The 112,791-nt window shown below is 61.5% G+C and carries 111 protein-coding genes and 3 tRNA genes (2 of these 114 running past the window's edge); 62 read left to right on the top strand and 52 right to left on the bottom strand.

Annotated features, from left to right (window positions below):
- A protein-coding gene (locus JJJ17_RS08150) for a glycosyltransferase (RefSeq protein ID WP_200685292.1) crosses the window boundary here: on the top strand, window positions 1–545 show its end. It extends 679 nt beyond the left edge of the window; 545 of the gene's 1,224 nt are visible here — the last part of the coding sequence; its start codon lies beyond the left edge, outside the window; the stop codon is at window positions 543–545.
- A gap of 82 nt (window positions 546–627) precedes the next feature.
- Here JJJ17_RS08150 and JJJ17_RS08145 read toward each other — a convergent pair whose 3' ends face one another.
- The 5 genes from JJJ17_RS08145 to choX (JJJ17_RS08125) all read right to left on the bottom strand — a co-directional run bounded on the left by JJJ17_RS08145 (window position 628) and on the right by choX (JJJ17_RS08125) (window position 6,754).
- The gene (locus JJJ17_RS08145; RefSeq protein ID WP_200685290.1) at window positions 628–2,763 is read right to left on the bottom strand and encodes a TonB-dependent siderophore receptor; all 2,136 of its coding nucleotides are present in this window, start codon (window positions 2,761–2,763) and stop codon (window positions 628–630) included.
- Between the two features lie 112 nt (window positions 2,764–2,875).
- Window positions 2,876–3,649, bottom strand: coding sequence for a carbon-nitrogen hydrolase family protein (locus tag JJJ17_RS08140; protein WP_200685288.1), 774 nt, complete (start codon window positions 3,647–3,649; stop codon window positions 2,876–2,878).
- Between the two features lie 176 nt (window positions 3,650–3,825).
- A complete protein-coding gene (gene choV, locus JJJ17_RS08135) occupies window positions 3,826–4,857 on the bottom strand; it encodes a choline ABC transporter ATP-binding protein (RefSeq protein ID WP_200685286.1) in 1,032 nt (343 codons plus the stop codon).
- Window positions 4,854–5,702 (bottom strand): choline ABC transporter permease subunit, encoded by an 849-nt coding sequence (choW, locus tag JJJ17_RS08130; RefSeq protein WP_200685284.1) that lies wholly within the window; start codon window positions 5,700–5,702, stop codon window positions 4,854–4,856. The genes choV and choW overlap by 4 nt, the downstream gene beginning before the upstream one ends.
- A gap of 110 nt (window positions 5,703–5,812) precedes the next feature.
- Window positions 5,813–6,754, bottom strand: coding sequence for a choline ABC transporter substrate-binding protein (gene choX / locus JJJ17_RS08125; protein ID WP_200685282.1), 942 nt, complete (start codon window positions 6,752–6,754; stop codon window positions 5,813–5,815).
- A gap of 86 nt (window positions 6,755–6,840) precedes the next feature.
- Here choX (JJJ17_RS08125) and betI point away from each other — a divergent pair, with 86 nt between their 5' ends.
- From betI to betA, 3 genes are all read left to right on the top strand, one after another.
- Window positions 6,841–7,407, top strand: a complete 567-nt coding sequence (gene betI / locus JJJ17_RS08120) for a choline-binding transcriptional repressor BetI (RefSeq protein ID WP_200685280.1) — start codon at window positions 6,841–6,843, stop codon at window positions 7,405–7,407.
- A complete protein-coding gene (gene betB / locus JJJ17_RS08115; RefSeq protein WP_200685278.1) occupies window positions 7,404–8,846 on the top strand; it encodes a betaine-aldehyde dehydrogenase in 1,443 nt (480 codons plus the stop codon). The genes betI and betB overlap by 4 nt, the downstream gene beginning before the upstream one ends.
- Window positions 8,847–8,933: 87 nt before the next feature.
- Window positions 8,934–10,568, top strand: a complete 1,635-nt coding sequence (betA, locus tag JJJ17_RS08110) for a choline dehydrogenase (RefSeq protein WP_200685276.1) — start codon at window positions 8,934–8,936, stop codon at window positions 10,566–10,568.
- Between the two features lie 7 nt (window positions 10,569–10,575).
- Here the strand turns inward: betA and JJJ17_RS08105 are convergent, their stop codons facing one another.
- Complete coding sequence (locus tag JJJ17_RS08105) at window positions 10,576–10,962, bottom strand: winged helix-turn-helix transcriptional regulator (protein ID WP_200685274.1); 387 nt, start codon at window positions 10,960–10,962, stop codon at window positions 10,576–10,578.
- Between the two features lie 88 nt (window positions 10,963–11,050).
- Between JJJ17_RS08105 and JJJ17_RS08100 the strand changes: the two genes are divergently transcribed.
- Complete coding sequence (locus JJJ17_RS08100) at window positions 11,051–11,896, top strand: SDR family oxidoreductase (RefSeq protein ID WP_200685272.1); 846 nt, start codon at window positions 11,051–11,053, stop codon at window positions 11,894–11,896.
- A gap of 206 nt (window positions 11,897–12,102) precedes the next feature.
- Here the strand turns inward: JJJ17_RS08100 and JJJ17_RS08095 are convergent, their stop codons facing one another.
- The 4 genes from JJJ17_RS08095 to JJJ17_RS08080 all read right to left on the bottom strand — a co-directional run bounded on the left by JJJ17_RS08095 (window position 12,103) and on the right by JJJ17_RS08080 (window position 16,975).
- Window positions 12,103–12,855 (bottom strand): DsbA family protein, encoded by a 753-nt coding sequence (locus JJJ17_RS08095; RefSeq protein WP_200685270.1) that lies wholly within the window; start codon window positions 12,853–12,855, stop codon window positions 12,103–12,105.
- Between the two features lie 153 nt (window positions 12,856–13,008).
- Entirely contained in the window at window positions 13,009–14,196 is a 1,188-nt protein-coding gene (locus JJJ17_RS08090; RefSeq protein ID WP_200685268.1) for a serine hydrolase domain-containing protein, read from the bottom strand.
- Between the two features lie 66 nt (window positions 14,197–14,262).
- Window positions 14,263–15,936 (bottom strand): flavin-containing monooxygenase, encoded by a 1,674-nt coding sequence (locus tag JJJ17_RS08085; protein ID WP_200685266.1) that lies wholly within the window; start codon window positions 15,934–15,936, stop codon window positions 14,263–14,265.
- Window positions 15,937–16,090: 154 nt separating this feature from the next.
- Window positions 16,091–16,975, bottom strand: coding sequence for a helix-turn-helix domain-containing protein (locus tag JJJ17_RS08080; protein WP_200685264.1), 885 nt, complete (start codon window positions 16,973–16,975; stop codon window positions 16,091–16,093).
- A gap of 426 nt (window positions 16,976–17,401) precedes the next feature.
- On the opposite strand from JJJ17_RS08080, the gene JJJ17_RS20360 reads away from it, so the two are divergent.
- The 3 genes from JJJ17_RS20360 to JJJ17_RS08065 all read left to right on the top strand — a co-directional run bounded on the left by JJJ17_RS20360 (window position 17,402) and on the right by JJJ17_RS08065 (window position 20,447).
- A complete protein-coding gene (locus JJJ17_RS20360; protein WP_200685263.1) occupies window positions 17,402–17,764 on the top strand; it encodes a 4a-hydroxytetrahydrobiopterin dehydratase in 363 nt (120 codons plus the stop codon).
- A 344-nt stretch (window positions 17,765–18,108) separates the two neighbouring features.
- The gene (locus JJJ17_RS08070) at window positions 18,109–19,248 is read left to right on the top strand and encodes a pyridoxal phosphate-dependent aminotransferase (protein WP_200685261.1); all 1,140 of its coding nucleotides are present in this window, start codon (window positions 18,109–18,111) and stop codon (window positions 19,246–19,248) included.
- The gene (locus JJJ17_RS08065; protein WP_200685259.1) at window positions 19,245–20,447 is read left to right on the top strand and encodes an N-acetylmuramoyl-L-alanine amidase; all 1,203 of its coding nucleotides are present in this window, start codon (window positions 19,245–19,247) and stop codon (window positions 20,445–20,447) included. Before JJJ17_RS08070 ends, JJJ17_RS08065 begins: the two co-directional genes overlap by 4 nt.
- Before the next feature lie 338 nt (window positions 20,448–20,785).
- Here JJJ17_RS08065 and JJJ17_RS08060 read toward each other — a convergent pair whose 3' ends face one another.
- The 5 genes from JJJ17_RS08060 to tig all read right to left on the bottom strand — a co-directional run bounded on the left by JJJ17_RS08060 (window position 20,786) and on the right by tig (window position 26,378).
- Window positions 20,786–23,326 (bottom strand): penicillin-binding protein 1A, encoded by a 2,541-nt coding sequence (locus JJJ17_RS08060; RefSeq protein ID WP_200685257.1) that lies wholly within the window; start codon window positions 23,324–23,326, stop codon window positions 20,786–20,788.
- 485 nt (window positions 23,327–23,811) lie between these two features.
- Window positions 23,812–23,887, bottom strand: a tRNA-Val gene (locus JJJ17_RS08055).
- Between the two features lie 488 nt (window positions 23,888–24,375).
- Window positions 24,376–24,449, bottom strand: a tRNA-Gly gene (locus JJJ17_RS08050).
- A gap of 43 nt (window positions 24,450–24,492) precedes the next feature.
- Window positions 24,493–24,915 carry a DUF1489 family protein gene (locus JJJ17_RS08045; protein WP_200685255.1) on the bottom strand — a complete coding sequence of 141 codons (423 nt, stop codon included), beginning with the start codon at window positions 24,913–24,915 and terminating at the stop codon, window positions 24,493–24,495.
- 128 nt (window positions 24,916–25,043) lie between these two features.
- Window positions 25,044–26,378 (bottom strand): trigger factor, encoded by a 1,335-nt coding sequence (gene tig / locus JJJ17_RS08040; protein WP_200685253.1) that lies wholly within the window; start codon window positions 26,376–26,378, stop codon window positions 25,044–25,046.
- A gap of 163 nt (window positions 26,379–26,541) precedes the next feature.
- Here tig and JJJ17_RS08035 point away from each other — a divergent pair, with 163 nt between their 5' ends.
- From JJJ17_RS08035 to JJJ17_RS08015, 5 genes are all read left to right on the top strand, one after another.
- A complete protein-coding gene (locus tag JJJ17_RS08035) occupies window positions 26,542–26,946 on the top strand; it encodes a hypothetical protein (RefSeq protein ID WP_200685251.1) in 405 nt (134 codons plus the stop codon).
- A gap of 108 nt (window positions 26,947–27,054) precedes the next feature.
- A complete protein-coding gene (locus JJJ17_RS08030) occupies window positions 27,055–27,777 on the top strand; it encodes a type 1 glutamine amidotransferase (protein ID WP_200685249.1) in 723 nt (240 codons plus the stop codon).
- On the top strand, window positions 27,774–29,129 hold the full coding sequence (locus tag JJJ17_RS08025; protein ID WP_200685246.1) for a glutamine synthetase family protein: 1,356 nt from the start codon (window positions 27,774–27,776) through the stop codon (window positions 29,127–29,129). Before JJJ17_RS08030 ends, JJJ17_RS08025 begins: the two co-directional genes overlap by 4 nt.
- 4 nt (window positions 29,130–29,133) lie before the next feature.
- Window positions 29,134–30,255 carry a hypothetical protein gene (locus JJJ17_RS08020; protein WP_200685244.1) on the top strand — a complete coding sequence of 374 codons (1,122 nt, stop codon included), beginning with the start codon at window positions 29,134–29,136 and terminating at the stop codon, window positions 30,253–30,255.
- Window positions 30,252–31,559 (top strand): NAD(P)/FAD-dependent oxidoreductase, encoded by a 1,308-nt coding sequence (locus JJJ17_RS08015; RefSeq protein ID WP_200685242.1) that lies wholly within the window; start codon window positions 30,252–30,254, stop codon window positions 31,557–31,559. The genes JJJ17_RS08020 and JJJ17_RS08015 overlap by 4 nt, the downstream gene beginning before the upstream one ends.
- Window positions 31,560–31,702: 143 nt before the next feature.
- On the opposite strand, the gene JJJ17_RS08010 is transcribed toward JJJ17_RS08015, so the two are convergent.
- From JJJ17_RS08010 to JJJ17_RS08000, 3 genes are all read right to left on the bottom strand, one after another.
- On the bottom strand, window positions 31,703–32,167 hold the full coding sequence (locus tag JJJ17_RS08010) for a tellurite resistance TerB family protein (protein ID WP_200685240.1): 465 nt from the start codon (window positions 32,165–32,167) through the stop codon (window positions 31,703–31,705).
- 148 nt (window positions 32,168–32,315) lie between these two features.
- On the bottom strand, window positions 32,316–33,221 hold the full coding sequence (gene ppk2 / locus JJJ17_RS08005) for a polyphosphate kinase 2 (protein ID WP_200685237.1): 906 nt from the start codon (window positions 33,219–33,221) through the stop codon (window positions 32,316–32,318).
- Between the two features lie 92 nt (window positions 33,222–33,313).
- Entirely contained in the window at window positions 33,314–33,778 is a 465-nt protein-coding gene (locus JJJ17_RS08000; RefSeq protein WP_234463981.1) for a hypothetical protein, read from the bottom strand.
- Window positions 33,779–34,092: 314 nt separating this feature from the next.
- On the opposite strand from JJJ17_RS08000, the gene pyc reads away from it, so the two are divergent.
- Window positions 34,093–37,527 carry a pyruvate carboxylase gene (pyc, locus tag JJJ17_RS07995; protein ID WP_200685235.1) on the top strand — a complete coding sequence of 1,145 codons (3,435 nt, stop codon included), beginning with the start codon at window positions 34,093–34,095 and terminating at the stop codon, window positions 37,525–37,527.
- A 190-nt stretch (window positions 37,528–37,717) separates the two neighbouring features.
- A complete protein-coding gene (locus JJJ17_RS07990; RefSeq protein ID WP_200685233.1) occupies window positions 37,718–39,703 on the top strand; it encodes a PhoX family protein in 1,986 nt (661 codons plus the stop codon).
- A 57-nt stretch (window positions 39,704–39,760) separates the two neighbouring features.
- Here JJJ17_RS07990 and JJJ17_RS07985 read toward each other — a convergent pair whose 3' ends face one another.
- Together JJJ17_RS07985 and JJJ17_RS07980 are read right to left on the bottom strand one after the other, a co-directional pair.
- A complete protein-coding gene (locus tag JJJ17_RS07985; RefSeq protein WP_200685231.1) occupies window positions 39,761–40,276 on the bottom strand; it encodes a DUF3859 domain-containing protein in 516 nt (171 codons plus the stop codon).
- Window positions 40,276–41,868 (bottom strand): phosphoenolpyruvate carboxykinase, encoded by a 1,593-nt coding sequence (locus JJJ17_RS07980; RefSeq protein ID WP_200685229.1) that lies wholly within the window; start codon window positions 41,866–41,868, stop codon window positions 40,276–40,278. Before JJJ17_RS07980 ends, JJJ17_RS07985 begins: the two co-directional genes overlap by 1 nt.
- A gap of 203 nt (window positions 41,869–42,071) precedes the next feature.
- On the opposite strand from JJJ17_RS07980, the gene JJJ17_RS07975 reads away from it, so the two are divergent.
- The 6 genes from JJJ17_RS07975 to JJJ17_RS07950 all read left to right on the top strand — a co-directional run bounded on the left by JJJ17_RS07975 (window position 42,072) and on the right by JJJ17_RS07950 (window position 45,358).
- Window positions 42,072–42,485 carry an HPr kinase/phosphorylase gene (locus JJJ17_RS07975; RefSeq protein WP_200685227.1) on the top strand — a complete coding sequence of 138 codons (414 nt, stop codon included), beginning with the start codon at window positions 42,072–42,074 and terminating at the stop codon, window positions 42,483–42,485.
- Window positions 42,486–42,558: 73 nt separating this feature from the next.
- The gene (gene rapZ, locus JJJ17_RS07970) at window positions 42,559–43,539 is read left to right on the top strand and encodes an RNase adapter RapZ (RefSeq protein WP_200685777.1); all 981 of its coding nucleotides are present in this window, start codon (window positions 42,559–42,561) and stop codon (window positions 43,537–43,539) included.
- Window positions 43,536–43,958 carry a PTS sugar transporter subunit IIA gene (locus tag JJJ17_RS07965; RefSeq protein ID WP_200685225.1) on the top strand — a complete coding sequence of 141 codons (423 nt, stop codon included), beginning with the start codon at window positions 43,536–43,538 and terminating at the stop codon, window positions 43,956–43,958. Before rapZ ends, JJJ17_RS07965 begins: the two co-directional genes overlap by 4 nt.
- On the top strand, window positions 43,955–44,233 hold the full coding sequence (locus JJJ17_RS07960; RefSeq protein ID WP_200685223.1) for an HPr family phosphocarrier protein: 279 nt from the start codon (window positions 43,955–43,957) through the stop codon (window positions 44,231–44,233). Before JJJ17_RS07965 ends, JJJ17_RS07960 begins: the two co-directional genes overlap by 4 nt.
- A 12-nt stretch (window positions 44,234–44,245) precedes the next feature.
- Entirely contained in the window at window positions 44,246–44,857 is a 612-nt protein-coding gene (locus JJJ17_RS07955) for a TetR/AcrR family transcriptional regulator (RefSeq protein ID WP_200685221.1), read from the top strand.
- An 87-nt stretch (window positions 44,858–44,944) separates the two neighbouring features.
- Entirely contained in the window at window positions 44,945–45,358 is a 414-nt protein-coding gene (locus JJJ17_RS07950) for a DUF2852 domain-containing protein (RefSeq protein ID WP_200685219.1), read from the top strand.
- 125 nt (window positions 45,359–45,483) lie between these two features.
- Here the strand turns inward: JJJ17_RS07950 and betC are convergent, their stop codons facing one another.
- The 9 genes from betC to JJJ17_RS07905 form a co-directional block, all read right to left on the bottom strand.
- Window positions 45,484–47,028, bottom strand: a complete 1,545-nt coding sequence (gene betC, locus JJJ17_RS07945; RefSeq protein WP_200685217.1) for a choline-sulfatase — start codon at window positions 47,026–47,028, stop codon at window positions 45,484–45,486.
- A complete protein-coding gene (gene choX, locus JJJ17_RS07940) occupies window positions 46,982–47,917 on the bottom strand; it encodes a choline ABC transporter substrate-binding protein (protein ID WP_200685215.1) in 936 nt (311 codons plus the stop codon). Before choX (JJJ17_RS07940) ends, betC begins: the two co-directional genes overlap by 47 nt.
- A 101-nt stretch (window positions 47,918–48,018) precedes the next feature.
- Entirely contained in the window at window positions 48,019–48,894 is an 876-nt protein-coding gene (locus tag JJJ17_RS07935; protein ID WP_200685214.1) for a 3-hydroxybutyryl-CoA dehydrogenase, read from the bottom strand.
- 124 nt (window positions 48,895–49,018) lie between these two features.
- Entirely contained in the window at window positions 49,019–49,945 is a 927-nt protein-coding gene (locus JJJ17_RS07930; protein WP_200685213.1) for an electron transfer flavoprotein subunit alpha/FixB family protein, read from the bottom strand.
- Window positions 49,945–50,703: an electron transfer flavoprotein subunit beta/FixA family protein gene (locus JJJ17_RS07925; RefSeq protein WP_200685212.1), complete on the bottom strand. Its 759-nt coding sequence runs from the start codon at window positions 50,701–50,703 to the stop codon at window positions 49,945–49,947. The genes JJJ17_RS07930 and JJJ17_RS07925 overlap by 1 nt, the downstream gene beginning before the upstream one ends.
- A gap of 146 nt (window positions 50,704–50,849) precedes the next feature.
- Window positions 50,850–51,422 (bottom strand): cob(I)yrinic acid a,c-diamide adenosyltransferase, encoded by a 573-nt coding sequence (locus JJJ17_RS07920; protein WP_200685211.1) that lies wholly within the window; start codon window positions 51,420–51,422, stop codon window positions 50,850–50,852.
- Window positions 51,422–51,622, bottom strand: a complete 201-nt coding sequence (locus tag JJJ17_RS07915) for a twin transmembrane helix small protein (protein ID WP_200685210.1) — start codon at window positions 51,620–51,622, stop codon at window positions 51,422–51,424. The genes JJJ17_RS07920 and JJJ17_RS07915 overlap by 1 nt, the downstream gene beginning before the upstream one ends.
- A 24-nt stretch (window positions 51,623–51,646) precedes the next feature.
- Window positions 51,647–52,465 (bottom strand): SDR family NAD(P)-dependent oxidoreductase, encoded by an 819-nt coding sequence (locus JJJ17_RS07910; RefSeq protein WP_200685209.1) that lies wholly within the window; start codon window positions 52,463–52,465, stop codon window positions 51,647–51,649.
- Window positions 52,466–52,467: 2 nt separating this feature from the next.
- Window positions 52,468–52,995 (bottom strand): SH3 domain-containing protein, encoded by a 528-nt coding sequence (locus tag JJJ17_RS07905; RefSeq protein ID WP_200685208.1) that lies wholly within the window; start codon window positions 52,993–52,995, stop codon window positions 52,468–52,470.
- Between the two features lie 147 nt (window positions 52,996–53,142).
- Between JJJ17_RS07905 and parC the strand changes: the two genes are divergently transcribed.
- From parC to JJJ17_RS07810, 19 genes are all read left to right on the top strand, one after another.
- Window positions 53,143–55,389 (top strand): DNA topoisomerase IV subunit A, encoded by a 2,247-nt coding sequence (parC, locus tag JJJ17_RS07900; RefSeq protein WP_200685207.1) that lies wholly within the window; start codon window positions 53,143–53,145, stop codon window positions 55,387–55,389.
- Window positions 55,390–55,620: 231 nt separating this feature from the next.
- The gene (locus JJJ17_RS07895; RefSeq protein WP_200685205.1) at window positions 55,621–56,781 is read left to right on the top strand and encodes an isovaleryl-CoA dehydrogenase; all 1,161 of its coding nucleotides are present in this window, start codon (window positions 55,621–55,623) and stop codon (window positions 56,779–56,781) included.
- Window positions 56,782–56,796: 15 nt separating this feature from the next.
- Entirely contained in the window at window positions 56,797–57,507 is a 711-nt protein-coding gene (locus tag JJJ17_RS07890; protein WP_200685203.1) for a flavodoxin family protein, read from the top strand.
- Between the two features lie 213 nt (window positions 57,508–57,720).
- Complete coding sequence (locus tag JJJ17_RS07885) at window positions 57,721–58,230, top strand: lysozyme inhibitor LprI family protein (RefSeq protein WP_200685201.1); 510 nt, start codon at window positions 57,721–57,723, stop codon at window positions 58,228–58,230.
- A gap of 1 nt (window position 58,231) precedes the next feature.
- Window positions 58,232–59,785 carry an AMP-binding protein gene (locus tag JJJ17_RS07880; protein ID WP_200685199.1) on the top strand — a complete coding sequence of 518 codons (1,554 nt, stop codon included), beginning with the start codon at window positions 58,232–58,234 and terminating at the stop codon, window positions 59,783–59,785.
- Window positions 59,786–59,899: 114 nt separating this feature from the next.
- Window positions 59,900–60,409: a lysozyme inhibitor LprI family protein gene (locus JJJ17_RS07875; RefSeq protein WP_200685197.1), complete on the top strand. Its 510-nt coding sequence runs from the start codon at window positions 59,900–59,902 to the stop codon at window positions 60,407–60,409.
- Window positions 60,410–60,575: 166 nt separating this feature from the next.
- Window positions 60,576–60,842 (top strand): hypothetical protein, encoded by a 267-nt coding sequence (locus JJJ17_RS07870; protein ID WP_200685195.1) that lies wholly within the window; start codon window positions 60,576–60,578, stop codon window positions 60,840–60,842.
- Window positions 60,843–61,025: 183 nt separating this feature from the next.
- On the top strand, window positions 61,026–61,481 hold the full coding sequence (locus JJJ17_RS07865) for a lysozyme inhibitor LprI family protein (RefSeq protein ID WP_200685193.1): 456 nt from the start codon (window positions 61,026–61,028) through the stop codon (window positions 61,479–61,481).
- Window position 61,482: 1 nt separating this feature from the next.
- Window positions 61,483–63,087: a carboxyl transferase domain-containing protein gene (locus JJJ17_RS07860; protein ID WP_200685191.1), complete on the top strand. Its 1,605-nt coding sequence runs from the start codon at window positions 61,483–61,485 to the stop codon at window positions 63,085–63,087.
- Between the two features lie 5 nt (window positions 63,088–63,092).
- Window positions 63,093–63,497, top strand: coding sequence for an ASCH domain-containing protein (locus JJJ17_RS07855; RefSeq protein WP_200685775.1), 405 nt, complete (start codon window positions 63,093–63,095; stop codon window positions 63,495–63,497).
- Entirely contained in the window at window positions 63,494–63,925 is a 432-nt protein-coding gene (locus tag JJJ17_RS07850) for a hypothetical protein (protein ID WP_200685189.1), read from the top strand. Before JJJ17_RS07855 ends, JJJ17_RS07850 begins: the two co-directional genes overlap by 4 nt.
- Window positions 63,922–64,563: an ankyrin repeat domain-containing protein gene (locus JJJ17_RS07845; RefSeq protein WP_200685187.1), complete on the top strand. Its 642-nt coding sequence runs from the start codon at window positions 63,922–63,924 to the stop codon at window positions 64,561–64,563. Before JJJ17_RS07850 ends, JJJ17_RS07845 begins: the two co-directional genes overlap by 4 nt.
- Entirely contained in the window at window positions 64,560–65,045 is a 486-nt protein-coding gene (locus JJJ17_RS07840) for an O-acetyl-ADP-ribose deacetylase (protein ID WP_200685185.1), read from the top strand. The genes JJJ17_RS07845 and JJJ17_RS07840 overlap by 4 nt, the downstream gene beginning before the upstream one ends.
- Before the next feature lie 79 nt (window positions 65,046–65,124).
- Window positions 65,125–67,062 (top strand): acetyl-CoA carboxylase biotin carboxylase subunit, encoded by a 1,938-nt coding sequence (locus tag JJJ17_RS07835; protein WP_200685183.1) that lies wholly within the window; start codon window positions 65,125–65,127, stop codon window positions 67,060–67,062.
- Window positions 67,059–67,724, top strand: a complete 666-nt coding sequence (locus JJJ17_RS07830; RefSeq protein ID WP_234463980.1) for a glutathione S-transferase family protein — start codon at window positions 67,059–67,061, stop codon at window positions 67,722–67,724. The genes JJJ17_RS07835 and JJJ17_RS07830 overlap by 4 nt, the downstream gene beginning before the upstream one ends.
- A gap of 16 nt (window positions 67,725–67,740) precedes the next feature.
- Window positions 67,741–68,592 (top strand): hydroxymethylglutaryl-CoA lyase, encoded by an 852-nt coding sequence (locus JJJ17_RS07825; protein ID WP_200685771.1) that lies wholly within the window; start codon window positions 67,741–67,743, stop codon window positions 68,590–68,592.
- A 5-nt stretch (window positions 68,593–68,597) separates the two neighbouring features.
- Complete coding sequence (locus tag JJJ17_RS07820; protein WP_200685182.1) at window positions 68,598–69,380, top strand: crotonase/enoyl-CoA hydratase family protein; 783 nt, start codon at window positions 68,598–68,600, stop codon at window positions 69,378–69,380.
- 405 nt (window positions 69,381–69,785) lie between these two features.
- A complete protein-coding gene (locus tag JJJ17_RS07815; RefSeq protein ID WP_200685180.1) occupies window positions 69,786–71,354 on the top strand; it encodes an argininosuccinate lyase in 1,569 nt (522 codons plus the stop codon).
- A gap of 129 nt (window positions 71,355–71,483) precedes the next feature.
- Window positions 71,484–71,945, top strand: coding sequence for an NADAR family protein (locus tag JJJ17_RS07810; RefSeq protein WP_325168795.1), 462 nt, complete (start codon window positions 71,484–71,486; stop codon window positions 71,943–71,945).
- A gap of 2 nt (window positions 71,946–71,947) precedes the next feature.
- Here the strand turns inward: JJJ17_RS07810 and JJJ17_RS07805 are convergent, their stop codons facing one another.
- Window positions 71,948–72,979 (bottom strand): DUF2927 domain-containing protein, encoded by a 1,032-nt coding sequence (locus JJJ17_RS07805; RefSeq protein ID WP_234463979.1) that lies wholly within the window; start codon window positions 72,977–72,979, stop codon window positions 71,948–71,950.
- A gap of 10 nt (window positions 72,980–72,989) precedes the next feature.
- Window positions 72,990–74,165, bottom strand: a complete 1,176-nt coding sequence (locus tag JJJ17_RS07800) for a toxic anion resistance protein (RefSeq protein ID WP_200685178.1) — start codon at window positions 74,163–74,165, stop codon at window positions 72,990–72,992.
- Between the two features lie 324 nt (window positions 74,166–74,489).
- Between JJJ17_RS07800 and JJJ17_RS07795 the strand changes: the two genes are divergently transcribed.
- The 4 genes from JJJ17_RS07795 (at window position 74,490) to JJJ17_RS07780 (ending at window position 81,140) form a co-directional block, all read left to right on the top strand.
- Window positions 74,490–76,430 carry a calcium-binding protein gene (locus tag JJJ17_RS07795; RefSeq protein ID WP_200685175.1) on the top strand — a complete coding sequence of 647 codons (1,941 nt, stop codon included), beginning with the start codon at window positions 74,490–74,492 and terminating at the stop codon, window positions 76,428–76,430.
- 1,333 nt (window positions 76,431–77,763) lie between these two features.
- Complete coding sequence (locus JJJ17_RS07790) at window positions 77,764–79,215, top strand: glycosyltransferase (protein ID WP_200685173.1); 1,452 nt, start codon at window positions 77,764–77,766, stop codon at window positions 79,213–79,215.
- Between the two features lie 74 nt (window positions 79,216–79,289).
- Entirely contained in the window at window positions 79,290–80,255 is a 966-nt protein-coding gene (locus JJJ17_RS07785; RefSeq protein WP_200685171.1) for a capsular polysaccharide export protein, LipB/KpsS family, read from the top strand.
- A 72-nt stretch (window positions 80,256–80,327) separates the two neighbouring features.
- Window positions 80,328–81,140: a CatB-related O-acetyltransferase gene (locus JJJ17_RS07780; protein ID WP_234463978.1), complete on the top strand. Its 813-nt coding sequence runs from the start codon at window positions 80,328–80,330 to the stop codon at window positions 81,138–81,140.
- A 146-nt stretch (window positions 81,141–81,286) separates the two neighbouring features.
- Here JJJ17_RS07780 and JJJ17_RS07775 read toward each other — a convergent pair whose 3' ends face one another.
- Window positions 81,287–81,505: a hypothetical protein gene (locus tag JJJ17_RS07775; protein WP_200685168.1), complete on the bottom strand. Its 219-nt coding sequence runs from the start codon at window positions 81,503–81,505 to the stop codon at window positions 81,287–81,289.
- A 13-nt stretch (window positions 81,506–81,518) separates the two neighbouring features.
- On the bottom strand, window positions 81,519–82,154 hold the full coding sequence (locus tag JJJ17_RS07770; protein WP_234463977.1) for a peptidoglycan recognition protein family protein: 636 nt from the start codon (window positions 82,152–82,154) through the stop codon (window positions 81,519–81,521).
- A 248-nt stretch (window positions 82,155–82,402) separates the two neighbouring features.
- Here JJJ17_RS07770 and JJJ17_RS07765 point away from each other — a divergent pair, with 248 nt between their 5' ends.
- Window positions 82,403–82,588: a hypothetical protein gene (locus tag JJJ17_RS07765; protein WP_200685166.1), complete on the top strand. Its 186-nt coding sequence runs from the start codon at window positions 82,403–82,405 to the stop codon at window positions 82,586–82,588.
- 890 nt (window positions 82,589–83,478) lie between these two features.
- On the opposite strand, the gene JJJ17_RS07760 is transcribed toward JJJ17_RS07765, so the two are convergent.
- From JJJ17_RS07760 to JJJ17_RS07720, 9 genes are all read right to left on the bottom strand, one after another.
- Window positions 83,479–83,754, bottom strand: coding sequence for a hypothetical protein (locus tag JJJ17_RS07760; protein ID WP_200685165.1), 276 nt, complete (start codon window positions 83,752–83,754; stop codon window positions 83,479–83,481).
- A 404-nt stretch (window positions 83,755–84,158) separates the two neighbouring features.
- Window positions 84,159–84,842: a hypothetical protein gene (locus JJJ17_RS07755; protein WP_200685160.1), complete on the bottom strand. Its 684-nt coding sequence runs from the start codon at window positions 84,840–84,842 to the stop codon at window positions 84,159–84,161.
- A 7-nt stretch (window positions 84,843–84,849) separates the two neighbouring features.
- Complete coding sequence (locus JJJ17_RS07750) at window positions 84,850–86,658, bottom strand: SGNH/GDSL hydrolase family protein (protein ID WP_200685159.1); 1,809 nt, start codon at window positions 86,656–86,658, stop codon at window positions 84,850–84,852.
- Between the two features lie 61 nt (window positions 86,659–86,719).
- Window positions 86,720–88,063 (bottom strand): sialate O-acetylesterase, encoded by a 1,344-nt coding sequence (locus JJJ17_RS07745; protein WP_200685158.1) that lies wholly within the window; start codon window positions 88,061–88,063, stop codon window positions 86,720–86,722.
- Between the two features lie 296 nt (window positions 88,064–88,359).
- Window positions 88,360–90,417 carry a phage tail protein gene (locus JJJ17_RS07740; RefSeq protein ID WP_200685157.1) on the bottom strand — a complete coding sequence of 686 codons (2,058 nt, stop codon included), beginning with the start codon at window positions 90,415–90,417 and terminating at the stop codon, window positions 88,360–88,362.
- Window positions 90,417–90,812, bottom strand: coding sequence for a hypothetical protein (locus JJJ17_RS07735; RefSeq protein ID WP_200685155.1), 396 nt, complete (start codon window positions 90,810–90,812; stop codon window positions 90,417–90,419). The genes JJJ17_RS07740 and JJJ17_RS07735 overlap by 1 nt, the downstream gene beginning before the upstream one ends.
- On the bottom strand, window positions 90,800–91,396 hold the full coding sequence (locus JJJ17_RS07730) for a hypothetical protein (protein WP_200685153.1): 597 nt from the start codon (window positions 91,394–91,396) through the stop codon (window positions 90,800–90,802). Before JJJ17_RS07730 ends, JJJ17_RS07735 begins: the two co-directional genes overlap by 13 nt.
- On the bottom strand, window positions 91,396–92,004 hold the full coding sequence (locus JJJ17_RS07725; protein ID WP_200685151.1) for a hypothetical protein: 609 nt from the start codon (window positions 92,002–92,004) through the stop codon (window positions 91,396–91,398). Before JJJ17_RS07725 ends, JJJ17_RS07730 begins: the two co-directional genes overlap by 1 nt.
- 65 nt (window positions 92,005–92,069) lie before the next feature.
- A complete protein-coding gene (locus tag JJJ17_RS07720; protein ID WP_200685149.1) occupies window positions 92,070–94,187 on the bottom strand; it encodes a phage tail tape measure protein in 2,118 nt (705 codons plus the stop codon).
- Window positions 94,188–94,455: 268 nt separating this feature from the next.
- Here JJJ17_RS07720 and JJJ17_RS07715 point away from each other — a divergent pair, with 268 nt between their 5' ends.
- The 9 genes from JJJ17_RS07715 to JJJ17_RS07675 all read left to right on the top strand — a co-directional run bounded on the left by JJJ17_RS07715 (window position 94,456) and on the right by JJJ17_RS07675 (window position 98,439).
- Window positions 94,456–94,623 carry a hypothetical protein gene (locus JJJ17_RS07715; protein ID WP_200685147.1) on the top strand — a complete coding sequence of 56 codons (168 nt, stop codon included), beginning with the start codon at window positions 94,456–94,458 and terminating at the stop codon, window positions 94,621–94,623.
- Window positions 94,620–94,787 carry a hypothetical protein gene (locus JJJ17_RS07710; protein WP_200685146.1) on the top strand — a complete coding sequence of 56 codons (168 nt, stop codon included), beginning with the start codon at window positions 94,620–94,622 and terminating at the stop codon, window positions 94,785–94,787. The genes JJJ17_RS07715 and JJJ17_RS07710 overlap by 4 nt, the downstream gene beginning before the upstream one ends.
- Window positions 94,784–95,146, top strand: a complete 363-nt coding sequence (locus tag JJJ17_RS07705; RefSeq protein ID WP_200685142.1) for a hypothetical protein — start codon at window positions 94,784–94,786, stop codon at window positions 95,144–95,146. Before JJJ17_RS07710 ends, JJJ17_RS07705 begins: the two co-directional genes overlap by 4 nt.
- Window positions 95,146–95,445, top strand: coding sequence for a hypothetical protein (locus tag JJJ17_RS07700; RefSeq protein ID WP_200685136.1), 300 nt, complete (start codon window positions 95,146–95,148; stop codon window positions 95,443–95,445). The genes JJJ17_RS07705 and JJJ17_RS07700 overlap by 1 nt, the downstream gene beginning before the upstream one ends.
- A complete protein-coding gene (locus tag JJJ17_RS07695; RefSeq protein WP_200685134.1) occupies window positions 95,442–95,678 on the top strand; it encodes a hypothetical protein in 237 nt (78 codons plus the stop codon). The genes JJJ17_RS07700 and JJJ17_RS07695 overlap by 4 nt, the downstream gene beginning before the upstream one ends.
- On the top strand, window positions 95,675–96,316 hold the full coding sequence (locus tag JJJ17_RS07690) for an HNH endonuclease signature motif containing protein (RefSeq protein WP_200685132.1): 642 nt from the start codon (window positions 95,675–95,677) through the stop codon (window positions 96,314–96,316). The genes JJJ17_RS07695 and JJJ17_RS07690 overlap by 4 nt, the downstream gene beginning before the upstream one ends.
- Entirely contained in the window at window positions 96,313–96,918 is a 606-nt protein-coding gene (locus tag JJJ17_RS07685) for an MT-A70 family methyltransferase (protein WP_200685130.1), read from the top strand. The genes JJJ17_RS07690 and JJJ17_RS07685 overlap by 4 nt, the downstream gene beginning before the upstream one ends.
- A gap of 259 nt (window positions 96,919–97,177) precedes the next feature.
- Entirely contained in the window at window positions 97,178–97,369 is a 192-nt protein-coding gene (locus tag JJJ17_RS07680; protein WP_200685128.1) for a hypothetical protein, read from the top strand.
- On the top strand, window positions 97,360–98,439 hold the full coding sequence (locus tag JJJ17_RS07675; protein ID WP_325168784.1) for a tyrosine-type recombinase/integrase: 1,080 nt from the start codon (window positions 97,360–97,362) through the stop codon (window positions 98,437–98,439). The genes JJJ17_RS07680 and JJJ17_RS07675 overlap by 10 nt, the downstream gene beginning before the upstream one ends.
- Window positions 98,440–98,515: 76 nt before the next feature.
- On the opposite strand, the gene JJJ17_RS07670 is transcribed toward JJJ17_RS07675, so the two are convergent.
- The 3 genes from JJJ17_RS07670 to JJJ17_RS07660 all read right to left on the bottom strand — a co-directional run bounded on the left by JJJ17_RS07670 (window position 98,516) and on the right by JJJ17_RS07660 (window position 99,680).
- Window positions 98,516–98,589: transfer RNA gene (locus tag JJJ17_RS07670), tRNA-Gly, on the bottom strand.
- 39 nt (window positions 98,590–98,628) lie between these two features.
- Window positions 98,629–99,231, bottom strand: a complete 603-nt coding sequence (locus JJJ17_RS07665; protein ID WP_200685126.1) for an HAD family hydrolase — start codon at window positions 99,229–99,231, stop codon at window positions 98,629–98,631.
- Window positions 99,228–99,680, bottom strand: coding sequence for a nucleoside deaminase (locus tag JJJ17_RS07660; RefSeq protein ID WP_200685124.1), 453 nt, complete (start codon window positions 99,678–99,680; stop codon window positions 99,228–99,230). Before JJJ17_RS07660 ends, JJJ17_RS07665 begins: the two co-directional genes overlap by 4 nt.
- A 121-nt stretch (window positions 99,681–99,801) precedes the next feature.
- Here JJJ17_RS07660 and JJJ17_RS07655 point away from each other — a divergent pair, with 121 nt between their 5' ends.
- Window positions 99,802–101,445 carry a pseudouridine synthase gene (locus tag JJJ17_RS07655; protein ID WP_200685122.1) on the top strand — a complete coding sequence of 548 codons (1,644 nt, stop codon included), beginning with the start codon at window positions 99,802–99,804 and terminating at the stop codon, window positions 101,443–101,445.
- A 66-nt stretch (window positions 101,446–101,511) separates the two neighbouring features.
- Here the strand turns inward: JJJ17_RS07655 and hemP are convergent, their stop codons facing one another.
- On the bottom strand, window positions 101,512–101,688 hold the full coding sequence (gene hemP, locus JJJ17_RS07650; protein ID WP_200685120.1) for a hemin uptake protein HemP: 177 nt from the start codon (window positions 101,686–101,688) through the stop codon (window positions 101,512–101,514).
- Window positions 101,689–101,829: 141 nt separating this feature from the next.
- Complete coding sequence (locus JJJ17_RS07645) at window positions 101,830–102,903, bottom strand: zinc ABC transporter substrate-binding protein (protein WP_200685118.1); 1,074 nt, start codon at window positions 102,901–102,903, stop codon at window positions 101,830–101,832.
- A gap of 86 nt (window positions 102,904–102,989) precedes the next feature.
- On the opposite strand from JJJ17_RS07645, the gene JJJ17_RS07640 reads away from it, so the two are divergent.
- The 4 genes from JJJ17_RS07640 (at window position 102,990) to JJJ17_RS07625 (ending at window position 105,512) form a co-directional block, all read left to right on the top strand.
- Entirely contained in the window at window positions 102,990–103,511 is a 522-nt protein-coding gene (locus tag JJJ17_RS07640) for a Fur family transcriptional regulator (protein ID WP_234463976.1), read from the top strand.
- The gene (locus JJJ17_RS07635; protein WP_200685116.1) at window positions 103,508–104,296 is read left to right on the top strand and encodes a metal ABC transporter ATP-binding protein; all 789 of its coding nucleotides are present in this window, start codon (window positions 103,508–103,510) and stop codon (window positions 104,294–104,296) included. Before JJJ17_RS07640 ends, JJJ17_RS07635 begins: the two co-directional genes overlap by 4 nt.
- 31 nt (window positions 104,297–104,327) lie before the next feature.
- The gene (locus tag JJJ17_RS07630; RefSeq protein WP_200685757.1) at window positions 104,328–105,110 is read left to right on the top strand and encodes a metal ABC transporter permease; all 783 of its coding nucleotides are present in this window, start codon (window positions 104,328–104,330) and stop codon (window positions 105,108–105,110) included.
- A gap of 198 nt (window positions 105,111–105,308) precedes the next feature.
- Entirely contained in the window at window positions 105,309–105,512 is a 204-nt protein-coding gene (locus JJJ17_RS07625; protein WP_407673346.1) for a hypothetical protein, read from the top strand.
- 168 nt (window positions 105,513–105,680) lie between these two features.
- On the opposite strand, the gene gyrA is transcribed toward JJJ17_RS07625, so the two are convergent.
- Both gyrA and JJJ17_RS07615 read right to left on the bottom strand, forming a co-directional pair.
- Complete coding sequence (gene gyrA / locus JJJ17_RS07620) at window positions 105,681–108,395, bottom strand: DNA gyrase subunit A (protein ID WP_200685756.1); 2,715 nt, start codon at window positions 108,393–108,395, stop codon at window positions 105,681–105,683.
- Window positions 108,396–108,852: 457 nt separating this feature from the next.
- On the bottom strand, window positions 108,853–109,317 hold the full coding sequence (locus tag JJJ17_RS07615; RefSeq protein WP_200685112.1) for a disulfide bond formation protein B: 465 nt from the start codon (window positions 109,315–109,317) through the stop codon (window positions 108,853–108,855).
- A gap of 223 nt (window positions 109,318–109,540) precedes the next feature.
- On the opposite strand from JJJ17_RS07615, the gene ypfJ reads away from it, so the two are divergent.
- A complete protein-coding gene (gene ypfJ / locus JJJ17_RS07610) occupies window positions 109,541–110,392 on the top strand; it encodes a KPN_02809 family neutral zinc metallopeptidase (RefSeq protein ID WP_200685110.1) in 852 nt (283 codons plus the stop codon).
- A 28-nt stretch (window positions 110,393–110,420) separates the two neighbouring features.
- Here ypfJ and JJJ17_RS07605 read toward each other — a convergent pair whose 3' ends face one another.
- Window positions 110,421–110,606, bottom strand: a complete 186-nt coding sequence (locus JJJ17_RS07605; RefSeq protein ID WP_200685108.1) for a hypothetical protein — start codon at window positions 110,604–110,606, stop codon at window positions 110,421–110,423.
- 80 nt (window positions 110,607–110,686) lie between these two features.
- Here JJJ17_RS07605 and JJJ17_RS07600 point away from each other — a divergent pair, with 80 nt between their 5' ends.
- Window positions 110,687–111,157, top strand: a complete 471-nt coding sequence (locus JJJ17_RS07600) for a type II toxin-antitoxin system RatA family toxin (protein WP_200685106.1) — start codon at window positions 110,687–110,689, stop codon at window positions 111,155–111,157.
- 102 nt (window positions 111,158–111,259) lie between these two features.
- Here the strand turns inward: JJJ17_RS07600 and JJJ17_RS07595 are convergent, their stop codons facing one another.
- The gene (locus tag JJJ17_RS07595) at window positions 111,260–112,075 is read right to left on the bottom strand and encodes a PA3715 family protein (protein ID WP_200685105.1); all 816 of its coding nucleotides are present in this window, start codon (window positions 112,073–112,075) and stop codon (window positions 111,260–111,262) included.
- Between the two features lie 13 nt (window positions 112,076–112,088).
- Window positions 112,089–112,337 carry a hypothetical protein gene (locus JJJ17_RS07590; protein WP_200685104.1) on the bottom strand — a complete coding sequence of 83 codons (249 nt, stop codon included), beginning with the start codon at window positions 112,335–112,337 and terminating at the stop codon, window positions 112,089–112,091.
- Between the two features lie 328 nt (window positions 112,338–112,665).
- Here JJJ17_RS07590 and JJJ17_RS07585 point away from each other — a divergent pair, with 328 nt between their 5' ends.
- On the top strand, window positions 112,666–112,791 hold the beginning of the coding sequence (locus JJJ17_RS07585; protein WP_200685103.1) for a hypothetical protein. The gene runs 522 nt beyond the window's last position; the window shows 126 of its 648 coding nt (coding positions 1–126); its start codon is at window positions 112,666–112,668; the stop codon falls past the right edge of the window.

Below are 112,791 nucleotides of genomic sequence, written 5' to 3'. Positions count from 1 at the left end.
ACAGGCTGGCGCGCGAAGGGATGGATGCGGATTTCGTGGCGCTTGGCGGCTCGGACGGGTCCACCTACGGCTATGAACAGCAATGGGTGCAGCGGAAATATGGCGGCGAGGTCGCCGATTTCCGCGGCCATCTGATGCGCGAATATCCCGAAGCGGCGAAGGTGATCGATTGCCCCGGCAAGCTGCCCTACGCCGAATTTGCCCGCCGTCTGCGCGGGATCGATCTGTTCCTCTATCCGCTTCGCTACGGCGTCGCCAATTGGGGCTTGATGGAGATCCTTATGCGTGGCGGCTGTGTCGTGGCCCCTGATCGCGGCTATCCGGCCGAGTTGATCCAGAACGAGGTGAACGGGGTTCTGCTGCCTGATGACGACGAGGCATGGTTGTCGGCGATCCGGGCGCTGAAAGACGATCCCGACCGCCGCGCGCGGCTAAGCCGGTCGGCGCGGATTCTGGGGCAACAGTTCAGCCTGTCATCGGTCGCGCCGCGATACATGCAACTGTTCCGGCAGGCGGTCGAGAACCGGGCGCGGCGGAGCAGTTAGAGGAACAGTCACGGGCCGCGCCTTGGCGGCTCGCGCGCTGTCGGTATCTATTCAACGAAGAAGCTGCCGCGTTGCGCGATTTCTACCATTTGTAGCGCAGAGTGGCGCTGGCGACGCGCTCATCGCCGAATTCGCAACCCCATTCGGTGCAGGCCTCGATCCGGCGGTCGGCCAGATTGCTCACATTCAGATCCAGCGTCACCCCCGCAAGTTCCGGTCGCCGCGCGCCGAAGTCATAGCTGGCGGCAAGGTCCACAAGCGTCTGTCCCTTGTTCCAGATCGCATTGCCATTATCGCCCCAATAGCCCGACCAGTGCCGGACGCCGCCGCCAAGGGTCAGCCCGTTCAGCGCGCCTTCATCGAAGGTATAATCAAGCCAGATCGAGGCCAGTTGCCGTGGCGTGTCGAACTGACGGTTACCCTCTGTGCCGTCATTCGCCTCGGTGATTTCGCTGTCGAGATAGGTATAGGCCATGACTGCCTGAACCGGGCCGATCTTGGTCCGTCCTTCGACCTCGACCCCGCGCATCCGGACTTCGCCGGTCTGGATCGATTCGAATTGATGGTCGGGATCGTCGGTCAGCACATTGGTCCGCCGCAGATCGAAGGCCGAGAAGGTCAGCAGGGTATCGCTGCCGGTCGGCTGGTATTTCACCCCGATCTCGACCTGTTTGCCGATCGAGGGTTCAAATGGCGTCTTGTCCCACGTCTGGCCCGGTTCGGGCTTGAACGAAGTCGCGTAAGAGGCATAGGGCGCAAGGCCGTTATCCATCAGATACAGCACGCCCGCATTCCATGAGACCTTGGAATCGTCGGTCGCCGTGTCCCATTCCGTGCCTTCGACATCGAGGCTGGTCTTGGCGCTGTCATGGCGCAGCCCTGCCGACAGACGCCAGCGGCCAAGCTCGACCTGATCCTGCAGATAGATGCCGGTATGGCTGATCTTTTCCTGCGAGGCCGCCGCGCGCGGATAGTCGGGGAAGGTCAGCCCATAGACCGGATCAAGCAGATCGATTGCCGGTCCCATGCCATAAAGGTAATCGCTGCCATTCACCGATTTGCTGTGCCGGTAATCGACGCCCGCCAACAGCGTGTGCCGCGCCGCGCCGGTGTCGAAATTCGCGGTGAGGCGGGTGTCGATGGCGAATTGTTTCAGCGTCTCGTCCAGCAGGTAGGGGGTGCGCAGATAGGTGCTGGGCGTATCGGTCGGATCATCGGTCGGGAAGGCGATGTAAAGCTGGCGATAGCTGACATCCAGCCGCTGATAGCGGGCATTCTGGGTGAAGGTCAGATTTGGCGTGATCTCGCGGCTGAATTCATAGCCGATCGCCCATTGCTCTTGCGTGTAGGTGTCGAAATTCGGATCGCCGATATTGATGTCGCTGGGCAGTTGGTCGATCAGCTCTGGCGGAACGCTTTGCGAGCCTTCGGCCCCGGTGGCGCGGCGGTAATGGGTCAGGATCGTCAGCGAGGTCGCATCATCGGGGCGCCATGTCAGGCTGGGCGCAAGATAAAGGCGGTCATCCTCGACCTGATCGATCATGGTGTTCGCATCCTGCACCATCCCGACCAAGCGCCAACCAAGGCTCGATCCGTCGCCGATCACGCCGTTCAGATCGACCCCGGCCTGCAGGCGGCTATAGCTGCCATATTGCAACATCGTCTCGCCGCCAGGTTCGAAGGTCGGGCGCTTGCTGACCACATTGACCATGCCGCCGGGACTCATCTGTCCGTAAAGGACCGAGGCCGGGCCTTTCAGCACCTCGACCCGTTCGGCCCCGAATGGCTCGATCTGCGGTTGGGCGCGGTCCATGCCGGTCGGGTCGATCAGGCCGTCCTGATAGCCGCTTTGGTAATTCGAAAAGCCGCGCAGCCGTTCGGTCCAGTTGGTCCGGTTGGTGGCGATCGGGGTCGAAAAGACACCCGGCGTATAGCCAAGCGTTTCGCCGATGGTCTGGGCGCCGCCGCGCGCTGCGATCTCGGTCGAGGACACGACGCTGATGGCGCGGGGCGTTTCAAGGATCGGGGTGTCGGATTTGGTGGCGGTGCGGCTTTCAAGGGCGAAGGGGCCGTCTATCGGGCCGGTCGCGCTTTCGCCGTGCAGGGTGATGGTCTGCAGGGTGTAGGGTTCGGTGGCAGTGTCCTGAGCCAAAAGTGCTGCGGGCGAGGTGGCGCAGAGGACAAGAGACAGCGGCAGCAGAAGATGGTTCGCACTCATCGCGACCTCCAGATTGGCAAGGCTGGATTGGTCGCTGGCGCTTCACACTGGCTGGCGCGGAAGTATCACCCGTTCGTGAACTGGGTCAAGTTCGCGGCACCTGCACTTATGGTCAGTAGGGGCGGCGCAGATCGCCGAGTTGGGTCGAGAGCAGATCAGAGCCGTCATCCGCGGGCAGATCGACGATCAGAACCGTCTGGCCCGTCGCGGTTCCGGCGCTGGCAAGGGGCTTGCCATCAGGCCCGGCAATGACCGAGCCGCCGCCGAAGACCAGATCCCCGTCCGGCCCGCTGTAATTCGCATAGGCCACGGTCACCCGGTTTTCATAGGCGCGGGCAGGGACAAGGATGTCCTGGACATGCTCGAAACCCTGCGGATTGGCGGTCGGCACCAGCAGCACCTGCGCGCCGCGACCGGCCAGATCGCGGGCATGTTCGGGAAATTCGATATCGTAGCAGATCAGCATTCCAAGCTGCCGATCCTTGAAAGCAAAGACCGGCGGGGCATCGTGGCCGGGGGTGAAACTGGCACGCTCCATCTCGCCGAAAAGCTGGATCTTGCGGTAATGGGCCAGACGGGCCCCATCGGGGCCGATGAAGGAAGCGGCGTTATAGACGGCGTTGCCATCACGCTCGGCCCAGCCATAGGCGATGGCAAGCCCGTTATTGCGGGCAATGGCGGCGATACTGCGGCTCCATTCGCCATCAAGCGGTTGCGACAGGTCGCGATGGGCGGAGGGCTGGTTATAGCCGGGCAGGAACAGTTCCGGCAGGATCAGCAGATCCACATTCTGTAGCGACAGCGAAGCGGCAAGGGTTTCGAGCTGCGCCAGCGCCGTGCCATCCGCAGCATCGCCGGGGGACATCTGGGCAAGAGCAAGGCGCATGGTGTGTTTCCCCTTGGTGACGGTTTGAGAGGAAGGTGGCGGTTCCGGCGACGGCAGACAAGGGGCCGGGCGAGCAGGGACCTATATGGGCTGGGTCAGGTTGGAGCCCTGTTGAAAATGAAATGCCCGCCACAATTGGCGGGCATTATCCTTGGTTCACAGGCGCAGGCCGCAGATTAACCCTTCGGATCGATCAGCCGGGCCAGAACCGCATCTCGGGTGATCATCCCGCCACCCTCGACCGGCAGCGCATCGCGATCGGCCAGCAGGACCATCACCTCACGCACCGGCATGTCGCGTGGGATCAGATCGCCCGTAGCCTCGCCCGGTTGGGCCACATCGGCGGCAGTCAGAACGCCCAGAGGGTTCATATGGGCGACGAAATCGGCCACATATTCGTTCACCGGATTGGCGATGATCTCGCGTGCGGTGCCGATCTGGACGATCCGACCTCCCTCCATCAGCGCGATGCGGTTGCCCAGCTTGAATGCCTCGTCCAGATCGTGGCTGACGAAGATGATCGTCCGCTGCGTCTTGGCCTGCAATTCCAGCAACTCATCCTGCAACCGCGACCGGATCAGCGGATCCAGCGCGCTGAACGGCTCATCCATCAGCAGGATCGGCGCGTCGGTGGCAAAGGCCCGGGCAAGGCCCACGCGCTGCTGCATCCCGCCGGACAATTCGCCGACCTTGCGTTCGGCCCATTCATCCAGACCGACGGTCTTCAACTGCTGGTCCACCTTCGCCGCGCGCTCAGTTGCGGTCATCCCGGCAAGCTCCAGCCCCAGGCCCACATTCTCGCGGACCGAGCGCCATGGCAGCAGGCCGAATTGCTGGAACACCATCGCCACCGTGTTCAGCCGGATATTGCGCAGATCCTGCTTTCCCGCCCCGGTGACCGAAACCATGCTGCCATTCCGCAGCACCCGAACCTCGCCCCGGCAGACATCGTTCAGCGCATTGACCGCCCGCAAAAGCGTGGATTTGCCCGAGCCTGACAGACCCATCAGCACCAAAATCTCGCCCTGACGCACGTTCAGGCTACAGTCATGCACCCCCAGAACCTGTCCGGTCTCGGATTTGATCGGCCCACGCTCCAGCCCCTTGTCCATCAGCGGCAAAGCCTTTTTCGGGGCGTTGCCAAAGACGATGCTGACCTTGTCGAATTCGACGGCGTTCTGACTGTTCTCGCTGAATTCCACGCTCATTTCCGACGCTCCATCCGCAACATCCGGTCCAGCATGATGGCGACGACCACGATGACGAACCCTGATTCAAAACCAAGCGCGGTGTTGACGCTGTTCAGCGCCCGGACCACCGGCACCCCAAGCCCCGACGCACCGACCAGCGCAGCGATGACCACCATCGACAGCGACAGCATGATCGTCTGGTTCAGACCGGCCATGATCTGCGGCAGGGCGCTTGGCAATTCGACCTTCCACAGCAATTGCCGCGGCGTTGCGCCAAAGGCGGTCGCCGCCTCGATCAGCGGTGACGGGGTCGAGGAAATCCCAAGTTGCGTCAGCCGGATCGGCGCGGGCAGCACGAAGATTACCGTCGCCAGCAGGCCCGGCACCATGCCGATGCCAAAGAAGACGATGGCCGGGATCAGATAGACAAAGGTTGGCAGCGTCTGCATCAGGTCCAGAACCGGGCGCATCCATGCGTAAAGCCGGGGACGGTGCGCCGCCGCGATGCCGATTGGCACGCCGACCGCCATACAGACGATACAGGCCGACAGCACCAGCGTCAGCGATTGCAGCGTCTGGTCCCAATAACCCTGATTGAGAATGAACAAGAGCCCGACCGCGACCAGCAGACAGGGCTTCCAGCTTTTCTGCAGAAACCATGTCAGCGCGACGGCGATCAGGATGAACAGGAATGGATGCGGTGCCTGCAGCGTGGCCAGAACCCCGCCGATCAGCCAATCCATCGCCGATGATATGCCGTTAAAAAACCATGCCGCGTTGGCTTGCAGCCAGTCGAAGAAAACCTTCGCGGTTCGCCCCACCGGGATCTTGTTGTCCGTCACCAGACCAGTCAGTTGCTCCATTCCCTGTCGCCTCGCTTGTTAGTCGTGCTGGTTCGCCGGGTGGCTGTGCATTCTGTTTTTGGCTTGCGGAGTGCCGCCGCAGCGTATGGTTGACGCTGCGGCAGCAGATTTCAACCCCCGAGAGCCTCGCTGATCGCAGCCTGCGCATCGCCGCCATCGGCGGTGGTGACGCCGTCGATCCAGGGCGTCACGGCGTCGGGATTGGCCTCCAGCCATTCCTTTGCGGCAGCCATCGGATCGGCGCCGTCATTCAGGATGATCCCCATGACTTCGCTCTCCATCGGCAGGGTGAATTCCAGATTTTGCAGGAACTTGCCGACATTCGGGCATTCCTCGACATAGCCTGCACGGGTATTCGTCCGCACTTCGGCCCCGCCGAAATCAGGCCCGAAGACATCATCGCCGCCGGTCAGATAGGTCAGCTCGAACTGGGTGTTCATCGGGTGCGGCTCCCAACCAAGGAAGACGACCGGCTGCCCGGAGTTATCTGCGCGCGATACCTGCGCCAGCATCCCCTGTTCACTGCTTTCGAGGATCTCGAACGTGCCCAGATCAAACTTGTTGTCCGCGACCATTTCCAGCAGCAGGCGGTTGCCGTCATTGCCCGGCTCGATCCCATAGATGGTGCTGCTGAGCGCATCCGCATGTTTGGCGATATCGGCGAAATCGGCGATCCCCAGATCGGCACCGGCCTTGTTCGTCGCCAGCGTATATTTCGCGCCGGTCAGGTTGACGCGCACCGTGTCGATGGTGCCTGCCTCGGTATAGGGGCCGATATCGGCCTCCATCGTCGGCATCCAGTTGCCAAGGAAGATGTCCAGATCATCCGTGGAGAGGGCGGTGAAGGTCACCGGCAGCGACAGAACCTTGGTCTCGGTCTCATAGCCAAGCGCCTGCAATACGGTCGAGGCCAGCGCGGTCGTGGCGGTGATATCCGTCCAGCCAACATCCGAGATGGTGACCTTCTGACATTGCTCGGGCTCGGCGGCCGTTGCTGCGCCCGTCAACGCGGCACCGACGGCCAAAGCGGTGACGATACGTTGAACTGTCATGCTTGGGCTCCCTGTTCTTGATTGATCAGTCAATTAAGGATACAGTTCAATCAAAATGCAACTATTTTCATCGCATGCGAGGCAAAATGCCAAAGATTGGGGCCGAGCCTATCCGAAAAGCCGCGTTAATCAACGCCACGATCCACGAAGTAGGCAAGGCCGGTTCGCTGGACGTGACGGTCGCGCAGATCGCCAAGCGGGCAGGGATGTCGCCTGCTTTGGCGCATCATTATTTCGGCTCGAAGGACCAGATTTTTCTGCACGCGATGCGCTTCATCCTGAAGACCTTCGGTGATTCGGTCCGGGATGAACTGAAATCGAACGATTCGCGCAGCCGGGTGGTGGCGATCATCACCGCCAGCTTTGCCTCGCAGAATTTCCAGCGCGAGACGGTCAGCGCATGGCTGAACTTCTATGCGCTGGCGCTGACCAATACCGATGCCGCCCGCCTGCTGCGCGTCTATCACCGCCGCCTGCGCTCGAACCTTCTGGTGGCGTTGCGCCCGATGACCAGCCGCCCCGATCAGGTCGCCGAGACGCTGGGCGCGCTGATCGACGGTGTCTATCTGCGCTCGGTCCTGTCGGCGCGTCCGACCGATGGCGACAGCGCCCGGCAACTTGTTCTGGACTATCTTGACGAGGCTCTCGCATGACGCTTTCCGCCCAACCCGCAGCCAGCCTGTTCATCGATGGCCGCCCGGTCGAGGGCGAGGGCGCGGCGCTGCCCGTCCTTTATCCCTATACCGGCGAGGAAATCGCCAGCCTCCGCGAAGCCTCGGTCGCGCAGGTGGCGCGTGCCTGCAAGGTCGCCGCCAGGGCGCAGGTCGAATGGGCGGCGCTGGCCCCGGTCGAGCGTGGCCGCGTCCTGACCCGTGCCGCCGCGATCATCCGCGAACGCAACGAGGAATTGTCGCGGCTGGAAACGCTCGACACCGGAAAGCCCATTCAGGAAACGCTAGTCGCAGACTGGGAATCAGGCGCGGCGGCGCTGGAATTTTTCGGCGGACTGGCCGCGACCGTCACCGGCCAGATGATCCCGCTGGGCCGTGACTGGGCCTATACGATCCGCGAGCCGCTGGGCGTTTGCGCGGGCATCGGCGCGTGGAATTATCCCAGCCAGATCGCCTGCTGGAAATCCGCCCCGGCCTTGGCGATGGGCAATGCGATGGTTTTCAAACCGTCGGAAGAGACGCCGCTTGGCGCGCTGAAACTTGCTGAAATTCTGCTTGAGGCAGGGCTGCCCGCGGGTGTGTTCAACGTGGTTCAAGGTCGCGGAGCGGTTGGTGCCGCGCTGGTCAACGATCTTCATGTGGCCAAGGTCTCGCTGACCGGCTCGGTCGCCACGGGCCAAAAGGTCTATGCCGCCGCTGCCGAGGGGATGCGCCACGTCACCATGGAGCTTGGCGGCAAATCGCCCCTGATCGTCTTTGAGGACGCCAATCTGGACGATGCCGTCGGCGCGGCGATGCTGGCGAATTTCTACTCCTCGGGCCAGATCTGCTCGAACGGCACCCGCGTTTTCGTGCATGAGGCGATCCGGGATGCCTTCCTTGAAAAGCTCAAGGCCCGCATCGCGACGATCCGCATCGGTGACCCGCTGGACCCCGAGACGCAATACGGCCCCATCGTCAGCCCCGCACAGGCCGCCAAAATCCGCACCGCCATCGGCGCAGGCGAAAGCGAGGGCGCGGCCCTGATCTGCGGCGGCGCGGGCGAGGGGGCGTTCATCCCGCCGACCGTCTTTGCCGCCTCTGACGACATGAGCATCGCCCGCGAGGAAATCTTCGGCCCAGTGATGACGACGCTGACCTTCACCGACGAGGCCGACGTGATCTTCCGCGCCAATGCAACCGGCTACGGCCTTGCAGCGGGGATCTTCACGCAGGATCTGACCCGCGCGCACCGCGTCATCGCCAAGCTGGAGGCGGGCACCTGCTGGATCAACGCCTATAACCTCACCCCGGTCGAGATGCCTTTCGGCGGGGTCAAACTATCGGGTATCGGGCGCGAAAATTCCGCCGCCGCGATCGAACATTATTCGCAACTGAAGACCGTCTATGTCGGAATGGGAGGGGTCGATGCGCCATACTGAGCGTCCCGCCACGCAACACGCAACGCTCGCAAGCTGTGTACAACCTGTGTACGCGCTGTGCATTCCCGGCGCACGGTCGGTGCAGCGATGAATCAGCCCATTCAGACCCCGGATTACGTCATCGTCGGCGCAGGCTCGGCCGGTTGCGCACTGGCCTATCGCCTGACCGAGGCCGGCCACCGCGTCACCATGATCGAGTTCGGCGGCAGCGACCGCAGCATCTTCATTCAGATGCCCGGTGCTTTGTCCTATCCGATGAACATGTCGAAATTTGACTGGGGTTTCAAAACCTTGCCCGAAGAACATCTTGGCGGTCGGCAGTTGGTCACCCCGCGCGGCAAGGTCTTGGGCGGTTCATCCTCGATCAATGGTATGGTCTTTGTCAGGGGGAACCCGAAAGACTTTGATTTCTGGGAGGAATCCGGCGCAGATGGTTGGGGCTACAAGGACGTACTGCCCTATTTCAAGCGCATGGAAACATGGCATGGCGGCGCCTCGGACTGGCGCGGCACCAACGGCCCGCTGCATGTGACACGCGGCACCCGCCGCAACCCGCTGTTTAACACCTTCATCGAGGCGGGGAAACAGGCGGGTTGGCCCTATACACCTGATTACAATGGCGAAAATCAGGAAGGCTTCGGCCCGATGGAGGCTACGATCTGGAAGGGCCGCCGCTGGTCTGCTGCCTCGGCCTATCTGCGCCCGGCGCTGAAAACCGGCCGCCTCACGGTAATCCGCGGCTTTGCCCGCCGCATCCTGTTTCAGGATAAGCGCGCATATGCCGTTGAAATCGAAAGAAAAGGCGTGATTGAAACGATCTCCGCAGGGCGCGAGATCATTCTTTCGGCCAGCTCGATCAACACCCCGAAAATCCTGATGCTGTCCGGCATCGGCCCCGCCGATCACCTTCGCCAACACGGGATCGAGCCTTTGGCAGACCGCCCCGGCGTCGGCTCGAACCTTCAGGATCACCTTGAAATCTATATGCAATACAAGGCGTTGAAGCCGGTAACGCTATACACCTACTACAACCTTCTCGGCAAAGGTCGTGTCGGGGTCGAGTGGCTGTTGCAGAAAACCGGCCTTGGCGCATCGAACCAGTTCGAAAGCTGCGGTTTCATCCGGTCGTCGGATCAGGTCGATTACCCTGATATTCAATATCATTTCCTGCCGCTTGCCGTCCGCTATGACGGCAAATCGGCGGTGCGGGGGCACGGTTTTCAGGCCCATGTCGGCCCGATGCGGTCAAAGTCGCGCGGCACCGTACGGCTTACCTCGAAAAACCCGATGGATACGCCGGAAATTCACTTCAACTACATGTCGCATCCCGATGATTGGAAAGAATTTCGTGCCTGTGTCCGCCTTACGCGGCAGATCTTCGATCAGCCAGCTTTCGCGGAATATCGCGGCGACGAAATCCAGCCCGGCCCCGGGGTCGAGAGCGACGAACAGATCGACGCCTTCATCCGCGAACATGCCGAGTCGGCCTTCCATCCCTGCGGCACCGCCCGGATGGGTGCGGCGGATGATCCCGATGCCGTGGTCGATCCCGAATTGCGGGTGATCGGCGTCGAGGGGCTGCGCGTCGCCGATAGCTCGATCTTCCCGCGCATCACCAACGGCAACCTGAACTCGCCCTCGATCATGACCGGCGAGAAAGCCGCCGATCATATTCTTGGCCGTGTCCGCGCCAATCACGAAGGCGGGCTGGCGGCCGAATAGGCGGGCGTCAGTCTTTCAGCATCAGCGGCAGGTTGACTTCGATCCAGTCTGCCAATGCCGCCACATGCTCTGCAGCATCTTCGCCCAGCGGGGTCAGGCTGTATTCTGTCTGCGGCGGCACCACCGGATAAGCCACCCGCAACACCAGCCCGTGCGCTTCCAGACGCTTCAATGTCTCGGCCAGCATCCGCTCGGACACGCCGCCGACCCGCCGCCGCAATGCGTTGAACCGCAGCGTGCCATCCTCTCTCAGCGCGATCATGATCAGCACGCCCCACTGGCTGGTCATACTGCGCAAAATATTGCGCGAGGGGCAGCCGGGGACCATCAACTCGCCACGAATGACGGTTTCGGTCAGGGTCTGCGGTTTGGGATCGGATGGTTGATGAGTCATTTTCTATACTTACATCTTTGTGCGTACTTACCATGCGTAATTGCTGGGCACATATGTGTCGAAACAACAGCCTCCAAGGAGAGACAGCATGAGTATCGCCGTTACCGGAGCCACAGGTCAACTGGGTCGTCTAGTTATTTCCGCGCTGAAACAGCGCACTACGGATTCCATCATTGGACTGGCGCGAAACCTCGATGCCGGAGCCGATCTTGGGGTCGAGTTGCGCCGCGCCGATTATGACCAGCCCGCAACCCTGCCCGAGGCTTTGCAGGGCGTTGATACGCTGCTGCTGATTTCGGGCAGCGAGATCGGAAAACGTGCCGCACAACACAAGAATCTTATCGATGCGGCAAAGGCGGCTGGCATTCGCCGGATCGTCTATACCAGCCTTCTTCACGCCGATATCTCGCCCCTCGGCCTTGCCGAAGAGCATCGCCAGACCGAGGCGATGCTGGCGGAATCGGGTCTCAGCACCACGGTTCTGCGGAATGGCTGGTACACCGAAAACCACACCGCCTCGGTCGCGCCTGCGGTTGCCAACGGCGCATTCTACGGCGCTGCGGGGAACGGCAAGATCGCCTCGGCGTCGCGGGCCGACTATGCGGATGCGGCGGTCGGGGTGCTGACCAGCGAGGGGCATGACGGCGCCATCTATGAACTGGCCGGTGCGCCCGCCTATACGCTGACAGAACTGGCAGCCGAGATTTCACGCCAGACCGGCAAGGACATTCCCTATGTGGATCTGTCCGAGGCCGATTATGCCAAGGCGCTGGAAGGCGCCGGACTGCCCGCGCCTGTGGCCGCTGCCTATGCGAGCTTTGATGCGATGGCTGCCAAAGGTGCGCTGGACGGCGACGGCGACGATCTGGCCCGGCTGATCGGTCGGAACAGCACGCCGATGGCCGACAGCGTTCGCGAGGCGCTGGCGAAGTAAGGTTACTTATCCCCGCCGAAGATAAAGCACCCGCCCGGAATCAAGTCGCACTTGTGCGACGCCGGGCATTGCCCGACCGCCCCCAGGGCGGGCAATTCGGTGATGTCGCTCTCCACAGTGAAGGACGACGGGGTGGCATCATAAAGTGCGAAGAACAACTGTCGCATTGCCCACCCGCGGTCGGGCAATGCCCTCAGCTCTGAAACTCAGCTCGCTTCGTCGCGTGCTGCCTGCACCAGCTCTTCCAGCCCGCCGGGCGGAACGCCGCGGATCATCTCGCCGCCGATGATGAAAGTCGGCGTCCCCGAGATGGCCATGGTCTCGCCCAATTGCCGGTTGGCGCGCAGCACCGCCGTCACATCCTCGGTGTTCATGCGGTTGACGACCTCGGTCGGATCGACGCCGATCTTCTCGGCCACACCCTGCAGCGCCTCCAGCGACGCTTCAGAGCGCAGCGTGATAAGCTCGTCATGCGCCTTCATATAGGCCTCATCGCCCGCGATCTGCTTGACCGCAATGGCGAACCGGGACGAGGCTTCGCTGTCCTGACCAAGGATCGGATATTCCTTCAGGATCAGCCGCACATTCGGATCATCCTTGATCAGTGCGTGAACCTGATCGTTGAAGCGGCGGCAGTAGCCGCAGCGATAGTCCAGAAACTCGACCACGGTCACATCGCCATCGGGATTGCCGCCGACCCAGCTATGGCCGTCCTCGAAGATCGCATCCTGATTGGCGGCGACCAATTGCTGGTCGTTCTGCGCCTCTTGCGCCACGCGGCGCTGTTCCAGTACGTTGATCGATTCGACCAGCACTTCGGGATTATCCATCAGATAATCGCGCACCGCCTCGCCAAAGGCGGCTTTTTCATCTTCGCTCATCGCTGAAATGTCGAAGGACAAAGCGGGGCTGGCCATGAAGGTCGAGCCCAGCAGAAGGGCGGCGGTCAGGCGTGTCATCGGTTTCCTCGTCTCGCGGGTTGGATGCAACTTGGCCCGACCGGGGCAGGATGGCAAGGAACCATGACACACGGATCCGTGACTATGCGCAACGGATGCTGCACGTCCGGGAAGTTCGCCCGACCAGCGGCGTTTCGGTGGTCGGGCGAGGCGTCATGCGGCCTTCGCGGCTTTGAGCGAGGCATAGAACGCGGTCTCAAGCTCCATATATCCGGTGAAGGACACCGCGTCGGCGAAGGGCAGGATCTGGGTTGCCCAGAAGCCGCCATAGCCGTTCTGGCGGTCGATCCAGTAGAACAGGTTCGCCAAGCCCGCCCAGCCAAGTGCGCCTGCCGGACGGCCTGTCGGCGCGGCCTCGTCATTGACCATGAAGCTGTAGGACCACGATTTCGACAGGCCGGGGAAGAATTCGGCATCGTTCGACAGCGACGGGATCACGCCCGGCAACATGCCGACTTTCTTGGTGCCAAGGTGGTTCTTTTCGGCCATGGCGACGGTTTCGGGCTTCAGCACCCGCCCGTTGATCCCGGCACCGTCGTTCAGCCACATGCGGATAAACTTCATGTAATCGCCGACCGTGCCGTAAAGTCCGTGGCCGCCCATATGGATTTCGGGATCGTCGGGCAGTTCGAACTCCATCGGCGTCAGCGAGCCGTCGGGATTGCGGGCATGCATCCCGGCCAATCGACTGCGCAGATCGTCGTTCAGCTCGAATGTCATGTCCTCGATGCCAAGCGGTTCGAAGATGCGCGCCTGGAAAACTTCGCCCAGACGTTTGCCGGTGATGCCTTCGACGACCTGACCGCACCAGTCGATATTTGTGCCGTATTCCCACCTGTCGCCGGGATCGAACTGCAACGGCGTCATCAGCGACGCTTTCGAGGCGGTGATGACGCTGGGCTGGCCCTTTTCCTGCGCAAGCCGGTTATAGGTTTCGCTGAAGAAATCATAGCCGAACCCGGCGGTATGCAGCAGCAGGTGCTTGGTCGTGATCGGGCGTTTCGGATCGCGCAGGATCGGTTCGCCCGCCTCGTCAAAGCCTTCGATCACTTTCAGCTTGCCGATGTCGGGGGCATAGGTGCTGGCGGGCGCGTCAAGATCAAGTTTGTTCTCTTCGACCAGTTGCAGCACTGCCGTTCCGGTAATCGCCTTGGTGGTCGAGAAGATCGCGAAGGCATCATTGGTGGTCATCGCGGCATCGCCGTCCAGACGACGAACGCCGGCAGCACCTTCGTAGATATTGCGTTCACGATCAGTGACCATTGCAACGACGCCCGGCACGCGCGGGTCCGAGGCTACGACGCCCTCCAGAATGGCGTCGGCGTTGAATTTCTGGCTCATGGTTTCCTCCATATACATGAGTTGTTGACGGCACCCCGGTCTCCTCCTCCGGGGTGCCGTCACGTGTCAGGCCTGCTGCTGTGCGCTGGCATTGCTCATCGCGAAGGCCGGATAGCCGCTTGCAGCCATCTCGTCGCATTTCTGGCGATAGGTGCCGACGCCGCCGGTATAGGACAGCACGCGGCGCGGCTTTCCGGGCACGTTCGAGCCGGTGTACCAGGAATTCGTCTTGGCGATCAGCGTGGCATCGGCGGTTTCGTCATGGTGCCGGACCCATGCGTCTTCGCCCTCCTGCGTCGGCTCGATCACATCACTGCCGCTTTGATGCAGGTCGCGGATGCAATTCGTGATCCATTCGGTCTGCTGCTGCAGGCAGGTGGTCATGTTGCAAAGCGCGGCCGAGGGAGCCAGTGGTGCGCCCGTCATGAAGAGATTGGGGAAGCCGTGCTTCATTAGTCCAAGGGTGGTTCTGATGTCCTTGCCCCATTCCTCGGCCAGCTTCACGCCGTCGCGCCCGGCAATGTCGATCCGCGCCAGCGCGCCAGAGCCTGCATCGAAACCGACAGCCATGATGATCGTATCGACTTCGTGGACCGTTCCGTCCTGCAGTTTGACGCCTTCCGGCACGATCTCGGCAATTGGGTTATCGCGAACGCTGACCGCCTCGACATTGTCGCGCAGATAGGTTTCCAGATATTGGGTCTCAAGTGGGACGCGATGCGTGCCGAACCCGTAATCGCCCGGCTTTGGCACCAGCACGTCGATCAGGCGCTCATCTTTCAGCCGGGCGCGCATCTTCTCGCGCACGAATTCCGACACCTCTTCCGACACCGTCTCGTCGAAGAAGATTTCGGCGAAAGAGGCAAGCCACAGTTTCAGCGAACCGTCGGCATGGATGTCCTCCAACACCGCCCGCCGCTGTTCCGGGCTGAGATCGGCCCATTTGTTTTTGAAGTCATATTCAAAGCCGGTGAAGGTTCGCGGGATATTGGATTTCAGCTCCTGGAACCTGTCCTTGTACCAGGCCGCCTCAGCCGGGCCGTATTTCGGGTTCTTCATTGGCAGCACATATTGCGGCGTGCGGACGAAGACGGTCAGTTTCTCGACCTCGGGGGCGATGGTCTGGATCACCTGAATGCCGGTGGCGCCGGTGCCGATCACCGCGACGCGCTTGCCCTCAAGCTCAAGCCCCTCCTTTGGATAGCGCGCGGTGTGGACGATCTTGCCCTTGAAACTGGCCTGACCGGGGAAACGGTCTTCCAGCGGGGCAGACAGCATTCCCGTGCAACCAATCAAATAGCGCGCATCGATGGTCTCGCCCTTGTCGGTTTCGACGGTCCAGCGCCCGATGTCTTCGTCATAGGTCGCGCGGGTGATGGTGGTCGAGAACGAGATATCGCGCCGCAGATCCAGCCGGTCGGCTACGTAATGCATCCACCGCTCGATCTCTCGCTGGCCCGGGAAACGCTCGCTCCAGGTCCAGTCCTTATAGAGATCTTCGTCGAACAGATATTGGTAGATATAGGCTTCACTGTCGAACTTGGCGCCCGGATAGCGGTTCCAGTACCAGGTCCCGCCGACATCCGTGGCGGTATCGACGCCGTGGACCTTGAGGCCCATCCCGCGCAGCTGATGAAGCTGATACAGTCCGGCGACGCCAGCGCCGATCACCAGCGCGTCGATCTGGGCCGGGACGGGGTTACGCTCCGGCTGTTTCGGGGTGCTTGTCGCATCCAGCATGTTGTTTCTCCTCCGATCATGCAGCCCTCCTCATGGCTGCGAACCCTGCTGCCCCGACCGTCACGAACGGGACATGGCAGCAGTATTTGGCTTGGAGGTAGGTCGGGTCTTGAACGATCCGGTGGCGCTTTTTGAACATTCGGGGCAGGGGGCATCACTGCGCCCGACGACGGAAGGCCGCCGGCGTCTCGCCATAAGTGGCAGAGAACATCCGCGTCAGATGCGCCTGATCGGAAAAGCCGCAATCGGCCGCAATCGCCTTGATCGGCAACATGCTTGTCGCCAACAAATGCCGCGCGCGTTCCAGCCGTCGCGTTTTGACGAACGCATAGGGGGGCGTGCCAAAGCTGCGACGGAACTGTCGCGCGAAAAGGCAGGGGGTCATATACAGCGCTTCCGCCATCATCCCCAGATCAAGAGTCAGGCCAAGGCTTGCCTCGATGAACTCGACGATCTGCCGTTCCTGCTGAGGCGACAGGGCACCGCTTTTGCCGATTTCCCGCAACCGGACCGAGGCATAGCGGCGCAGCAGGTGAACGATCAGTCCCCGGGCGACGCTGTCCACATAAAGCGCGCCGCCAAGGCCTCCGGTCCGCGCCTCTTCTGCAATCGTCTCTGCGGCATGGGCCATCACCGGATCGTCGGTCCGCAGGACATCTTCCAGCGTCACCTCGCTGATGGCGCAGTCCATGACTTCGCTGGCAACCTCGGCGACAAGGGTGCCCGACAGATAGATATGGGTCACATCGATGGGGTCGTGCCAGTTCCAATAGGCTCTCTGCGCCCGCGTCAGCAACGAGGTTGCCCCCGGCACAAGGGTCTCGCGCTTCCAGCGCCCGTCAAAGCGGCGCTGCATCGCGGTCATTCCGGTCTTGTAGCTGACAAGCATGAAATCCCGCATCGCGGGCACGATCACATCCTGTCCCTTATAACCATATGATCGCAGTGCGATATTTTTCCAGTTCTGCCCCTCGCTCGACAAAAGCACCTTGCCCGGCACCCAGACGGGCAGTTCCTCGAATGTTATCAGTTCCCCCATGCAGCACCCTCCTGCATCTTGACGACCGTCACGTCACGCCCACGGGATTTCCTGCAAATCCGGCTGTTTGCGACCCGTCCGTTCAGGCGTGAGCCGAAAACAAGGTGGGCCAGATTAACAGAGGGTGGCTAAGCCGCATATACGACTTTCGGCGCATCATCCGGGGCGTGAGCGGATGAGGACCGGGCGCATCGTTTCTGCTGGGCGTGGCCACCTGTCATTTTCACGACTGATGGCGGACAAAGCGTGAAGAACCGAGCGACTGGTTAATTGCTGTTTTAATTTCCGGCCAGTTCAGCCGCTTGATCGAATTTCCGAATGACCTAAGGTGAGCCTGCTCCGCGATATTCGGAGCAGTCATTCACAGTAAAAGGGACAGACATGATACTCCATCAGGCAAGGTTATTAGGTCTCGCGGCCTGCACGATGTTTGCGCTCGCTACGCCAGTTCTTTCCGATGATACAAGCGGCGCAGAGCTTGATGCCAGCTCCGAGCGGGTGCTGCTTACCCCCGAAGAGCTTGAAAGCGGGTTCGCCGCACTTGATGGCTGGACATTGTCCGAGGACAAGACCGCCATCACCAAGACCTTCGAATTCGAGAATTTCGTTCAGGCCTTCGGGTTCATGTCTAGCGTCGCCTTGGTCGCAGAAAGGCTTGACCACCATCCTGATTGGTCGAACATCTACAAGACCGTCGAGATTTCGTTGAACTCATACACGCTTGGCGGCGTCACGAACAAAGATATTGAACTGGCAAAGCGGATCGACGCCATCGCAAGTCACGAGTGATCCCAGGGTCGGGACCCATCGATTTCTGCTTTGGGTCCTGATTCGCGCCGCAGAGATGGCGCGGTGACATGTCTGATCTCTGTTGGCCGAGCGATGCGCAGAATGCACGTTTAGAGCCTTGCTTTCCGTAACCTCATGGCAAGCCTCATGTTGAAGACCAGCTTACCGCGACGCTCCAACCGGACCACTTGGCCACCCGGCAACAGCGATATATCTCTCCCGCTGCCTCACTTGCCTTGCCGAACTGGCAGAGTGGCGACATAAGGTCTTTCGGCCCCTGATTGCACCGCGTCTGCGGTGAATAACTGCTGCGGGCCAGCCAATGACGGTCCTGAGAGAAAATAATGCCTGCCACATCAAAACGTTCCCAAGTCGATCCGTTCATCGTCATGGACGTGATGGAGGCCGCCGCGCGTGCCGAAAAGGCCGGACGGCACATTATCCATATGGAGGTGGGTCAGCCCGGAACGCCTGCGCCCGAAGGTGCGCTGAAGGCGCTGTCCGCCGCGTTGTCGCAGCCGCTGGGCTATACCGTCGCCCTTGGCATCCCGGCTCTGCGTGAAGGGATCGCGGCGCTTTACCATCGCTGGTATGGCGTCGATCTGGACCCCGCGCGGGTGGTGGTGACGACTGGCAGCAGCGGCGCGTTCATCCTCAGCTTCTCGGCGCTTTTCGATGCGGGCGACCGGGTGGCGATGGGCTATCCGGGCTATCCCAGCTACCGGCAGATCCTGCGCGCCATGTCGCTGGAACCCGTGGGCATCCTGACCCGCCCCGAGGACCGCTATCAGCCCCGTCCCGAGGATCTGCCCGATGGCTGCCGCGGCCTGATCCTTGCCTCGCCCGGCAATCCGTCCGGCACGGTGCTGCGCCCGGATGAAATGGCCGCGCTGAAAACCGCCGCCGATGCCAAGGGCATGGCGCTGATCTCGGACGAGATTTATCACGGCCTCTCCTATGCCGACCGCTGCCATTCGGCGCTTGAGGTGACCGACGATGTTTTCGTCATCAACTCCTTCAGCAAGTATTTCTCGATGACCGGCTGGCGGGTCGGCTGGATGGTCGTCCCCGACGAACAGGTCCGCACGGTCGAGCGGCTGGCCCAGAACTTCTTCATCTGCCCGCCCCATGCCAGTCAGGTCGCGGCGCTTGGCGCGTTGTCGTCTGTGGACGAGGCCGATGCAAATCTTGCCGTCTATGCCGAAAACCGCCGCCTGATGCTGGAAGGCCTGCCGAAAGCTGGCTTCGACCGGATCGCCCCGCCCGAAGGCGCATTCTATATCTATGCCGATGTCTCGCATCTGACCGACAATTCGCTGGAATTTGCCGCCGAGATCCTTGAACAGGCCGGGGTCGCTGTGACGCCGGGCCTTGATTTCGACCCCGAACGGGGCGCGCAGACCTTGCGCTTCAGCTATGCCCGCTCGACCGAGGATATCGCCGAGGGTCTGCGGCGCCTGACCGAGTATATGTCACGTCGATGAGACTTCTGGCGCTGCTCCTTGCGGTTCTGATGATGCTGTCGCCCGCAGCGGCGCAGGATCGGGCGCGGCTTGACCTTGGCGCTTCGGCGCTGGTGGAAAGCGGTCGCGCATGGTGGGGCGATCCACCGTTGGAACTGCGGCTGGCGTTGACCAAGGCTGTGCCGTGGCGGGTGAACATCGTCTCGGACCCGGTGCGGCTGGTGCTGGATATCCGCGATGTCGATCTGAACGGCGCGGATGCGAAGGCGCTGTTCGGCGCGGGTCTGGCAACGGATGTCAGATGGGGACGCTATCGCGACGGCTGGTCGCGGGTGGTGGTGGAACTGCCCGGCCCCTACCGCATCGCCAGCGCCGTCCAGAAAACCACCCCGCCGCTGCCGCAGATCACCGTCACGCTGGAGCCGGTCGCCGAGGCTGATTTCACCGCCCCGCCCAGTGCCACGGCAGCCCTTCGCGGCCTGCCCGACCCGGCCGAGGTCGAGGCGCTTCCGCCGCGTGAAGGGCTGGTCGTGGTGCTGGATCCCGGCCATGGCGGCTTCGATCCCGGCGCCTTGGCCGAGGGCGAGACCGAGGCCAATCTGGTTCTGGTCTTTGCACTGGAGCTGCGCAAGGCGCTGCAGGATCGCGGCGTGCAGGTGGTGCTGACGCGCGAATCCGATACGTTCGTGCCGCTGGAAGAACGGATGACCCTTGCGCGAGAGGCGCGGGGCGATCTTTTCATCTCGCTGCATGCCGATGCGCTGCCGACGGGACAGGCAGCGGGGGCGACGGTCTATGTCTGGAACCCGCGCTCGGACGGTCAGGCGGCGCAGCATCTGGTGAACCGCCACGAACGCAGCGACCTGATCAGCGGCGTCGATTTCGGCGGACAGGATGACGCGCTTGCCGCCGCAATGATGGACTTCGCCCGCACCGACACGCAGCCCCGATCCGAGAATTTCGCCCGCTGGCTCAGTCAGCGGATGGCGCTGATGGGTATCGGCCAGCATGGCCGCCCGGTTCAGGGCGCGGCCTTCTCGGTCCTGAAATCGCCGGATATTCCTTCGGTGCTGTTAGAGCTTGGCTTCATCTCGGACTATAACGACCGCGCCAACCTGCTGAACCCGGAATGGCGCGACCGGATGGTCATGGTCATGTCCGAGGCGGTTCTGGGCTGGGCACGCGACGAAGGCCAACGCGCATCGATGCTGCGGAAGTAACGCGAGCCCATCGACACGCTCGCCTCACCATCTCATTTCCCATCTCGCAACACCCACCGTTCGCAAGCTGTGTACAGCCTGTGCACGTCCGGTGCTCGCGCCGTGTATCCGCTGTGCAGTCAAATCCCCAGCATTCGCTGGAAAAACCAGCCTGCAGATTTCTTCGTTGCAAAAATACCGGCTGCAACGCCCGCAGCCTGTTGCGTCACCCGCCTGTCGCGACCCGCATGTTCAAACAGATCGTGATCGCCATTGTCCGCGCGCCAATCACCGTCGCAAACACGACCCTCAAAATGGGCGTGCCATGGCAGCCTCAGCGCGGCAGATTAACAAAGTTGCTAATACAAACCGCCCGACGACATTGTGCCGAAATCGGTCCGGCTGGGGATCACACGCCGCTCGCCCGTTGACGTTGTGATGGCGGTGCCACCGCTGTTGCCACCGGCTTCCCAAGGCAGCACCACCTCACCGTCGCCAAAGCCCGAGACGATCAGCGGCGACAGCCAGTCCGGATCGGCGCCTTCGCGGAAATATTCCGCCACGACATTCGGGCCGGACGCGTCGTCCGACAGGCGCTGGCCGGTGAAGCGGTCGATCTTGACCCAGTAGCCGCCCGGCGGAACCGCGAAGTCGGTGCCGCCGAATTCGGCCACGGCCTTGCGCATGAAGGCGTTGAAGACCGGCACGCACAATGTCCCGCCATAAGCGTTCGGGCCTAGGCTGCGCGGCTGGTCGTAGCCCAGATAGCAACCCGCGACGATGTTCGAGGAATAGCCGATGAACCACACATCCTTGGCGTCGTTGGTGGTCCCGGTCTTGCCCGCGATCGGCACCGGCAGATCGACCCCGGTGGCGGTGCCGCGATCGACTGCACCCTTCAACATCGAGGTGAGCTGATAGGCCGTCACCGCGTCCATGACACGTTCGCGGTTGTTGTCGATCACCGGGCCCTGACCGGCGGGCAAGGGCTGGTTGCCACAGGTCTCGCAGACGCGGTGATCGTGGCGATAGACGGTGCGTCCACGACGGTCCTGCACGCGGTCCACCAGCGTCGGCTCGACACGTTCGCCGCCATTGGCGAACATCGCATAGGCGGCGACCATCTTGAACAGGGTCGTTTCCTGCGCGCCAAGGGCATTGGCGAGGAAGGGTTTAAGATCGTCATAGACACCGAATTTCTCGGCATAATCAGCGACGCGATCCATGCCGATATCCTGCGCGATCCGAATGGTCATCAGGTTCCGAGACATCTCGATCCCGGTGCGCAAAGGCGTAGGGCCGTAATGCTGGCCGGTGGAGTTGCGCGGCTCCCACAGACCGTAGGGGGTGTTGAGGCGGATCGGCTCGTCCACGACAATCGTGGCCGGGGTGTAGTTGTTATCCAAAGCCGCCGCATAGACGAAGGGCTTGAAGCTCGACCCCGGCTGGCGCTGTGCCTGCGTCGCGCGGTTGAAGACCGAGGACTGGTAGCTGAAGCCACCCTGCATCGCCAGAACCCGGCCCGTATTCACGTCCATCGCCATGAACCCGCCCTGCACCTGCGGCACCTGTCGCAGCGTCCAGCGGATGAAGCTGCCATCGCCGTCATTGGTCATGGCGCGGACCAGCACCACATCGCCGACCTCGACCAAATCGCCCGCCACCTGTGCGCGCCCGCCCAGGCTGCCGTCACTGTTGCGCTTTCTGGCCCATTGCACATCGGCTGCCGGAATCCAGTGTCCGTCGCCGTCTTCCTCGATCCCTTCGATGCCGATGCGGGCATCGCTTGTGCCGACCTCCAGCACCACGGCGGGCTTCCAGCCGGGGATGTCGCGCGGCACCTGAGCTTCCCACAGCGCACCGCGCCATGCGCCCTCGTCGCGAAGCTGTTCAGCCGGGATCACCTCGCCGGTGCCGCGCCAGATGCCAAGGCCGCGGTCATATTGTTCCAGCGCTTGCTGCAACGCCTTCGCGGCTTCGGTCTGCAGATCGGGATCGACAGTGGCGCGGATGGTCAGACCGCCGCCGAAAAATTCCTCATTGCCGAATTCGCGGCTGAGCTGGCGGCGGATCTCGTCGCTGAAATAGTCGCGCGGCGGAAGCTGACCGCGGAAGGACGGGAAATCGCCGTTCTGGACCGAGCGCAGCGGCAGCTTCGCCTCGGCCTCATAGGTGGCCTGATCGATATAGCCGTTCTGCCACATCTCGCGCAGGACGTAGTTGCGCCGTTCGGTCACACGCTCCTTGGCGGTGACGGGGTGGTAGCGGCCGGGGGCCTGCGGCATGGCGGCCAGCATTGCGGCCTCATGCGGCAGAAGCTCGGACAGCGACTTGTTGAAATAGGTCTGCGCGGCGGCGACGACGCCGAAGCTGTTCTGGCCCAGATAGATCTCGTTCAGATACAGTTCGAGGATCTGGTCCTTGGTCAGCGTCGCTTCCAGCCGGGTGGCGAGGATGATTTCCTTCACCTTCCGCTCGATATTACGGTCGCTGGACAGCAGGAAGTTTTTCATCACCTGCTGGGTGATGGTCGAGGCGCCGCGCATATTGCCGGTGGTCAGGAACTGATACCCCGCGCTGAGGATGCCGCGCGGATCATAGCCCGGATGGTTGTAGAAATTCTTGTCCTCGGCGCTGATGAAGGCTTCCTTGACCAGATCGGGGATTTCCTCGATCGGGACGAACAGGCGGCGTTCCTCGGCGAATTCGTCGATCAGGCGGCCTTCGCCGTTATAGATGCGGCTGATGGTCTTGGGCGCGTATTGGGCCAGCGTTTCATGGCTGGGCAGGTCGCGCGAATAGATCCAGAAGATCCCGCCGACGGTCAGTGCGACGAAGAAGATGCCGGTTACGAGCCACGAGAAAATCGCACCGAAGAAAGAAAGGATTCCGCGCAGCAAGAGGTTCGTCCCTATCAAGTGTTGGCTTGTCTATAGCGGCGGCGGTCACGGTGGTCAAAACAACAAAGGAAGAGGATGCAGCGCTGTGGCGGCATGGAGCCGATTGGCGGCTTTGATACCCAGATCTTGCAGAGGAACAGATAAGGAGTGGGGTGTTGTGTGCCGCCTTGAAGTTCCGCAAGTGAGTATGGAAGCGCTGGCGCTAATGGGCACAATCGGGACGGGGCGCGAGAACTCGCAAGATGGTCGTCCGACCGGGCTATCTGGTGATTTGGCCGAGACGGGTGAAACGCCGGTGATCCTGCAGGGCCCGCATGCAGTGCAGATATGACCCTGCGAGCGACACCGTACCAACCCTGTCATCTTGCGATTCCGAGTGACACCATGGTGACTGCGGAAATCTTTCGTGTATGGTGACAAGATGACTGCAGCTTATTTCGAAAACGCTTAAGCGTATAAGAAATATAAATAATCCTGCGGGGGAATGGTGGGCGGTGAGGGACTCGAACCCCCGACATCTTCGGTGTAAACGAAGCGCTCTACCAACTGAGCTAACCGCCCGCCGATCACCTTCTAGCCTCTCGAAAAAGATTGCGCCAGAGCACAAGAGCAGGCAGGCGAATTGTTTGAGTTTCTGGCAGTCGTTATAGACCATCGCAGAGATGCGATACGTCTCAGGTCCGCTGTCGATCTTGAAGCAGCCAGATAGGTGAACTGGTCGACGTGGGTTTGCCAGACGAGGGTCATGATAGGCTTCCAAAGCCTAACTGACCGATGTCACGAACAGAAAACCAGCAAGCGAAACCCCTCACCACGATAATTCCTAGCGGGCAGATCGATTGTAGCCCTTTGCTGCCTCCCATCCTCACGGTGATTTTCGCTAGCGTGGGATCGAGTGATGATGTGCGCGGGCTCAGGAAGAAGCGAGCACACTTCGGGAATTTCTTCGGAATTCTTCAGGATAAACCGGCCGCGTCATGCCGGAATCGTCCATGCTGACCATTTCTTGCGAAATGCGCCTATCTTGCATCAATTACACCGATTTCTGATGGAGCGGGTGAAGGGAATCGAACCCTCGTCGTAAGCTTGGGAAGCTTCTGCTCTACCATTGAGCTACACCCGCATGGGTTCCGCGTATCGCACGGTCCCGCTGGCGTCAAGACCGGCTAGAGGAGACCCATATCGGCGAGTGCCGAGGCGACGGCGGGGGGCAGGGGGTCGTCGGCCTCGCGACCCTTTGGCAGGTCGATCGGTGCGTCGCCCGCCGCCAGATAGCGCCAGCCCTGAAACGGGCGGCGGGGCACCGCCGAGACGCGGACGATGTCGCGGTCGAGGATCAGGGCGCAGCGGCGGATGCCGTCGTCGCCGATACGCTCTTCCAGCCGCAGCAGACGTTGCCGGGCCAGCATCGCGCCCTTGAAGACCCAGTAGAGCGATCCGCCCTGCAGCAACTCTTCCTCGCGTTTCGGCCACATGCGCGTCACGTGCACGGCTGGCCCGTCGCCATAGCGTTGCAATTGCCATGCCAGCAGGTCCTCGGGGCCTTCGGCGCCGACGCAAAGTTTCATGAGGTGGAGAGTCGCAGTCATGGCGTCAAATTAGGCCCGCGACGTGTCTGCTGCAAGGCGAGGCGGTGCGGCGGGTAATGAGAAAAGCCGCGCCTGATGTGGCGCGGCTTTCCGATCTGTTCAGCGGATGACCCCGGATGGGGACCCGATCAAAGCTCGTCCAGAGCCTCGACGGCTTTCTCAAGCTCTTCTTTCGAGACTTTCTTGTCCTTGACCTTCGCCTGCTCGGCGATGTGATCGACGACCTTGTCTTCGAAGATCGGCGCGCGCAACTGCTGCTGGGCGCCGGGATTCTGCTGGATGAACTCGAAGAAGGCGCGCTCCTGACCCGGATACTGACGGGCGGCGCGCAGGACGGCCTGAGTCATCTCCTGATCGTTCACAGTCACTTCGGCTTTCTGACCGATCTCGGCCAAGAGCAGGCCCAGACGGACGCGACGCTCGGCCAGTTTCTTGTGCTCGTCCGTCGGCTCGATCGAGTCGTGGTTGTGATCGTGAACGTCGGGGTTTTCTTCGTGCCACAATTGGTGCGCGATCTGGTCGGCTTCCGCCTCGACCAGCGAATCGGGAAGCTCGAACTTCACCTGATTGTCCAGCTGATCCAGCAGCGAGCGTTTCAGAACCGCACGGGCGGCACCGGCATATTCGGCCTCCAGACGCTCGGAGATCTGCTTCTTCAGCGCCTCCAGATCTTCGGCACCGAATTTCTTGGCCAGTTCGTCATCGACTTCGGCAGGTTTCGGGGCCTTGACCGCCTTCACCTTGCATTCGAACACGGCATCCTTGCCGGCCAGATGGGCGGCGCCGTATTCTTCGGGGAATTTCACCTCGACCTTGACCTCGTCATCGGCTTTCGCGCCGACCAGTTGGTCTTCGAAGCCGGGGATGAAGCTGTTCGAGCCGAGGACCAGCGGATAATCCTCGCCCGCGCCGCCTTCGAATGCCTCGCCATCGACGAAACCTTTGAAGTCGATCACGACCTGATCGCCGTCCTTGGCTTTGCTGCCCTTGCGGCGGTCTTCGAAATTCTGGGCCGATTTCGCCAGATTTTCCAGCGCTTCGGTGACAGCGGCTTCTTCGGCCGGAACGGTCAGACGCTCAAGCTTCAGCTTGGTCAGATCGACTTCCGGGATCGCGGGCAGGTTTTCGTAGCTGATATTGACGACGACATCGTCGCCCTCTTTCCAGCCTTCGCCGTTTTCCATCTCGACCTTCGGCTGGGTCGCCGGGCGGTCGCCGCTTTCCTCCAGATGCTTTTTCAGCGCGCCATCGATGGCGTCCTGCATGGCGTCGCCCATGACGCGCGGGCCGAATTGCTTCTTCAGCATCGCCAACGGCACTTTGCCTTTGCGGAAGCCCTTCACCTCGATCTCGGGCTGTGCCTCTTTCAGCTTGGCATCGACCGTCGCGGCCAGTTCGGCGGCGGGCAGGGTGAACTGATAGCCCCGCTTCAGACCTTCGTTCCGGGTTTCCTTGACTTCCATCATATCCTCATAGAATGAAGGGCCGCCCTTGGAGGCGGCCTGAAAATTTCAGCCCTTCTAGTCGCCGGGAACGGTCACTGCAAGCAGTTAGCGACCCGGAACCGGGGGGGCGGGCGATACGTTGATCCGCATCAGCCACGTTCCGCCACAGGGAGGGGCAAGCATGGTGTCCAACATTCGAAATCTGCATCTCGCCGGGGTCGCCGCAATCGCGCTGCTGCTGCCTGCGGGACTGTCGGCACAGGGAACCGCGCCTGCGGTCGATCAGCCGCGCGCGGTGAATGAGGCCGCAGAGGTAGCGCAACAGGACGGCAAGGGCGACTGCGCCAGCGCTGCCGGTCAGGCCGAAGCCGCGACCGAGCCGCAGCCGGGTCAGGACGGAACCGCGCCGGGCAATGCGGGCTCGTCGGGGTGGACCGGCGGCACCGGCGGCTCTCACATCGGGACGAATGCGCAAGGCGCGCTGCCCGAGTCGAAGACGTGGCAGCCGCCAACGGCACGCGGGCTGGATCTGGCCGGTCGCCCGGAACCTGTGGCCCAGACGGACCAAGCCGCGGGAACCTGCTAAGATCGCGCGTTTTTGGGGGGACGCGGCGTCTGCCAAGGTCACGCCCCCCTTGCGGACCCCCGGTCGGCGGGACTACCTTCAACGCATTGGCAACAGCACAGGTTTTCAATGCGTATCGGCATACTTCAATGCGGCCAGTCGCCCGCGCAATTGAAGGATCAGCTTGGCGACTACCCGGACATGTTCGTCGAACTGCTGGCGAACAGGGGCTTCGATTTCCGCATCTGGCATGTCGAGGCGATGCAGTTTCCCGACAGCATCCATGACGCCGATGGCTGGCTGCTGACCGGCTCGCGCCACGGCGCCTATGAGGATCATCCGTTCATCCCGCCGCTGGAGGCCTTTATCCGCGATGCCTATGCAGAGGCTGTGCCGCTGGTCGGCATCTGCTTTGGCCATCAGATCATTGCGCAGGCTTTGGGCGGCAAGGTTCAGAAATATGCGGGCGGCTGGGCCGTCGGCACGCAGGATTATGAATTCGAGGGTCAGCAGATTCGTCTGAATGCCTGGCATCAGGATCAGGTGGTCGAACTGCCGAAGGATGCCCAGATCATCGGGCGCAATCTCTTCTGCGAAAACGCGGCGCTGATCTATGGCGACCGTGCGCTGACCGTGCAGCCGCATCCCGAATTTGGCGACGCCATGGTCGGCGGGCTGATGCAGTATCGCGCCGAGGGGGTCGTTCCTGCGGAATTGCTGGACGTGGCGAAGGCCCGGATGGGTGAGACGAAAGAATCGTCGCTCATCGCCGACCGTATCGAGAATTTCTTCAAACAGCCGCGTGCCCGTCTGGCCGACCCGGCTCAGCAGCCAAATCAGGGGGTTGCATGAGCGACTGGACCGAGAAGCTGCCGCAAGCCGCAAGGGATTTCATTGCGGGCAGGCGGCTGGACGAGGTGGAATGTATCGTCGCCGATATCGCCGGCGTGGCGCGGGGCAAGGCGATGCCTGCCTCGAAATTCGCGCGGCAGGACAAGTTCTATCTGCCGAATTCGATCTTTCTGCAGACGATCACAGGCGAATGGGCCGACAACCCGGCGGGCGCGTTTACCGAGCCCGACATGATCCTGACCCCGGATTTCAGCACCGCCTCGGCCGCGCCATGGACGAATGACTGGACGCTGCAGGTCATCCATGACGCCCACGATCAGCAAGGCAATCCGGTGCCGATCGCGCCGCGCAACGTGCTGAAGCGGCTGGTGAAGCTCTATGAGGAGAAGGGCTGGAAGCCGGTCGTCGCCCCGGAGATGGAGTTCTTTCTGGTCGCCCGGAATATCGACCCGAACCAGCCGATCATCCCGCCGATGGGCCGCACCGGCAGGCGGGCTGCGGCGAAGCAGGCCTATTCCATGTCCGCCGTGGACGAATACGGCAAGGTCATTGACGACATCTATGATTTCGCCGAGGCGCAGGGCTTTGAGATTGACGGCATCCTGCAGGAAGGCGGTGCCGGTCAGGTCGAGATCAACCTGAACCACGGCGATCCGGTCGCGCTGGCCGATGAAATCTTCTTCTTCAAGCGCCTGATCCGCGAAGCCGCCTTGCGCCACGATTGCTTTGCCACCTTCATGGCGAAACCCATCGAGGGCGAACCGGGAAGTGCGATGCATATCCACCACTCGGTCGTCGATCTGAAGACCGGGCGGAACCTCTTCTCGGACGAGAAGGGGCGCGAGACGCCCGAGTTTCTGCACTTCATCGGCGGCATGCAGCGGCATCTGCCCGCGGCTGTCGCGCTGCTTGCGCCCTATGTGAACAGCTATCGCCGCTATGTCCCTGATTTCGCGGCGCCGATCAATCTGGAATGGGGTCGCGATAACCGCACCACCGGCTTGCGCGTGCCGATCTCTGGCCCGGAAGCGCGGCGGATCGAGAACCGTCTGGCGGGGATGGATTGCAACCCCTATCTGGGCATCGCGGCGTCGCTGGCCTGCGGCTATCTGGGCCTGATCGAGGCGGAAAATCCCCGCGCGGAATGCCTTGGCGACGCCTATATGTCGCAGGACGAGCTGCCCTATAACCTTGGCGACGCGCTGGATCTGATGAGCGAAAGCGATGCGATGCGCGGCGTCCTGGGCGAGGAATTCGCGGCGGTCTATGAGGCCGTGAAGCGCAATGAATACAAGGAGTTCCTGCAAGTCATCAGCCCATGGGAGCGTGAACATCTGCTGCTGAACGTGTGATCGGATGAGGCGTTTTTCCCGCCTGATCTTGTGGATCATGTTGGGCGCGATCATCGGTGCGGCGCTGTCGGTTGTCTTTTTCGCGTGGATGCTGAGTGCGCTGGTGGACCGGGTCACAGGCGGGCAAGAGGCGGTGGCGGAAGCGGAGGTTGTCCAGCCGCTTCCGATGGTTGATTTCAGCGCAGGGCCGGTCGATCTGATCCTTGAAGAGGGTCTCCGGCGCTGGCTGGTGCAGGATCAGAGCCTTGTCAGAAAAGCGGCGACGATGGTGATGGCGGATGGTCAGACGAAACCGCCAAGGTCGATCTTCGGAGCTTTATTTTCCACCAAGCAGAGAGGCGAAAAGGATGATTTCGCCATTAGCCTTGTCCGAAACGGCGAGACGCTTTCGCAGCAGAACTGCTGGACGGTGGATTGCGTGGATCTGCCAGAGATGCAGAGCTTTTTGACCGATATGCTTAGCGCCGGGCAGCAGTTGTCCGAGGAATACGAAAGTTTCCCCGACCACGCGGGATATCTGCGTGCCTATGCGCAGGCCAGCGCCTCGCCCCAGAGATATGGGGAGATCGATCCCCCGCAACCCGAACCTGAACGGCGTTTGCCGGAGCGGCTGTATATCACCTTCCCCATTACCTTCTTTCACGACGACGGGCCGGCGACGGACGTGCCGGATTATGCGACGGCGTTTCGCGAGGAATATGCGGCTGACGGTGATCATTTCGAGCTGGCTCTCGAAACAACGGCCGAGGATGAACCATTCGCGGCTCTGATGTTGCGCCGTTGTCACGACCAACAGGTCGTCATGCGTCGGGACGGCACCGGACCGGTTTTCCCGACAGGGTGGCATTTCGTCAGTGTTGACGGATGGATCGATGCGACGCCGAATTTCGCTGACAAGCTTGAAGCGCGCCGCGATTGGGACCTTTTGCCGAGCCCGGATAACGATCCTGAAAGATTGAATCGCGCGATCCTTGCCGCGGTGGCAGAGCAGGGCGACAACCCCGACCCGCGACAATGTTATACAGTTGATGGGACAACATCGGGCAACATGCTGACGCTTTGGCGAGATATGCCCCGCCACTATGGATTCCGATGGGTTCGGATTGACGAAAAGGAAGCGCCATGAACCTGCTCTACGTCAATGACCGCTTTGGGGAATATCCGCCCAGCCTCTATGCCTCGACACGCGACACGCTGCCCGCATTTGAGCCGTTGCAGGGCGAGGTGCGGGTGGATGTTGCGGTGGTTGGCGGTGGCTATACCGGCCTGTCCTCGGCGCTGCATCTGGCGCGCGAGGGGTTCCGCGTGGCGCTGGTCGAGGCGCATCGGGTGGGCTTTGGCGCCTCGGGGCGGAATGGCGGGCAGATGGGGTCAGGCCAGCGGCAAGAGGTTGACTGGCTTGAGAAACAACTGGGCCGTGACCGGGCGCGGTTGTTGTGGGATCTGGCCGAGGATGCCAAGGCGACGGTGCGCGGGCTGGCGGGTGAAATCGGCTTGCCGATCCGCGACGGGGTGGCCCATGCCTGCCGGACGCCGGGCGAGGTGGATCACGCCCGCCACATGGCCGAGCATCTGGCGACACATTACGGCTATGACCGGGTGCAGCCGCTGGACCGTGATCAGATGGTCCGGCTTCTGGGAAGCGAAACCTATATCGGCGGCGATCTGGACCAAGGGGCGGGGCACCTGCATCCGCTGAACTTCTCGCTTGGGCTGGCGCGGCTGGCGCATGAGGCCGGAGTGGTGATCCATGAACGAAGCCCGGTTAGCCGGATCGATCATGGCGGCGCGACCGGAACCAGTGTCGTGCATTGCGAGGCGGGGCGGCTGATCTGCGATCATGTCGTGTTGGCGACGAATGCCTATCTGGGCGGGCTGGATCAACAGGTCGCGGCGCGGATCATGCCGATCAACAATTATATCGTGGCGACCGAACCTCTGGGCGAGCGTTTCCCCGAAATCCTGCCGGATCGTCCCGCCGTCGCCGATACGAAATTCGTGGTGAATTACTGGCGGATGGATGAAGAGCGGCGGCTGATCTTCGGCGGCGGCGAGACGCTGAGCTATCGGTTCCCGTCCGACATCGCGGCAATGGTGCGCCCGCATCTGTTGTCGGTCTATCCGCAGCTTGAAGGGGTGCGGCTGACCCATGCCTGGGGCGGCACGCTGGCGATCACGATGAACCGGATGCCCTATTTCGACCGGCCCGCGCCGAACTGCCTGTCGGCTTGCGGCTATTCCGGGCACGGCGTGGCGATGGCGACGCTGGCGGGGAAGTTGGTTGCGAAGGCGATTGCCGGGCAGGGGCAGGGGTTCGACACGATGGCCGGAGTGCCGACGCACAAATTCCCGGGCGGCACTTTGCTGCGCTGGCCGATGCTGGTGGCAGCGATGTCGTGGTATGGGTTGCGGGATCGGTTGGGGTTCTAACCTCGCCGCAGCCGTCTTTGCCGGATTGCATCTGTAAGGATCGGTGGCACGCCCCTTTCCCTGCGGCTTGCGCCTTCGGGAAATCGGTCCGAGGAAATGTCCACCGGACATTTCCCGTTCGGACCTCTGCGTTTCTCTGATAATCAGCCGTTGCTGGCCAGCCCGAGATTGTCCAAGACCTGTTGCCGGGCCAGCGCGGAATCGCGGTCGGTCACGCCCAGCAGACCCGAGATCAACCTGACCAGCGTTTCCTCATCCGCCGATCGGCTGTTATCTGCATAGGTCACTTCCCATAGCGCGCTGATGATGCCCAACCGATCCTCAAGCGCCACCCGTTCCTTGATGTGGCGGGTGAAGCGCACCGTGTCCGGGGCCTCGGCCTCGATCATCTCGGCTGCGGCGCGGCGTTCGGCGGCTTCGCGCAGGCTCAGCCCGTTGCGCGCGGCCAGCACCTGATCGATCCGGTGAGTCTCGCTGCTGCTATAGCGGTTGTCAGCCCGCGCCACCCGCACCAGAAGGGCGGCAATAGCGATCTCGGCGTCCTGCGTCGCCAGTGGACGCGGGTCGAGATCGTCGCTGAATAGTCTGGACAAAAGGTTGCGAAACATGATTCGACTGTAGGGCAAAAGGGTGAGCCTGCAAGTTAATATATGGCCCCTAGCCCCCCGGATTAACAAAATTAAATCCGACGGCCCGTTTGCGGCGGGGAATGGCTCAGCCAATCTCTCCGCCGCATTCGAACACCTTTATGACGGGTCAGTATTTCTGCGGCACGTAAAGATCGCGCGGCAGAACATCACGCTCGTAATCGGGGTTGAACAGGCGCTCCGGCAGGATCACCTCTTCATGGGGAACATCATCATAGGGGATCATGCTCAGCAGATGGCTCATGCAGTTCAGCCGGGCGCGCTTCTTGTCATTGCCCGGCACGATATACCACGGCGCCTCGGGAATGTTGGTGCGGTCGAGCATGTCTTCCTTGGCCTTTGTATAGGCCTCCCATTTCACCCGCGCCTGAAGATCCATCGGCGACAGTTTCCACTGTTTCAGCGGATCGTGGATGCGCATCATGAAACGCATCTGCTGTTCCTCGTCGGTGATCGAGAACCAGTATTTCACCAGCCTGATGCCCGAGCGGACCAGCATCCGTTCAAAATCGGGAACGTCCTGAAAGAACTGCTCGACCTGATCTTCATCGGCAAAGCCCATCACCCGCTCGACACCCGCGCGGTTATACCAGCTTCGGTCGAAAAGGACGATCTCACCCCCCGCAGGCAGATGCGGCACGTAGCGCTGAAAATACCACTGGGTCTTTTCGCGATCCGACGGTGCGGGCAGGGCGACGACACGGGCGACGCGCGGGTTCAGGCGCTGCGTGATCCGCTTGATCGCGCCGCCCTTACCGGCGGAATCGCGACCCTCGAAGATCACCACGACCTTTTCCTTGTGATAGCTGACCCAGTCCTGCAACCGGATCAACTCGGTCTGCAACCGCAGCAATTCGTGGAAATACAGCTTGCGGTCCATCTGCTCGGGATGGTTGTCGCGGTAGATGCGCTTGATCTCGGCCGAGAGGACGGCATCCTCAAGCTCGATCTCGACATCTTCGTCCAGCGTGTCCTGCAATTCGGCTTCAAGCCAGTCCTTGGGCATGTCGTGCATCAGAGCCTCCGAAAAAACGTCACCCGATCTAATCATCTTCTGTAACGGATTTGCGGCGGTTTGGTGGCAGGGTGGCGACGAAATATCTGCCGTCAGCGGAATTGTGATGCGCAGCTTTGGGTGACGGCAAGAACAAAACTGCTGCCACCGCCATCGACGGTGCCGCACCATTCGCCCCGTGCGGTGAACAGGCTGCGGGTGCCGCGCGCCGGGCGAAAGGCGATGCGGCGGCCATTCACATCGAACAGGTTCAGCACGCCACCGGCGCTGGTCGCGTAATAGCCCAGAACGCCCCCATCCGCGGTAATAATCAGGCGCTGCTCATTCGCGGGATTGGTCGGACGGTTCTGCCATGTCGATGAGGCATTGGCCGGGTTCGAGGCGGAATTGGCGGCGGAGTTGGGTGAGTTCTCGGTCCGCGAGGGGCTGTTCGCGGGGTGGCCGGGGCCAAGATCGAAGGGAAGTTGCGTCCGGTCGAGGATGATCAGCGGCACATCGGCCTGGGCCATGGGTGCAAGCAGCATCAAAACGGCAATGGCGCGGGCAAGGTGGGACAAGGCTGGCTCCTGTTTCGGCCGAGTGTCACTTTCCGGCGGGCAGAGTGCAATGGCCGCCGGTCGGATCATCGGTATTTGGACAACCGAGATGCGGCGAACGAAATGCCTCGAAAACGGGCAATGTCTTGGGTGGGATTGCCCTGAAGGGCGCGCGAATGTCGCGAAAAGATGCACGCGGTCGATTCTGCCGGGCGATGCTGCTTGCGGCTGCGGCAAGGTCCGCGACGATTACGATAGGTAAGGCCTGTCGATGGTAACGCTTGCGCTGCGATGCAGCATCGCTAAGGATGCGCCGAGCTAAGTTGGGGGAACGGATGTTTCAGAAGATCCTGATCGCGAACCGTGGTGAGATTGCAATTCGCGTGATGCGGGCAGCAAACGAGCTGGGAAAGAAAACCGTCGCGGTTTACGCCGAGGAAGACAAGCTGGGCCTACACCGCTTCAAGGCGGATGAGGCTTACCGAATTGGCGAGGGGCTTGGCCCGGTCGCCGCCTATCTGTCCATCCCCGAGATTATTCGCGTGGCGAAGGCCGCAGGTGCCGATGCGATCCACCCCGGCTATGGTCTTTTGTCCGAGAACCCCGATTTCGTCGATGCCTGCTTTCAGGCCGGGATCACCTTCATCGGTCCCAAGGCCGAAACCATGCGCGCGCTTGGCGACAAGGCCAGCGCCCGTCGCGTGGCGATCAAGGCAGGCGTGCCGGTCATTCCGGCGACCGAAGTGCTGGGCGATGATTTCGACGCGATCAAGGCGGAAGCTGCCGAGATTGGCTATCCTCTGATGCTGAAAGCCTCGTGGGGCGGTGGCGGGCGCGGGATGCGTCCGATCAATGGCCCTGATGAGTTGGTCGAAAAGGTCCGTGAGGGCCGCCGCGAGGCGGAGGCCGCGTTCGGCAATGGCGAAGGCTATTTGGAAAAGATGATCCTGCGCGCCCGCCATGTCGAGGTGCAGTTGCTGGGCGACACGCATGGCGGTCTCTACCATCTCTATGAACGCGACTGCACCGTGCAGCGCCGCAACCAGAAAGTCGTGGAGCGCGCCCCCGCGCCCTATCTGACCGAGGAACAGCGGGCCGAGGTCTGCGCGCTGGCCCTGAAGATCGGGCAGGCGGTCGGCTACCAGAATGCGGGGACCGTCGAATTCCTGATGGATATGGATTCGCAGGAATTCTATTTCATCGAGGTCAATCCGCGCGTGCAGGTCGAACATACCGTCACCGAACAGGTGACCGGCATCGACATCGTGCAGGCGCAGATCAAGATCGCCGAGGGGGCGAGCCTGGCCGATGCGACCGGCGTGCCGTCGCAGGACGATGTGCATCTGTCGGGCCATGCGCTGCAATGTCGGGTCACCACCGAAGACCCGCAGAACAACTTCATCCCCGATTATGGCCGGATCACCGCCTATCGCTCGGCCACCGGCATGGGCATCCGTCTGGACGGCGGCACCGCCTATTCGGGCGGCGTCATCACCCGTTACTACGACTCGCTGCTGGTGAAAGTCACCGCATCGGCGCAGACGCCAGAGCAGGCGATCAAGCGGATGGACCGGGCCTTGCGGGAATTCCGGGTGCGGGGCGTCAGCACCAATATCGATTTCGTCATCAATCTGCTGAAACACCCGACCTTCCTTGATGACACCTACACGACCAAGTTCATCGACACGACGCCGGATCTGTTCAGCTTCAAGAAGCGGCAGGACCGGGCGACGAAGATCCTGACCTATCTGGCCGATATCACCGTCAACGGTCACCCTGAAACGGCGGGGCGTCCGCTGCCCCCGGCACAGGCGCGTCCCCCGGTCGCGCCCGCGCCCTTGGCCGAGCCAGCCCCCGGCACCCGCAATCTGCTGGAGGAAAAGGGCGCGCAGGCCGTGGCCGACTGGATGGCGGCGCAGCAACGTCTGCTGATCACCGACACCACCATGCGCGACGGGCACCAATCGCTGCTGGCCACCCGGATGCGGTCGATCGACATGATCCGGGTCGCGCCCAGCTATGCCGCGAACCTGCCGCAGCTTTTCAGCGTCGAATGCTGGGGCGGGGCGACCTTCGACGTGGCTTACCGCTTCTTGCAGGAATGCCCGTGGCAGCGTCTGCGCGATATCCGCGCGCGGATGCCGAACCTGATGACGCAGATGCTGTTGCGCGCCTCGAACGGGGTGGGCTATACCAACTACCCTGACAACGTGGTCGTGTCCTTTGTGAAGCAGGCCGCCGAAACCGGGGTCGATGTGTTCCGCGTTTTCGACAGCCTCAACTGGGTCGAGAATATGCGCGTCGCCATGGATGCGGTGATCGAGTCGGGCAAGATCTGCGAAGGCACCGTCTGCTATACCGGCAATATGCTGGACCCCGAGCGGTCCAAATATGACCTGCAATATTACATCCGCACCGCCAAGGATCTGAAAGCTGCGGGCGCGCATGTGCTGGGCCTGAAGGATATGGCGGGGTTGCTGCGGCCCGCCGCCGCCTCGGTTCTGGTCAAGGCGCTGAAGGAAGAGGTCGGCTTGCCTGTCCATTTCCACACGCATGACACGTCGGGCCTTGCCTCGGCCACGATCCTTGCGGCGGCTGCGGCAGGTGTCGATGCGGTCGATTGCGCGATGGATGCCTTCTCTGGCGGCACCTCGCAGCCGACTTTGGGCAGCATTATCGAGGCGCTTGACGGGTCGGAACGCGATACCGGGCTGGATATCGGCGAGATCCGCAAGATCAGCAATTACTGGGAACGGGTGCGCGAAAACTACGCCGCGTTCGAAAGCGGCCTGCAAGCCCCCGCATCCGAAGTCTATCTGCACGAAATGCCCGGCGGCCAATTCACCAACCTCAAGGCGCAGGCGCGTTCGATGGGGCTGGAGGATCGCTGGCACGAGGTCGCGCAGGCCTATGCCGATGTGAACCGGATGTTCGGCGATATCGTCAAGGTGACGCCGTCGTCCAAGGTTGTCGGGGACATGGCGCTGATGATGGTGGCGCAGAACCTGACGCCCGCGCAGGTGCAGGACCCGGCGGTCGAGGTCAGCTTCCCCGATTCCGTTGTGGACATGATGAAGGGCAATCTGGGCCAACCGCCCGGCGGCTGGCCCGAAGCGCTGCAAAAGAAGGTGCTGAAGGGCGAAGCCCCGATCACCGACCGCCCCGGCGCGCATCTGGAGCCGGTGGATCTTGAAGTGGCGCGCGCGCGTCTGTCCGAGGAATTCGGTGGCAAGACCATCGATAACGAGGATCTGAACGGCTACCTGATGTATCCGAAGGTCTTCACCGATTACCTGACCCGCCACGAAACCTATGGCCCGGTCCGCACCCTGCCGACCCGCAATTATTTCTACGGCATGGAATCGGGCGATGAGATCAGCATCGAAATCGATCCGGGCAAGACGCTGGAAGTCCGCTTCCTGACCTTGGGCGAAACCGATGAGAATGGCGAGATCAAGGTCTTCTTCGAGCTGAACGGCCAGCCGCGTCAGGTCCGCGTTCCGAACCGCAAGGCCACCGGCATTGCAACGGCGCGGCCTAAGGCCGATCCGTCAAATGCGGGCCATATCGGTGCGCCGATGCCGGGCGTTGTCGCCTCGGTCGGGGTGACGGCGGGGCAGGCGGTGCATCAGGGCGATCTGATCCTGACCATCGAGGCGATGAAGATGGAAACCGGCCTGCATGCCGACCGCGATGGCACCATCAAGGCGGTTCATGTCCATGCCGGGCAACAGATCGACGCCAAGGATCTGCTGGTCGAGATCGAATAAATCGTTCCGACAGGACAGCTTCCAACGGCTCCGCCACGCGCGGGGCCGTTTTTTTTGTCCCTGTTTCGGCTGGGTTACGCTCCGTCAAGAAAGCTTCGCATTCCCGTCGCCGGACTGTCATTCTTGCCGCCTAAGCCGTGGTCAAGCCGCCCGCCATGCGGGCTTCCAAGCGTCAAGCCAGGAGAGCGCCATGAACGACCAGTCCCGCAAGATTTTCCGCACCAGCCAGCTTGAAGAAGCCGATGGTCCGGGCCTGAACCCCACCGACAAACGCACCATGGGCGACATCATCGCCGCCCGCTTCTCGCGTCGGGCCTTCCTGCGCGGCTCGATGGCTGCAACCGCGATCACCGCGACCGTCAGCCCGCTGGCAATTCTGGCCGCTGGCGATGCGCAGGCGCAGGGCGCCGTCGAAGGCTCGGCCTTCAACTTCCCCGAAGTTCTGGCGGGCGTCGATGCCGATCATCACGTCGCCGAAGGCTATGATGCCGATGTGCTTTTGCGTTGGGGCGACAAGGTTTTCGCCGATGCACCCGAGTTTGATCCGCTGAACCAGTCGGAAGCCGCGCAAGAGCGTCAGTTTGGCTATAACAATGATTTCGTGGGCTTTATCCCGCTGGACGGCGCCGACGATCATGGCCTGCTGGTGGTCAATCACGAATATACCAACGAACATCTGATGTTCCCCGGCATCGTCACGCTGAAGGATGGCGAGATCGAGGTTGCCGCCGGGACCGAGGACCGCGTCAATATCGAAATGGCCGCGCATGGCGGCACCGTCATCGAAATCCGCAAGGTCGATGGCAAATGGCAGCCGGTTCTGGACAGCAAGCTGAACCGCCGCATCACCGCCAAGACCGCGATGCAGCTTAGCGGTCCCGCCGCCGGTCACGCCCGCTTGCAGACCGTCGCCGACCCCTCCGGCACCGAAGTTTTCGGCACCATCAACAATTGCGCGGGCGGTGTGACCCCTTGGGGCACCTACATCATGGCCGAGGAAAACATCCACGGCTATTTCACCGGCACGCTGCCCGAAGGTCATGCCGAGGCGCAGAATTACGAGCGGATGGGCATTCCCGAAGGCAGCTATGACTGGGGCAATTTCCACGACCGCTTCGATCTGTCGAAGGAACCGAACGAGCCGAACCGCTTTGGCTGGGTGGTCGAGGTCGATGTGATGGACCCCACCTCGAAGCCGAAGAAACGCACCGCGCTTGGCCGCTTCAAGCATGAAGGCGCGGAAAGCGTGGTCGCCAAGGATGGCCGCGTGGTCTTCTATCTGGGTGACGATGAACGCTTTGATTACGTGTATAAATTCGTCACCGCTGGCAAATTCGATCCCGACAATCGCGCCGCCAATATGGACCTTCTGGACGAAGGCACGCTTTATGTCGCGCGCTTCGATGAGGATGGCGGGCTGCAATGGCTGCCGCTGGTCCATGGTGAAGGCCCGCTGACCGCCGAGAACGGCTTTGCCTCGCAGGCCGATATCCTGATCGAGACCCGCCGCGCCGCCGATCTTCTGGAAGCGACGCCGATGGACCGCCCCGAGGATATTCAGCCGAACCCGCAGACCGGCCGCGCCTATGTCATGCTGACCAACAACACCAAACGCGAAGAGGCGAACGCCGCCAATCCGCGCATCGAAAACGCCTTCGGCCATATCATCGAACTGGTCGAACAGGATGGCGATTTCGCCGCGACGACCGGGACGTGGGAGGTGCTGGTGCAATGCGGCGACCCCTCGATCGCCGAAGTGGGCGCGACCTTCTCGACCGCGACGACCGAGAACGGCTGGTTCGGCATGCCGGATAACTGCGCCGTCGATGCGGATGGGCGGCTTTGGGTCTCGACCGATGGCAACTCGCCCTCGGATACCGGACGCACGGACGGGCTTTGGGCGCTGGATACCGAAGGCGCGGCGCGCGGCACGTCGCGGCTGTTCTACCGGGTGCCCGTGGGGGCCGAGATGTGCGGCCCGTGCCCGACGCCGGATATGAGCACCTTCTTCGTCGCGGTCCAGCATCCGGGCGATGGCGGCGACGATTGGGAAGGCCACGGCCGCCCGTCCTATTACGAGGATCTCTCGACCCGCTGGCCGGATTTCAACGATGCGCTGCCGGTTCGGCCTTCGGTCGTGGCGATCACCAAACAGGGCGGCGGCAAGATCGGCTAAGGCGATTTTGCTAGGGCAGCGCGGTCGGCCCTGATGGCTGGCCGCGCCGTCGCATCTCTACGAGATCGCGTTATCGGGCGCACAGGCCTTGACGATATGCGGATGCCGCTCTGGCGGGACCACGGTAAAAGGCTTGTCCAGCAGCACCTTGCCGGTTTCCGACGCGACGATGGTGATACGCCAGTCTCCCGGGACCAGTTCGAATTGATAGTCGAAGGAGAAGGAGCTGGAGGAATCCCCCGAAGAGTTGAAATTCCCGCTCCAGACCTCTTCGGTCGTATTATGGCCGGGGAAGGGGGGATGGCTGACGGTGACGGTGACCGGGAAGCCTTCCTCCGCGGCGCGCGCACGGATGCCAAAGGCCACGCCGATTGCAGCGGGCACGCTGGTCTGCACCCAACGGATATGCGGCAGACCGACCGGATCGTAGATATAGCCGATGGTGGTATCAGGCGCGTCGATCCGGCCTTCTGCGGCCTGCGAACAGAACACCCCGGCTTGTAGATCGGTCAAGGCGGGCGCCGCATTGGCGACGCCCGCAAAGGTCATGAACAGGATCGGCAGAAGCCGCATCAGCCGATGGCGGCGGCGCGAACCTCGTCGTCGATGGCTTCCAGATATTGCGCAAAGTTGTCGCTGAACATCTGCACCAGCTTGGCCGCCTGCGCGTCATAGGCAGCCGGATCGGCCCAGGTCTGACGCGGATCAAGCAGCTTGTCCTCGACCCCCGGAACCGAGACCGGAACCTCGAAGCCGAAATTCGGGTCTTTGCGGAACTGCACGTCGTTCAGGCTGCCATCCAGCACCGCGGCCAGAAGGGCGCGCGTTGCCTTGATCGGCATCCGCTGTCCTTCGCCAAAGGCACCGCCGGTCCAGCCGGTATTCACCAGCCAGCAGCTTGCGCCATGTTCGGCGATCTTTTCCTGCAACAGCTTGCCATAGACTTCCGGGCGGCGCGGCATGAACGGCGCGCCGAAGCAGGTCGAGAAGGTCGGGATCGGCTCGGTCACGCCGACCTCGGTGCCCGGCGTTTTCGAGGTGAAGCCCGACAGGAAGTGATACATCGCCTGCGCCGGGGTCAGCCGCGCGATCGGAGGCAGAACGCCATATGCGTCACAGGTCAGCATGATCACGTTCTTCGGATGCCCGCCAAGGCTGGTCGGCGACGCATTCGAGATCGCATCAAGCGGGTAGGCGCAGCGCATGTTGTCGGTGATCGAGTTATCCTCGAAATCCAGCTCCAGCGTGTCCTCGTCATAGACCATGTTTTCGATCACGGTGCCGAAGCGCGTGGTCGTGGCATAGATTTCCGGCTCGGCCTTGGCCGACAGGTTGATGGTCTTGGCGTAGCAACCACCTTCGAAGTTGAAGATGCCGTTTTCGGACCAGCCATGTTCGTCATCGCCGATCAAGACGCGCGAGGGATCGGCGGACAGCGTGGTCTTGCCGGTGCCAGACAGACCGAAGAAGATCGCCGCATCGTCCGGGTTGCCCGGCGCGTGGTTGGCGCTGCAATGCATCGGCATGATGCCCTTTTCGGGCAGCAGGTAGTTCAGCAGAGTGAAGACCGATTTCTTGTTCTCACCCGCATAGGCAGTGCCGCCGATCAGGATCAGCTTTTTCTGGAAGTTCAGCGCGATCACCGTCTCGCTGCGGCAGCCGTGACGGGCCGGGTCGGCCTTGAAGCCGGGGCAGTTGATGATGGTGAAATCGGGGGTGAACGTGGCCAGTTCCTGCGCCTCCGGGCGGCGCAGCAGATGGCGGATGAAGAGGCCATGCCATGCCAGTTCGGTCACGACGCGCACGTCCAGACGCTCAGCCGGATCAGCGCCGCCGAACAGATCCTGCACGAAATAGTCGCGGCCCTTCATGTGCTCCAGCATATCGGCATAGAGGACATCGAACGCCTCGGGCGCCATCGAGCGGTTGTTTTCCCACCAGATTTTGTCTTCAACGTCGGGGGTGCGGACAACGTGTTTATCCTTGGGCGAACGGCCGGTATGCGCGCCGGTCGTGCCAAGGAAGGTGCCGCCAAGACCCAGACGACCCTCACCACGGGCCACAGCCTCGTTGATCAGCGCGGGTTCAAGCAGGTTGTAATAGACCCGGCCGAGACCCTCGATACCTTGATCTTCCAGACGGCAGTTCGGGTTTACTCGGGTCATGTCGGCGACGCTCCTGATTGATGCGTTTTGTTGTGTGAAGGAAGTATGGCGCGCCTATAACACGCAGCGAAGCGCTGAAAATAAGAGAGCGCAAACAGTTAGCGGAAACATATCATGTTATCGCAAACGTAGCATTTTGCCGCGTATTTGAAGGGCGGAAATTAACCTTGGACGGGCAGGATCGAAGCAGAAAGGTGATTCGGATGATACAGCTTCATGCGACTACGGTGGCGTTTCAGGGGCAGGGGGTTCTGATACTGGGCCCGTCCGGGTCGGGAAAATCGACGCTTGCGCTGCAACTGATGGCGGTGGGGTCGGTTTTGGTCGCTGATGACCGCACGGATGTGGTAAATCAGTCCGGCGTACTTGTCGCCAGTTGCCCGTCTCCCTTGCAGGGAAAGATCGAGGCGCGTGGTCTTGGTATCCTTGCTGCAGAGGCTCATGGACCTGTCAGACTTGCGCTGGCGGTCGATCTGGGGGCCGAAACAGTGGACCGTTTGCCACGGTCACACAGTCATGAAGTGCTTGGTATCGCCCTGCCTCTTGTGTCCGGGCCATATCGGTCGCATCTTTATGCTGCAGTGCGGCAGCTTCTTGTCGGTGGTCGCGTTGCATGAAGACGACGTCAGCGAATGCCAGCAGTTAGGAATGAACGCCGGAATGTCCGAGCAGCCGGAAAATCCAGTCGGAATGACGCCACCTGAAGAGGTGCAGCGTCTGGTTCTGGTGACCGGACCGTCCGGGGCAGGGCGCTCGACCGCGATCAACGTGCTTGAGGATCTGGGCTTCGAGGCGATCGACAACCTGCCATTGCTGCTGGTGCCGCGTCTTCTGGACGGGCCGGTAAGGCCGGTGCCGCTGGCGCTTGGGCTGGATGTCCGCAACCGTGACTTTTCCGCGGCCAATGTGATCGAACTGATCGACACATTGACCCGCGATCCGCGCTATGCGCCCGAGGTGCTGTATCTCGACTGTGCGCCCGATGTGCTGGTCAACCGCTATAACGAGACCCGCCGTCGCCATCCCCTGTCCCCCGACAGCTCGCCCCTTTCCGGCGTTCAGGCCGAAATTGATCTGCTTCAGCCGATCAAGGTCCGGGCCGATGTGCTGGTCGATACGACCGAACTGTCGCCGCATGACCTGAAGGCCGAACTGTCGCGCTGGTTCGACGCGCGGACGGGACGCAAGCTGACCGTGTCGCTGCATTCCTTCAGCTACAAGCGGGGCGTGCCGCGCGGGATCGATATGATGTTCGACTGTCGCTTCCTTGCGAATCCGCATTGGGAGCCGTCATTGCGCAGTAAGACCGGGCAGGATCCCGACGTTCAGCACTATGTAGAATCGGACCCTCGATTCGCAGAATTCTTCGAACGCGTGTCGGGACTTGTTCAATTTCAACTTCCGGCACATATCGAAGAGGGTAAATCGCACCTGGCTATCGGTTTTGGGTGTACCGGCGGGCAACACCGTTCCGTCACAATGACCGAAAAGATGGCACTGGCGCTTGCGAAGGCAGGCTGGCCAGTGTCAATAAGGCACAGGGAACTCGAACGGCGCATCCCGGCGACGAATTCGTCCTTTCCGACCACTGACGGCGCCGCGCGCCGTGAGGGGCAGAAGGTCGAAGATGTCATCAGGATGCCTTCATATGAACGTGGTGGGACGCGTTGATTGGGATTGTCATCGTAGCGCATGGTGGACTTGCGCGAGAATATAAATCGGCGGTCGAGCATGTGGTCGGCCCCCAAAGCGGAATCTCGGCGGTCTCGATCGAGGACGATCACGACCGCGAAGGCAAAAAGGCCGAGATTCAGGCGGCGGCGGATGCCGTAGATACCGGCGACGGTGTCGTGCTGGTGACCGACCTTTTCGGCGGTTCGCCCTCGAACCTGTCGTTACCGGCCTGTGCGCACTGTGATCGCACCATCCTTTACGGTGCCAACTTACCGATGCTCGTCAAACTCGCCAAATCCCGCCACCTTCCCGTTTCCGATGCCGTAGCCTTCGCCAAAGAAGCAGGCCGCAAATACATCAACTCCTACAACGTTCCGCTGGAAGCCGTTCTCGGCACCGGAACCCACGCTAGATGAGCGGGACGATTACCCGCCAATTGGCGATCATCAATGAAAAAGGTCTGCACGCCCGCGCCAGCGCCAAGTTCGTCGACGTGGTCGAACGCTTCGATGCGCGTGCCGAGGTCGAAAAGGACGGCATGTGCGTGTCGGGCGACTCGATCATGGGTCTGCTGATGCTGACCGCGCCGCGCGGCAGCAATATCACCGTGACCACGACAGGTCGTCAGGCCGCCGAGCTTGCCGATGCGCTGGAAGCGCTGGTTTCGGACTATTTCGGCGAAGGCATGTGAGGGCATCACACGATGCCTGACCGCCGCTCTTATCACCACGGAAATCTGCGTCAGGCACTGGTCGATGCGACCGCCGCTCTGGTCGAGGAAATCGGCCCGCAAGGCTTTACTCTGACCGAGGCCGCCCGCCGCGCCGGCGTCAGCCCCGCCGCTCCCTATCGCCATTTCAAGGGACGAGAGGAGCTGCTGGAAGAGGTTGCCCGGCAAGGTTTCCTTGAATTTGCCGAACGGCTCGAGGCGGCGTTCGACAATGGCCGTCCATCGGTGCTGACGGCGTTCATGCGGATGGGCCATGCCTATCTGGATTTCGCCCGCGACCGCCCCGGCTATTACATGGCCATGTTCGAGGCGGGCATTTCCATCGCCGGAAATTCCGAACTGACCATCGCTTCCGAGCGCGCCCTTGGCGTGCTGATCAAGGCGGCAGAGGCGCTGGCTTCGCACCTTGACACCGACGCCCGCCCGCCCGCGCGCATGATTGCAAACCATGTTTGGGCAATGAGCCACGGCGTGGTAGAATTGTTCTCGCGCGGCAAGCCCGGCGCGCGCAGCCCGGTTGCGCCCGCAGAGATGCTGGAAAGCGGCGTGCTGATCTATATGCGCGGGTTGGGGCTCATCCCCTGAAATTTTTTCGAAAAAGATCTTGATCCCCGGCGTGATCCGCTTAAGTATGTAAATGTGATTAACATTAACATGGAAGGAACCGCCCAGATGCACAGCGCATCGTATCACCTGCCTACCTATCCGACCGCCACCTCGCGGGTTTCCGGCTTTCTGGGCCGGGTGCGCGATTGGCTGGACGAAAGGGGCCGCCCGGCCTGGATCGTGGCAATGATCCTTGGCTTCGTCTTTTTCTGGCCGGTTGGCCTGGCCCTTCTCGCTTACATGATCTGGAGTAATCGCATGTTCAGTTGCAGCAAGAACCGCTACAAGTCCCACCGCAACGTGTCCCGCTCGACCGGCAACACCGCTTTCGACGCCTATCGTGAAGAAACGCTGAAGCGGCTGGAAGATGAGCATAACGAGTTCATGGGCTTCCTGCACAAGCTGCGCGATGCCAAGGACAAGGCTGAGTTCGACCAGTTCATGGATCAGCGCGGCAAGAAAGACGACGAAGCCGCCTGAACGCAGGTGACCGTCTGACGTAAAAGGAACGGCCGCGCCCTTGGGACGCGGCCGTTTTCTTTTCGGTATTTGAACAACGAAGAAGCCGCTTCTTCGTTGCCTAAATACCGAATCTTCGGGGGCGACTATTCCCCCCGCGGGTAACGCTGGTTTTCCTCCAGCACGTTCAGGTCCATGTGGTTGCGCATATAGCGTTCCGAGGCGCGCATCAGCGGCTGGTGATCCCACGGATAATAGGCCCCGTTCCTGAGTGCTTCATAAACGATCCAGCGCCGGGCCTGCGATTGGCGAACCTCGGCGTCATAGGCCGACAGATCCCACCGGGCTAGGGCCATCGCGCGCAGCCGTTCAAGATCCGCCGCATGGGCGGGATCGGCGGCAAGGTTGCGTCGCTCCTGCGGGTCGCTGTCCAGATCGAACAGCATTTCGGGATCGGCGTCACAGGCGATGTATTTCCAACGCCCGTCGCGGATCGCGATCATCGGCGACACGCTGCCTTCGGCGGCATATTCGATCGGTACCGGCGGGCGGGTGGCGCCGCCATCGGCCAGCGAATGTCCGTCTGTCCACGGCTGAATCTCGTCCATCCGCAGTCCCACCAGATCGCAGAGCGTCGGCAGAACATCGATGGTGCTGACCGGCTGCTGGACCAGTCCCGGCGCCATCGACGGTGCCGAAATCATCAGCGGCACCCGCGCCGAGCCATCGAAGAAGTTCATCTTGAACCACAATCCACGCTCGCCCAGCATCTCGCCATGATCCGACAGGAACAGGATGATCGCCTCTTGCCGGGTCGTTTCCAGCACGTCGAGGATCTCGCCGATCTTGTCATCGACATAGCTGATATTGGCGAAATAACCCTGCCGCGACCGGCGGATATGTTCAGGGGTGATCTCGAATTCGCGCCATTCGGCGGCGTCCATCAGGCGCTGCGAGTGGGGGTCCTGCTGATCGTAGGGGATCGCCTCGGGCGGCTCCAGTTCCGGGATACCCTCGTAAAGATCCCAGTACTTGCGGCGCGCGACGAAGGGGTCATGCGGGTGGGTGAAGCTGACGGTCAGGCACCACGGACGCGCATCGCCGCCGCGCGCCAGATCATAGAGCTTGCGGCAGGCGTTATAGGCGACCTCGTCGTCATATTCGAGCTGGTTGGTAATTTCCGCCACGCCCGCGCCGGTGACAGAGCCGAGGTTGTGATACCACCAGTCGATCCGCTCGCCCGGTTTGCGGTAATCCGGGGTCCAGCCGAAATCGGCGGGATAGATGTCGGTGGTCAGCCGTTCTTCGAACCCGTGCATCTGGTCGGGACCGACGAAATGCATTTTGCCCGACAGGCAGGTTTGATAGCCCGCCCGGCGCAGGTGATGGGCATAGGTCGGGATGTCCGAGGCGAATTCGGCGGCGTTGTCATAGACCCGCGTGCGGCGCGGCAACTGCCCCGACATGAAGCTGGCCCGGCCCGGCGCGCAAAGCGGGCTGCCGGTATAGGTATTGGCAAACCGGGTCGAGCGTTCGGCCAGACGGCGCAGGTTAGGGGTATGCAGGAAATCGGCGGGGCCATCGGGGAACAGAGTCCCCGATAGCTGATCCACCATCAGGATCAGGACGTTAGGTTGCAATTCTTCACCCGTTGAGTGCAGCTTCCAGGGCGGGCTGAGCGGGCTGGCCATCCAGCGTCGTCACGCCCTCCAGCCATGCGCTTGCCGCATCCGGGTTCTCGGACAGGTAGTCGCGGGCGGCGTCTTCGGCCTCAAGCCCGTCATTCAGGATCTTGCCCATCAGGACGTTTTCCATCGGCACGTCGAAGACCATCTGCGAGAACAGCTTCGCCACATTCGGGCAAGCCTCGACCCATTCGTTGCGGGCCACGGTATGCACGGTCGCACCGCCGAAATCCGGCCCGAATTGCGCATCGCCGCCCGATAGATAGGTCGTCTCGATCGCCTCGTTCATCGGGTGGGGCGCCCATGCAAGGAACAGCGTCGGCGTGTCGCCGTTGCGGGTCACCTGTGCCACCATCGCCTGTTCGCTGCTTTCGACAAGCTCCCAATCGGCAAGGCCGAAATCGTCATTGTCGATCATGCCCTGAATAAGCTGGTTCGCAGGTGCGCCCGGCTCGATCCCGAAGATCTTGCCATCAAAGGCATCGCGATGCTGGTCCAGATCGGCGAAATCGGCGACGCCCAGATCGGCACCGGCCTTGTTGACCGCCAGCGTGAATTTGGCGCCCTCAAGGTTCTGCACCAACTCCTGAATATCGCCGGTTGCGTCCAGATCGTCGCGGAAGGGTTTCTGCGCGGGCAGCCAATTGCCCAGGAACAGGTCGGTTTCGCCGTTCTTCAGCGCCTCATAGCCTACCGGAACCGAAAGCGTGGCGATGTCGGGGGTGTAGCCAAGCGCCTTCAGCACCACAGCCGCGACGCCATTGGTTGCGGCAATGTCGGACCAGCCGGGATCCGAATAGCGCACCGTGCTGCAGGTGTCGGGATCTTGTGCCATTGCAGGCAACGCCACCGCGCCCAGCAGGGCCGCAGTCATGCCGATCTTCAGAATGCTCATCCGGTCGTCTCCTTGGTTTCTGGCTTCGGGTTTTTGTTTGTCCAGTCAATCAAAGAGGAATTAACGCACAGATCTTGTCTGAAAGCGACCCCTTGCGGGAATTAGCGTGTCGGAACCGGCGTCTCGCCCCGGTAATCGTAGAAGCCGCGCCCGGTCTTGCGGCCAAGCCAGCCGGCCTCGACATATTTGGTCAAAAGCGGGCAGGGGCGGTATTTCGTATCGGCCAGCCCGTCATGCAGCACGTTCATGATTGCAAGGCAGGTATCCAGACCGATGAAATCGGCAAGCTCCAGCGGGCCCATCGGGTGATTGGCGCCCAGCTTCATCGATTCGTCGATCGACTTCACGTTGCCGACGCCTTCATAAAGCGTATAGACCGCCTCGTTGATCATCGGCATCAGGATGCGGTTGACGATGAAGGCCGGGAAATCCTCGGCGCTGGCGGCGGTTTTGCCCAGTTTTTCAACAACGGCATGCAGCGTTTCATAGGTTGCCTGATCGGTCGCGATGCCGCGGATCAGTTCGACCAGTTGCATGATTGGCACCGGGTTCATGAAGTGGAACCCCATGAATTTCTCGGGCCGGTCGGTGCGGCTGGCAAGCCGGGTGATCGAGATCGACGAGGTGTTCGAGGTCAGGATCGTGTTCGGCTTCAGATGCGGAACCAGATCCTCGAAGATCGCCTGTTTCACCGTCTCACGCTCGGTCGCGGCTTCGATGACCAGATCGGTCTGGCCCAGATCGGACAAAGTCAGCGTGGTCTTGATCCGGTCCAGCGCGGCCTTTTTCTCATCTGCGCTGATCTTGTCGCGGCTGACCTGACGATCAAGGTTCTTTTCGATCTGCGACAAAGCCCGATCCAGCGCGTCGCGGCTGATATCGTTCATCAGCACGTCAAAACCTGCCAAGGCGAAGACATGGGCGATCCCGTTCCCCATCTGACCCGCGCCGATGATGCCAACCGTTTGAACCGCCATGATCGCCTCGTCTCTTTGAACGATGGGACGATAGGGCGGGGCGGGTTTCGCTGCAATGCAAAACCGCCCCCTGTTGGCAGGGGGCGGCGTAGCGTCATGGATATTTGGATGAAGAAGAAGCCTGTTACAGCTTTTCAGTCAGTTCCGGAACGGTGGTGAACAGATCGCCCACAAGGCCGTAATCGGCGATCTGGAAGATCGGGGCTTCTTCGTCCTTGTTGATCGCGACGATGACTTTGCTGTCCTTCATCCCGGCCAAATGCTGGATCGCGCCCGAGATGCCGATGGCCACGTAAAGTTCCGGTGCCACCACTTTGCCGGTCTGACCCACCTGCCAGTCGTTCGGGGCATAGCCCGAATCGACCGCCGCGCGGGATGCGCCAACGGCGGCGCCCAGCTTGTCGGCCAGTTTCTCGATGATCGCGAAATCGTCTTTCGAGCCGACGCCGCGCCCGCCCGAGACCACACGCCCGGCCGAGGTCAGTTCCGGGCGGTCGCTTTGGGCGACCTCATCAGCGACCCATTTCGACAGGCCCGGATCGTCTGCCAGCACCGCATCTGCGACCGAGGCCGACCCGCCGTCACCCGCAGCGTCGAAGCTGGCGGTGCGGACGGTCAGGACTTTCTTGGCGTCCTTCGATTTCACCGTCTGGATGGCGTTGCCCGCATAGATCGGACGCTCGAACGTGTCGGAATCAACCACGCCGGACACATCCGAGATGATCATCGCATCCAGAAGCGCCGCAACCCGCGGCATGACGTTTTTCGCGTCAGTCGTGGCCGGGGCGGCGATATGGTCATAATCGCCAGCCAGCGACACGATCAGCGCCGCAGTCGGCTCGGCCAGACGGTGACCATAGCGGGCGTCTTCGGCGACCAGAACCTTGGCAACGCCAGCGATCTTGGCCGCTTCCGCCGCCGCGTCCTTGGCCTGCGAACCGGCGCACAGCACCGTCACATCGCCCAGGGATTTCACCGCATTCACCGCTTTGGCAGTGGCGTCGCGGTTCAATTCGCCATTGGTGACTTCACCCAAGATAAGAACGGCCATCAGATCACCCCCGCTTCTTTGAGTTTGCCGACCAGTTCATCGACCGATCCGACCTTGATCCCGGCCTTGCGGCCCTCGGGTTCGCGGGTCGAGACGATTTCCAGACGCGGGCTGACATCGACGCCGTAATCGGCGGCGGTTTTCTCATCCAGCGGCTTTTTCTTCGCCTTCATGATGTTGGGAAGCGAGGCATAGCGCGGCTCGTTCAGACGCAGATCGGCGGTGACGATTGCGGGCAGCGTGACCTCGATGGTTTGCAGGCCGCCATCGACTTCGCGCGTCACCTTGGCCGCATCGCCTTCGATGTCCAGCTTCGAGGCGAAGGCAGCCTGGCTCCAGCCCAGCAGCGCCGACAGCATCTGGCCGGTGGCGTTCATGTCGTTGTCGATCGCCTGTTTGCCGGCGATGACCAGCTTCGGCTGTTCTTCCTCGACCACTTTGGCAAGGATTTTGGCGACGGCCAGCGGCTCGATATCGGTATGGACGTCATCGGCTGCGACCACCAGAATCGCCCGGTCCGCACCCATGGCAAGCGCGGTGCGCAGCGTCTCGGCGGCCTGTTTGACGCCGATCGAGACCACGACGACCTCTTCCGCGGCACCTTTTTCCTTCAACCTGATCGCCTCTTCGACGGCGATCTCGTCGAACGGGTTCATCGACATCTTCACATTGGCCAGATCAACTCCCGATCCGTCCGCCTTCACGCGGGCCTTCACGTTGTAGTCGATCACGCGCTTGACTGGCACGAGAACCTTCATCGGTGTCTCTCTCCCTTGGTTTGCGTCATCTGTCGAGGGCAAGTGATACCGGCTGATTTTTACAATTACAGCCGAAAAGCGTCCCTGACGTTGCGTTTGCGACAGCCGTGACGATTGCGACGGCGGCCGCGCGACGGTTGCTGGCCTTAGCGGCTGGCCCCCGGAACCCACAGAATATCTTCGCTGCCTTCGCCATTGGCCTGCCGCGCCGCGACAAACAGCCAGTCAGACAGCCGGTTCAGATAGCGGACCGCCGCGCCATTCACGTCACCCGCGGCGGCCAGTTCGGTTGCGCGACGTTCTGCCCTCCGGGCGACGGTGCGCGACAGGTGCAGATGGGCGGCAAGCACGGTGCCACCCGGCAGGATGAAGCTGCGCAGCGGCTTCAGATCGGCGTTCATTTCATCGATTTCGGCTTCCAGTCGTGAGACCTGAGCATCGATGATGCGCAAGACAGGATAACCTGCCTGATCGTCTGACGCCATATTTGGTCGCGACAGATCCGCGCCAAGATCGAACAGGTCGTTCTGGATCACCGACAACCTGTCAGCCATTCCGTCGGCGGCATGCAACCGGCACAGGCCAAGCGTCGCATTCAGTTCATCGACGGTGCCATAGGCTTCGACGCGCTGATCGTGTTTGGCGACGCGGCTGCCGTCGGACAGGGCGGTGTCGCCCTTGTCGCCGGTGCGGGTGTAGATCTTGTTCAGGACGACCATCAGGAACCTCTCATCCAGATCAGCAGCATGATCAGCGCCACCGCGACGGCCTGTGCGATGATCCGCCAGCGCATCAGCCGGTTGCCATTGCGGCGATTGAACTCGCCACCTTTGGCGAAACCGCCGATCCCGGTCGCCAGAATCGCAAGCACCACCAGCGCGGCCAGTGCCACAAGGAAAATCAGGGGTTTATCTTGCATGGGAATCGCCTTTCGCGCGAAAGCCTAACTGCGGCGGGCAAACCAGTCCAGTGCGCTGGTCGGCAAAATGCGGCGACCGAATGCCGCGATTCGGGTGGGGGTGGTGACGCGGTAGCGCGGCTTTGGCCGGGCTACGGTCAGCGCCTGAACGATCCGGTCACTGACAGCCGAGGGCGGCAATTCGTAGCGATCTTTTCCCGATGGTTCATAGAGCCGTTTCAACAGGCTGGCCCGATATTCCGGCGCGCGGGCGCTGTCCTGCCAGTTCACCCATTTCTCGAAATGCGGGATCGCGTTGAGGCGGATGCGGCTGGTGATCGGCCCCGGCTCGATCAGCACGACATGGACGCCGGAACCGGCCATTTCCAGCCGCAGCACGTCTGTCAGCCCCTCAAGTGCGAATTTCGTCGCCACATAGGGGCCGCGCCAGGGAATGCCCACCAGACCGAGCACGGATGAAATGTTGATGATTCGCCCGCCATGCTGCCGGAAATGCGGGATCAGCCGGACGGTCAGATCATGGGTGCCGAACAGGTTCGTCTCGAAGATCGACTGAAGCGCGCCCCGCGGCATATCCTCGACCGCGCCGGGCAGAGCGAAAGCGGCGTTGTTGACCAGCGCGTCCAGCCGTCCACCCGCCAGCACCTCTTCGGCCAGCCGTTCGACGCTGTCAGGGTCTGCCAGTTCCAGATGATGACATTCGATGCCCTCGGCCCGGCGTGCCTCGATGTCCTCGGGTTTGCGACAGGTGGCGACGACCTGCCAGCCCTCGGCCTGCAACCGGCGCGCGGCGTCCAGCCCGATCCCCGAGGAACAGCCGGTGATCAGAACCCGTCCGGCCATGCTCAGCGCGGCGCCTGCGATGACAGGAACTGCCCGGACACGAAGCCTTGGCGTCCGTTGGTATCGCGGATTTGCACCCAATCGCCATCGGTCGGCCCAAGCGCCTCGACCGCCGCGCCGCGATCAAGCGCCACCACCACCGCATCGCCGGTCGAGGCACCGGCGCGGACATTCACCCGTGTCGCGGTGACATAAAGGATCGGGCCGGTCGCCCCGGCGGGCAGGGCGGTTTGTGCAGGTTCGGGCGTCTGACCCTCATATTCGGGCGAGGGTTGCAGCGGCGGGCCGGGAAATTCGTCGGTTACCGGGGCCGTCTGCGATTCCGCCTCGACGATGGGGCCGGTATTCTGGTCCGGCTCGGGGCGGGTCAGTTCTTCGATCAGCGAAGGGGCATCCGTGGGCGTGGTCTCCGGCTGGGTTTCCGGGATCGCGGCGCGGCGTTCCGCGCGCAGATCGCCCTCGCCATAGGTGGCCCATGTCAGCGCAATGGCGGCGATCAGTGCCAGTAGCAAAAGCCCCAGTCGAATCATGCAGGCCCCTCCGCCCGGAAATCTTTCGTGGCGTCTTAACGGATCCCGCGCCCCAAGGCCAACCAACGCGCCAGCATCGGCAAGGTTCGACGCGGGGCTGGAATTTCCATCTGGACCGTCCGCACCGCTCGGCCTATTCCAGATCCCATGTCCGACGATCAGCCTCACGACCCCGAACAGAACACGCAGTCCGAACCGCTCAGCCGCGCCATTGGCGATCGGTATCTGACCTATGCGCTGTCCACGATCATGAACCGGGCGCTGCCCGATGCCCGCGACGGGTTGAAGCCGGTCCATCGCCGCATCCTTTATGCCATGCGCGAACTCAGGCTGTCGCCAACCGGGGCTTTCCGTAAATCCGCCAAGATCACCGGCGACGTGATGGGGAACTATCACCCCCACGGCGATGCGGCGATTTACGACGCCATGGCGCGCTTGGCGCAGGATTTCGCCATGCGCTATCCGCTGGTGGACGGGCAGGGGAACTTTGGCAATATCGACGGCGACAACCCCGCCGCCGCCCGCTATACCGAGGCGCGTCTGGCGCAGGCGTCCGAGGCGCTGATGGACGGGTTGACCGAGGACTCGGTCGATTTCCGCCCAAACTATGACGGCACCCTGACCGAGCCTGTGGTCCTGCCTTCGGCCTTCCCGAACCTTCTGGCGAACGGCGCGTCGGGGATTGCGGTGGGGATGGCGACCAATATTCCGCCCCATAACCTGCACGAATTGATCGATGCCTGCCTGCATCTGATCAAGACCCCCGAGGCGCGCGACGACACCATTGCCGCCTTGGTCAAAGGCCCGGATTTTCCGACCGGCGGCGTGCTGGTCGAAAGCGCCGAAAGCATTGCCGAGACCTATCGCGTCGGGCGCGGCGCCTTCCGGTTGCGGGCGAAATGGGAACAGGAAAATCTGGAACGCGGTCAGTGGCAGATCATCGTCACCGAGATCCCCTATCAGGTCCAGAAATCCAAGCTGATCGAGCGTCTGGCAGAACTGATCCAGACCAAGCGCATTCCGATCCTTGCCGATGTCCGCGACGAATCCGCCGAGGATATCCGCATCGTCCTTGAACCGCGCGCCCGCAATGTCGATCCCGAGCAGTTGATGGCGGCCTTGTTCCGCGTCAGCGATCTGGAGATCCGGTTCAACCTCAACATGAACGTGCTGATCGATGGCCGCGTGCCCAAGGTTTGCTCGCTGAAAGAGGTGTTGCGCGCCTTTCTGGACCACCGCCGCGAGGTGCTGGTCCGTCGCGCGAATTACCGTCTGGACAAGATCGCCGCCCGGCTGGAGGTGCTGGAAGGCTATCTGATCGCCTATCTGAACCTCGACCGCGTGATCGAGATCATCCGGTACGAGGATGATCCGAAAGCGGTGATGATCGCCGAATTCAAGCTGAGCGACGTTCAGGTCGAGGCGATCCTGAACATGCGCCTGCGCGCCTTGCGCAAGCTGGAAGAGATCGAGCTGCGCACCGAACGCGACAACCTTCTGGCCGAGCGCGAGGGGTTGCAGGCGATGCTGGACAGCGACGTTCTGCAATGGGCGAAAATCTCGGATCAGTTGAAAGAGGTGCGCAACCTCTTCGGCAAATCCTCGCCAGAGGGTCAGCGCCGCACCGTCATCAACAATGATGCCGAGGATATCGCGCCCATCGATATGGACGCGATGATCGAACGCGAGCCGCTGACGGTGATTCTGTCGAAGATGGGCTGGATTCGCGCGATGAAGGGGAATCAGCCGCTGGATGCGGAGCAAAAATTCCGCGATGGCGACGGCCCCGGACTGGCAATTCATGCCGAGACGACCGACAAATTGATGATCTTCGCGTCGAACGGACGCTTCTATACGTTGCCCGCTAACAACCTGCCCAGCGGGCGTGGTCTGGGCGAGCCTTTGCGGCTGATGATCGACCTGCCGAACGAGGCGGAGGTGGTCACCATGTTCCCTTGGCGCGACGGTCAGAAATATCTGGTCGCCTCGAAAGTCGGCGATGGTTTCGTGGTCGGTGCGGCGGATATTCTGGCACAGACCAAGACTGGCAAGCAGGTGCTGAACGGCGATGCGCTGCTGTGCAAACCTGTTGCGGGCGATCACATCGCGGTCGTCGGCACCAACCGCAAGATGCTGGTCTTCCCGCTGGACGACCTGCCGGAAATGTCGCGCGGAAAAGGCGTTAGGTTGCAGAAGTTCGGCAGCGGCGGCGGACTGGTCGCCCCCGACACCCTCTCGGACGCGACCTTCATCACTTTGGCCGAAGGGCTAAGCTGGCCGATGGGCGGCGGCAAGACCCGGACCGAAAGCGACCTCAGCGAATGGCTGGGCAAACGCGCCGGTGCCGGTCGCATGGCCCCCCGCGGTTTCCCGCGCGACAATCGCTTCGCCTGAAGCTGAAAGGCGGGCGCATCGCCCGCCTTTTTCCGCGTTGCGCAGGCTTCCCGACAGCCTTGTCAAAACTGGTTCGGCAGCGCCCTGATCGCCCGGATCGGCGGCCTGTCGCCCAGGCGCATGTTGACCCACATCGTCATAAGGCGCAGGCTTTGCTTGACGCAGTATGGGGGAATGACGTAAAAGCCATTAAATGAACGGTCGTTCAATAACCATGGAGGAGGTTTCACGATGTTCACGCAAGGCATGGAATTCGATCTGGGTGAGGATGTGAATGCACTGCGCGACATGGTGCATCGTTGGGCGCAAGAGCGGGTAAAGCCAATCGCCGCCGATGTTGACCGATCGAACGAGTTCCCCAACGAGCTTTGGACCGAGATGGGCGAACTTGGCCTGCTGGGCATCACCGTTCCCGAGGAATGGGGCGGGGCAGGGATGGGCTATCTGGCCCATGTCATCGCGACCGAAGAGATCGCGCGGGCCTCGGCCTCGGTCAGTCTGTCCTATGGTGCGCATTCGAACCTTTGCGTCAATCAGATCAAGCTGAACGGCTCTGACGAGCAGCGGGCGAAATATCTGCCCGGCCTGTGCAGCGGCACCGCCGTCGGCGCGCTGGCCATGTCCGAAGAGGGCGCGGGCAGCGATGTCGTCAGCATGAAGCTGCGCGCCGAAAAGAAGAACGACCGCTTTGTTCTGAACGGCAACAAATACTGGATCACCAACGCGCCGGATGCGCAAACGCTGGTCGTCTATGCCAAGACCGACCCGACTGCGGGCAGCAAGGGCATCACCGCCTTCATCGTCGAACGCGGGATGAAGGGTTTCTCGACCTCGCCGCACTTTGACAAGCTGGGGATGCGCGGCTCGAACACGGGTGAGCTGATCTTCGAGGATTGCGAGATCCCGTTCGAAAATATTCTGGGCGAGGAAGGCCGCGGCGTCCGCGTGCTGATGTCGGGGCTGGATTACGAACGTCTGGTGCTGTCGGGCATCGGCACCGGCATCATGGCCGCCTGTCTGGACGAGGTGATGCCCTATATCCGCGACCGCAAGCAGTTCGGCCAGCCGGTCGGCTCGTTCCAGCTTATGCAGGGCAAGATCGCCGATATGTATGTCGCGCTGAACACCTCGCGCGCCTATGTTTACGAGGTGGCGAAGGCCTGTGACGCGGGCAAGGTCACCCGTCAGGATGCGGCCGGCGCGGTGCTTTACGCCAGCGAACAGGCGATGGTGCAGGCGCATCAGGCGGTTCAGGCGCTTGGCGGTGCGGGCTTCCTGAACGACTCGGTCGTCAGCCGCCTGTTCCGCGATGCCAAGCTGATGGAGATCGGCGCCGGCACCAGCGAAATCCGCCGTATGCTGATCGGTCGCGAGTTGATGGGACTGGTCTGACCCGAGGAGGGGGCGATGCAGTTCGACAATCTCAAGGCTCTGATCATCAATACCTCGCTGAAGCGCGCCAGTGCTGACAGCCATACACAGCGGCTGTTGTCGCCGGTCGGCGATCTGATGGCCGCGCAAGGGGTCGCGGTCGAGCATCTGCACATGCTTGACCATGACGTGCCGCCCGGCGTCAGCCCGGATATGCGCAAAGAGGGATGGTCCACCGATGACTGGCCCGATCTGCTTTGGCCGAAGGTCCGCGAGGCCGACATTCTGGTCATCGGCACCCCGCTTTGGCTGGGCGAGGAATCCAGCATCTGCCGCATCCTGATCGAGCGGCTTTATGCGATGTCGGGCGAACTGAACGACAAGGGCCAGTCGAGCTATTACGGCAAGGTGGCGGGTTGCGTGATCACCGGCAACGAGGACGGAATCAAGCACACCGCCATGACCCTGACCTTCGCGCTGAACCATCTGGGCTACACCATCCCGCCGCAGGCCGATTGCGGCTGGATCGGCGAGGCCGGTCCGGGGGCGAGTTTCGGCGACGTGCTGGAGGATGGCAGCCGCGCCGGTTACGACAACGCCTTCACCCGCCGCAATGCGACGATCATGACGTGGAACCTGATGCATCTGGCGAAGCTGCTGAAAGGCGGCATCCCGAACGAAGGCAACGACCGCAACGCCTTCGCCGCGGGCGAGCGCTTTGGCTTCCGGCTGGGGGGCGATCAATGACCCGATCAGTCACTGAGAGCATAGGGCAGCGCCCGACCGTCGGATGGGCACAGCAACGATCATACGGGGTGATTTATCGTGCAATCCCGTCGAGCATCTCTGTAACGCGGGACGGCGACAAAGTGCCCGTCCGGAGGGACGGTCGGGCACTGCCCGGCGGTGCCTTCGGCACCTTGATTCCGGGTGGGGTCTCTGACCAGATCGGGTTTAGCGATGCTTAAGTATATGGTTCTCTCATTAGCCACGCTTACGCTGCCCGCCATGGCGCAGGAGAATTTGCAGTTCGATGCTGCGGTCCTGGAAACCTGTCTCGACAAGGCTGGTCAGGACGAAAAGCCCGACCGCGAAAGCTGTATCGGTCTTGCCTCGGATCAATGCATGGAAAGCGATATAGGCCAGACCACCATGGGCATGTCGCTGTGCCTTGATCGCGAGCGTGAGGTCTGGGACGCGAAACTGAACGAAAGCTACCAAACCCTGATGGCTTACGCTGTGTCCAACGATGTGGACATGGAGGAACTGGGCTCCGCCGCTGAAAAGCAGGTGCCGTTCCTGCAGAAAATGCAACGCAACTGGATCAGCTATCGCGACGCCGCCTGCCAGTTCGAGCGTAGCCAATGGGGTGGCGGTACGGGTGGCGGTCCCTCCGAAATGCACTGCCTGATGGTGCTGACTGCGCGCCAATATCTGTGGCTGCAACAATATCTGAATGAGGGAGCGTAGGATGACCGACACTGCCCGCACCCTGACCCATGCCGATTACCCCGCGCAGCACCGCGATTTCCGCTGGAGTTTCCCGCCTGATCTCAACATGGCCGCGCAATGTCTGGCCCATGACCCGCAGGCGGTCGCGATCATCGAATATGACGGCAGACCGAAACCCGTCACCTATGGCGATCTTGACGGAATGAGCTCGACCCTTGCCCATGCGCTTGAGGCAAGCAAGGGCGAACGGGTGGCGGTTCTTCGCACGCAATCGGCATGGACGGCGGCGGCGCATCTGGCGGTGTGGAAATCGGCGGCGATTTCGGTCCCGCTGTTCAAGCTTTTCGGCCCCGAAGCGCTGGAACTGCGCTTGCGTGATGCCGGGGTGAAGACGGTGATTGCCGATACCGAAGGGCGCGAGATGCTGGCGCGCTTCCCCGACCTGCGGGTGATCGTCCCCGAAGACGGCCTGTCTGATGCGGGCGATTTCGCCGCCCGCCCGACCGGGCCGGAAACGCCTGCGGTCATCATCTACACCTCGGGTACCACCGGCGCGCCGAAAGGGGCGCTGCATGCCCATCGTGTCCTGACCGGCCATCTGCCCGGCGTCGAGATGAGCCATGATCTGCTGGGTCAGCCGGGCGATTGTATCTGGTCGCCTGCCGACTGGGCGTGGATTGGCGGGCTGTTTGACGTGCTGATGCCGGGGCTTGCGCTTGGGGTTCCGGTCGTCGCGGTCCGCATGCCGAAATTCGAGCCGGCAGCCGTCCTGCCGCTGGTCGCCGATTGCGGCATTCGCAATATCTTCTTTCCGCCGACCGCCCTGAAGATGCTCAAGGCCGAGGATATTCGGATCCCCGGCCTGCGCTCCGTCGCCTCTGCGGGTGAGACCCTGGGCGCGGAATTGCTGGATTGGGGACGCGGTGCCTTTGGCCTGACCATCAACGAATTTTACGGCCAGACCGAATGCAACATGGTCGCAAGCTCGGCCAGCACGATGTTCCCTTCGCGCCCCGGCTGGATCGGCAAGGCCGCGCCGGGGTTCGAGGTGCAGGTCATCGATGAACATGGACAGCCGACAAATGACGAAGGCGATATCGCCATTCGCCGCGGCGCTGCGTCGATGATGCTGGAATACTGGAACCGTCCCGACGCCACGGCCGAGAAATTTCGCGGCGACTGGCTGGTCACCGGCGACCGTGGCGTGATCGAGGACGGCTATATCCGCTTCGTCGGCCGCGACGATGACGTGATTACCTCGGGCGGCTATCGGATCGGCCCCTCTGAAATCGAGGATTGCCTGCTGAAACATCCCGCCGTCGCGCAGGTCGGGGTCATCGGCAAACCCGACCCTCTGCGGACCGAGATCGTCAAGGCCTATGTCGTTCTGCGCAACGGCAACGACGCCAGCGACGAGCTTGCGCGCGAATTGCAGGACCATGCGCGGCGTTTCTCGGCGGCGCATTCCTACCCGCGCGAGATCGGCTTTCTGGATGCGCTGCCGATGACCGTTACCGGCAAGGTCATCCGCCGCGATTTGCGCAAGCTGGCCGAGAGCGAGGGTAAGCCATGAATGGGTTGCCGTCACAGTGCTTAGGGCAGAGCCCGTCCGCCGGATGGGCACTGCCCGGCGGTGCCTTCGACACCTTGATTCCGGGCGGGGACATTAACTCAGGAGGGTTTAGTCTTGCTTAAGTCGCTCGCCCTTACATTAGCCCTGCTTGCGGCACCCGCCATGGCGCAAGAGGATTTGCAAATCGACGCGGCCATTCTCGACACCTGTCTGGAGGCAACCAGCGCGGAGCAGGGTGATGATGCCGAAAGCTGCATCGGTCTTGCCGCACAGAAATGCATGGAAAGCCCGGGCGGCGATACGACGGCGGGCATGTCGATCTGCACCGGCAAGGAACTCGACCTCTGGGATGCGAAACTGAACGAGAGCTATCGGGCGCTGACCGCCAAGGCAGAAGCGACCGACCGCGAGATGGACGAGCTTGGCTCGGCGGCTGAGAAACAACAGCCGCTTCTGCGCGACATGCAGCGCAACTGGATCGGCTTCCGCGATGCCGCATGCGGTTTTGAACGCAGCCAATGGGGCGGCGGTTCGGGCGGTGGTCCTGCTGGTGTGGGCTGCATGCTGGATATGACCGCCCGGCAATATCTGCGGCTCGATCGGTATCTGGATGAGGGGGCGTAGCATGGTCACGAAACGCCCGCGCACCCCGCAGGAAAAGAAGGCGCTGTCCTATGCCAAGGACCGGCGCGAGAGTTTTGGGCAGAACGACAAGGCCTCACGCAGGTTGGTTCCGAAACACAAGGCCGAAGCTCATCGGAAATTGCGGCGTGTGGACAAGCAGGCGTTGATGGATGCCGAAACTGCTGCGGAATTGTTGCCGCTGGAGCTGCAGAAACCCGAATGGCGAAAATCGCCGGGAACAAGTTTGGGCGACCATGTTGAGGAGCGGTTGGAAGAACGTGCTTTGCTTGATGCAAATCCGGTCGCCAACTGGCCGGGTCGAGGGCGCTTGCATGGGCTGAAATATCCCGAGCGTTCCGAAACGCTTGCAGCACGCACCGTCGAAATTTTCGAAAGCGTTCGGCAGGCGCTCAAGATGAAAAGGGGAGAATGATGTTTCACCCTGATAACCATCGCTTTGCAGCGCTCGCCCCGTTTATCCGCGGCACGACAATTGCCCGGGCGATCATGCAGATCGGCGGGCACCTGCGAACCCCAAGGGTGGACAGCCACAGCCCGCCTGAGGGTCACCGGCTTTCGGGCCGGAACTCTACCTCCACAGAAGTAAGGATTAGCTATGCTTAAGTATCTCGCCATCACATTAGCCGTTCTGCCGCTGCCCGTCGTCGCGCAAGATCTCGCGGTCGATGAAGCCGCGGTGCAGCAATGCTTCGATGGCGCAACAGGCATAGACCCCGACTGCATCGGTCAGGCCGCAGATGCCTGCCAGACGGCGACGCCGGATGGCAGCACCACGGTCGGCATCTCCGAATGCCTGATGGCCGAAACGAAGGCATGGGACGGGATTCTGAACAGCCAATACAGCGCCACGCGTGAGCAATATTCCAGCGATGGCCTGCCAGAGAAACTACAGGCCGCGCAACGTGCATGGATCGCCTTCCGCGATGCTGATTGCGGCTTTGCCTATGACAAATTTGGCGGCGGCTCGATGCGGGGGATCGCTTCGGCCTCGTGCCAGCTCAACCATACAGCGCGACGGGCGCTGGAACTCAAGCAAATGCGGGAACCGTAAAATGAAACTCAAAAGCTCGGCTCTGACCAATTCCGACACGTTTCGCGCCAACCGCGAGGCTCATCTGGGCCTGCTCGACACCGCCCGACAGGCCGCCGAGGCGGTGCTGGCAGGCGGTGGCCCCAAAGCGATGGAGCGCCATACCAGCCGCGGCAAGATGCCGCCGCGCGAACGGGTGGCGAACCTTCTGGACCCCGGCTCGCCCTTCCTTGAGATCGGCGTGACGGCGGCGCATGGCATGTATGACGACGCGGCCCCCGGCGCAGGCGTGATCGCGGGGATCGGGCGGGTGCATGGGCTGGACGTGATGGTCGTGGCAAATGATGCCACCGTGAAGGGTGGCACCTATTACCCGATGACGGTGAAGAAACACCTTCGCGCGCAGGAAATCGCGATGGAGTGTCATCTGCCCTGCGTCTATCTGGTCGATAGCGGCGGCGCGAACCTGCCCAATCAGGACGAGGTGTTCCCCGACCGCGACCATTTCGGGCGCATCTTCTACAATCAGGCGCAGATGAGCGCCAAGGGCATCCCGCAGATCGCGGTGGTGATGGGCTCTTGCACGGCGGGCGGCGCCTATGTGCCCGCCATGTCCGATGTGACCATCATCGTACGCAATCAGGGCACGATCTTTCTGGCCGGCCCGCCGCTGGTCAAGGCCGCCACGGGCGAGATCGTCAGCGCCGAAGACCTTGGCGGCGGCGATGTCCATACCCGCCTGTCGGGCGTGGCCGATTATCTGGCCGAGGATGACGCCCATGCGCTGGCCGAGGCGCGCCGCGCCATTGCCAACCTGAACCGCCGCCTGCCGCAGACGGTGACATGGCAATCGCCCGAAGCCCCTGCCTATGACCCCGAAGAAATCCTTGGCGTCGTGCCTGCCGATCTTCGCACCCCCTATGACATCCGCGAAGTGATCGCCCGCACTGTCGATGGCTCTCGCTTCGACGAATTCAAGGCCCGCTTCGGCGAAACGCTGGTCACCGGCTTTGCCCATATCGAGGGCTGCCCGGTCGGCATCGTCGCCAATAACGGCGTGCTGTTTTCGGAATCTGCGCAGAAGGGCGCGCATTTCGTGGAATTGTGCAGCCAGCGCGGTATCCCGCTGATCTTCCTGCAAAACATCACCGGCTTCATGGTCGGTCGCAAATACGAAAACGAAGGCATCGCCCGGCATGGCGCAAAGATGGTGACGGCGGTTGCCACCACCAATGTGCCCAAGATCACCATGCTGGTCGGCGGCTCTTTCGGGGCGGGCAATTACGGCATGTCAGGCCGCGCCTATTCGCCGCGCTTCCTGTGGACATGGCCCAACAGCCGGATCTCGGTGATGGGCGGCGAGCAGGCGGCAGGCGTTCTGGCAACCGTCCGCCGCGACGGGATCGAACGCACCGGCGGCACCTGGTCCGCCGAGGAAGAGACGGAGTTCAAACGCCCCACCATCGAGATGTTCGAGCGTCAGTCCCACCCGCTCTACGCCTCGGCGCGGCTCTGGGATGACGGTATCATCGACCCGCGCAAGACCCGCGAAGTGCTGTCCCTGTCGCTCCGCGCCAGTCTCAATGCGCCGATCGAGCCGACCCGCTTCGGCCTCTTCAGGATGTGACGTTGATGGGTCTGGACCTCGCCCTTCGCTACCCGACAGCGATCCGCACCGGCTTTGGTGACAGTGCGGAACTGTCGGCACTGCTGCTGGATCTGATCCGCGCGGGCGGCAAGACGGCGACCTGTGGCGCCTTGCGCGACTATCAGGCCGAGGGAGAGCCGGTCCCGCAGCCGGGCGATCTGCGGATTGCCGAGGATTGGAACGGCGAACCGGCGCTGGTCTATGAGGTGACCGAGGTGACCATCCGCCGTTTCGCCGATGTCCCCGAAGATTTCGCACTGGCCGAGGGCGAGGGCAGCTTCGCCGACTGGCAACAGGGCCACCGCGATTTCTTCGCCCGCAATGGCGGTTTTTCGGACGATCTTGAACTGGTCTGCGAACGCTTCCGGCTGATCGAGGTGATCCAATGACCGATCAGCCACAGCGCCGGGGCGATGACATCGTCGGCTGGGAATGGGTTCGCACCGGACCGAACTTCGCGCTTGGCCACCCGCGGTCGCGCAGCTTCGGCGCGATCTGGTTCATCATCGGCTTCGTTGCGTTGCAGGGTCTGGTGGCCATCATTGGGCTGGTGGCACTGTTCTCGGCTGTCCCGGACATTTGGGTGCTTCTCCGGATGGTGCTTTTTGTCCTTCTTCTGGTCAACAACATCATCGGCCTCGTGGCGCTGATCGGGCGGCATCCTCTGGCATGGACGACGGTCTGGATCAGCCTTGCCATGGGCTTCCCGCTGACCCTGCCGCTGGTCATGTATTGGGCCGACGGAACCCGCCCGAACCTGATCTACCGCCACCGTTTCGAACGCCTGATCCGCACCTCGGACGAGGCCACACCATGATCCACTGGCTGGCCCCCCTTCTTCTCAGCGCAGGTGCCGTCATGGCCGATCCTCTCTCGCTGCTGAACGCCGCCGCCAAGGGCGATGCCGCCACCGTCGCCGCCGAGATCGCCGCAGGCACGCCCATCGACAGCCGCAGCAACAAGGGTGAAACCGCGCTGCTGCTAGCCACCCATGGCAACCATGTTGATGCCGCCCGCCTGCTGATCGATGCCGGCGCGGATGTGAACGCCAAGGACGATATCGACGACAGCCCCTATCTCTATGCCGGGGCACGCGGCCATGACGACATCCTGCGCCTGACGCTGACGCACGGTGCGGACCTGACAGCGACAAACCGCTTCGGCGGAACGGCTCTGATCCCGGCGGCGGAACGCGGCCATGTCGAAACTGTCCGCATCCTGATCGCGGAGGGGGTGGATGTGAACCATGTGAACCGCCTCGGCTGGACCGCGCTGATGGAGGCTGTGATCCTTGCCGATGGCGGCGAACGCCACCGCCAGATCGTCACCGACCTGCTGGCGGCAGGGGCCGATCCGAACATTCCAGACCATGACGGCATCACCGCGCTTCAGCACGCCGAACGTCTGGGGCAGCGGCAGATGGCCGCAACCCTGAGACAAGGGGGGGCGACATGATCCGGGTTTGGCAGGGCGACATCACCACGCTGAACGTCGATGCCATCGTCAACGCCGCCAATTCGTCGCTGCTGGGCGGGGGCGGTGTGGACGGCGCGATCCACCGCGCCGCGGGCCCGGAATTGCTGGCCGAATGCCGCAACATCGGCGGCTGCCCCACGGGCGAGGCGCGCATCACCAAAGGCTATGACCTGCAAGCCCGCCATGTCATCCATACCGTAGGCCCGGTCTGGCGCGGCGGCGATCAGGATGAGGATGGCCTGCTTGCCTCGGCCTATCGCAACAGCCTTGCACTGGCCCGCCAGCACGGCCTGACCACCATCGCCTTCCCGGCCATTTCGACCGGCATCTACGGCTTCCCGCCCGACCGCGCAGCGGGCATTGCCGTAAAAACCATTACCAACGAAGCGCCCGACCTTCAGATCACTTTGGTCGCCTTCGACGCCGACACTGCCCGCCTTCTGACAAAGGCGATCCAATGATGTCTTCTTCATCCAAATATCCCGCAGGGGTCCGGGGGCGCGAAGCCCCCGGCTGCTGCCGACCAGCGAGAGGCCAGCCATGTTCAACAAGATCCTGATCGCCAATCGTGGCGAAATCGCCTGCCGCGTCATCGATAGCTGCCGCCGCCTTGGGGTGGCGACGGTCGCGGTCTATTCCGACGCCGACCGCGCCGCCCGCCATGTCGCGATCGCCGATGAGGCCGTCCATCTGGGCGGCCCGGCCCCCGCCGACAGCTACCTTCGCGGCGACGCCATCATTGCCGCCGCCAAGGCCACGGGTGCCGAGGCGATCCATCCGGGTTATGGCTTCCTGTCCGAAAACCCCGATTTCGTCGATGCGGTTGAAGCGGCGGGTCTGGTCTTCATCGGCCCCTCGGCCAGCGCGATCCGGGCCATGGGGCTGAAGGACGCGGCCAAGGCGCTGATGGAAAAGGCAGGCGTGCCGGTGGTGCCGGGCTATCACGGCGACAATCAGGATGCCGGTTATCTGGCCCAGCAGGCTACTCAGATCGGCTATCCGGTCCTCATCAAGGCCGTTGCGGGCGGCGGCGGCAAGGGGATGCGCCGCGTCGATGATCCGAAAGATTTTAACGACGCGCTGGAATCCGCCCGATCCGAGGCGAAGAACGCTTTCGGCAACCCCGACGTGCTGATCGAGAAATACGTCCTGAAACCCCGCCATATCGAGGTGCAGGTCTTTGGCGACGGTCACCGCGCGGTTTACCTGTTCGAACGCGACTGCTCGTTGCAACGCCGCCACCAGAAGGTGATCGAGGAAGCCCCGGCCCCCGGCATGACCGAGGATATGCGCAAGATCATGGGCGCCGCCGCCACCCGTGCCGCCGAAGCTATTGGCTACAAGGGTGCGGGCACGATCGAATTCATCGTCGATGGCAGCGACGGGCTGAAACCCGACCGCTTCTGGTTCATGGAGATGAATACTCGCCTGCAGGTCGAACACCCGGTGACCGAGGCGATTACCGGTGTCGATCTGGTCGAATGGCAGCTTCGTGTGGCCAGTGGCGAGCCGCTGCCCGCGAAGCAGGAAGACCTGACCATCACCGGCCACTCTTTCGAGTCCCGCCTTTACGCCGAGGATGTCCCGGCGGGTTTCTTGCCTGCGACCGGCAGGCTTGCGCATCTGAACTTCCCCGATCACGCCCGGATCGAAACCGGCGTGCGGCAGGGCGATACGATCAGCCCGTGGTATGACCCGATGATCGCCAAGATCATCACCCACGGCGCCACCCGCGCCATTGCGCTGCGCGCGATGGAGGCGGCCTTGGTCGATACCGAAGTCGCGGGTTCGGTCACCAATCTCGATTTCCTCATCGCGCTGACCCGGCATGCGGGCTTCCGCAAGGGCGAGGTCGATACCGGCCTGATCGAGCGTGATCTGGATGCGCTGGTCGCCTCGTCCGAGGCCGAGGGCGCGGCGCGGGCCTTGGCGGTGATCGGGCTGGCGGGGCTTGCCGATCACACCGTTCGCGGGGGCATGACCCTATGGCAGCCGCTGCGGCGGACTGTGGCCTGGGAAGGCGGCGAGGCGCTGCTTGAGGTGCTGCGTCCCGGCGCGGCGCGGGTGACGCTGGACGGGGTTGCGCATGAGGTGCGCTGGCAGGGTGATCGCTGGTGGGTCGATGACGCGCTGCGCCGCAACCGGATCGTCACCCATGATGCGGGCGTCAGTGTCTTTGGCGGGCGGACCGTGCATCTGGTGCCGCTGGACCCCTTGGCCCGTGACAGCGGCGCAGGTGCGGGGGCGGCGCTGACGCTGTCGCCGATGCCGGGGCTGGTGAAATCGGTCCATGTCGAGGCCGGGCAGGTGGTCAAGGCGGGCGACCGTCTGGCGGTGCTGGAGGCGATGAAGATGGAACACAGCCTGACCGCCGCCCGCGATGGCGTGGTGGCCGAGGTGCTGGCAAAGGCCGGCGATCAGGTAGAGGCGGGCGCGCCGCTGATCCGGCTTGAGGAAGAAGAGGAAGCGGCTGCATGAGCGATATCCCGGTTCTCTGGCATGTGCCGCTGTCGCGTTCGATGCGGGTCTTGTGGCTGCTTCACGAAATCGGCGACCCGTTCGAAGTCAATGAATTGTCGATGTTCGATAAATCGATGCGCCAGCCGCCCTATAGCGACATTCACCCGGTCGGGCGGGTGCCTGCCTTGCAGATCGACGGTATGACGCTGCACGAATCCGGTGCCTGCGTCGAATATCTGTGCGAGACGCGGGCACCGACCCTGTGGCGCGCGCCAGGCGAGGAGGGGCGCGGACCCTGGCTCGACTGGCTGCATTTTGCCGAGACCTTGGGCCAGCACATTGCCAACCTGACCCAGCAGCATATCTTCCTGCGCGAGGATCACATGCGTTCGCCCATCGTCATGCGGCTGGAGGCGGCACGGTTGTCGCGGGCGTTATCGCTGGTGGAAAGCGCGGTCTCGGACCGGGAATGGCTGATGCGCAGCGGGTTTTCGGGCGTCGATTGCGCGGTGGGCTTTGCCGTCTGGATTTCGTCGCGCTTTGTCCGCTATGACGACCGCCCGGCGCTGGCCGCCTATCTGGCGCGCTGCGAGGCAAGGCCCGCCTTCCGTGCCTCGCTGCCCGCTGCCGATGCGAAGGTGATCTATTCCAAAGCGTTTTACGAGGCACTCAGTGACTAATCCTGTGACAGAACCCGTGCTTGAAGCGGTGGAAATCTTTGAAATGGGCCCGCGCGATGGGCTGCAGAACGAAAAGCGGCTGATCCCTGCCGGGGAAAAGATCGCGCTTGTCGATCTCTTGTCGCAAGCGGGTTTCCGGCGGATCGAGGTGACCAGCTTCGTGTCGCCCAAATGGGTGCCGCAGATGGCCGATGCCGCTGAGGTCATGGCCGGGATCAACCGCGTGCCCGGCATTTCCTATGCCGTGCTGACGCCCAATATGAAGGGCTATGAGGGCGCCAAGGCGGCCCGTGCCAGTGAGGTCGCGATCTTCGCAAGCGCCTCGGAAGGGTTCAGCAAGGCGAACCTGAACGCGACCATTGCCGAAAGTCTGGAACGGCTGGCCCCGGTGGCCGAGGCGGCTGCGGCCGACGGCATTCCGGTGCGCGGCTATGTCTCGGTGGTGACGGATTGCCCCTTCGACGGCCCGACGCCGCCCGCCAATGTCGCCCGGGTGGTGGCGGCCTTGCGGGATATGGGCTGCTACGAGATCAGCCTTGGCGACACCATCGGGCAGGGCCGTCCTGAAACCATCGATGCAATGCTGGCGGCGGTGTTGGAGGAAATGCCTGCCGGGCAGCTGGCCGGACATTATCACGACACCGCAGGCCGGGCGTTGCAGAATATCGATGCCAGTCTGGCCCGTGGTTTGCGGGTCTTTGACGCAGCGGTCGGCGGTCTTGGCGGCTGTCCCTATGCGCCGGGCGCGCAGGGCAATGTGGCGACCGAACTGGTCGCGCATCATCTGGATCAGCGCGGCTATCAGACCGGGTTGGACAGATCAGTGATCGAACAGGCGGCGCAGATGGCGCGCGCCATGCGGGGGTGAGTGCGATGTTTGAGACGATCAGGATCGAGACGGATGTGCGCGGCGTAGCGACCTTGTGGTTGGCGCGGGCGGAAAAGCACAATGCGCTGTCCCAGCAGATGATGGAGGAGTTGACCGAGGCCGCAGGTCAGCTTGGCCGTGATCCTGCGGTGCGGGTTGTGGTGCTGGCTGCCGAGGGTGCCAGCTTCTGCGCGGGCGGCGATCTGGGCTGGATGAAGTCGCAGATCGGTGCCGATGCCGAAACCCGCCGGGCGGGTGCCCGGGTTCTGGCACATATGCTGTTCGCGCTGAACACGCTGCCGAAGCCCTTGATCGGGCGGGTGCAGGGCAATGCCTTTGGTGGTGGCGTCGGCATGATGGCGGTTTGCGATATCGTCATCGCCGCCTCGGATGCGAAATTCGGTCTGACCGAGGTGAAACTGGGTCTGATCCCGGCGACCATCGGCCCCTATGTTCTGGCCCGCATGGGCGAGGACAAGGCGCGGCGCGTGTTCTTCTCGGCCCGGTTGTTCGGCGCGGAAGAGGCGGTGGCGCTGAACCTCGCGGCGCGGGCGGTTCCCTCGGGCGATCTGGCATCGGTGGTCGAGGAAGAGATCGCGCCGTTCCTTCTGGGCGCGCCGGGGGCGATTGCGGCGGCCAAGGCGCAATGCCGCGCGCTTGGGCCGAGGATCGATGAGCAGGTGATCGAGGAAAGCATCGACCGGCTGGTCGCGGCGTGGGAAGGCGATGAAGCGCCCGAGGGGATCGGGGCATTCTTTGAGAAACGGAAGCCGCGCTGGCAGGTCTAGTAAGGCTTGGCGATGGCGGGTGACGTTTGAAGCGGAGGGCAGTGCCCGACCGCGGGTGGGCACTGCGACAGTAGTTCTGCACAGTTTATGGTGCCGCCCCGTCGAACCTTTCTTTTGCGAGCGACCTCACCGAAGTGCCCGCCCGTCCGGGCGGTCGGGCACTGCCCGGCGTCGCCCAAGGGCGACTTGATTCCGGGCGGGCGCACTATCTTGAACCAGAGAATTCGGGGCTGGAGCCTTGAAGGAAGTTCTGTGTTTCGAGCCGTCGAAGGCGTGCGGTCAAAGCCAATCCCGGGCGTTATTTTGCCCAAAGGTTGAATGATAGCCCAAACATTCCCCTGGCCGTCGTGACAATGCTTCTCATCTCCCTATGCTGACGCCACGGCAACACAGGGAGGAATAACCATGAAAACTGAACCCGGTATCCGTCACAACGTGACCAGAATGCTCAGATATCTTGCCCTGGGTGGCGCGATGGCTTGCTATGCGAGCTTTGCCTCTGCGCAGGACGCCCCCGAACGCGACGCCTTTTTCTGGTTGGGCGAAATGAACAAGGCCACCGCCGTCATCAATTCCGAGGAAGGGCTGCTTGAGGCCGAGATGGTCCCCGGCATCGCGGCCGCCATCGCGCAGGTGATCGAAGAGGGTAATCAGCCCGATGCCGACCGTCCCTCGACCGTTATCACCTTTGAACCGCTGCTGATCGAGGCGGGCAGCATTGACGTGACATTGCTGCATGCGGGACGCTCCAGTCAGGACATGCACGCCACCTATCGCGCGGCGATCCTGCGCGACGGGCTCTTGTCGCTGGCGGATCAGTTGAATGCCACCGCGACCACGCTGGTCGATCTGGCCGAGCGGCACAAGGACACCATCGTCCCGAACTATACCAACGGCGTCGCGGCGCAGCCGAACAGCTTCGGCCATTACCTGCTGGGCCATGCGGCGGGCTTTTCCCGGGATGCGCAGCGCATTCGTGAAGCCTATGCCCGCATCGACCGCAGCGCCATGGGCACCACCGTTCTGAACGGCACAAGCTGGCCGCTGAACCGCGAGCGGATGTCGGATTATCTGGGCTTCGCCGGGCTGGTCGATAACGCCTATGACGCCTCGCAGATTTCCTCGATGGATCACCCGGTAGAGGTCGGTCAGGTCGTCACCTCGATCGCGCTGCATAGCGGCAATTTCGTCGAGGATATCATGACGCAATATGCCCAGACGAAGCCGTGGATCCTGCTCGAAGAGGGGGGCGAGAACACCTATGTCAGCAGCGCGATGCCGCAGAAACGCAATCCGGGGCTGCTGAACAACACCCGCAGCGATGCCTCGCAGACCATCGCGCTGGCCATGGGGCCGGTCTGGCAGACGCATAATATCACGCCGGGCATGCCAGATCCGAAGGGCGTGGGCGACAACTCGGCCATCGTCGATGCGGGGATCAATACGCTGGACCGGCTGGACAAGGTGCTGAAAGCGCTGGTGATCAACCCCGAGCGCGCGCTGGAAGAGCTGAACAGCGACTGGACCGCCTCGCAGGAGCTGGCCGATCTGCTGATGCGCGATCATGGACTGCCGTTCCGTGAAGGGCATCATTTCGCGTCCGAGATCGTGACCTATGCGCGGTCGAACGATCTGGGGCCGCTGGATTTCCCCTATGCAGAGGCGCAGCGGATCTATGCGGAGACGGTCGAGGGCACCGACCATCCGCAGGAATTGCCGCTGAGCGAGGAGCAATTCCGGGCGACGCTGGATCCGGTCGCGATCATCAAGGCGCGGGCCACGACGGGCGGGCCGCAACCGGCCGAGATGGACCGGATGATCGCAGCCGCGCGTGAAGATATCGCCGCGCAGGAGGCGTGGATCGGCGAAAGGCGGGCGCATATCGATGATGCGCTGGCAAAGCTGGATCAGGATTTTCAGGCGCTGCTGAATGGAGAAGCCGCGCCTGAGGGTGAGGAAGAGGCGAACCAGTAAGATTGGCCGCCCCCGGTGCGATGCGCCGGGGGCCTACATCTGCATTGACCGCTGTGTTATCGGTATTTTTACAACGGAGAAACGGCAGGGTTCGGAAACTTTGCGGAGCCGGTAAAGGGTGGAGGCCGCATTATATCCTTTCCTGAAGACACGATTTATTTTTACGCGCAGACCGATCCCTATGCGGAGTTCTCGAATTTCGCACCGTTCGGTGTCGAGATGGGTGGGCTGTGGTGGCGTAGCGTCGAGCATTATTTTCAGGCGCAGAAGTTTCACGATGCCGCTTATCGCGAGCGGATCCGGGTGGCGCTGCGACCCAAGGACGCCAAGGCGCTTGGCATGACCCGTCAGTTTCCTTTGCGCGCGGATTGGGAGCAGGTGAAGGACGCCGTCATGTTCGACGCCGTGCTGCGGAAGTTCATGACCCATCCGACGCTGACGGAAATGCTGCTGGAAACCCGAGATCGGGTGATCGTCGAGAATGCGCCGATGGACGCATATTGGGGCTGTGGGCCGGACGGGCAGGGGTTGAACCGGCTGGGCCAGATCCTGATGCAGGTGCGGGAACGCTTGCGCGAGGGGCGCGGCTGAGGTCAGGTCTGCTCGCCCAGAAGCTCGCCTGCGATCTGGCGGACGATCGGTGCTGCCTCTGCCTCGGTCATGCCGGGACGCAGGCGGCGGTCGTAGAGGATCTTCAGCAGCAATTCGTCATGCCGGGTCAGCAGCCCGAATTCCTCGTCATCGTTGAAGATCGACGGGCGGGCCTCGGGGCTGTCATTGGCAAGGCCCATGCCCTGCGCCAGTTCCTCGTGGAAGCACGAGCTGCGCAGCAGCGGTGGCAGTTCCGTCCGGATCAGCGCGACTGCGCGGGAATAGACCGGCGAGGCGCCTTGGGAATAGGCGAAGACGGTGCAGAAATTGTCGGGGACAAGATCGCGGATCAGCGCCACATCCTGCGCCGGGATGCCGGGGACCAGTTCCTGCAGGCGCGGGCCGATGGCGCGGCGTTCGTCGTCATTCAGGACCAGCACCACGAAATTGCCGCCGCTATCGGTCAGGCCGACCGGGTGGCCCGAGGCGGCAGAGAGGCGGTTGGCGAAATCCGCCACCTCAACCCGGACGCTGCGGCGGGTGGCCACATCGGTCGCGGTGCCGAATTCAAGCTGCATCCGCACCGGTTCCTGCCAGCGGCGCAGCGGCGCGGCTCCGCCACCCTGCACCATCTGGCCACCATCGCGCGCGTATTCGTCGCGCAAAGCGATGGCGAGGAAGTTGCGGGTCAGCATCTCGGCATCGATTGGCGCATCCTGCGGCACGCGGTCGCGGCGCAGCTTGGCATGTGCCAGAAGCTGCGCCTCGGCCTGCGCATAGAATTCCTGCTGGGCGATGGTGGTGACGCTGGCCCGGCTGACCGCATCCGCCGCCGCCGCATTGGCCGCGCGGTTACGCTCGGCGCGTGCCTTGCGAAGCTGCGCCTGTTCGGCGGCATCGTCATCGGGCGGCATTTCCGGGCGCGGGACCGGCGGGGCCGGGGCGATGGGCGGCGTGGTGGCGCATGCCGCCAGCGCAAGCAGCATCATCAGCGCCAGCGGGCGGAGGGGCAGGATTTGCGGCGCGCAGGTCATGGTCAGCACGTTACGCCGAGGCTGCGCCGGCGTCCTTTCGTTCGGCAGTGGCGCGCGCCAGAGTGTCGCGCAGATCGGCTTCCAATTTTTGCAGATCGCCTTCGGCGGCAGCACGACGGGCACGGCCTTCATCGGCGATGCGCAGGCTGTCCTCGATCGTGGCGATCAACTGGGCATTGGCGGATTTCACCGACTCGATGTCGAAGACGCCGCGTTCGGTCTGGGTGCGGATCTGGGCATTGGCCTGACGCAGATTGTCGGCATTCTTGGTCAGCAGATCATTGGTCAGATCGCTGGCTTCCTTGACCGCACGGGCAGCTTCGGTGCTGCGCTGGATGGTGACGGCCTGGGCAAGCTGGGTTTCCCAAAGCGGCACCGTGTTGACCAGCGTCGAATTGATCTTCGTCACCAGCGACTTGTCATTTTCCTGAACCAGCCGGATCGAGGGCAGCGACTGCATCGTCACCTGACGGGTCAGCTTCAGGTCATGCACCCGGCGTTCAAGATCGTCGCGGATCGCGCGGATGTCGCGCAGTTCCTGCGCCTGCATCACCTGCTGTTCCTCGGGGACGGCGCGCACCTTCGCCTCGATCTCGGGGATGGTGGTGGTGTCGAGTTCGACCAGCTTTTCTTCGCCCGCCGCGATGTAAAGCGCCAGTTCGTCATAGAATTTCAGCGTGTGATCATAAAGCGCGTCAAGCGACTTGATGTCTTTCAGCAGCGTATTCTCGTGCCGCTCAAGCTCGACCGTGATGCGGTCGATCTGGGTCTGGACCTGTTCGTAATTCGCGACGAATTTCGCGAAGGGTGCAGAGCGGCCCAACAGTTTTTCCCACCAGCTCCGGGTGCGGCGCATGTCCAGTTCCGAGGTCGAGAAGCCGCGGATCGTGGTGACAATCCCGCGCAGGCTTTCCCCGGCAGGCCCGACATCCTTGCTTTTCACATCGGCCAGCATCTTCTGACTGATTTCCTGCAAGCCGGATTGTGCCCGCGTGCCGAAACGCACGATAGAGCCGGAATCGGAAAGGTTGATCTCATCCATGCGCTTGCGGATCTCAAGGCTGGTCTGGGGATCGGCCTGCTGGATCGTCACCGGCTGGGATTCTGGCTCGGGCAGGACTGCAGATGTCACCTCCTCGATATCCTTCAAGGCGGCTTCAGCGCGGCGGCGGGTCTCGTCGGTCATCAATGGTCCTTTCCCCGTTATGCGGGATGGCAGACTTGTTGCGTTGCAGCATATGCGGAATCACACTGTGTTCAACGGAGTTGAAGACCGAAAGTTTCGCGCTCTTGCATAGCGGTCACATGCGGGACGGCGTGCTGCGGGTCTTTTGCCGGAAGAGGGGCAGAGGTGACCTAACGGCAGGTGTCGCGGTGCTGCGTGGCGGTGAAAGAATGACGCGACAAAACGCCGAACAAGGCCGCGTGGTTGATGGTTTGTGGACGGATCAGGGGGGACGGCGTAGGTAAGATGGAGTGTCATCTCGCATCGTTGAAGGAATTATGACCCATGCCTCAGCCGACGACCGATGAATTCATTATCAATACCACCTGGCCCTATGCAGGGTCGGGGCTCGCAGATGTCGCGACACTGACCAACGGGAATATTGTCGTAACATGGGCGGCTTACGATTACGACTACGTAAGCGTTTTCGGCAGGATCTACCAACCGGACGGAACGCCGATCGGTGACGACGACCTTATAATTCATGGCAGTAATATTTCAGAAGTAGAACTTCTGGCGCTGGATAATGGCGGCTTTGCGGTGGTCACATCTGAGGACAGCCTTTTTGACGACGATCAATCGATCCTGTTCACCTACACGTTCGATGCGGCGGGCAATGCACTTTCCGACCAGCAGGTCGAGCCTGGAGGTTGGCCTTTGACCTTTGGCGCGGAAATCGTTTCCCGTTCGGACGGGGGTTACTCGATCCTCTACACCGACGAACGATACACGATTGGCGAAGGGGACGGTGGTTTCGGTTTCAATAATTTCATCCGTCACTTTACGGCCGAGGGTGAGCCAATCGGCGGAAACAAGTATTTGAATCGGAGCTTTCCTGGGGATCAGAGCTTCCCCGAGGCGGCCAGATTGACGAACGGGAACAACGTCGCCCTTTGGACGGATAAGGCGTCCGATGGCAAAATCGTCACAAAAGGCGCCATCCTTGACGCTGACGGCGGGTTCGTAGGTGACGAATTCACCCTTCTTGAAGATGTCGCCGTCGCGGATGTCGGCGCATTGACCAACGGCAAGTTTGTCGTGTTGTGGGTGGACGAAGCACCGCGCACGGGTCCAGACCAGACCACCTATCTCTACGGGCAGGTGTTCGGGGAGGACGGTCGCGCCGAATCTACTAAGTTTCTGATCAATACGACATCTGCCGAATCTTTGGGTGATCCGAACGTCGCGGCTTTGCAAGGTGGTGGCTTCGTCGTGGTCTGGAATCAATGGTCCCAAGAACCTGATGATCGTTCCAAGGCGTTCGGACAGGCGTTCTCGGAATACGGGGTTCATGTCGACGGCAATTTTCTCATCGATCAGACACCTCCTAGCGCTCCTAAAGGTGGTAATTTTTCGGTGGAGGTGACGGGCACACATGATGGCGGCTTTTTTGTCAGCTATGAGTCAACGACAATTGACGAAAGAGGCTCGGCAATCGTTGGGCGCGTCTATTCAGGGCTGACCGCCGAAGAGGCCTCGCGCGGCGGGCCGACCCTTCCGACCGAGGGGGCCGATCTGATCGTTGGAAGAGCCCGCGACGAACAACTTTGGGGTCTTGGCGGCGATGATACGATTTTCGGCGCAGGTGGACGTGACCTTATCTGGGGCGGCAGCGGTGCCGATCGCATTCTCGGCGGTATCGGCAATGATGCAGTCCGCGGCGGCTTTGACAATGACACGATCTACGGTCAGGGCGGCGACGACCGGTTGTTCGGCGAGGCGGGTCATGATCTGATCGCGGGCGGTGGCGGCAAGGACGAAATCTTTGGCGGCATTGGCGATGATCGCCTGAGCGGCGATGATGGCGACGACCGGCTTTTCGGTGAGGCGGGGAATGATACGCTGGCTGGAGGCGTCGGCAATGACACCCTGACCGGCGGGCAGGACGCGGACCACCTGACCGGTGGCTACGGAGCCGATCTATTCGTGTTCAATTCGGCTTTTGAAACGAGGGTCTGGGGGCGCGATACGATTACCGATTTCCAGCAATCCCAGAACGACCGGATTGCCTTGCGGGCGATGGACGCCGATACCACGCTTCGCGGCGATCAGGCCTTCGATTTCATCGGCAGGGCGAAGTTTTCGGGCGATGCTGGCGAACTGCGCTTCGAGCATCGTGACGGGAACACACTGATCTCGGGTGATGTAAACGGTGACGGCAAGGCGGATTTCGCGATCCAGCTAATAGGCCGTATCGCGCTGGATCTGGATGACTTCATCCTGTGACATGGCTGCAGAGAATGCCGGATGCTCGGTCTGAGCGTCCGGTAACAAAAGCGTTGCACGCGGCCGTCCACGCGTTTCAATGAGCCCATGGCCGACGTAACACGCTGGCCTTGGGATGATTTTTGGGGTGATGGAGCGGGTGATGGGGTGCCGTAACCGTAACATTTCTCAATGAAAACAGGGCAGGGGTGTCCCGCGACCCATCCCGGCGTGTCTGTTTTATTTCAATGGGTTACGTTGAAGGTGTCCCACGCTGATAGTCAGTCCGGCTCATCAACAAGCTCCAGTGCCCCATCCGGCAAAGGCCGCTGCAACTCGGCCGCCGCGATCGCGCCCATCCACGCACCCCATTCCCCCGAATCGGTCAGGATCACCGGCGTCGCCTTATGCAAGAAGGGCCAGCGACGCTCGTAAACCTATCTTTAAAAGGGGATAGGCGAATCATTGCCAGTCGGGTTAGTTCGTTGGGCGGATAACCGCCTTCTTTGGGGGAACTATAAGAAACATGATCACGGACGAGGATGCGCTGCGGACCTACTTGCTCGATTTGCTGGTGGACGGGCAAGCTGAGATGCTTACCATTCCGGAAAAAAGACAGCAGGTGCAAGCTACCTATGAACTTATGGCTGAGCGGGCACACCCAGCAGTCGCATCAGTGCTGCGAGAAGCGGCGTGGATGGTGCGATACGGAAGAGGCACCTAATAGCAACTGGTGTCGGGAGCAGGAACCGCCTAATCGATACCACGCCGGACCAATGGGGCGCCGCCCAAATGGCGACTATTCTTTCGAGGCGCCGTTTGACCTCTCTGTCGTTTAGCTGATCAATGGGCTTGTCTTTTTCGGAAACATTGTTCCGGGTCATGCATCCGGCTGTGGTCGAGGTGTTGCGGAAAGCAGCGAGGAGAGCGAAAGGTAACTGGAACCCTAGGATCATCTAATGAAAACTAGCCAGGGGTTGACCCGTGCCGGGGCTCGATTCAAGTTTCACCTTCGCGTAAGGTTGACAGATCAAAAGTGGTAAGGGTCACCTTTAACTTTTTCATGGTTGACCTTTCTGACCGGCGTGTGGCCACATCCAGCCAGCGCTGCCGACATCTTCAATCAACGATTTGGCGACGGCATGATCCGAATCTGCTGGATCAATCCAGAAACATCGCAAGCACCAATAGCCACTTGAGTGGAGGTTACAGGTACAACTCCTTGTTACACACTAACTCCACCACTAGTAGGGTCCAAGCTTGCCCGGTAACGGGTATGGTCAGGGGCTAATCTAGTGTGTGCAACATACGCTACCCGACAATTTGTCTTTGATCGACCCGTTTAGGAAACCTGATGACTACAAACTCTAGCCACGGCATCTTCACCATCGGAATGCCAGTCGAGGACCGACCAGTTTTTAAAGACTGGGGGAAAAATTACGGAGCATCGTCTGTTTCGGTTGCTGACGCAAATCGCGACCTCTCAGACTACGCAGAAAGACACAAACAGTTCGACGTAAAAACTTTTGTAATTCAGGAAGCAACGCAACTAAAGGAAGTCGATCTAAGATACATCAGGGAAATTGGCGGGAGCATTGCGACAGCAGTTAGAAATGGAGATGGCTTCACTCTAAGTCAGCTAAATATTGATGTCGAGATTTTGAAAATTGAATCCAATGATGTGAAAAGCGAAGCCGAAGAAGGTGCGCAGACAGATATTGACTGCGATGATTTCTCATTCTTTGGTGACGGCTCTGAAAATGCAACAGGCGAAATTTCCGAAACCGTAATCACGCGCGATGAGATAAAAGTATCTGACATAACGATGATTGTCTGCGTGCGGGCGCACGACAAAAATCCATGGGTCTTGGATAGGCTTCGTATCATTCCTGATATATACACCAGCCTGCCGAATGTGTTAATCGTCGACTTTGGGTCCGAGCTGTCTTTTAGTGAAGAAATAGAGCAAATTTGCGGCAAAAATTCTTTTCAGTATCACTTTGTCAACGACAAGGACACCTTCTCAGCAGCTAAGGCGCGAAATATAGGAGCTTCTCTAGCGAAAACGGAGTTGATTTTCTTCTCTGATATAGATTTCTTTTTCCAATCAGATTTCTTTGAAAATGTAGCTAGGCATGCCTCAGATTTAGCGGCAAAATCAAATATTGATATGCTATTGATGTGCTCCGCTGTGCATGTGTCAGCACAAGAAACAAAAAAATACGTCAAATTAGCCACTCTCCAAGAGCGATCAACGCTGCTTTCTCAAGTTGGGCACAAATCTATTTATGAAAAATTCGGAAAGAGCGTGCAGTACGTTGCGCCTTACTCAAATGTATTTCTTATAAATAAAACGCTATTCTCGTTGAGCGGCGGATATGATGAAACCTTCAGGGGGCATGGTTCTGAGGACTTCGAGTTTATCACACGCCTAAATCTATACACTGGCCATTTTCCAATGCCAGAGAGAACAATTGATGACGTAGACGGCCCTCTGAAAGCCGACTTTTTTAAGGCAAAGAAGTATACTGGCTTTAGGGCACTGAACACGGCCATCGCTTTACCAGGGCAGATGTTGTCATTAAAGGCATTTCATCTGTATCATCCGACGCCAGAGGAATCGTGGAGGCAGAATAACGACTGGAAGAGGCGCAAGCTAAATGCCGTTGCTTCTAAATATATAGATACGCACGAGAGAGTTCTCGAGGTGGACTACCTTCCTAGAGAAAAAAAGCGCTTTGCATTTGCTTTCACAAAGATCACTGGGGGTATTTTGCTCCGCTTCGGTTGGCTGGGTACAAAATAATACCAATATATGACAACACTATTAAGACTCTATCTGAGGCGACGAAGATGATAAACTCTGGGGAGGTGGACGCTTTGGCGATTTACAACCCCTACATGCAAAGTCACAGAAGGTTTCAAGGTCTTTTCTATTTGGCAAAAAAGAGAGTGGAGACCATTGTAATAGAAAGAGGAGCCTTGCCTGGGACGATATACTATTCAGATGATGTCGCATACGGGACAGATAAGTATTCTGAAGAGTCTTTTTCTAACTATAAGATGTCGAGTGAAGATGAGGAAATTGCCAAGAGGTATATAGATAACCTGCGCCTTGGCGGTGAGGTGCTCGAAAGCGGGGCTAGCTACGCCTTTACATCTCGAAAGTATGAAGCGCTCAGCCATTTGGATCGGAAAATAGTATTTTTGCCGCTTCAAATGTCGGAAGACATGGCTGTGACGATGTTTCTTCGAGATTCTCAAGATTATGGAGAGTATGAGCGCTCCATCAATGCCGTAGCAGCATCAAATCCAGAGGCGCTGTTTATTATAAAGCCGCACCCTCTAACCAAAGGGGAAACTGACTTCCGGGGGAGTAATATAATTATAGCCGATCGCGAGGATAATATTCACGCATTAATCGAAATTTCAGATGCTACCATCTGTTATAATTCTGGTGTATCCTTATTGGCTATGGCTCATTACAAGCAGGTCGTTACAGTTGGTAATGCGTATTTCAATCGTGGCGGGGCTGGGCAGTACGCAAATAGCTTGAGCACTGCGGTAGCCATGGTTCTGCATGGCACGGCCAATGCCGTTAGTGAGGAGAATGTAGTTCGTTTGTACAGCTGGTTAGTAAATCAAATGTATTCTAGATTTAAAGCAAAAGATGATATAAGAGAATTTAGTCACAGGAAGGCGCATGGATACAAAGATATAATTGTGACACATCTAAACCTAAATGGGATGAGAATCAATTCTTCTAGGGCGCGAACGGATTCGAATGACATATTTGAGACTCTCGGGTTCTCTCTTATGAATTTTGGAAAAAGTCAATCGAAATAGCATAGCGAATATTGACGCCTTCACAGAAATTTTGTGAAGGCGTTTTCACAAGCGCACTGAGGAATTTGTCGAATGGACCAGCAGCTGGTTGAGGCTCTCACTAGAAAAAAAATAAGCTTTATGGGGGATCCGAGGAACACGAAATTTGGATTCGGATCATCACGGACAGAAATAGAATTGGAGCCTTTCGTACAGCTGCGTGGCGGCGAATTAGATATTAAGCGTATCGGTGCGTTTACTTATTTGGGCTGCAAGTTTTCACAGATTCGCCACGTTGAAAGTATTGGACGTTTTTGCTCGATTGCTGGAGGGTTGGTCGTTGGAATGGCTGAGCATCCTGTTGAAATGCTTAGCTCGCACTCAATGTTGCTTGGGCAATGGAATAAAACTTGGCCTGAACTGTTTACTGAATTTGGTTGGAGTGAAAGTCAAACCAATAAGGGCAGAAAGACCGGTTTTGCTCAGATTCAACGCCGATCCAAACGCGTTACCATAGGGAATGATGTCTGGATTGGTGAAGGTTGTTATATATCTCGGGGTGTTAAAATAGGCGATGGAGCTGTCATCGCGGCCCGTGCAACCGTAGTAAAGGATGTCCCGCCTTATGCGATTGTCGGAGGAACTCCTGCTCAAATAATTAGGTATAGATTTGACAGGGAGGTAATAAATGGCCTTATGGATATAAAGTGGTGGAACTATGGACCTGAAATAATTTCAGAGGCGGATTGGGGGAATCCGATTTCGTGCATAGAACATATGAAATTCAAAATTTCGTCAGGGGCGAAAATTTATTCTCCTGATTATGTGAGGGTGACGCCGCAGGGTGTGGTTGTTGACTGTTCGGGATCTAGTCTGAGCGAAAATATCAATGATTATAAAACATAGATCATTTTATTTAGTGCTCGGTGTTTCGCCCTGATCGCTAGACTAAGGGTTTTATGCGAGCCTATCAGGCGGCTAGGGCCGTCTGGCCCTAGCCTTTCAAATTATTTCCAAAGGTAGTAGATGCGCGCAACCTTTACCTCCGCCCCTCATTCCTTCGGCGCATTCACCCGATCCGGCACAAAATACCCGATCGCTATTGCCGCGACGAAGCCAACCAGCGCCGACATCCCCGGCCCCGCTAGGCTGGGCGCATAAGAGGCCATGACCTCCGCCCACGCCGTGCTGACAATCGAGCCAACACCCGAGCCGGTCAGCAGCTTGTTGGTCGGCAGTGCCGACAGTTGGTTTGCAAGTGTGGTTTTCATGGTCAAGCTCCTTTCAGGAAAGCGCGAACAGTTCGCAGCGGACCATCTCGCGCAGACGGTCGCCGACAGTGATGGGATCGGCCGGGCCGGACATGCCGGGCAGGACTGTGATGTCCCATTTGTTCTTCTGGGTGACGCCGAGGCTCGGCTGGATCTCGGCGTGCGACAGCACGGACCAGCGCGACAGCGGAATGTCATAGACACGGCAAAGAGGGGCCGTCTCGCGGACCAGTGCCGACAGCTGAACCGGTGTGATCGGTGCCTTGCCCCAGACGAAGGGGCGTTCCTTGGCGCCTGCCATCGCGCAGATCGATAGGCCAATGGCGCCGCTGTTTGCATTCAACGTGTGCGAGCGCGATGTGGTCGGATCGACCGGCCAGCGCACTTTGCCCGCGCCGTCGATCAGCGCGTGATAGGCCTTGAGATCGGTGGCGTTCGGCTCATGCCCGCCGCCGGTCCAGTGCCAATGGATTCGGGTGATCCCTGTCGGGTGGCGGAACGGCAGGCCTTTAGCCTTCTGCGCCGCCACAGCGGCGGCATAGGCGGCGCGGGTGCGCGGGCCGTCAATTCCATCAATCGGGCCGGGCCAGAAGCCCAAGGCGGCGCAGCGCGCTTGCTGCGCGCGCACCGCGTTCATCACGGCAGTCATCGGTATCTCCATGAAAAAAGCCCGCGCTAGGCGGGCCGGTGTGTTAGCGATAGCGGTGCGCGGTGGACTGGTTGATATATTAGTGTGAATGGCGCATGATGAGCGCCGTGATTCCTCGTTCGCATGGTTACCGCTTTGTGTGGTGACACTTCGTTCGAGAGACTCAGTTAGTGCCCGCTGTTACTTGCGAGAATTAGCGGTTTTACCACGTCCCACTGTTCCCGATTTCATTCTCTAGCGAGGAAACGATGAGGCATTCCAGCCAGTCCGAAATGATGCCGACGCTCAAGACTGACAGTGAACAAATCAAAGCGGTTCGGCTAAATATTAAACTGTGCAAACGCAAAATCCGCCTTGAAGAACAACGTCTGGGGATTCTGCGTCAGCGTCTCATTCAGCTGACTGCCGACGATGAGTCCCGTTCAGCAACCTGAAACCGGGCTTCGCTTTCATCTGATCCACCATAGCGTCAGAATTTGAAAGGCTGCCCAAATAGACAGGATGCTCGGATTTTCTTTGACCGACTCGTCAATCAGGACTAGTTCAAGGGTAATTCGCGAAGAGATGGGCAGACTGATCAGCCGCATGTGTGTGTTGGCTGCCGCATAAATGGTGTGGTGCGGCTGATCAGCGCCGATTTGACCGACGACTTGAGGTTGTCGGCACTATCGTGTCGGAGCCTTTAGCGCTGCATCACCTAACAAATATCCTGTCGAAAGCTGAGCAAGACAGCGCTATTCTACTGTCACCTTGGTGAGGCAAGGGGCCGGTCGCGACTGGAAGGAACCATACCGTCGCGACCGTGCCAGACTAGACATGCCGAACCGATTGGTTCATAAGTCCGTCGCGCTGCCGACACTGCCCGTGCCCCGGCGGCGCGCGGGGTCGGGAATCCCCTGAACTAGGTTGCAGTGTTGACGCCCGGCCCCACTTCTCCCTTGCCCTCATCCGTTTCGGACGGCAGTGTGCCGGACTTCCCGTCAGGGGATGGTCGCGGCGTGTTGGGAAACGGAAGGCGTCGCGACCAGAAAACCGTGTCCATTCCCCAAAACAGGTTAATATCCATATAGATAGGAAGACCGAGGCCGTTCGTTTGCCTATGGTCCACATGCGTCCGGGCATCGAGTGATTTGGTAACGAGTGCATGTCCGGGCGCATTGCCCAGAGAGAGGCTTGTGTAGGTTCGATCGCTATAGCGCGCGCCGCCTCACCAATTCCCTTGTAAATAGTCGTGGAATTAAGGATTTAGCCAAGGCGCTAATCTCAACTGCCTTTTGTGGTCGGCGTAGGGCCGGGTCTCCTCCGAAACGTTGACCCGGTCCTCTTACCTACCCCGACCAGGTGGCTGCGTTCGATCATCCCAATGCTGGATGTGACCGCGCCCGAGCAGGATCTTGATGTCGCGGTTTTGCTCGCGCATCATGTCGGTCAGATCCTCCAGCTTTTCACGGGTATCGACCCGCTCACGCTCGATCTGCTTTTCGAGACGGGCGATATCCTTGGAGTTGTTCCCCATCTTGGCCTCCATTCTGACGAGCCAGACGCCAAGCCCGACGAAGGCCATGATGATGGCCCAGAAATCCCGCAGCGCTTCCAGCATTCTGCCCCCGGTGGTTAGTGTTTCGGTGGCGCCGCGTCCGCCGCGCATGAAAATGCCCGCGCGAAGCGGGAGCCTGTCTCTTTCGTCAGGTTCAAACGAAAGCCGGAACCCGCAATGACTGCACACGTTTTGATCATGCCATCGCGGTTGCGCGGTATGTGAACGGTTCTGGGACGTCCCGTTTTCCCCTCGGCGATTACACGACGAAAGGGATGTCGACCCCGAGGCTCCGCTGTGCATATCCATGCACCAATCGCGCTGCCTCGCGGGTGTCTGTGATCGTCAGACTGGCGTTATACATCAGGGCGCTGTTGATCTGCTCCGGGTTTACATAGGACGGCATTTAGCCGCGCCCGAGGCGAGCCGGTCAATGGCAGTTTCGGGATTCATGGCGCTTCCTGCGATCAGATAGAAATGCCGTCCATTCCGGCGCTGACCTTCATCCGCTGATAGAGCGCCGCAAGCTCTGTGTCCGAAATCCGCCGCCGGATGATCGCCGCCGCCGCAATGTCGCACTGGCCGGGGAATGAGGTATGCGAACTGCCGATCTTCAGGGTGGCATGCGTGTTCATAACGCGGGTACCGCCGGGTATTGCCACGCTGTCGGTCGTCTCGTTGGTCAGGTCATCCACCCTGACATCGGCATTGTCGACGCGAAGTGCCCGGAACGCCCAGCCATCAGCGGCACCCGCCACGGTCGGTCCAACGATGGCCGTGCCCGCCGCGCCACCTTTCACCAGATTGCTGCTGGCGACGCCGTAGAGGCTCAGACCGGGATTGCCCGGGCTTGAGCCGCTGTAGTTGCCGAGAAACATACTGTTCTGCGCGCCGCGGAGTCGGCTGACCGTCACCAAGGTCATCGCCACACCTGTTTCCAGCACGGCGGTATCCACGAAATCTACCTGCCCAGTGCAACTGATATAGCCCGGTTCTTGATCCGGCGCGCCAACGATGCTCGGCTGCACCGCCCCCGGCACAAGGTTTCTGCCCATCTGGCCTGCGGTGAAGAAGTTCAGATACTCGAAGCCCGCGAATGGCATCGAAAACCCGACGCTGTTACGCGCGTCGGCCTGAATGATCAGATCCATAGCTGTCTCACAAATTCAGAAGGTTGTAGATCAGGCGCGCGGTCTCCGCGTAGCCGTAGGCATTGGGATGCAGGCTATCGGCGATGAACCCATTGGCAGCGCCCTCCGCGAAGGGGCCGAACCTGACGCCGACATCCAGCACCGGAAGGTTGCGCTCGGCACCGAGGGTGCGGATGACATCGGCATAGGCCTGCCACGGATGATCCCGAGACACACCGGGCGACATGGACACGATCAAAACGACCGGCACGCCGATCGCTGCGGCGCGGTCCACGATGGCGGTGAGCGAAGTCCGGTAGTCAGCCGGAGATCGGTTCTGGTTGAAATCGTTCAAGCCCAGTTGCACCAACCAAAGATCCGCATCCAACGACGGCAGCGCCGTGAGTGGGCTGTGATATGCTGATTGATCGGCATACTGGTCTGTGCGCCATGACGTGCGCCCGCAGTTCAGCACGTCGAGACCGGGAGAGGTGCTGTCATAGCAGTGCCAGCCAATAATCTGCACCGGGCCTGAAACGCGAGCGATTTCCAACACCTGATCCGCAGCGGTCGGCGCGGTATAAGTCAGCTTCTGGACCGATCCGATGGCCGGGCTGAAGGATATGCGCGCACCGGGCACGCCCAGCTCAAGGGTCGCCGCGATATCGACAGCGACCCAGACTTCGGCGCGGTCCCAGACAATGCCCGGATCGAACACGACCGCATTCGTCGTGCTGGTGTTCCTCCACATGCTGCCGCCGATCGATGACGCGCCCGACAGACCCCAACCTGCGGGAAGAGTTGTCACCCGAGGGTCATAATCCTGATAGCCGGAGCCACCGGACCCAACCGGAACGGCATTGCCGAACACATTGGCCCATGACGGGCGATAGTCACCGGCGATCTGCGCCAGTGCGGCCGGGTAGGAATAGGCTCGCTTCGATGCCCCATCCAGAGCGGCATGTCCGGACGTGTTGCTGTCGCCGATACAGGCGATCCGGGCGCGCGAAAGCCGCTGGACAACTCCGGCCCGAGCCTTTCGCCAGCGCTGCATGGGCCGGGGCGTCTGCTGGGTGATGCCGCTCAGCGCCGCGGCCCGATCCTCGGGTGCAGAGATCGGCAACCCCATCCAGCGCAGGCCATCGATCGAGGCATAGAAGATTTCGAACCCTGCGGGATCCACGAGCCGAAGTGCCGAGGTGTCGGAGAAATCCATCACGGGACGGCCCATCGCCGATATCGCGTTTCGGGCGAACTGCCAGAATTCAAAGCCGATCGCATCGGTCACACGCAGGGCATCGCCGTCGAGCTTCACGGCATGCTCAAGGGCAACGCTGGCCTTCTGGGACAGACCAAGATCAAGGGCCTCCGTGTCGGCTTTCAATGAGAGCGCGGCGGCAAGGGCGACATCATTCGCGATCCGCGTTGCGACACCCCAGTAAGGGGCGGTCGCAAACAGTGGATCATCCACCTGATTTGCAGGCCCGCGAATGACCAGATGGTTTCCTTCGATCGTCGTGATCCGGCTGAGCGACGCGGGAAGATTGCCCTGACCGAGATCAATGACCTGCTGGCGCGTGGCGAACATTTTGCCAGCAAATCGAATGTCAGCCTTCCCTGACAGCCCATCCAGAATATCCTGCAGCGCATCGGGATCACCCATCGTCTGCACAATCAGCAGCATCAGCTGCCGCAATGCGTGCTTGCCCGGATCAAAGACGCCGGATCGCGGGTCACCGACCGGAAGCGGTGCGTTGACCGGCGCATTCGGCAGGCCGTCGCCGCTGTAGCGGACATGGTCTCGAAGAAGCCGGTTGATGTCGTCGGGGATCGCCATGCATGCCTCAGATATTAAAAAGCCCGCCGAAGCGGGTGGTTGTCGTGGATGGTTTCGAGGCTCACAGCCAGCGCGGGTTCGGCAGGTTGAACTTGACGCTCGCGCCGCTGCCGGATGGGTTGAAGCGATAGAGAGGTGCGAAAAAGCGGGCATTCGCGCTGAAATTGCGATGGTTGGTCCGACCGTTGGCCGCATGGCCGAAGGTAGCGAAATGCGTCGCCCCTTCACCGGCAGCCATGGTCTGCTCCGTCATCAGCGTCTGTCCGATGTAAACAAGGTCTTCATCGTATTCGATGACGCCGAGGAGGAAGCTGCTGCTCGTGGTCGGGTGATCGTTCTTCGCCTCGATGCTCATCAGAAATTGGGCATAGGGGTCGACCTTGAAGATGAAGCGACCGCAGAGATGCGTCACCTCGTTGGCACGTGCCCGGTGACACCAGCCCAGCGTGGGGTTGTCCTCGATCTCGACCCTGACATCTTTCAGATAGACAGGCTCGCGCCGGTCATAGGTTGTCTGCGCGGGCGTGTCGCCAAAGTTTGTCGTCGGAACAAGGCCAGTTGACCATGTCAGGCCGCCATCGACGGAAAGATCACAGATGGTCGGGTCGAGGACAGGAACTTCCTGCATGGTGACCGAGGCGTCGTAGTATCGCCGACCGAGCGCCGTGAGGTCCTCGCCGGAAAAATGCAGATCGTCGTTTGTGGTGACTGGCTGAAGGCCCGTCGATCTGGCGATCTTCAGCCGGGGAAAAGCATCCTCGCGGGTGCCAGCTTGCAGCCTGCGCAGCGCGTTCAGATGTCGCACCCGATACCTGCCATTCGTCGCGCCAACGAGCAGCTCGCCGAAGATGATGTCCGTCTTGTTGCGTTCGACAAGGCCGTTGAACTCGAAGCGCTTGATCATCACGCGGTATTTGTGCGCCTGCAGCTCGACCTGTTCCTGACACTGGGCCTCGCCTTGATGGACGATCAGTCTGTCGAAGCTGGTCGGCGCGCCGGGGATCAGTGGCAGGGCGGTCGCTACCTGTGTCATCAGGAAGGCGTAAAGGTCGCGCTCACCCGGTGTTCGGGACCAGCCGTAATTCGCCAGATCGACAGGGTTCATCATCGACTCGATGTGATGCCCGCCGGCGGCGACGGTGAGGAGATAGACCAACCGCCCTGTCTCGACCTGTGTGGCCTTGCAGAATTGGAAACCGAGGTTGTTTGCGGCAGGGTTGCCGATGAAGGGATCTTGCCCCGGTTCAGCAACCAGCCATGCATCGCCGTTCTTCTCCGGCGCGACCTGACTATTCCAGGCAAAGACCCGAGGATTGAGGCGCAGATCGCCGCCTGTCTGATCGCCCGTGGTGCGCGCATTCGATTGACCGAGCTGCAGCACCACAAGCGGTGGCAGCTGCGCCACGACTGCCTCTGCTGCTGCGGCGGCGGCATTGGCGCGGGCAGCGGCGGCGTCCGCATTGTCGGCAGAGCCTGTGACGCTGTTCACCGCGTCGCGAATATCCTTCTTAGACGGATTATGAACCGCGCTTTCAGTATCCCCGACGGGCAGAGGCGCATCGACCGGCTCATCTGGCAGGCCGTCACCGCTATATCGGACATGGTCGCGCAACAGGCGATCGGCAGTCGTAGCCATGTATACCTCAGTTCAAGGAAAAAGCCCGCGCGAGGCGGGCTGATCGTCAGGATGGGTGCGGGTGGTCAGAAGACGACTGACACCGGTGTGTCGGGTAGAGATTCCAGCCCGGACCGGTTGACGGTACAGACCCAGAAATAGCGCAGCCCGGTTCCACCACCGGCGTCATAGGTGTAGCTGTCAGGGCGACCCGCATTGCCCGCAACCGTCGCGACTAGGGTCGCGGCGCCGAAGCTGGGCGAGGTGCCGACATAGACCCGCGTGCGGAAATAGTTCGTCGCCGCGTTGATCCAATCGAGATAGGCGTTGCCGCCGGTGACCATCACGCCAAACGAGCCGGGCGCATCCGGTCGCACAGGGTCCGCGACAATCGTGACTGTGCCCGCCTTGACCCAGTTGCCGCGACCGACCCACTGAATGCGCACGGTGAACTGTTCACCATCATCGAGGATCCCGGTTTCCGCACGATAATCGTCGGCAGGCATTTCGATCCATTTGGGCTGCGGATCGGGCCACGGCCCCACGGCGGTATAGTTGCCCTTTGCCACCTGCGCCTTGAGCTTCAGGCTGGGGCGGTTCGGATCATCGACCGTAACCGAAAGCTTCACACCGGTGACATCGCCGCTGATGTCCACCAATTGCTGTGTCAGCGCGATACCGGTGATCTCGGGCACCTGTTGCGTGTTCTTCGCAATCTCCGCCAGCGTTGGCGGCAGCGGCCTCTCTTCGGTGGCGGCGTTCCAGCCATAAGGGTTTTGCAGACTGGCGATGCCGATGACGCAAACACCGTCGGCAACCGAAAAGCTGTGGCTGGTCACCTCATAGACGCCGTCGATGCCAAATTCCGGCGCCTGCAGGCGAATGGTGTGGATCCCGTCGCCCTTCGGGAAGCGCGCCTTCAGGCCGACCAGATTGGTGCGGATCGTACCCACCTGATCGCGATGATCCTTGGCGTACCTGATTTTCATCAGACGCTGCAGCTGCGTCCCGGAAGGACACATGTCGTTGTCATAGGCCTGATTGCGCTCCGGCTGATCGCCAATGACCGCGGCGTCCTTGTGATCGGGCACAGGCGTCGGCTGATAGCCATGATCGGGGCTGACAAAGCTTCCCTGCAAGACATTGTAATCGGTGAAGGGGTCAAAGCCGTCATCCATCTCGATCGACAGGATATCCGCCGAGGTGATGGTCACGTCCGGTTCGGACCATCCGCCGCCGAGAATGCCGACCTTACCTTCGGCGGTTTCATAGACCTGACCATCGCAGGTGGCGAGCATCCGCGCCGTCACGTCCTTCAGCGGATCATCGAGCGTGTAATAGCCCGACAACCGATATCGCGGCTCAGTGCCGCCGCCCTTCAGCGCCACGGGCTCTGAGCATCGCGCCGTGAAGGCCGCCCAGGACGCATCGTCCAGTTTGGAGAGCGGAATGTTCCAGCCATCGCGATGCGTCATCAGGTTGCGAATGCACAGGCTGGCGCTGTCCGAGTACACCAGCGAATTCGACATGTTACGGACGCGGACGCCCCGGATTTCCGCCTGCACCTGCGTATGCGGGCCTTTCGGGAACTCCTTTGCAAAATCCTCGTCTGCCGGATCGCCGAAGATGGCCAGAAAGGTCGCTTGCCCTTGCAGCCGGTGTTCGCTGGTCCAAAGTTCGGGGAACAGCGACAGATTGCGCGCCGGGATGTCGGAATAGTCGCCACCATTGCCGGAGCCGTCACGGAAGTAGTTCCGCTTGTAGCGTCCGACCCGGCCATTGGCATCGGTGATAACCGGCTCACCATCCCACCAGAACCGGATCAGCCCATCCACCTGACCGTGATTCATCACCACCAGCTGAAAGAGCTCGCCCTCAGCCGCCTCGTGGAACGCCCTTACGCCGCCCAACAGGTTGCGGCCATACGCACGGATGCGCGGGCTGTCTGTCTGGCTCAGTGTCGCCATGACCTGCTGGCGGGGGATGTTCGGCCTGTTCAGCGACGTGCCCGCCAGCGACCAGAGCACCGAACGTCCGACCGAAACCACGGCTGCCGTTGCCTTCACCGAAAGGCCGAAGAGCTGCAGCGATCCGGGTCCCAAAGCCCAGGTCGCAAACGTGTTGATGAGCGTGAAGACTGCCATTACTTGATCCACGCCCTTTCAGCGAGACGATATCCGAGACGGGACAGGTCAAGGCCCGCCGGGCCGGTAGAAAGCTGGACCAGCATCGCCCCACGCGCCGCCGCCCATGCCTCGAAGGCGCGCAGCAGCGCGAGGCCGGAGCGATCGCGGCTGAACCAGCCGTGTTCCATGGCAATCAGGCGCGGGTTGATGACCGTCGGCTGCAACGATCCGGCGATGAACCCGCCCTCCGAGATCAGCACCACGGCATCAGGGCTAGTGATCAGACGGGCCAGCGTCTGCGCGGTCCACGCCCGATCGACCGGAATCGGCCCATCGACCGCGAGGCGAAGATCCTCGACCATATCGACGATGCGCAGGATATCACCCGCGACAGCCGGTCTTACCCGCGCCACCGCGTCTCATACCCATTTGCGTAAAGCGGCAGGCGATCAAAGCCCCTGTCGTTTGGATATCGCGCTTTCTGGTCCGCATCCGTCCAGCGCCCGCGTGGCGGCTGGTTGCGCCGGTAGAAGAGGCCTTCGCAGTTCAGCGTGAGCCCACGTTTGGTCGCGCCCTCAGCGGTCCACGGCATCGTCAGCATTTCTCCTGTGAACAGAGAAAACATCGGCCCGAGGGGCTGACCGAACTGAATATCCGCGTCCTCGCTCTCGACCAGAAACAGCTGCTCGTAGATCAAGACTTCCCGCCCTTTGACCCGGCTCTTGGCAGCCAGCGCCAGTGCCAGCATTTCCAAGGTTGCGGCCAATTGGAACGAAACCTGCCGCGCCGAGACCTGATAATCGGTATCGATTCCGCTGATCGAGATCAGATCCCCGAGGCCCTGCCAGACATGACCGGCATGTGGAAGATCACCGAATCCGGTCCACCAGCGGCGTGGCGCATCCTTGAAGTCCATGAACACCAGCGCCGCCTGACCGATCCTGCCGGTCCGAAGTTGCTCATCGGGAATGGCGATCAGTTCCTCGCGCGCGCCCATCAGATGGCTTCCTGAAAGCTGATATCGATCTTCGGTCCGAAATCGGCGTAGTCCTGATTGAACAGTCCTTCGGTTTCGGTCGTGAACCGCATTTTGCAGACAGGATGCTCGATTTCGAGGCGGGCACCCGACGGGACGGCCTGCCGCAGCGGCGGTTCAAACTGGATCCGATGCGTCGTGCTGGTCGGCTGCCAATGCAGCTGCACCCGATGCAGCCGTTCACCGATGCTGAAGACCTGCCCCGGACGCAGGCCCGTCGAATTGACAAGCTCGAGATCCATTCGCGTTGCACGAAGCGGAGCCGCAGCGGCTGTCCTGATCCGAACAATTTCGGAATTCTCCATCCCGAAATGCTCCCATGTCTGGGCATCGGACAAATCAGCCATGTCCTCAAGGGGCAATGAATGGCCGTTGCGGTCCTTCGGGCGGAACCATGTATGACACGGGACAAGAGTTGTGCCGATGCGGCCCTGCATCTGCGCCAGGAAAGCCTGCCACTGGAGGACAGCTGCCTCGCCATGAATGACCATCGTTGCCGTCGCCATCCATTTCCCGCGCAGAGTCGGCACGATCGTCTCCGCGCCGCTGATGCTTTCCTGCGGTTCCAATGACTGGCCCGCCAGCCAGAACCGCGTAGAGCGCCATCCTGCGCGATGTGGAAAGTTCACCTGCATTACAGCTCTCGCTTGTTCCGATTGTCGATAACGTCGGGAACCTTTGCGAGGATCGCGCGACCCGCTGCCGCGATTTTGGCGTCGAGCGCCTGTTCGCCGGTCGTGCCGCGAAGGTCGATGACCATTGGAACCGTCGTTTGACGAACATTGCCGCTTGCTGCAGCCATGCGCTTAGAAAGCTGGTGCGGAATGATTTGGGTGCCGCGCGGCAGGTTGACGATTTCCTCGCCGCGTTCGTTCAACCTTGTCCAACCGCCTTCCCAGCTCTTTGTGCCATTGGCATTTGCCCCCAACCCGATCTTCGAGAGGAATCCACCCATGAGCCCTCCAAGGCCACCCGAATTCCAAATCTGCTCAAACCCCTTCGACCAGAGCATATCGCCGAGTTTCGTAGCCAAGGAGGCAAGCACATCCCGGAACGAAGAACCACGCTTTGTCAGTTCCCTCAGGCCGTCGCTCAGGCTTGACTTCCATTCATCCGACGATGCCTTGAGCCGTTTCATGCCCTCATTCAGGCGGGTCAGGGCTTCAATGGCCCGACCGTCTTCCGTATCGGCGCTGACCCCGGCCTTGTTGAGGTTTTCCCAGACGGCGATATCCTCCGCCGACATCCACATGGTGGCCTTCAGTTTGGCGGCCTCATCACGAAGATCTTTCATCACCTTCTGAAGGTCGGTCAGGCGCTCTTTGGCGGACTTTGCCGAACCGCCTGCCTTATCGACTGCGCCTGCGAGACCCGTGCCCGACCCCGACCCAGCAACAGCGGCCTCGGCTTCGGCGGCGCTATCGGCTATCAGATCGGTCATCTGCCGCCACTTTTCGGCGGCAGGCGCGAAAGCATCGTTCACGACGTCCCGCGCATGCTGCGCGGCCTCGCTGGACGCGGTCAACGCCGCCGTCGACGCAATCAAGGAATCCGTGCCGGATCTCATCGATGACGTAATAGCGGGATCTAGAAAATCTCCATTGAGGTTCATCGACCTCAGCCCGGACTGGAATGACGCCAGCATGTCGGACCAGCCATGCTGAATATCAGCCATCAGGCCGAAGAACTCGCCCTTGATCTTGAGCCAGACAGCAGAGAGCGCAGGCGGAATCGCTTCGGCGGAATCTGCGATGCCCTTCCAGACCAACGCGGACAGCTCGCCCAGCATTTTCATGGCCTCGCCGAAGCCGCCGGCGGCGCGGATCAGATCGGCGAAGCCGGTGACCGCACGGTAAATCCAGACCACCGGCGAGAACTCGATCAACCGTTTCAGCGCATCGCCGACGCCGGTGAACCTGTTTGCCGCCTCCAGCCCGGCCTTCGCGAGGTTCCAGAGGCCTGCCACTGCAGAAGAGACGATGGTGATCACCGATGACAGGAAGCGCGCCACGCCGCCGATCGCAGATGCCAACCCCTCGAAGACAAGGCGCAAGCCACTGCCCTTTGTCATCAGCGAGACGAAGGCACGCGCCAGCGCCTCGAGGATGGGCGCGAAGGCAGCGCCGAGCGAGTTGCGCACGCCGCGCATGACCATGCCGACCTCGCCGAGGGACAGCTTCATCGCCGCCAGCGATCTGACGGTGCGGTTGCTCATCACCGCGCCAAGCTCTTCGGCGCGGGCGGCATATTCCCCCATGGCCTTGCCGCCATTCTGTAGCAGGGGCAGCAGCAGCGTGCTGTCCGACGCAATGGCCTCCATATAGAAGGTCATATCCTGCTGGTTCAGATTGGCCTTTTCGAGCGTATCGACATAGAGTTGCAGAGCCTTCGGACCGGACAGCTTGCGGAACTGATCCGCCGTCACCCCGACTTTTGGGGCGACCACCTCGAAGAAATCCTTCATCGGTCCGCCGCCGGTCGAGATGAAATCGCCGACGCGATCGTTCATGTCCTTCAGGATGTCGGACAGCTTTTCCTGCTCGATGCCGACGGTGCGCGCGCCCGCCGCCCAGCCTTGAAACTCTTCGGGCGTCGCGTTGGCCATGCGGGACAGGTTGTGGATCTCGCCAGCCGCGTTGATCGCCGCCGCCGAAAGTCCGGCCAGCGCGACGGTCGCGGTTGCGGCAGCCGTCGCGATCGCCGCGCCCAGATTCTTGCCGATTCCCCCAAGGCGATCCTGCAGCGAGCGCACGCCCGGCAGATCGCCGAGCGCACCGAGGCGACGGTTGACCTCGCCGCTGAAGCGCTGGATCGAGTATCAGCGCCGCGCGCACTTCACCCAGATTGCGGCCACCGCCGCCGAGGAAACCGGGCTGCCGGTCTTCGCAGGCCGCTTCTCCTGACCTGACCACAGAGACCCGGCGCGGTGGTCGCGCCGGTGCCGGGGCGCATCAGCCGAAGAAAGGCTGTCCCGAGTTGTCGCCTCCCGCGCCCCGGCCATTCCTTCAAAGGACAGGCCGATGACCCGTCACGAAAACCTTCCTCCCGAACAGCCCGCCCATCCGATCGATGTGCCGGTTTATGATTTCGTCGAGCCGACGCCGCTGCAATCGACCAGAGGGCGCGATGCGATGGCCGCGATTGTGGCGACCGTTGCCACCATTGCCGCTCTCTGGGTGTTTCTATGAACGCGCCGATGGTTCATCGCGGGGTCGAGATCGTGCGGCTCGATGTGCCCAGCACGCCGTTCGTCTGGTTCAATGACGAAACCGAAGGGCATGGCGAGGCGAACTCGGTCGAAGAGGCGATTGCGCAGATCAATGCCCACCTTGATGAGCAGGGTGCGCCATGAAGCCCCTGATCTGCACGTCCGATTATCCCTGCTGGATCCCCGGTACCGGCTTTCGCGTGGTCGAGGTCACAGCCACAACCTGCGCGATCGAGGACACGCCGATGACTGGGAAGATGCCGCCGGTCTTCTACGGCACTGATCACGTTGATCCGCTCGAGCTGCTGCGGTTCATCTTCCCCGGCGACGGCCAGCTGATCACAGAGACGCCTTCGGCGATCCATCTCATGCCTGTGTCTGTGCCGGAATCGCTGGAAATCATGGGCGCGTCGTTGGCGGTGCTGCTGCTGTTCCGGTGGCTGCCTAAGGCAACGGAGGCTGCGGAGAAGGTTCGCGGCAAAAAGAAAAGCGGGTGGGCGTAATGGCTGACCTTCACTTCACAATCTGCGACCTACGCCAGCGCATCAGCGCACTGCCCCAGGTCGAATATATGCGTGGCGATTTCTTGGAACAGCACAAGGCGCACCGCGAAGCTGCGCGGGCGCTCGGTCAATACCTAACCGAAACTTATGGCGCCAAGGTCAGCGAGCGCCACGACGCCAACCGCATCACCATGCACCGTATCACTTCGACCAGCACAAGCGGGCTGATCGGGGCATTTCAAAACTGGATTGCCGCCGCCGAGAAGCGGCACGCGATCACCATCGGAGATCAGTCATGAAGAACAAGCTCACCGATTTGAACAATCACCTGTTCGCGCAGCTCGAGCGCCTTTCGGACGAGGGGCTGTCCTCAGAGCAGATCGAACAAGAGGCAAAGCGCGCGGATGCCATAGTGTCGATCTCGGATCAGATTATGCGCAACGCCGATCTGTCTTTGCGCGCATGCAAACTGGTCGCTGACCATGGTGATCGCTTTCTAAACCACCTTCCAATGCTGGGCAAACCGGAATGAAGGGCCGAGCGATCACGTATCACGACGATGAGTTGTCGTGGATCGAGGCGCGCAAGGAAATGCCGCGCCGGGAGCTGCATGCCATGTTCTGCGCCCGCTTCGAACGTGATGATGTGTCGCTCAATAACTTCAAGGCGCTCTGCAAACGGCAGGGCTGGATGACTGGACGCACCGGGTGTTTTGCAAAGGGTCAGGTGCCGCCAAACAAGGGCAAGCCGATGCCGCCCGAGGTTCGAGCAAAGTGCCTGGTGACAGCCTTCAAGCCCGGAAATCTGCCACACAACCATCGCGGCGCCGGTCACGAGCGGATCGACAGCAAGGACGGCTATGTCGTGATGATCGTCGATGAAACCAACCCCTGGACAGGTGCCGCGACCCGACCTGTCCACAAGCATCGCTATCTTTGGGAGAAGGCAAACGGGCCGATTCCTCCAGGGCACGTGCTGAAGTGTTTGGACGGCAACAAAACAAATTGCGACCCGTCGAACTGGGAATTGATCCCACAAGCGATGCTGCCTCGGCTGAACGGACGCTTCGGACGGAATTATGATGCTGCTCCGGATGAGCTGAAACCGACAATCATGGCGGTCACCAAGCTGGAGCACAGGGTCCGCGAAGCCCGAAAGGGTAAGCGATGATCAACGATGAATGGCCCTTCGACACCCTTACGCCCATGAAATACGGCGCGATCCTCGCGGACCCGCCGTGGTCGTATGAGATGCGATCCGAGACAGGTTATGCCAAGTCGCCCGAGGCGCAGTATCAGACCATGCCCACCGAGGACATCGCGGCCTTGCCCGTCACCCATCTGGCCGGGCCTGATTGCCTGCTGTTCATGTGGTCGACGTGGCCGCACCTGCCGATGGCACTAGAGGTGATGAGGGCGTGGGGCTTCCGCTATGTGACCGGCGGCAGTTGGACGAAGCGCACGCGGCACTGGAACGTCAACATGGGCACAGGCTATTGCCTTCGATCGGCGACGGAGCCGTTCATCGTCGGCAAGATCGGGCATCCCAAGATCAGGGATAAGGGCCAGCGCAACCTGATCGTCGCGCCTGAGGCGATCCCTGACGCGATCGAGGGTATCCGCCGCGAGCACAGCCGCAAACCTCCAGAGATGCGCCAGATGATCGACAAGCTGCTGCCCGATGTCTGGGGCTGCGAGCTATTCGCGCGCGAGGGGTGGGAAGGCCGCGACATCTGGGGCAACCAGACCGAGAAGTTTGAGGCCGCGTCATGAAGCCAAGACTGACATTCGAGCAGTCCGTGCCGACCTACGGCAGGATCCTTGCCATGAGCTGCGGCGCGAAGGTCGGTGCTGTCTATCCTCAGGGCGATGGCCCGGCGACTTGGTGGTGCTACGTCACAGACCAGCGGGGCGAGGCAAAGTCTGTCGAAGTGGTACAGGGCGCGCTCGCCGTGGCATTTGGTAAATGGATGGAGAGGGCAGGGGTTGCGCAAACGGCATCGTTCGCAGGTGTCGTGGGGGAGGAACCCTGATGGCAGCGCGCCGCGCAGTGATGACCGAGGCGCAGGCTCGCCGGTTTATCCGGGCGGCGCGCGCAGAGGATCCTCGAGCTGTGGTCGAGATTGTGACCGAAGCGGGGACCATCCGCATCATGCCTGAACCGACAGTTGCGCCGACAGTTGAACAGGAACACGATAAGAGGAAGCCGATTCCGTGGACCTGAACGACATGAAGATTGCCTATCCGGGGCTACTGCGCGAAAAACTTCCATCCGGCGCGGTGCGTTATCGGGTGCGGGTCGAAGGGGATAAGGCCCGACGTATCCCGCTGACAGTTACCCCTGAACATCCTCAGTTCGTCGAAATCTACCACGCTGCGAGGGCAGGGGTCCGGATCGAGCCGGAGGCATCCCCTGAAGATCGCGCGATCCGAGGCTCAATAGGATGGCTGGCAGCAAAGCACTTGGCGGCGATGGAGCGCGCCGTCGAGGCCAGGTCCCTGTCGCCATTAACCCTCAAAAAGCGCCGTGGCGTGATGAAGGTGCTGACATCAAAATATGCCGATTATGCGCTCGATATACCGCAGTCGAAACTGGTCGAGTTGCGTGACGATATGATCGAAACGCCGGCATGGGCCGACAGCGTGATCGAGGGTATCCGCGCTATGTACAGATGGGCCGCGGACAGGCGGCTATGCGCAGTCAATCCAGCAATCGGAATTGCTCGCATCGATCGAGGCAAAGGCGGCGCGATTCCATGGACGCCCGACGATCTCCGCAAGTATAGGGAGTATCATCAGCCCGGCACCGCGGCACATCTTGCCCTTACAATCTTCATGTTCACCGCTTGTCGGATATCGGACGCAATTCGGTTGGGGCGACAGCATGAAACCACCATTGAGGGAGTTCGCGCTCTTCAATGGCAGCCGGTCAAGCGTGATTCAGCTAAGGTCGCCATCCCTATGTTGCCGCCACTCTACAAGGCCACAAGGGCGTCTAAGGTGACAGGTGAGACCTATCTTCTCAACTATCGCGGAAAGCCGTTTTCGACGCCGGATTCGCTCGGGCAGATGTTCCGCCGCTGGTGCAGGGACGCAGGGCTAGAGGACCGGTCATCTCACGGGATACGGAAGGCCGCAGCGCACCTTCTGGCCCAGGAAGGATGCTCGCAATATCAGATCATGACCGTTCACGGTCATACTCAGGCTAAGACATCTGAGGTCTATACAAAGGGCGTCGAGAGGTGGCGACTCGCACGTGATGCGATGACCGCTCTTGAGGTCATGGATTGGTAAGTGTCCCACGGACGTTTCTGGCGTGGGACACATCGCGCCGTAACCCGATAAAAATAAAGCATAATAATTTTGAGGATGGAGCGGGTGATGGGAATCGAACCCACGTATTCAGCTTGGAAGGCTGCTGCTCTACCATTGAGCTACACCCGCGCTGCGAACCGTATAGGCGGAGCGGCGGGAAGGATCAAGCTATCCGATGCCGCGGGCGCGCAAATCCTCGCGCAGTTGCGCGGCGTCCGAAAAATGGATGCCGTCCATGCCGACCTGTCGGGCGCCGTCGGCATTCGCGCGGCTGTCGTCGATGAAGATGCAATCTTCGGCGCGCAGACCGTTGCGTTCACAGAGGCGCAGATAGATGGCGGCTTCGGGTTTCAGGATGCCCTCGACGCCGGAGATGACGATATCCTCGAACAAATCCAGTAGTCGGGGATATTGGCGCGTCGCCGCGTCCCAGGTCTCGGCCCCCCAGTTGGTGATCGCGAAAAGCCGGTGGCCCGAGGCTTTCAACTCATCCGCAAGCTCCCATGTGCCGGGGACGGGCTGAGTGATCGTGTGCGGGAAGCCGTTCAGATAGCCGGTCAGCGGATCGGCCAGATCGCCATGCTGCTTGCGCGCATGGGCGAGACCGTCCGCGAAAGAGCGGCCACCGTCCTGCGCGCGGTTCCAGTCATTGAAGCCGATCTTGTCGAACCACTGGCGTGTGGCATCGTGATCGTCGAAATGATCGCTGAAGGCGTGGACGGGGTCCCAGTGGATCAGCACCTGACCAAGATCAAAGACGATATGTTTCATCGGCGCCTCGCAAAGAAATCCTGTAACAACGCGCGGGCATCCGCAGCGCCAAGCCCGTCATAGATCTGCGGGCGGTGATGACATTGCGGATGATCGAACACGCGCGCACCATGCGCAACCCCGCCCATGCGCGGATCGCCCGCGCCGTAATAAAGCCTGCCGATCCGCGCGGCGGAAATGGCCGCGGCGCACATGGGGCAGGGCTCCAGCGTCACCCAGAGATCGTGGTCGGGCAGGCGCTCGGACCCGGCGGCGGCGCAGGCGGCGCGGATCGCCAGAATTTCGGCATGGGCGGTCGGGTCGGACAGCTCTCGGGTGCGGTTGCCGGCTGCGGCGACGATGCGGCCATCGGGTGCGACGACCACCGCGCCGACCGGAACCTCGCCCCGTCCGGCGGCGGCACGCGCCTCGGCCAGCGCTGCATCCATATGTGAGGTGAACACGCTCATCCCCGCTTCATCGCAAGCGGCGGGCGACAGCGCAAGCGGGCGGCGTTTGCGGCTTTCCTCGGTCGGTCGCTTCGCGTATCAAGGGCGCTTGCCACCGCAGGGATGCGAAGGAGACAGCGCAATGACCGAAGACAATACCCCCACACCCAATCCCGAACCCGAAAAAGCCGAGCGGATCGCCAAGATGATGGCCCGCGCAGGCGTCGCCAGCCGTCGCGAGGCCGAGCGGATGATCGTCGAAGGGCGCGTCACCGTGAACGGCGAGCGGATCTCCTCGCCCGCATTGGACGTGCTGTCCACTGATCGGATCGCGATTGATGGTAAGCGCATGGATGCGCCGCAAGAGACAAGATTATGGCTTTATTACAAACCGATAGGGCTTGTTACCTCGGAAGCGGATGAGCGTGGCCGTCAGACCGTTTTTGACGCCCTGCCGCGCGATTTGCCGCGGGTGATGACCATTGGCCGCCTTGACCTTAACTCCGAAGGGTTGCTGCTGCTGACCAATGACGGCGAGCTGAAGCGGCGGCTTGAACTGCCCTCGACCGGCTGGCTGCGGCGGTATCGGGTGCGGGTGAATGGCACGCCGAACGACCTGACCTTTGCGCCTTTGCGCCGTGGCGTGACCATCGATGGCGAGGAATTCGCACCGATGGAGATCAAGCTGGACAGTCAGCAGGGCGCGAATGCCTGGCTGACCGTCGGCATCCGCGAGGGCAAAAACCGCGAGATTCGTCGGACGATGGCGCATGTCGGGCTGCAGGTGAACAGGCTGATCCGGATCGGATATGGCCCGTTCAAGCTGGTCGGGCTGGAAAAGAACCAGGTTTCGGAAGTGAAGCGGCGGGTTCTGCGCGATCAGTTGGGCGGCCTTTTGACCGGCGAGGCGATCGAGAAAGAGCGCGAGATGCGTCCGCGCGGTGCCGACCGTGGCGCCGACAGGGCCGAGGGTGGTCCGCGCAAGCCTTTCCGCAGCGGCGATGCCGAGGGTGCGCCGCGCCGCAGTTTCCGCGCCGACGGCCCGAAACCTGCCGGAGGTGCGCCGCGCTTTGCCGGGCGTGGCGAATCGCGGGATGGCGATGCCGAGCGTCCGCGCCGCTTTGGCGCGAAACCTGCAGGCGGTGAACGTGGCGAATCGCGTTCGGGCAAGCCGGGTCCGCGTGACGGATCGGCGCGTGACGGCGGATCGCGCGACTGGAACAGCCGCGAGCGGCACCCCCGCGAGGCGGCAGAAGGTGCGCGCGAAGGTGGCTACCGTGATCGTCCTGCGTCGTCGCGGCGCGATGGTGATGGCGGCAAGCCGGGCGCTCGGTCCGGTTCGGGCAAGCCGGGATTCGGCAAGCCTTCGGGTCGGCCCGGTCAGTCCGGTCCGCGTGACGGCGCTGCACGTGAGGGTGGCCCGCGCGGCTGGAACGGCGGCGAGCGGCGTCCGCGTGAGGCGGCAGAAGGTGGTCGCGAAGGCGACTATCGTGATCGTCCCGCGTTCTCGCGGCGAGAGGATGATGCGGGCAAACCGGGCGGTCGCTCGGGCGCGGGCAAGCCCGCATTCGGCAAGCCGAAGGGCCGGCCGGGGCAATCCGGGTCACGCGACGGATTTGCAGGGAAACCTGGGCGCAGCAGTTCGGAAAGCAAGCCGTTCCGCAATCCCAAGGCTGAGGGAAAGCCGGGATTGTCGGATCGCGGACGCGGCAAGCCTTCCGGCGGGCCCGGTGGGCGGCCTTCCGGAAAACCGGGCGGTCGTTCAGGAGGGAAACCGCGCGGCTAGGTCAATGATTTGATGAAATATCTGATCGGTCCGGCGCAGATGATGCGCCGGTCCGCAGGAATGCCGTCACTTGGTGAGGATCAGCTTTCCAGCCCGCGTGATGCGAAGCTGATAGATCTGGTCATCCAGAATGATCAGTGCCTGATTGCCGCCACGCGTTAACTCGTTTGCGTCATGTTGCGGAATCCGCGCCAGGGCGCTGGTGCCGGGAGGCGTGAAATCGGCAGGGCGTGCGGCGGTCATGCTTGGCCTCTTCATGTTTTGAACCACTTTCGTCAAATCTGACAAATTTGCTCTGGATTGTCAAAGTAAAATAGTCGGAAATTTTTCGACAGGCAAGATTTTCTCGTCAGAGGTCATCCTGCCTGCCGTTTGAGGCTTGATTCAGTTGCCTTTCAGGCAATCATCCAACGTCGTCGCAAGGCTGCGGATCAACTGGGCATAAAGGTCCGCGCCTTGGTCCAGCGCATTGCCTTCGGGGTCCAGCGGCTCGCCAAGGCGGGTTTCGGTGCCGTCAATCGCAGCGGTGACCAGCTTCGGATCGTGGACCGTTTCGGGGAAGGCGCAGGTTGCGCCCGACTCGGCGATCTGGGCGCGCAGGCTTTCGATCCGCGCAGCGGAGGGGCTGCTGGCATCGCCTTCGGACATCGCAATCGCGGGCTTCAGCCCATAGTGATCGGTGAAATAGCCATAGGCGTCGTGGAAGACGACAAAACTTGCCTCGGCATGGGGGGCAAGCTGCGCCTTGATCTCGGCATCCAGTTCTTGCGCCGCATTGGTCGCGGCTTCGGCATTGGCGGCATAGGTCGCGGCATTTTCGGGATCGGCCTTGGACAGGGTTTCGGCGATGGCCGAAAGCCACGGCCCGGCATTGCCCGGGTCCAGCCATGCGTGAGGGTCAACTCCGGTATGGACATGGTCATGCGCGCCATGATCGTGACCTTCGTGGTCGTGGTCGTGGTCGTGGTCGTGGTCGTGGTCGTGGTCGTGGTCGTGGTCGTGGTCGTGGTCGTGGTCGTGGTCGTGGTCGTGGTCGTGCGAATGCCCGGCATGATCATCTGCATGGTCGTGCTCGCCGTGGTCATGATCGCCATGGGCGTGATCGTGATCCGCCTCGGCACCATATTCACGCAGATGCGTTCCGGCGACCTGAAGCAATTGCAATTGCTGCGTATTCTCGCCCAGCGATCCCGCCGCGCGGTCCAGCCACGGCGTCAGTTGCGGGCCGGTCCAGATCAGCAAACCCGCATCCTGCAATGCACGCGCATCCGAAGGGCGCATCTGGTGGTGGTGAACGCTGGCGCCCTTGGGTAGCAGAACGTGAAACTCGCCCAGATCGCCCAGAACCTGCTGGATCAGCGATCCGGTGATCGGCGTATCGGCGACGATGCTGGGCGGGGCGGCAAGGGCAGGGGTGGTGGCGGCAGCAAGCGCAAGTGCGGAAATAGTGAGGCGCATGGAGGCAAATCCTGGATTTGTTGCGGGCGGTTACCTATCTGTGTTATAGCATAACAAGTCAATCAGAACGTAATAAAGTAACAAAATTGTCTGATCCGCACATCGATATATCCGGCGCTGCTTTCACCCCGCATGACCATCACCAGTGTAGCACACGGGCGTTGGACGAGGCAGAATCGCGGCTTGCCGACAAAGGTGCCCGGTTGACGCCGGTGCGCCGCCGCACGCTTGAGATTCTGCTGGAATCGCATCGGGCCATCGGCGCCTATGAGATCCTTGAACGGCTTGGCTCGGAAGGTTTCGGGCATCAGCCGCCGGTGGCCTATCGCGCGCTGGAGTTTCTGGTTCAGCACGGGCTTGCACATCGGCTGCAGCGCCTGAACGCCTTTGCAGCCTGTCTGCATCCGGGGCACGATCACGCGCCTGCCTTTCTGATCTGCCGCGAATGCGACACGCTGGCCGAATTGCCGGGCGCGCCGCTACGCGCGGTCCTGACCGAACAGGCCACGGATGCCGGTTTCACCGTCGAGCGCGTGACGATCGAGGCGCTTGGCCTGTGCCCTGCCTGCGCCGATGCTGCCGGACCGGACGAGGCCGGGCGCGAATGACCGCGCTGATCGAGGCAGAGCGGCTGACGATCCTGCGCCCCGGCAGCACCGAGCCGGTTCTGCAAGACATCCATTTCCGCATCGATCCGCAGGAAATCATCACCGTGGTCGGACCGAACGGCTCGGGCAAATCCTCGCTGGTGCGGGCGTTGCTGGGGCATATGCCGCTGGCCTCGGGCCGGATCGAGCGGCGGCGCGATCTGCGTATCGGCTATGTGCCGCAGCGGGTGCAGATCGACACCGCGATCCCGATGACGGTGCGCCGGTTTCTGTCCTTGCCCCGGCGGGTCAGCGACGGGCTTGCGGCACAGGCGCTGGCGCGAACCGGGGTTGAGGGGATCGAGAAGCGGCAATTGACCCAGCTTTCGGGCGGTCAGTTTCAGCGTGTCCTGCTGGCGCGGGCGCTGTTGCACGATCCGAACCTGCTGGTTCTGGACGAGCCGACACAGGGGCTGGATCAGCCCGGCATCGTGGCATTCTATAAACTGATCGAAGAGGTCAGGCGCGAAACCGGGGCAGCCGTGCTGATGGTCAGTCACGATCTGCTGGTGGTGATGCGCGCCTCGGACCGGGTGATCTGCCTGAACGGGCATATCTGCTGCGAGGGCACGCCCCAGCATGTCAGTAGTGCGCCGGAATACCGCGCGCTGTTCGGACGCGGTTCCGAGGGCACGCTGGCGCTTTACGAACACCATCACGACCATGACCACGACGATGATTGCGCCGACGGGGCGCATCATCATCACGATCACGGCCATCACCATACGGAAAAGCAGCGCGCCTGACGGCGAGCGACGGGACAGGCAGGGGCATCCGATGCTGGACGATTTCTTCATTCGGGCGCTGCTGGCCGGGATTGGCCTTGCGCTGGTCGCGGGGCCGTTGGGCAGTTTCGTGGTCTGGCGGCGGATGGCCTATTTCGGCGACTCGACCGCTCATGCCGCCATTCTGGGCGTGGCGTTGGCGCTGGCGTTCAATCTGTCGATCTATGCCGGGACGTTGCTGGTTGCGCTGACCATGGCGCTGGTGGTGACGGCGCTGGTCTCGCGCGGGCAGGCGATGGACACGGTTCTGGGGGTGATGGCGCATTCGGCGCTGGCGATCGGTCTGGTTGCGATCAGCTTCGTGCCGACGGCGCGGTCGGATCTGTCAGCCTATCTCTTCGGGGACATCCTTCTGGTCGGCAAAACCGATCTTCTACTGATCTGGGGCGGGTCGCTGGCGGTGCTGGCGCTGCTGGTCTGGCGCTGGCAGCGGCTGCTGACCGCGACGCTGAACGAGGAACTGGCCATGGCCGCGGGAATCGATCCGCGATTCGAGCGGCTTGTCCTGTCGATTGCACTGGCGATTGTCGTTGCGCTGTCGATTCGAGTGGTCGGATCGCTGCTGATTTCGGCTATTTTGATCGTGCCATCGGCGGCTGCTCGCGGATTGGCGCGAACGCCCGAGCGGATGGCCGCGCATGCCTCGTTGATCGCTGCGATCTCGGTTCTGGCGGGTCTTTGGTCAAGTTTGCACCTGGATACGCCAGCGGGGCCCTCTATCGTGGCTGCAGCTGCAGCATTCTTCGCATTTTCCTTGGTTTTCCGACGCAATTAGTGCAGGATTGCAACACTTCACCGGACCGCCCGCAGGCTTCGGAACCAGGGGCACAGCAAGGTGTTGGCCATTATGCAACAGTCGGCATGACCCCGGATCGGATTTGATTTAATGCTGCTTTTCAACCGTTCGGGTTTGTGTAACTGTCGCAGCGATGTTGCCGGAGACGGCAGCCTTCAAACGAAACGGAGCATGATCATGACCAAATTCGCTACTTTCGCTGCCGCTCTCGGCCTGACCGCTTCTTCGGCTCTGGCCGGTGGCTATGTCGCACCTATCGTCGACGTAGAGCCGGTTGTCGTCGAAGAGAAACCCGCTTCGTCGAACGCTGGCCTGGTGGTTCCCGCCCTGCTGCTGCTCGGCGTGATCGCGGCCGTCGCTTCGGACGACGACGACAGCTGATTACGGGACAGATTGGTTTCGACCGATCTGTTTTTAAGGGGGTTGGCTTCGGCCAGCCCCCTTTACTTTTGCGCTGACCTCAAAGGTTTCCGACACCAACCCGGCAACCTTCGGACATGAAAAAAGGCCCGGTTGAGACCGGGCCTTTTTCGTGACGTCTGGCAAAGATTATTCCGGTGCGTTGTCGTCGCCGGTCTCTGCCTCTGCTTCGCCAGCTTCGGCATCGCCCTGTTCGGCGATCCGCGCGACCGAGACGACCACTTCGCCATTGGTCGTATTGAAGACCCGCACGCCGCCTGCGCTGCGCGAGCGGAAGCTGATCCCGTCCACCGGCACCCGGATCGACTGCCCGGTCGAGGTAGCAAGCATGATCTGATCGTCCAGTTCGACAGGGAAGCTTGCGACCAGCGGGCCGCCCCGCATCGCCTTGTCCATCGCCATGACGCCCTGACCACCGCGCCCGCGCACCGGATAATCGTGGCTGGAGCTGATCTTGCCGGACCCTTTCGAGGTGATGGTCAGGATCATATCCTCGGCCGCCGACATTTCAGCATAGCGTTCCTGCGTGATCGCGGCTTCGGCCACGGCTTCTTCATCCTCATCCGGCTCGGCCCCATCATCCAGCGCACCGGCAACCGCGCGGCGCATCTTCAGATAGGCGGCGCGTTCGGCAGGTTCGGCCTCGAAGTGACGGATCACGGCCATGCTGACCACGCGGTCGTCCTTGCCCAGACGGATGCCACGGACGCCGGTTGAATCGCGGCCCTTGAAAACGCGGACGGCGGTGGTCTGGAAGCGGATGGCGCGGCCCATTGCGGTCAGCATCATCACGTCATCATCTTCGGTCGCAAGGCGCACGCCGATCAGGCTGACGCCCTCGGGCAGTTTCATCGCAATCTTGCCGTTGGATTTGATATTGGTGAAATCCGACAGCGCGTTGCGACGGACATCGCCCTCATCGGTGGCAAAGATCACCTGATAGCTTTCCCATTCCGTCTCGGGGGCATCCATCGGCAGCAAAGCCGCGATCGACACGCCGGGCTCGATCGGCAGGATATTGACGATGGCCTTACCCTTCGCCGTGCGCCCGCCCAGCGGCAGACGCCATGTCTTCAGCCGATAGACCATGCCATCGGTGGTGAAGAACAACAGCTCGGTATGGGTATTGGCGACGAACAGCGTGGTGACCACGTCGTCTTCCTTGGTCGCCATCCCCGACAGGCCCTTGCCGCCGCGCCGCTGGCTGCGGAATTCGGCCAGCGCCGTGCGCTTGATATAGCCGCCCGAGGTGATGGTGACGACCATATCCTCGCGCTCGATCAGGTCTTCGTCTTCCATGTCGCCGGACCAGTCGGTGATCTCGGTGCGGCGGGGGACGGCGAAAAGCTCTTTCACCTCGCGAAGCTCGTCGCTGATGATGCCAAGGATACGCTCGCGCGAGGCAAGGATCGCCAGATATTCGCGGATCGCATCGGCAAGCTGCTGCAACTCGTCGGTGACTTCCTGCACGCCAAGCTGGGTCAGGCGTTGCAGGCGCAGGTCCAGAATGGCGCGGGCCTGCGTTTCCGACAGGTTATAGGTGCCGTCATCATTGACCGGATGCAGCGGATCATCGATCAGCTTCAGATATTCAAGGATCGAATGGGCGGGCCAGCGCCGCTCCATCAGCCGCTCGCGCGCCTCCGCCGCATCGGCAGAGGACCGGATCGTTGCCACGACCTCATCGACATTGCTGACAGCGACGGCCAGACCGCACAGCACATGGCTGCGTTCACGGGCCTTGCGCAACTCATAGGCGGTACGGCGGGCGACGACCTCTTCGCGGAAGGTCAGGAAATGCGTCAGGAAGTCGCGCAAGGTCAGATGCTCGGGCCGACCGCCGTTCAGCGCCAGCATGTTGCAGCCGAAGCTGGTCTGCAGCGAGGTGAAGCGGAACAACTGGTTCAGCACCACATCGGGGGTCGCGTCGCGCTTTAGCTCGATCACGACGCGGACGCCGTGACGGTCGGATTCGTCCTGAACCGAGGCGATGCCCTCGACCCGCTTTTCCTTGGCCAGTTCGGCGATCCGCTCGATCAGGGTGGCCTTGTTCACCTGAAACGGAATCTCGTCGATGACGATGGCAAAGCGGTCCTTGCGCGGTTCCTCGATATGGGTTTTCGAGCGGATGATGACGCTGCCGCGCCCTTCCAGATAGGCTTTCCGCGCGCCGGAGCGGCCAAGGATCGTCGCGCCGGTCGGAAAATCCGGGCCGGGGACGATCTCAAGCAGACGCTCGGTCGGCAGGTCGGGTTCATCGATCAGGGCAAGCGTCGCGTCGATCACTTCGCCAAGGTTATGCGGCGGGATATTGGTCGCCATGCCGACGGCGATCCCGCCTGCGCCATTGACCAGCATGTTCGGGAAGCGCGCCGGCAGAACGGTCGGCTCGCGGTCCTTGCCGTCATAGTTGTCCTGAAACTCGACGGTATCCTTGTCGATATCCATCAGCAGATAGTTCGCGACCTTCTGCATCCTGACTTCGGTATAGCGCATGGCCGCAGCCGGATCGCCGTCCATCGAGCCGAAGTTGCCCTGACCATCCAGAAGCGGCAGCGACATGGAAAAGTCCTGCGCCATGCGGACAAGGGCGTCATAGATCGCGCCGTCGCCATGCGGGTGATACTTACCCATGACATCGCCCACCGGCCGCGCCGATTTGCGGTAGGGCTTGTCGGCGGTGTTGCCGCTTTCATCCATCGCATAGAGAATGCGGCGGTGAACCGGCTTCAGCCCGTCGCGCAGATCGGGGATCGCGCGGCTGACGATGACCGACATCGCATAGTCGAGATAAGAGGTTCGCATCTCGTCCGAGATGTCGATGACCGGCCCGTCATGCGGCATGACGTGGCGCTGCACGGCGCCATTCTCGTCCTCTGAATCCGGGTTTTCGGGCAGGTCGTCTTCGGGGGTATCGGCCACGGATATTCCTCAACATCTTGTTGTCATATCATATAGCGAACACATCCTCCGGGGGCAATCGCAGCCCCGGTTTTCCGGGTGTTTTTCGCGTCTTATGGCCGGATTCTGCCGTTATTCCGGGAGAAAGCCGGAGAGGGGATGAGAATGCGCGGTTGGAGCCGTCAGATCATCGCTGATGGGAAGGTGCGCGCCCGGAATCAAGTCGCCCTTGGGCGACGCCGGGCAGTGCCCGACCGCCCGCACGGGCGGGCACTTTGGTGATGTTGCGCGCCACAGATATGGTCGACGGGAAGGCACCATAAAGCGCGCATGACGACTGTGGCAGTGCCCACCCGCGGTCGGGCACTGCCCTCTGCTTTGGGTTGCGAAGTCGGCTGTCTCAGCCGCGCCGTGCCGCAGCGACCCAGATCCCGGTCAGCATCGCCGAGAAAATCCCGTTCCAGCTTGCCATGGACAGGCCGAACAGGCTCCACGCCACCTCGTCGCAGCGCACGACGGGCGCGCTTTGCAATTGTGACATCAGATCCTGCGTGGACATGCTGGCCAAACCGCCAACCCCGCCCGAGCAATGCGTCGGGCCTTCCCACCAGTTCAGCTCGACCCCGGTATGATAGATCGCCAGCCCACAGGCCACGGCGGCAGCCAGCGCCCCCAGCCATGCCAGGCCTTTGACGCGCCCGGTCAGGAAGATCAGCCCGGCGACGACGATTGCGGCCGCATGTGGCCAGCGCTGCAGGATGCACAACTCGCAGGGCGCATAGCCCGCCGCCTGAAAGCCGAAAGCCCCGATCAGCAGCGCAAGGGAACCTGCGCCTGCAACTAGGGAAAGCTGTTTGCCGTTCATCTTTTCCTCGGCGTCTTGGACCGGGCGAACCCGGCAGTTCATGGATTGCCGTCTGCATCCGCTTCTCGCAGGGCGTCGTCAAGCATCTTGCGGATTTGTCGCGCGCCTGTGATCATTTGCTACCGGCAGAGCAGGCCGCCCATATCCGGGAACCTGCACCGCCGTCGAAGGTTATGGGTCAAGAGGCCGCGCGTTTTCAGCGGTTTGGGGAAGGAAGCATCTGATGCAATGGCGTGGACGTAGGGGCAGCCGGAATGTCGAGGACAGGCGCGGCATGGGTGCCGCCGGGGCCGGGGGCCTTGGCATTACCGGCATGATCGTGGTGCTTGCGGTCGGCTATTTCTTCGGCATCGACATCTCTCCCATCGTGCGCGAGATGGATCAGGGGCAAAGCCAGCCGCAGCAGAACGCTCCGCTTTCGGAAGAGGATCAGCAATGGGGCGAGTTCGTCTCGGTCGTGCTGGCCGATACGGAAGAGGTCTGGCGTCCGGTTCTGGCCGATCAGGCCGGGGTGGAATACCGCGATCCGACGCTGGTTCTGTTCCGGGGCGCGGTGCAATCGGCCTGTGGCGGCGCATCGTCGGCCATGGGGCCGTTCTATTGCCCGGGCGATCAGCGGGTCTATCTGGACACCGATTTCTTCGACATGATGGAGCGCCGGATGGGCGCGGGCGGCGATTTCGCCTATGCCTATGTGATCGCACACGAAGTGGGCCATCATATCCAGAACCTGACCGGCGTGCTGGAACAAAGCATGCAGGCGCGGATGAATGCGGGCGAGCGTGAGGCGAATCAGATCTCGGTCCTCACCGAGTTGCAGGCCGACTGCTACGCCGGCATCTGGGCGCGTCATGCGCAGGACCGCTTCGGCACGCTGGAAGAGGGCGATCTGGCCGAGGCAATGGGCGCGGCAGAGGCGGTGGGCGACGACGTGATCCAGTCCAGCGCCGGGCGGACGCCGGTTCCGGACAGCTTCACCCATGGCTCTGCCGCAGAGCGGCAGGAATGGCTGATGCGCGGCTTCAATTCGGGCGATATGGGGCAATGCGATACCTTCGCCGAGGCCGGGCTCTGATCGGTCCGGCCGCTGTGCCCGGTGGTGGTCAGTGGGGGATGCGCGGCATCCTGCCATGCTCCATTCGGGCCCAGTCGGGCCAGAGACCCAGCCATTCCAGAAGCACGATCCCAAGACCCACGGCGATGACCAGCAGCACCAGCTTGACCGTCCTTGCGCTTGGCGGGTTGCGCGCCCATTTGGATGCCCGGAGAAGCCAGATCAGGTTGTTCATTGCTCGCCCCGCCTGCTAGATCGACCCTCGGACGACCCCCTCCCGCCGGGAATCGCAAGGCCGAAACGCAAGAGAAGACATTGCCGCATCATCAGGATACCCGCGAATTACCCTATACCGCCCGCCAGATGTACGATCTGGTGGCCGATATCGAAAGTTACCCGAAATTCCTGCCATGGAACAGCGCGGCGCGGATACGTTCGCGTGAGACCCGTGCCGATGGTGCAGAAGAAATCGCCGCCGATCTGGTGATCAGTTTCAAGGTCTTCCGCGAGCGTTTCGGCAGCCGCGTGGTGCTGTGGCCCGCCGATCCTGCGACTGGTGCGCTGCGGATCGATACGGAATATCTGGACGGGCCGTTCAAATACATGCGCAGCGGCTGGACCTTCGTGGACCGTCCCGAAGGCGGCAGCCATGTCGAGTTCTTCGTCGATTTCGAGTTCAAGAACATGATCCTGCAAAAGCTGATCGGCGTGGTCTTTCACGAGGCGATGTCACGGATCGTGCGGGCGTTCGAGGACCGGGCCAAGGCGCTATACGGCGCTTCGTAACGGGCCTTGCAACGGGTTGCGGGCGTTGTCATCGGTATTTGAACAACGAAGAAGCTGCGTTCGCCTGCAGGCAGCACATGCTGGAGATTTGGCTGCACTGCGCTAGTCGTAAGTATCCGGATCCACCGGATAACGGGTTCCATCGTAGCGGATGATCTGCGTCTCGGTGCTGGTTTCGGTGATATCTTCGCAGTCGCCGTTCTTCTCGAAGGCCAGCACTTTTGAGCGGGTGGTGATCAGGCGGATATCGGCGGCACCGTTCGTGCCATTTGGCGCAAGATCGAGGATACGGGACAGGTCGTGAAACTCGCCCGCGCATCGGGTGTCCCATTCGCCGCCATGGCTTTCGACCACCAGTTTCTCAAGCACCGGGACCAGCGTTTCGCCTCGTGGATCAAACAGCCAGAGAACTTCCTCGGAGAAGGGGTTCGGTTGCGACATGTTGGCATAGGCCGCGCGGATGCCGAAGGACAGGCGTTGATCCACCAGCCGGTAGGGCGCGGTATCGAAGCGCAGATCGCGCAGCGAGATGGCGTCGTCGAGGATGAAGCGGGGCAAGGTCAGGCGGGATTGCAGCGCCAGCGTGTCATGGTCGAAAAGTAGCAGTTCCAGATCGCCGGCATGGTCATAGCCCTGAGGGTCGGGGCCATCATGGATCAGCGGCATCGCCACCAGCAGGATCTGCGGCTGGGCAGGCCAGCGGCGGCAGATTGGTGCGGTCGGTTCCTGAAAATGACCGCGGGGTGTCCTGACCGTGCGTGCGCCGACGCGAAAGCCATCTTCGATTTGGATCGCTTCGGGGAAGGCGGTGGTGACCAGCCGGGCGAAATCCTCGGGGCAGGCGGTCTGATCCGCCGCAAGCGGCAGAGGCAGCAGCGCGGCAAGGGTCAGCACGGCGGCGGTCAGAAGGCGGGGCATAGTATGCTTTCAATCAGCGGGGTAGGACATCGGCCTCGCGGGCGATGCGGATCATGGCGCGGCTCATTTCGCCGTCGTCCACCTCATAGGTCAGATCGTGGAGACTGTTGTCAAAATCCTCATCCTGACCCGCCATGAAGTCCAACCGGATCTGTCTGTCGCGGGGATAGGGATCGGGGAACAGCGCCATGCCTTTGCGGACGGTTTGCGATGATCCGGTCATAGGGATCGGGCAGTTCGGCCAGACGCCGGGCGATCTCATCAGGCGGTCCGTAGTGGTCGAGGCAGGACCAGATCGGCGGGCTCATCGCCCTTCGCCTGTGCAATCCACTGTTTCAGTTCGGTCATGTCGTTCCCCTTCGCTTTCCCTCACAGAAGCCGATGCGGGCGCGGGCGTCCAGTCCACGCCCGCAAAGGACAGGATCGCGTTGGAGGATTGTCTGCCGTTCCAGCCGGAAAGGGCGTGCTGGATTACGACTTTTGCAAGATTATTTCAAAAATTGCTCTACTGGTGTAATATCTGCAAGAGACGCCCAGTCCGGGTGGTCGCTTTATGTGCAGGAGTTTTTCAGGTCATGTTAAGATTTCTGATGTTATTCGCCTTGATCGGCACCACCCCGATCATGACCGAGGCACGCACCTTCACCGTTGACGGCAAGGTGACGAATTCGACCGGCCTTCTGACCAATCCCGACGGTTCGGTACTGGTTGATTAT

The sequence above is a fragment of the Paracoccus caeni genome (assembly GCF_016629665.1).
In the GTDB taxonomy this organism is placed as follows: domain Bacteria; phylum Pseudomonadota; class Alphaproteobacteria; order Rhodobacterales; family Rhodobacteraceae; genus Paracoccus; species Paracoccus caeni.
This window is presented reverse-complemented; position numbering and strand designations above follow the sequence as displayed.

Bases quoted from the DNA above. Each gene is read 5' to 3' on its own strand.
- JJJ17_RS07820 (WP_200685182.1), top strand. From the start codon at position 68,598: ATGTTTGAGACGATCAGGATCGAGACGGATGTGCGCGGCGTAGCGACC.
- JJJ17_RS08010 (WP_200685240.1), bottom strand. From the start codon at position 32,167: ATGTTTCGCAACCTTTTGTCCAGACTATTCAGCGACGATCTCGACCCG.
- JJJ17_RS07690 (WP_200685132.1), top strand. From the start codon at position 95,675: ATGAAGGGCCGAGCGATCACGTATCACGACGATGAGTTGTCGTGGATC.
- choW (WP_200685284.1), bottom strand. From the start codon at position 5,702: ATGGAGCAACTGACTGGTCTGGTGACGGACAACAAGATCCCGGTGGGG.
- JJJ17_RS07740 (WP_200685157.1), bottom strand. From the start codon at position 90,417: ATGGCAGTCTTCACGCTCATCAACACGTTTGCGACCTGGGCTTTGGGA.
- JJJ17_RS07985 (WP_200685231.1), bottom strand. From the start codon at position 40,276: ATGCGGCTTCTGCCGATCCTGTTCATGACCTTTGCGGGCGTCGCCAAT.
- JJJ17_RS07680 (WP_200685128.1), top strand. From the start codon at position 97,178: ATGGCAGCGCGCCGCGCAGTGATGACCGAGGCGCAGGCTCGCCGGTTT.
- JJJ17_RS07790 (WP_200685173.1), top strand. From the start codon at position 77,764: ATGACTACAAACTCTAGCCACGGCATCTTCACCATCGGAATGCCAGTC.
- betB (WP_200685278.1), top strand. From the start codon at position 7,404: ATGACGCTTTCCGCCCAACCCGCAGCCAGCCTGTTCATCGATGGCCGC.
- ypfJ (WP_200685110.1), top strand. From the start codon at position 109,541: ATGCAATGGCGTGGACGTAGGGGCAGCCGGAATGTCGAGGACAGGCGC.
- JJJ17_RS07705 (WP_200685142.1), top strand. From the start codon at position 94,784: ATGAAGCCCCTGATCTGCACGTCCGATTATCCCTGCTGGATCCCCGGT.
- JJJ17_RS07885 (WP_200685201.1), top strand. From the start codon at position 57,721: ATGCTTAAGTATATGGTTCTCTCATTAGCCACGCTTACGCTGCCCGCC.
- JJJ17_RS07815 (WP_200685180.1), top strand. From the start codon at position 69,786: ATGAAAACTGAACCCGGTATCCGTCACAACGTGACCAGAATGCTCAGA.
- JJJ17_RS07870 (WP_200685195.1), top strand. From the start codon at position 60,576: ATGGATGCCGAAACTGCTGCGGAATTGTTGCCGCTGGAGCTGCAGAAA.
- JJJ17_RS07700 (WP_200685136.1), top strand. From the start codon at position 95,146: ATGGCTGACCTTCACTTCACAATCTGCGACCTACGCCAGCGCATCAGC.
- JJJ17_RS07990 (WP_200685233.1), top strand. From the start codon at position 37,718: ATGAACGACCAGTCCCGCAAGATTTTCCGCACCAGCCAGCTTGAAGAA.
- JJJ17_RS07710 (WP_200685146.1), top strand. From the start codon at position 94,620: ATGAACGCGCCGATGGTTCATCGCGGGGTCGAGATCGTGCGGCTCGAT.
- JJJ17_RS07910 (WP_200685209.1), bottom strand. From the start codon at position 52,465: ATGGCCGGACGGGTTCTGATCACCGGCTGTTCCTCGGGGATCGGGCTG.
- JJJ17_RS07915 (WP_200685210.1), bottom strand. From the start codon at position 51,622: ATGCAAGATAAACCCCTGATTTTCCTTGTGGCACTGGCCGCGCTGGTG.
- JJJ17_RS08035 (WP_200685251.1), top strand. From the start codon at position 26,542: ATGGTGTCCAACATTCGAAATCTGCATCTCGCCGGGGTCGCCGCAATC.
- JJJ17_RS07760 (WP_200685165.1), bottom strand. From the start codon at position 83,754: ATGCTGGAAGCGCTGCGGGATTTCTGGGCCATCATCATGGCCTTCGTC.
- JJJ17_RS07655 (WP_200685122.1), top strand. From the start codon at position 99,802: ATGACCGAAGACAATACCCCCACACCCAATCCCGAACCCGAAAAAGCC.
- JJJ17_RS07865 (WP_200685193.1), top strand. From the start codon at position 61,026: ATGCTTAAGTATCTCGCCATCACATTAGCCGTTCTGCCGCTGCCCGTC.
- JJJ17_RS08080 (WP_200685264.1), bottom strand. From the start codon at position 16,975: ATGGGGGAACTGATAACATTCGAGGAACTGCCCGTCTGGGTGCCGGGC.
- JJJ17_RS07765 (WP_200685166.1), top strand. From the start codon at position 82,403: ATGAGGCATTCCAGCCAGTCCGAAATGATGCCGACGCTCAAGACTGAC.
- JJJ17_RS07800 (WP_200685178.1), bottom strand. From the start codon at position 74,165: ATGACCGACGAGACCCGCCGCCGCGCTGAAGCCGCCTTGAAGGATATC.
- JJJ17_RS08070 (WP_200685261.1), top strand. From the start codon at position 18,109: ATGCCTGCCACATCAAAACGTTCCCAAGTCGATCCGTTCATCGTCATG.
- JJJ17_RS07850 (WP_200685189.1), top strand. From the start codon at position 63,494: ATGACCGATCAGCCACAGCGCCGGGGCGATGACATCGTCGGCTGGGAA.
- gyrA (WP_200685756.1), bottom strand. From the start codon at position 108,395: ATGCCGCATGACGGGCCGGTCATCGACATCTCGGACGAGATGCGAACC.
- JJJ17_RS08015 (WP_200685242.1), top strand. From the start codon at position 30,252: ATGAACCTGCTCTACGTCAATGACCGCTTTGGGGAATATCCGCCCAGC.
- JJJ17_RS07930 (WP_200685213.1), bottom strand. From the start codon at position 49,945: ATGGCCGTTCTTATCTTGGGTGAAGTCACCAATGGCGAATTGAACCGC.
- JJJ17_RS07590 (WP_200685104.1), bottom strand. From the start codon at position 112,337: ATGAGATCGCCCGGCGTCTGGCCGAACTGCCCGATCCCTATGACCGGA.
- JJJ17_RS07890 (WP_200685203.1), top strand. From the start codon at position 56,797: ATGCAGTTCGACAATCTCAAGGCTCTGATCATCAATACCTCGCTGAAG.
- JJJ17_RS07605 (WP_200685108.1), bottom strand. From the start codon at position 110,606: ATGAACAACCTGATCTGGCTTCTCCGGGCATCCAAATGGGCGCGCAAC.
- tig (WP_200685253.1), bottom strand. From the start codon at position 26,378: ATGGAAGTCAAGGAAACCCGGAACGAAGGTCTGAAGCGGGGCTATCAG.
- JJJ17_RS07975 (WP_200685227.1), top strand. From the start codon at position 42,072: ATGATACAGCTTCATGCGACTACGGTGGCGTTTCAGGGGCAGGGGGTT.
- JJJ17_RS07845 (WP_200685187.1), top strand. From the start codon at position 63,922: ATGATCCACTGGCTGGCCCCCCTTCTTCTCAGCGCAGGTGCCGTCATG.
- JJJ17_RS08085 (WP_200685266.1), bottom strand. From the start codon at position 15,936: ATGCTGGATGCGACAAGCACCCCGAAACAGCCGGAGCGTAACCCCGTC.
- JJJ17_RS07595 (WP_200685105.1), bottom strand. From the start codon at position 112,075: ATGCCCCGCCTTCTGACCGCCGCCGTGCTGACCCTTGCCGCGCTGCTG.
- rapZ (WP_200685777.1), top strand. From the start codon at position 42,559: ATGACGCCACCTGAAGAGGTGCAGCGTCTGGTTCTGGTGACCGGACCG.
- JJJ17_RS07615 (WP_200685112.1), bottom strand. From the start codon at position 109,317: ATGAACGGCAAACAGCTTTCCCTAGTTGCAGGCGCAGGTTCCCTTGCG.
- JJJ17_RS07980 (WP_200685229.1), bottom strand. From the start codon at position 41,868: ATGACCCGAGTAAACCCGAACTGCCGTCTGGAAGATCAAGGTATCGAG.
- JJJ17_RS08145 (WP_200685290.1), bottom strand. From the start codon at position 2,763: ATGAGTGCGAACCATCTTCTGCTGCCGCTGTCTCTTGTCCTCTGCGCC.
- JJJ17_RS08095 (WP_200685270.1), bottom strand. From the start codon at position 12,855: ATGACACGCCTGACCGCCGCCCTTCTGCTGGGCTCGACCTTCATGGCC.
- choX (WP_200685282.1), bottom strand. From the start codon at position 6,754: ATGACAGTTCAACGTATCGTCACCGCTTTGGCCGTCGGTGCCGCGTTG.
- JJJ17_RS07805 (WP_234463979.1), bottom strand. From the start codon at position 72,979: ATGACCTGCGCGCCGCAAATCCTGCCCCTCCGCCCGCTGGCGCTGATG.
- JJJ17_RS07925 (WP_200685212.1), bottom strand. From the start codon at position 50,703: ATGAAGGTTCTCGTGCCAGTCAAGCGCGTGATCGACTACAACGTGAAG.
- betA (WP_200685276.1), top strand. From the start codon at position 8,934: ATGAATCAGCCCATTCAGACCCCGGATTACGTCATCGTCGGCGCAGGC.
- JJJ17_RS07660 (WP_200685124.1), bottom strand. From the start codon at position 99,680: ATGAGCGTGTTCACCTCACATATGGATGCAGCGCTGGCCGAGGCGCGT.
- JJJ17_RS07695 (WP_200685134.1), top strand. From the start codon at position 95,442: ATGAAGAACAAGCTCACCGATTTGAACAATCACCTGTTCGCGCAGCTC.
- JJJ17_RS20360 (WP_200685263.1), top strand. From the start codon at position 17,402: ATGTTTGCGCTCGCTACGCCAGTTCTTTCCGATGATACAAGCGGCGCA.
- JJJ17_RS08090 (WP_200685268.1), bottom strand. From the start codon at position 14,196: ATGAGCCAGAAATTCAACGCCGACGCCATTCTGGAGGGCGTCGTAGCC.
- JJJ17_RS07730 (WP_200685153.1), bottom strand. From the start codon at position 91,396: ATGGGCGCGCGCGAGGAACTGATCGCCATTCCCGATGAGCAACTTCGG.
- JJJ17_RS07835 (WP_200685183.1), top strand. From the start codon at position 65,125: ATGTTCAACAAGATCCTGATCGCCAATCGTGGCGAAATCGCCTGCCGC.
- betC (WP_200685217.1), bottom strand. From the start codon at position 47,028: ATGGCCAGCCCGCTCAGCCCGCCCTGGAAGCTGCACTCAACGGGTGAA.
- hemP (WP_200685120.1), bottom strand. From the start codon at position 101,688: ATGACCGCCGCACGCCCTGCCGATTTCACGCCTCCCGGCACCAGCGCC.
- JJJ17_RS07685 (WP_200685130.1), top strand. From the start codon at position 96,313: ATGATCAACGATGAATGGCCCTTCGACACCCTTACGCCCATGAAATAC.
- JJJ17_RS07920 (WP_200685211.1), bottom strand. From the start codon at position 51,422: ATGGTCGTCCTGAACAAGATCTACACCCGCACCGGCGACAAGGGCGAC.
- JJJ17_RS08030 (WP_200685249.1), top strand. From the start codon at position 27,055: ATGCGTATCGGCATACTTCAATGCGGCCAGTCGCCCGCGCAATTGAAG.
- JJJ17_RS07625 (WP_407673346.1), top strand. From the start codon at position 105,309: ATGACCAAATTCGCTACTTTCGCTGCCGCTCTCGGCCTGACCGCTTCT.
- parC (WP_200685207.1), top strand. From the start codon at position 53,143: ATGTCCGACGATCAGCCTCACGACCCCGAACAGAACACGCAGTCCGAA.
- JJJ17_RS07955 (WP_200685221.1), top strand. From the start codon at position 44,246: ATGCCTGACCGCCGCTCTTATCACCACGGAAATCTGCGTCAGGCACTG.
- JJJ17_RS07860 (WP_200685191.1), top strand. From the start codon at position 61,483: ATGAAACTCAAAAGCTCGGCTCTGACCAATTCCGACACGTTTCGCGCC.
- JJJ17_RS07715 (WP_200685147.1), top strand. From the start codon at position 94,456: ATGACCCGTCACGAAAACCTTCCTCCCGAACAGCCCGCCCATCCGATC.
- JJJ17_RS08105 (WP_200685274.1), bottom strand. From the start codon at position 10,962: ATGACTCATCAACCATCCGATCCCAAACCGCAGACCCTGACCGAAACC.
- JJJ17_RS08065 (WP_200685259.1), top strand. From the start codon at position 19,245: ATGAGACTTCTGGCGCTGCTCCTTGCGGTTCTGATGATGCTGTCGCCC.
- JJJ17_RS07635 (WP_200685116.1), top strand. From the start codon at position 103,508: ATGACCGCGCTGATCGAGGCAGAGCGGCTGACGATCCTGCGCCCCGGC.
- JJJ17_RS07880 (WP_200685199.1), top strand. From the start codon at position 58,232: ATGACCGACACTGCCCGCACCCTGACCCATGCCGATTACCCCGCGCAG.
- JJJ17_RS07780 (WP_234463978.1), top strand. From the start codon at position 80,328: ATGGACCAGCAGCTGGTTGAGGCTCTCACTAGAAAAAAAATAAGCTTT.
- betI (WP_200685280.1), top strand. From the start codon at position 6,841: ATGCCAAAGATTGGGGCCGAGCCTATCCGAAAAGCCGCGTTAATCAAC.
- JJJ17_RS07630 (WP_200685757.1), top strand. From the start codon at position 104,328: ATGCTGGACGATTTCTTCATTCGGGCGCTGCTGGCCGGGATTGGCCTT.
- JJJ17_RS08045 (WP_200685255.1), bottom strand. From the start codon at position 24,915: ATGACTGCGACTCTCCACCTCATGAAACTTTGCGTCGGCGCCGAAGGC.
- JJJ17_RS07905 (WP_200685208.1), bottom strand. From the start codon at position 52,995: ATGATTCGACTGGGGCTTTTGCTACTGGCACTGATCGCCGCCATTGCG.
- choX (WP_200685215.1), bottom strand. From the start codon at position 47,917: ATGAGCATTCTGAAGATCGGCATGACTGCGGCCCTGCTGGGCGCGGTG.
- JJJ17_RS07950 (WP_200685219.1), top strand. From the start codon at position 44,945: ATGCACAGCGCATCGTATCACCTGCCTACCTATCCGACCGCCACCTCG.
- JJJ17_RS07665 (WP_200685126.1), bottom strand. From the start codon at position 99,231: ATGAAACATATCGTCTTTGATCTTGGTCAGGTGCTGATCCACTGGGAC.
- JJJ17_RS07855 (WP_200685775.1), top strand. From the start codon at position 63,093: ATGGGTCTGGACCTCGCCCTTCGCTACCCGACAGCGATCCGCACCGGC.
- JJJ17_RS07795 (WP_200685175.1), top strand. From the start codon at position 74,490: ATGCCTCAGCCGACGACCGATGAATTCATTATCAATACCACCTGGCCC.
- JJJ17_RS07895 (WP_200685205.1), top strand. From the start codon at position 55,621: ATGTTCACGCAAGGCATGGAATTCGATCTGGGTGAGGATGTGAATGCA.
- JJJ17_RS07755 (WP_200685160.1), bottom strand. From the start codon at position 84,842: ATGGATCTGATCATTCAGGCCGACGCGCGTAACAGCGTCGGGTTTTCG.
- JJJ17_RS07960 (WP_200685223.1), top strand. From the start codon at position 43,955: ATGAGCGGGACGATTACCCGCCAATTGGCGATCATCAATGAAAAAGGT.
- JJJ17_RS07840 (WP_200685185.1), top strand. From the start codon at position 64,560: ATGATCCGGGTTTGGCAGGGCGACATCACCACGCTGAACGTCGATGCC.
- ppk2 (WP_200685237.1), bottom strand. From the start codon at position 33,221: ATGCACGACATGCCCAAGGACTGGCTTGAAGCCGAATTGCAGGACACG.
- pyc (WP_200685235.1), top strand. From the start codon at position 34,093: ATGTTTCAGAAGATCCTGATCGCGAACCGTGGTGAGATTGCAATTCGC.
- JJJ17_RS07645 (WP_200685118.1), bottom strand. From the start codon at position 102,903: ATGCGCCTCACTATTTCCGCACTTGCGCTTGCTGCCGCCACCACCCCT.
- choV (WP_200685286.1), bottom strand. From the start codon at position 4,857: ATGAGCGTGGAATTCAGCGAGAACAGTCAGAACGCCGTCGAATTCGAC.
- JJJ17_RS07750 (WP_200685159.1), bottom strand. From the start codon at position 86,658: ATGGCGATCCCCGACGACATCAACCGGCTTCTTCGAGACCATGTCCGC.
- JJJ17_RS08025 (WP_200685246.1), top strand. From the start codon at position 27,774: ATGAGCGACTGGACCGAGAAGCTGCCGCAAGCCGCAAGGGATTTCATT.
- JJJ17_RS08140 (WP_200685288.1), bottom strand. From the start codon at position 3,649: ATGCGCCTTGCTCTTGCCCAGATGTCCCCCGGCGATGCTGCGGATGGC.
- JJJ17_RS07830 (WP_234463980.1), top strand. From the start codon at position 67,059: ATGAGCGATATCCCGGTTCTCTGGCATGTGCCGCTGTCGCGTTCGATG.
- JJJ17_RS07935 (WP_200685214.1), bottom strand. From the start codon at position 48,894: ATGGCGGTTCAAACGGTTGGCATCATCGGCGCGGGTCAGATGGGGAAC.
- JJJ17_RS07770 (WP_234463977.1), bottom strand. From the start codon at position 82,154: ATGACTGCCGTGATGAACGCGGTGCGCGCGCAGCAAGCGCGCTGCGCC.
- JJJ17_RS07775 (WP_200685168.1), bottom strand. From the start codon at position 81,505: ATGAAAACCACACTTGCAAACCAACTGTCGGCACTGCCGACCAACAAG.
- JJJ17_RS08100 (WP_200685272.1), top strand. From the start codon at position 11,051: ATGAGTATCGCCGTTACCGGAGCCACAGGTCAACTGGGTCGTCTAGTT.
- JJJ17_RS08020 (WP_200685244.1), top strand. From the start codon at position 29,134: ATGAGGCGTTTTTCCCGCCTGATCTTGTGGATCATGTTGGGCGCGATC.